The organism is Microbulbifer aggregans (assembly GCF_001750105.1).
GTDB classification, from domain to species: domain Bacteria; phylum Pseudomonadota; class Gammaproteobacteria; order Pseudomonadales; family Cellvibrionaceae; genus Microbulbifer; species Microbulbifer aggregans.
Window position 1 is genome coordinate 1441790 of record NZ_CP014143.1, and the last position, 93211, is coordinate 1535000.

Here is a 93211-nt window from a genome sequence, read left to right on the forward strand (position 1 = left end):
GCTCGTGTCGGGTTTTGCCACGGAGTCGGCGATTTATGAAGGATGGCAGCGGTTTCGCCTTCCTCAACTTCTACTCAGCCAGTCACCAGTCTCGTTGTGACCGGCGCCAGCGCGTTATCTCAATCACACTGGCGTTTTTCCTAACGCTCTTCAGTATTTCTGCACTCGCCCAACTGCCTGGCAGCAAGCCCAAGGAGTTCGCTCCGGTAATTCCTGACTTCTCTGCGCCCGCGGCGGACTGGTGGACAACCTGGCCGGATGCTACGCGGGAGCAGCGACAGGAGTGGCGCCAGGATTTGGTCCGCGCCTGGATGGAGTGGAGTGGCAAACTGCCGGAAAACGAGGAACTGCAAAAGCAGGCTGCAGCCGTTAATGACAGCTTCAAGCGACTCAATGTCACCTGGAACAGTTTCGATGAAATCAAGAAGGTGGAGGTATTGCCAGAGGTGGAGTTTCCCGAGGAGCCCACCGTACTCGACTGGCAGAAAGCCGATGCGGCCATCGCTCGGGGAAGGCAGCGCCTGCAGAGCCTGCAGCTGGAAGCGCGCCAGATCGAGGAGAGCCTGTCACAATCTCTGCGGGACCTGCGCAACCGGGTCGTCAATCTCAGGGACGCCGCCGAGGGCACCAATCGTGAAGTGGCCGCTCTCGCGCTGTTCCGCACCCAGGTGGATCACCTGAACATCATCGAACAGCGCAGCCTGCTGGAAGAGCAGATGACACTCTGGCAGGAGCAGATAAAGCTGGCTGAAAGCCAGCTCGACAATATGCTGGAATCGCTGAGTTACAGTGAGAAAGCCATGGACTCTCTCGATGGAGTCCTGACGGAATTGAAAGAAAAACGTGAAGCGTTGCAGGAACAGCGCTCTGAGTTGCAGCGCCAGGCTCTGCAGTCCACCGATCCGGCTGAGAACCTGCAGCGGGACCTGGAGCTGATGGAAAACGAAATCGCGCAGCTGGAGAACCAGCTGCGCCAGCGCAAGATCGTATTGCTCCAGTCGATAAACTCGGTACTGAACCCGGATGGCGAGGAACCATTGCTAGTGCGGGATCGCGATCTGGTGGAGACCGCCCGCACGATGATGGATGCCATTTCGCGCGACCTGAACTTACGCCAGCGTCAGGTGGTGGCCTGGAGCGATGAAGAGCGCGGTGCAATGCGTACCTGGTGGCGACGGTTTGAGAGAGTCGATACAGGGCTCGGGCGCGCCAACGATCTGCTGGAAGATCTACTGCGCTACGAAGCGGCGCAGCTGCAGGTATTTCAGGAGCGCCGGGGGTGGTGGGCGACCCTGAGTGAGCGCACCGGACACCTCACTAATATCGCCTACACCCGCTGGCGGCAGCTGGCGGATTACCAGCTTTTCACCATCAGCCAAAGCCCGGTAACGCTGCGGATCCTGGCGCGAGTGCTTTTTGTACTGATCTGTGCTTGGCTGATCTCCGGCTTTACCCGCCGTTTTCTCAACCGGCTGGTGCGCAAAAAGCACGCCAGTGAATCCTCCATGTACAACCTCGGCCGCGTGCTGCACTACAGCATCATCGGTATTGCGTTGCTGGTGGCGCTGGTGATGCTGGGCCTAGATGCCTCCAGGCTGGCACTGGTGGCAGGGGCGCTGTCGGTCGGTATCGGCTTCGGTCTGCAGGCCATATTTTCCAATTTCATCTCCGGCCTGATCCTGCTATTCGAGCAACCCCTGCGGGTGGGGGATCTGGTGGAGCTGGAGTCCGGTGTGTTCGGACGCATCCGCGATATCAACGTGCGCTCCACCCGCATCACCACCCGTGACAATGTGGATATTCTGGTGCCGAACTCCGAATTTGTTGCCGGTCGGGTGATCAACCATACCCTGGACGATCCGGTGCGGCGGATTCACGTTCCTTTCGGTGTGGCCTACGGGTCGGATCCGGACGAGGTGCGCGAGGCCGCGGCCGCGGCAGCCGAGCGGGTATCGATCACCCACACCGATTGGCAGCGCAAGACCGAGGTCTGGCTGATGGAGTTCGCCGACAGCGCCCTGAACTTCAAGCTGGTGGTCTGGATCAACAGCAACATGGTGTCGCCACTCGGGGACCCTTATGCGCTCTACAATCTTGAGCTGCTGCGGGAGTTCAACGAGCGCGGTATCGAGATTCCCTTCCCGCAGCGGGATCTGCACCTGCGCAGCTGGGAACCGCCGCTCTCGATCGCGCGCCGCAACAACCCGTGACCAAGAGGTTCTAATCGTTCAATTAATCGACTAAGTGTTTGTTCTGCAATCGCCTCCCCTGTATTCTGGAGCGCTTGAGGCGACGGTCCACAGAGGGCTGTATGCGGCGTACATTTTGAAACAGGACCCCCGCACTTGCTGATTATCCCGATACAGAACAAGCCCGACTGGCGTCGCCCGCCACTGATGTGCTTCGCCCTGATCGCACTCAACCTGCTGGTCTTCGTCTTCTACCAGGGCCGCGATGAGGCCCGCTGGCAGGCGGCGGAAGAGTACTATTTCTCCAGTGACCTGCCGGTGCTCGAGGAGCAGCGCTTCCTGGTCTACATCAACGAGGAGCATCCCGAGTGGCGCATGCATATGGATGCGCAGGGGGAAGAGTTCGTCTACCGCGAGCTGCTGGGTAACCGGGAGTTCCACCATTGGCTGCTGCCCCAGCTGCGGGCCGAGGGGGAAACCGAATGGCTTGCCCAACGCCAGCAATTTGATCAGTTACGCAACCGGCTCAGCGCTTTCGCTCTGGGGCTGACACCCGCTGAGCCGACTCTGGCCGGCCTGTTCGGCCATATGTTTTTGCATGGCAGCTGGGATCACCTGATCGGCAACATGGTGTTCCTGCTGCTGTTCGGCCTCTCCGTGGAGCTGGCTCTGGGCGGAGCCTGGTTCGCCGGCCTCTATCTGCTCGGCGGCCTGGCAGCGGCGGGACTGCATCTGGCAGTCGAGGCGGGCAGCCCGATGCCGATGGTCGGGGCCTCCGGTGCCGTCTCAGCGGTGATGGGGATGTTCGTCGCGGTTTACGGCGTACAGCGGCTCCGTTTCTTCTACACGATCGGCTTTATGTTCGGTGAATTCACTGCACCGGCATTGCTGGTCCTGCCCTTGTGGCTGGCTAAAGAGCTGTTCGGTTACTTCTGGGGCGACGCCGGTATTGCCTACTGGGCCCACCTGGGTGGGCTGCTGGCTGGTTTTGCCGTGACTATGGCCCTTCTCAGCCGCCGTCCGGTATTGGCGCAGATGCCTGTGGAACAGGGCATGCCCACTGCCGAGCAGCGGGTGCTGGCCCGAATCGATCGCCTGCAGGAGCAGGGTAAATATCTCGAGGCAGGCGAGGCGGCCAATGCCGCAGTGCGGCAGCATCCCCACAGTATCGACCTGATCGAGCGCGCCATTGAGCTGTCTTCTGTGGCACCGGACAGCGAGGCTTACCATCGGGCGCATCTTGCTCTCTTCGCCCTAGCGGATGATCACGCGATTGGCGTGGGGCAGCTGGCTGACAGTTACCGGCGCTACCTGCAGAACACCAGCAGGCCCCGTGCCCTCTCTGCCAAGGCCTGCCTGTTGCTTGCCCGGCGTGCAGCGCGCGAAAAGCAGTGGGGGTGGCTGGAAGAGTTACTGCGTCGCCTGCAGGGGCAGGGGGTCGATCACCCGCTGCTGCCCCGTCTCGGCATGGTCCTGGTGGAGCACTATCGCCGCCTGGGCGAGGAAGTGCGTGCGCGGGAAATCCAGCAGCTGGTGCGCACGGCCAGTATTTCCGATTAACCTTCCCTCTTCAGGCGGGTTGGCCTGCCTGCAGCACCTTGGCCAGGGTGCGTACCTCACTCTGAACTTCACTGTCCGGGAATTTCTGGCGCAGGAACAGCAGCAGCTGTTTCGTCAGGTCTTCCCGGTTGAACCCGTCCAGATAGATCTTCGCCAGCAGCAGGTAGGCCCGGTCCAGATGGCGGTAGTGGCTGTCATCCTTGTGCAGGTTGTGGAGCAGCTTGGCCGCCGGGCCAAACTTGCGATGTTGGTACAGCGCCTCGGCGAGGCCGTGCCGGAGTGAGGACTTGTCGATCGCGGGCAACGGCTCCGTCGCGAGGTAGAGCTCCGCCGCCCGGTGTGCGTGATTGAGGCCGATAAGTTTTTCCAGCAGGTGAGGGGCCAGTTCGCGGAGAGCCTTCTGGTCCCGGGTTGCCAGTAGCAAGCGGTAATAGCGCTCGTTGAGGGCCGCATCATTGGCGAAGCGACGCAAGGCATCCACAAGTACCCGGCGGGCGGCTCCGTGTTCGCCTTCCCGCATCAGAATCTGTGTTTCCGCCAGCGCACGGGCCCGGTCGAACTCGTCGTCTTCCAGGTAGTCCTCGTCTCCTTCGCGGCTTGGCGAGATACCAAGCGGCTGCTGCTTGCCGAGGCAGATATAGCCCATCATCGCACTGGTGACGATATAGAAATAACTGGTACTCGCTGCAATCACGGGCACGATGGCCCAGGCGGGCAGCTTCTCGGCTACCAGCAGCATCAGGTATTGGGGGGCAGCCGAAACGGCGGTCGTGGCCAGCCACAGCAGCAGGTAGGGCCAACCGATTATCACGGTGAAATGCAGTAGCTTGAGTGGGTTGACGGCGGAGCGCAGGCGCCCCTCCAGGGCCAGCACAATCATCGCCGCCGGCGCCAGCAGGGACAGGGCGATGGAATAGAGCTGAATGCCACCCTCGCCGAAAAGGCGCATCATCTGGTAACCGCCAAAGCCGGCGATCATCGCCATGGCGATCACCTTCAGGAACATCGGCGCGCTGCGCCCGTCCAGTGCCTCACCGAACGCCGGAGCCAGCAACTTGCCGTGCGCCAGATGCTCGATCACCAGCAGGTTGTAACGGGTCAACAGTGCCACAGCGGCGAGCAAAAGTAGCAGCGAAACCAGCCCCAGGCCGGAGATCAACAGGCTGGCGCCTGTGGCCAGGCCGATCACCGTCAGAGGGCCCGGTTGCAACGCATAGCGGAAAAAGAAAAGGCCCATCTGCCAGAAGGGCCGGGCGCTGTTACTGGCGGCGATATCTGTCAGCGGTTTGTGACACAGGGGGCACTCGGCCCGCCCGGTCGGGTAGTTGGCCGGACTGCCCGGTATGCAGTCTGCACAGTAGTGACGGTCACAGGGTTGGCAGAGCCAGCCCGCATCCCGAGACGAATGGTAGTTGCAGGACTCTGCCATGTTTTTCTTCCCTGTTCTGGTTGTCCTCGGCGCAGTGTAGCGATGGGATGCCCGCTGGCGCAAACGTCCTTGTGCAGCGTGAGATCTGCTGGGGCTGATAGAATGAGACCCATCACCCCTACACAAACAGGAATTTCGGAGCAAAGTGGTATGGCGAAGGCAATGGAAGTTGAGCTGGTGGAATCCGCGGCGGCGGCCAACTGGGGAGAAAAGGCGCTGTTGAGTTTTACTGCCAGTGGCGCCCGCATTCACGTTACCGAGGCCACGGGTTCCGCCGAAGTGGCAGCCCAGCGGGCCGCCCGACGTCTCGATGGCATGGGTATCCCCGCGGTGAAACTGGCCGGCGACGGTTGGACGATCGAAAGCCGCTGGGCCTTCTGGGCCGGCTTCTACAACCCCAACCGTGAAAGCGAACTGGATTGGGGGACTGACAACGCCCGTGAGCTGAAGGAGCTCAAGGCACGTGAATCGGCGGCGGAATGGGTGCGCAGTATTACCAATGGCACCCCTGAGGATGTCTCCCCGCGGGTACTGGCAGAGAGTGCGGCGGAGATGCTGCAGAAGCTTGCCCCGGAGGCGGTCAGCTATCGCATGATTGCCGGCGATGAGCTGCTGTCCGAAGGGTTCGCCGGTATTCACAATGTCGGCCGCGGCAGTGTGCGCGAACCGGTGATGCTGCAGGTGGATTACAACCCAACCGGAAAGGACGATGCACCGGTGGACACCTGCCTGGTGGGCAAGGGCATTACCTTCGACTCCGGCGGTTACAGCATTAAGCCGTCCAACAATATGGCCACCATGAAATCCGATATGGGCGGTGCGGCCATGGTGACCGGTGGCCTCGCACTGGCGATTGCCCGTGGCCTGAAGAAACGGGTGAAGCTCTACCTGTGCTGTGCGGAAAACCTGATTTCCGGCCACGCCTTCAAGCTCGGCGATATCATCAAGTACAAGAACGGTGTCACAGTGGAAATCCTCAACACCGATGCCGAGGGCCGGCTGGTGCTGGCCGATGGCCTGATCGCCGCCTCCGAGGAAAGCCCACGCTGGATTCTCGATGCCGCCACCCTTACTGGCGCTGCGAAGATGGCGGTGGGCCGCGACTTCAATTCCGTATTCAGCTTCGAGGACGACAGCGCCCAGCGGGTGCTGGCCGCCGCCGCGGCCGAGCACGAGAAAGCCTGGCGGCTGCCGCTGGAAAAATTCCATCTGGAGCAGATTCCGTCGGGCTTTGCTGAGATCTCTAACGTAGGCATAGACGGTAGCCCCGGTGCTTCTACCGCGGCGGCCTTCCTCGCCCGCTTCGTACGAGATACCGGCCGCGACTGGGTGCATATGGACCTGTCCGGCTCCTACCAGCCGGGGGCCAACGACCTCTGGGCCCAAGGTGCCAAGGGGCATGGCTTGCGCACTATTGCCCGCTTCCTGCAGGATAACTGACAGAAACAAAAAAGATCCGGGCCGGTAGCCGATGGTTACCGGCCCGCACCAGAAAAAGTATAACAATGCATGAAGACAGCTCAGCAGTAGCGGAACTCGATTCTGCCCCGCAACCCGTACGCCCCGTCCCGCCACCCACGGAGCCCCTCCGTAGCCCCTGTGGGAATTGTGGCGAGCCCATGCAGGGTCCCTTCTGTTATGCCTGCGGTCAGTCACGCGACGGCATGATCCGGCGTTTCTCCAATGTGCTGAGCGATTTCCTCAACACTGTATTTGCGCTGGATTCACGCCTGCTGCGCAGCCTGGTACCGCTGTACTTCCGCCCCGGTTTTCTCACAGCCGAATACGTCGCTGGCCGGCGCATTCGCTATGTGGGCCCGGTACAGCTATTCGTGTTTCTCTGTATTACCGCTTTTTTTGCCGTGCAGGTAAGCAGTGATTGGAAAAGTCCCTTTGTTCTTGAAAAGGACGGGGAACGTATTGCGGCAGTCGATGCAGACTATGCAAGCGCAGGCTCCGTCGAGGAAGTGGAGAGTATCCGTCGTGAAACCCTGAGCGACCTGGAGGAACTGGATCGAGAGGGTATCAACTTGCCCAGCGTGCGTGCTGCGCTTGAGCCGCTAAAAAAAGAAGTCAATGCGGCCGCTGACAGGCGTATCGTGGAATTGGGCGGTGAACTGGATCCTGACTCAGCACAAAGGCTGGAAACCACGCTGTCACCAACTGACCCAAAAGAGAAAGCTGCTCCCGAATCAGCGGATGCGGATGAACCGAGCATTAACCTGATTGATGTGGAAGGTCTGCCCGAACCGGTGAGTCAATGGATTGAGCGCTATGAACAAAAGATCAATGAAAACTTCAAGCGGGTGCGTGCAGATCCAAACCTGTTCAAGGATGCCCTGTTAGGCGCGCTGCCGAGTACCCTGTTCGTATTGCTGCCGATCTTTGCGTTGATCCTGAAGCCGCTCTATCTGTTCAGCAAGCGATTGTATATGGAACACCTGATTGTGGCCCTGCACAGTCATGCCTTCCTCAGCCTCTCGCTATTACTGCTGGCGCTGGTTTCTGTTGCGGAGGCGTTGGCGAAAGCAGGGCCTCCCTGGTTGCAGAGCCTGCTCGATTACACCTGGCTGGCTGTCTTCTGGTGGATGCCAATCTACCTGTTGCTGATGCAGAAGCGGGTCTACGGGCAGGGCTGGGCCCTGACCCTGGGCAAGTTTTCGTTGCTAGGGTGGATCTATTTCATTCTGCTGGTGCTCGCCACCACTTTCACCGCTATTCGCAGCATGGCCAATCTGTAGGTCGGGACAAGCTAGGGGCTAGCAGAGATTCCCTTGGGGTTGGGACCAAAGCGGTTGGTCCCAGGCTCGCTGTCGAACACCATAAATGCGATCAGCACCAGGTAGCCGATAACAGGAATCAGGCTCACCAATACCCACCAGCCGGTGCGCCCGGTGTCGTGTAATCGCCGAATGGTAACGGCCAGGGAGGGCAGCAAAACGAACAGCGCGTAGGCCCCACTCAGGAACCCAATCCCGTATTCCTCACTGTATAACCCCGTCACGCTGTCGATGGTGCTGAGCACCAGGGCGATCAGCAGGTTGAACAGCACGAAAAACCAGTATTCCCGCCGCTGTGCGCGACCGTGAAAGTTGATGTAGTTTTTCAGAACTTTGAGATACCAGTGCATATCCTTTCAGGCTCCGTGGCGAACCGCGTGGTACAAGTGAGCGTGCACTATTTACCCTAGACCAGTTCCCCCGGGATTGGGTGTGGACCAGTGTTCCTGGCCAGGGCTAGCTATATTGGTGAACAAAGGCAGGAGGGACTCATTGGGGGGGCTTTGTGACGAGCGCTTGATTACACCTGGGAGAATTGCCGAACCAGGTTGTGGTAAACATGGTGCAGGCGGTCCAGCTCGGTGCGATCCGCCTGCTTACTATTAATCAGATTTTGAATGGCGGTATCCAGTTGGAACAGGGTCTGCCGCAGGCTTACGTCCGGGACCATGCTCTGCATCCAGGTAATGGCTGCGATCCGCTGTCCTGCCGTCACGGTCGTTACTTTGTGCAGACTGCTGGATGGATAAACCACCGCATGCCCGGCGGCAAGTTTCACCTTTTGCTCACCAAATTCCGTGGCAATCACCAGCTCCCCGCCTTCGTATTCATCCGGTTCGTTCAGGAAAACGGTCATGGACACATCGCTGCGCAGTACGTCCTGGCTGTCCGGGAGGCGCATGATGGCAGCATCCACGTGGTAACCGTACTCTTCCGAGATGCCATAACGGTTGAAGCAGGGTGGGAAAATCCGCTGCGGCAGGGCAGCGGAAATCAACTTCGGTGTTTCCCCAATACGCGCCAACAGGTGGTTGGCCAGTTGGCGAATATGGGCATCGGCAGGGTCGGCCTGGTGGTTATTTTTGACCGTGGCCGCCATCCCCATTGCGGTCTCCTTGCCATCCAGCCAGGAGGCGCTGTCGAGGACTTCATGGAATGTCTTCACTTCGGAAGACGTCAGGATCTGTTCAATAACCACCATGCGGTTTCCCCCGTTTTAGAACTCGTAGTTGGCAGTGAGACGGACGTTCCTGGCATCACCCAGGTACATGAATGAACCAGAGCGGTAAGCCGCCGTCCAGTATTCCTCATCCAGGATGTTGCCGACATTCAAGCGGAATGTGAGCTGTTCGCCGGCGTTGTAGTTGGCAAACAGGTTGAACACCTGGTAGCTGGGCACCACGATACTGTAACGATTGTTTTCATCATCATAGCCTGCAGCAGTGTCCGGCTGGCCGCCATACATTTCGCTCTGGTAGGTGTAGTTACCGCCAAAGGACAGTTTGTCGTTGAGCTGGTAGCGCAGCTGCAGGAAGGCACTGTTTTCTGCAAAGTTACTCAGTGCCAGGCCAATGCTGTTCTCATTGAATGAGTCCAGCACTTCAGACTCCATGGAGGCCGCTGACAGCTGTACGCTCAGCTTCTCCGTGAGTTCACCTATCACACCGACCTCGATCCCCTGGATGCGGTTCTTACCGGTGTTGAGGGTACCCAGGGTCGAATAGCTGTCACCCACGCTCTCCATGACGTCACCTTTTGTCATCTGGAAAACCGCAGCAGTCAACATCAGTCGATCATCCAGCATCAGCATTTTGGTGCCCAGCTCAATATTCTCGACAGTTTCCGGATCTGCGGCGGAGGCCTGGTCCGGGTCGCCACAGAGGCCACCATAGCCACAGTTGGCGCCCAGGTCAGATTCGCCACCGTTGATGTTGGTTGCGGTGCTGTAGGTCAGGTAGATATTACTGTCCGCATTGAGATCGTGGACAAAGCCAAGGTGCCCGTTGTACATATCGTCGGAGAAACCGTAGAGGAATTCACCCGAGCGACCGACGGTGTCATTGCTGTAGTCAAAGCTGTCCTGGCGCAGCCCGAAGAAGACGCTGTTGCGTTCACCCAGCTGGACCGTGTCCATCACGTAGAGGGAAAGGGTCTCGATATCGTAAAGGGCATCAGCATTTCCCCGGGAGTAGGAACGCCCCATGATTCCTGAAACGTTCTGCTGTGTGTTGCCGTTTGCCCCCAGGATGCAGTAGCCCTCGGACACGCCTCGCCAGCCGGAAACGAGACAGTTAGCCGGGTTGTTGTTGGTGATGTCGTAAACCCCGTTATCGACAGATTCGTCACTGTACTCCAACCCCATTACCAGCTGGTGTGGTAAGCCGGCAGTTTCCACATCCCAGAAGAAGTTGAACTGGCTCGACAGGTATTCCACTTCTTGCCAGCCCTGGTGAGTACTCAACGACAGCGTATAGGCGCCTGGCGCAATCGGGTCGGTCTGGTCCCGATTGGTGCCCCGCACACCGGTCGTGATGTAACCGTTTTCGGTTTGGCCATAGCGGATCGCGTTATAAAAACGCATCTCGTCGTTGAGTTCGTACTGCGTGCGCAGGGTAAAAGTGCTCACCTCAGAATCCAGGAAATCGGAATCCTGTGCGTATACCGGGATGTCCTCGATCGGCTCGCGGGCTTCGCGGTCAAAGTAGCTGCCCAGGTCCGGTACATCGCTGGCCTTGAGGTAATAGCCATCGGCAACAAAGGAGAGCTTTTCGCTCGCCTCGAACTTGCCCGACAGCTGCGCGCCATTGCGCTCGCGGGTGATCCCCTCTCGGCCGGGTTTGATCTCGTCCGCTGTGAGGAGATTCAGCCGGATGGCAGTCTGGTCGTTGATAGACAGGTTATTGTCGACGGTCAGGCGTGTGTAGTCGTCGGTGCCCAGCCCGAGGTCGATACGGCTGAAATTGTAAGCAGTGGAAGCCTGCTTGGTGATGCTGTTGACCGCACCACCGGAGGAGCCGCGCCCGGCAAAGGTGGAGCTGGGCCCCTTGGTGATTTCAACGCGCTCGGTGGCAAAGCTCTCACGGGTGGTCATGCCCGGGTCGCGCAGGCCATCGACAAAAACATCACTGCGTGCCTCGTGGCCGCGAATAATATAGCGGTCGCCAAAAGCGTTGCCGTTTTCGCCCGTGCCAAGTGTGACACCCGCCTGGGATGAGAGAATTTCTTTCAGGTCGCTGCTGCCGGACTCCTGGATCTGGTCCTGGGTGAGCACCGTGATGGTCTGGGGGGTATCCACCAGTTCAGCCACACGGCGGGGGTCGCCCGATTTGTCGAACCGGTAAATGGAATTCCGGATGCCGTGTACCTGGATCAGCTCCATTGCCTCATCGGATTGCGCGGTCTCACAGCCATCCTTGCTTCCCTCGCACTGATCGCTGGCCTGTTCCGCCTGCAGGCAGGTGCTGCCGAATACCAGAGCCGCGGTCAGCGCACGAGCGCCGATGACGATGGTGTCCTTGTCCTGGTTCTTTTTGCCCATTGAGATGTTCCCTGTGGTTGTTATGGAAGTGCGGGCGCAATGGTATTTACACTGTCAGTAAATGTAAATGAAAACGAGTCGCATTTACAAATAAAGAGGGGCAGCTGGGTTTACCGGGAGAAGCGTTGATGGCGACGCGGCTATGTTTTGAGCAGGTGAGTGCCCCCCGCCACCGGGGCTGGCTATGCAGCAGGTGCATAAGATGAAAAGTCGGCAAGGGAGGAGATCAGCACTCTGCACAGGATTGCCCGAGATCAGGCAGCAGGATCCTGATATACACAAACGGACTGGCAATGAACAAAAGCAAGCACTGCAGGCTAGGTTGGTTTAACACAGGGGCTGACGCAGAGACACTGCGCCCCGAGGGGATTCGAAAAGTGCAGGCCGCCTTTCTTCGTGGGGTGAGAGAAAATTTTCGAGGCTGAATGTTCCCGCTATTTTTTGGCTAAAGGAAGCAAACCGCTGCTGACGATCACAATCGGGGTGTTCCCGGTATGGAATCACGTTTTTGTAAGGAGATTGCGGATGTGGGGTGGGGAATGGTGCCCTCCGTCAATTGAAGTGCGCGGCTAACATTTTGATTATAAAGGGGTCTGTTTGAGGTTGATTGCAGTGGTGCCCCCAAATGTGCCCCCTAAACTGGCCTCCTAGCCTGGGTCGGGCTGATATGCATATACATTTTATCTGGGAAAATGCGGAAATACCGAGAGGATAAATATTTCCTCTTCGAATCAAAATAAAGGTCTAGAGGTAAGGTGCGTAATTATATGCACTGCCGGTGGCAAATAAAAAAGCCCGCGAATGCGGGCTCTGAAGGTTTGTTAAGGTTTTTAGTGCTGAGGAGGAAATCTCATTTCTTCTACCCTCAAGGTGGGCCCTTTAAATTTCTCACCATCTACCATGGCTTCAGTTGCAATCAGGCACGGTCCATCAAAGGTAAGATTTGGTACCTCAAAGCCCCCGGTAGCTGTGAATGTTTCCTCTCGACTATCAGCCTCGGCCTCGGCATCAATCGAAAGGTTGACGTTAAATAAGCTCTTGTCGTCGCGGTGGATAGAAACCTTTATGTTCTCAGGAATCGAATCAATATTGCTCGTGTAAGTAAAGCTAAAGCAAAGTTTACTCATGGTAAATGGGAAGTGAGGGACTCCCATATGAGTGCCATAGCAGCCGACAAGAGTATATTTCCCGCCAATTTCATGACGTACATCGTCACAAAAGATGCCCCAAAATTGTGGCGAAAGCATTTTGACTATTCTCCGTCGTCCAGTAAGTCGCAGAGATAAGGGAACGGCACTTGAAGTGCTCTGGCCAATCGCTTAACAGTATTTAGTTGGGGTGAAGATGTGCCGGCCTCAATGCGAGCTATGTGAGGCTGCTTAGTTCCAACCATCTCTGCCAGCTCTTTTTGAGATAAGCCCTTGCTCAAACGCAAAGTTCTGAGGCTTTCCTCTTCCGCGTAGTAACGCTGGGCAATATTTTCTCTTCCGCGCCGGAGAGCTTCGACAAACTGGGAGTCTCCTCGGGACAGCTCGTCGATAAGATCGTCAACAGAGATTGCATCTGGAACAGATTTAATAGCCTTTCCGCCCCAAAGGTAGGGGTTGGTCTCCACCAGCTCCCCGGCAGGTTCTGCCTGCTGTGGCTGAGCTTTATATAAGCTCCTGGTAGTCACTGTAGATTCGTTGGCCAATTTCGCTACTTGGCTCATAATTGAAATTTCCCCGATGAACAACTGCCAATATGCAGTATCTCGCTTGCACCCATTTGCTAGAAGGTACGTAACCGTAGACCACTCTGTAGTTGACCAGTTCGCCTGTGTCAGGCTCCCAGATCTTTAAGCGCCATAGGTTGTGATCGTCCTTCATCGCCGCCCACCAGTGCTTCACATTCACATTGTGATGTTCTGAGTCATGCACTAGAAGCCGCTCCTGCAGCTCGGGATCGGCTTTCATTTGTTGGATGACAGCGAGAACTTCTGCAGCTGCGATTGTATCGTCAGCCTTCAGTTGCCGGATGTCATCTGCGGCATGTGGATGAATATCGACGGGAAGCACTATATCTAATCAGTTATATTAGTTCAACAATTGGGCTTGGCAAGGCTACGCCCCTAGGGAGTAGTGACCAGATCATAGCGCTCATTCCCTGTGCAAAAAAGTGCCAACAGCGGGCTTGGCGGATTTTTGACCTGCGGGTCGAAATTGTCGCCAACTAGTTAGGTGGCGCTGGGTCCAATAGTCCATATTTGGACCTTTAGTTCGGGTAGGTCTAATTTGGCCATATCGCGCTGTCGGCATGCTTTTTGGCCGATTTCCAGACGGTCCCGCTTTCGTAAGTTGGTATCCGATTGGGGCGGTGGATAAGCCCCACCGGGAGGGGAAATATAAAACAGATGCCTAGCTCTTCCCGGACACTGTCTACCCTGCTGGATTTTCGTTTTCGCAGAATCTAATTTTGGAGATCTAAGGATGGTCTTGTTGTGCACATTTACCGGATGTCCAACTTACGTATTGAGATAATTTGTGAATTACGGTTCCACGTGAAGTAAGTAGGCCTTCTTAGTTCATTGCCCCCATGTCTATGGTAAATATTTAAAAAGGACCCACTCTAAATGCCTATTAAATCGATATTCATCGCCTGTGAAAGGCACTCTGAATACCCGAAATAGGACTTTGACGTTGTTCTATGGGGCCTGAGAGCCCCCTTAAGAGTTGATTTTGTCCAGTAAGGATGACCAATGAAATCGATTTATCGGCCGACTTTCAGGGGCCTCCTAGGTGCCTTGTAGGCTTCAGGGTCTAGGTCCGGCTTCCCTTTCCACTTGTCCAGATCTAACCACGTTAAGCGGTAAAGGATGGGCTCTCGCTTGGCTCTTGGTAGGCGAGTAACTGCTATCCATCCCTTGGCTAGCAGCTCTCTTCGACTCCTAAGAGTTGTGTTCTTATCCCATCCCATCGGCCCCATAATTGCAGGAGCGGCACTCAAGTTCCCATTATTGTGGCCGTTATATTGACGACACAGATCCCATAAAAAGGCCCTGGATGTCTTGCTCAGGGCCAAATAGTCTGGATGGTCGAAAATTGCATGCAGAGCACGGAAGAACGTGGCTTTACCATGTCCTCGTCCATTCGGAAGTATTCCTCTACTATTTGTCTTGGTCATTATTCCGCCATCTCGCTATTTTCAGCCTGAATGACTGCCGCCATGACTGAGGGCACCCCTAAGTCCAGGGGGCCTCTCATGGCCAGCCTCCAAGGCGTTTTAGATCCTCACTAGAAAGGCTGTAAATGCCGTGCTTGCCGATTCGCCCATCGCGATCAATATGCGGTTCCCAAGATAGCGGGATGTCATAACCGCGCCGCCTCAGTTGAAAGATGATATTTGGGCTGTTGCTAGTCCCGATGATCTTGTCTAGTTCTTCTCGGCTTCGTGGACGCTGAGTTAGTGCTTCCAGCGCTCGTACTTGCCGGGCTGTCAGCCCCTTTTTCCAGTCGACAGCGCCGCAGTATTGGCTTGACTGAAATTCTGCGAAAGGTGGCGTAGTGATTACTGTAAGGGGTTTCATATTTAGGCTTCCCCATTCATTGCTTCAGCAATCAGCTCTTGCTTCAGCTCCAGCAACTTTGAGCCCTCCCAAACTGTTACTTTTGGGCTCAATTTTATGCCCTTGGGGGCTTTTGCTGATTTGGTCCAGTGCCACCACGTTGATAAACCAATGGAGAAAAAGCGGGCGCATTCTGATGCGCGGTATAGGGCTTCGGGCTCGATGGCGCGGGAGGGGGTTGAGTCTGTATGCATGTATCAGCTCTCCTATGGGGTTGTTGAGGCTGATAGCTATTGTCTACATCAAGTGGCCGAAAAATAGCCGGAAGATTTAAGCTAAATTCTCGGGGGCGTTTTACCCGGAAAATCTTGCCAATTTTGAAGGCTAAATTTTCCCCCTTCCGGGGTGGCATTGATGACTTTACGTAAGTAAGAGGTGTCTAGGTGTTGGTCGAATAGGGCAGAAATCAGTGATGCAATGTTGTCGACCAAGCTTTTTCCGTAGTAGCGCTGGAAGCGGAGAGCCATATGCCGTGTAAATCGTGTTACCTCATTATCCTTGGTCTTGGTGTGGATGAGGGAATGACTCCCAATAGGCGAGTATTCCAATTGCGTGCTTAGACGGCTAAGTAGCTCCCCAATGCTTGGTGAGCACATTTTGTACATTTCGCGGGCAAACAGTGATTTGTCAGTACCTAGGGAGGCCGCGAGCTCTTGGTCCGTCCACAGCGTGAGGGAGGGTTGGTCGAGGTGAAAGGCGTTGAGCCGCTCGGTTAACCAGGCTATCTGGCTTTGGATTTCCTCTGTTTCCTTTTGCCTTTCAGTAGGCGAAAGTTGCTCTGCGGCCTCACAGTAACCGTTCAGGCCAAGGTAGATGTCTCGCGGCAGGTGAGCAGAGTAGGCTCTCCCAGCTTTTAAATCCTGCTTATGTAGGCGACGCCATACTCTTTCCATTTCAGGTTTGGTGCAGAGCTTTACTAGGAGAGCTTCACCATCCTCCGTGGTCGAAATACCCGTGCCATTGATTAGATGGGAGACTGCCTCAGTTGGGGCCCATTTCGGATAAATTGATGCCGCCTCTTGCTGTGACGGGCTGAAGAAAGTCTCTCTGACTTCCGGAGTGCAGAACCAATCGCGCTCCCATTCTGGTTCTCTCAGTTCAGTTTGATTATCAGTCATGGCGAGCCGTTTCTAGGGGAAGTTGAAGTTCGTGGTCGGCTATAAATACTCAGGTTTTCTCAGGCTGGGGGCGACGGAAAGTAGCCATGATTACATTGGTGGCACTAGCTTGAACCCTCAAGTCGTCAAGGTAGTTAGCCCAGCGCTGCATCATCTCTTGCCGTTGCGGGAGGTGTTTAGTGCGGTTGTATGCGGTCCCGTTGGCATCTTTCACTGAGTGAGCCAACTGATGCTCAATCCACTCGACTCTCTGGTTCAGCACCTCGTCCAGCAGTGTGCGCGCCATAGCACGGAAGCCATGCGGGGTGATCTGCTCGTTGGTATATCCCAGGTTGCGTAGGGCGGTCCGTACAGCGTTTTCTGACATGCAGCGACTTGCGCCCTTGGGAGAGGGAAAGACGTACCGGAACCGGCCTGTCAGGGGCTCCAAGTCCCGGAGTATCTCAATCGCTTGGTTTGCCAGTGGGATAATGTGAGGGTGCCGCATTTTCATTTTCGCGGCGGGAAGCTCGATGCGCTGTTCCTCCCAATTAATCTCCCTCCATTCGAGCGCTCTTAGCTCGCCAGGGCGACAGAACAGTAGGGGGGATAGCTTGAGCGCCGCGCGGACGGTGGGAGTGCCCTGATAGTTGTCGATGGCTGTCAGAAGTTTCCCGACTTCACTAGGAGTGGTAATGGTAGGGAAGTGTTGTGGCCGGCTGGGTAGTAGCTGGCCGCCCACCACCGCCGCGGGGTCATTGTTGGCCCGGCCTCCCGCAATGGCAAAGCGGAATACCATGCTCGCGACCTGCTTGGCCCGCTTGGCAGTTTCTACGGCGCCTCGGTCTTCTATTCGCTTCAGGGTGGTCAGCAGTTCTGGTGGGGTGATGTCGGCAATGGCGCGGCGGCCCAGGTAAGGGAACAAGTCGCGCTCCAATAGGCGCAGGGTTCGCTTTCGGTGGCTCTCCGACTTGTCCCCCATGCGAGTCGCAAACCACTCGCGGGCTAGGGCTTCGAAGGTGTTGGTGGCCGCGTCAAGGTTTTCCACTTGGCGCGCCTTTCGATGGTCGCAGGGATCGACACCATCCAGCAACAGTTGGCGTGCATCGTCACGTAGCTTGCGGGCGCGTTTGAGAGATGTCTCCGGGTAGACGCCAAGGGCAAGTTGGCGCTCTTTCCTCGTGTGGGGGTGGCGATACTTTAGGCGCCAATACTTTGCACCGGTCTTTTTCACCAAGAGGTGCATGCCTCGCTCATCAGACAGCTTGTAATCCTTGTCCTTAGGTTTGGCTTGCTTTACCTGAAGCTCCGTCAATGGCATTGCTCTATCCCTGTAGCGACGGGGGTTCTAGCCGATTTTGGGGGCACCTGTTTATGGAGTTTTGGCTGATGCCCCCAAATGTACCCCCAGATGCCCCCAGTTTTGGTTGCATCAATCAGACGTTCTGAGGCTAAGAGTAACGCGGAAAGCTAGGTGTGTCGCGGGGTGGAGAAAAGACTGAGAATTGCTGAGGTTGTAGAATGGTGGGCCCTCCGGGACTTGAACCCAGGACCTGCCGATTATGAGTCGGATGCTCTAACCAACTGAGCTAAGGGCCCACAAATGCCGTGGGTGGGCCACGGCGGCAGAGCAAAGTACCCGATTTCCCCTTTTGAATCAACGCTTTCGGCTCTGGCGGCGAAGGCTACCAGTACCAGCGGAAGCCCAGATTGGCGCCACCGCCACTCCAGTCCTGATCATCGAGGGACTGGCGGTAGCTCAGGTTCAGAAAGACACTGGCGATACTGGAGTTGAGCAGCGTCATGCCCCCGCCGATCTCGCCCCAGCGCGCTCCACGCTCCAGCTTGAGGCGGGATCCATTCCGCAGGATCAGGTCATCTTCCCCCGCGAGGTTGTACCAGTAGTTGGCAAAGGCATAGATCTCCTGGCGGCTATCCACCGGATAAGCACGTAGTCCGGTCCTGAAGGCTACTTCGGGGGTTGGATCCGTATTGAGGAAGTCATCATCGGTTTGCAGTGCGGCAAAGTTGGTGTAATTGGCGATGATCTGCAGCTGCGGTTCCAGGTTGATCTGCTCGGTGAGAGGGAGGGCGATGCCGCGCTCGGCTGAGAGTGTCAGTTGCGGGCCGGTAACACGGGTACCGAGGCCGCGGGCAGAATCGGCGTCGGCGGCGACGTAGGAGACCTTGGCCATGGCGTCGATGTAGCTGAGGTCGTGTCGATAATCGCTGAAGTAGAGCCCGCCATAGAAACTGGTAATGGTGTTGCGCCCGGCATGAAAAGCTCCGCTTTCCGGAAAGGCTCCAAGCACATCACCGCGTGCAACGCTGCTGCCGCCGAAAAAGCCCAGCTCCTGGGAGCCTCGACAGGAGGGGCCGCTGTAAACATGGCGATTGAGCTGGAGGCCGCTGATTTCCCCCTCAAAGCGACTTGTCAGGTCGCCACTCCATTGCAGCTGCTGATTGCTGTGAAACAGTCGTAAACCGCCGGTGCTGGTGCTGCCGTTTCCCGAACGTTGCTCGCCGCGGCGCTGCTGGTAACCGGTCACTTCCTGCACTGACAGCTGTTGGGCCAGCGCTTTCATCTGCGCATATAGAGCGATCTCTTCCCGGGTTGATATCGGGCCGTTGGGTATCTGGGCCAGTGCACCCTGAAAAGGCATAAACAACATGACGGCAAATAACAGCGGCAGCAGCCGGGGACACCCGAAGGACATAAACACTTCCCTGGTTTATGGCTGGAATGGAGTGGGTAAAGTTTAGCCAGTAGCACTGGCTTGCTGGTAAGGGATTGGGGACGCGTGCGCCGGAAAATGGCGAGGGGCTGGACGTGCCGCCACGCCCGGCACGTCGGGATTGATGTGGCCAGCGGTTGATGCGAGTCTCAGCCGAGCCAGCGTGGCAGCAGGATGCAGCCCCAGGTGAACAGCCACAGCAGCAGCGACAGGGAGACGGCGGCGGAGGCTGTGTCCTTGGCGACTTTGGACAACGGGTGGCGTTCGGAGCTGATGCGGTCGATCGTGGCTTCCACGGCGCTGTTCAGAAGCTCGACGATCATCACCAGCAGGGTGACGCCAATCAGCAGTGCGCGTTCGACGCCGGTCTCGCCAAGCCAGAGAGCCATTGGAATCAGGAAGATGGCCAGGCTCACCTCCTGGCGGAAGGCGGCCTCATTGCGCCAGGTGGCTAGAAGGCCCTGCCAGGAATAGTTGGTGGCATCGATCAGGCGGGGAATGCCGGTCTTGCCAGGCTTGTTGACGAATTCTTCTTGCATGACTTTTCGCTTCCGTTGCATGGACAGCTCGACTGGCGGCTGGGCCGCTCAGTCATCTGATTGTCATAAAAAAGCCCGGCGGTGCCGGGCTTTGGGTGCTTACTCGTCGAGGAAGCTTCGCAGGTGCTCAGAGCGCGACGGGTGTCGCAACTTGCGCAGCGCCTTGGCTTCGATCTGACGAATTCGCTCGCGGGTCACATCGAACTGTTTGCCCACCTCTTCCAGAGTGTGGTCGGTGTTCATGTCGATACCGAACCGCATGCGCAGAACCTTGGCTTCCCGTGCCGTCAGGCCAGAGAGCACGGAGCGTGTGGCGTCGTGCAGGCCGGTCTGGGTGGCGGTGTCCACCGGGGAAGACTGGTTCTGGTCCTCGATGAAGTCTCCCAGATGGGAATCTTCGTCGTCGCCGATGGGGGTCTCCATGGAGATCGGTTCCTTGGCGATCTTCAGGACCTTGCGCACCTTGTCTTCCGGCATTTCCATGCGCTCGCCCAGTTCTTCAGGAGTCGGCTCGCGTCCCATCTCCTGCAGCATCTGGCGGCTGATGCGGTTCAGCTTGTTGATGGTCTCGATCATGTGCACCGGGATACGGATGGTGCGGGCCTGGTCCGCGATGGAGCGGGTGATGGCCTGACGGATCCACCAGGTGGCATAGGTCGAGAACTTGTAGCCGCGACGGTATTCGAACTTGTCCACCGCCTTCATCAGGCCGATATTGCCCTCCTGAATCAGGTCCAGGAACTGCAGCCCGCGATTGGTGTACTTCTTGGCGATGGAAATAACCAGACGCAGGTTGGCCTCGACCATCTCCTTCTTGGCGCGGCGGGAGCGGGCCTCACCGATGGACATCCGGCGATTGATCTCTTTGATCTGGCCGATCTCCAGTCCGGCGCGCTCCTGGCACTGGGCCAGCTTGCGCTGGCAGCGGATGATGTCTTCGGCTACCTGGCGCAGGTTGTCGGAGTAGTCCCGCTTCTTCTTGATGATGCCGGGGATCCAGTCCTCGTTGGTCTCGTTGCCCGGGAACTCCTTGATGAAGGTCTTCCGCGGCATCTTGGCCTTCTTGATGCAGAGCGCCATGGTGGTGCGCTCCTGCAGGCGAACTTCGTCGAGGATGCTGCGGACTTCGTTGTACAGCGGATCGAACTGACGCGGCGCCAGCTTGAAGAAGCGGAAGATGTCGCCGACAGCTTCCATGGCCTCGCCGGCCTGTTTGGAGTCACGGCCGTGCTTCTTGATGGCGGCATCCGCCTTCTTCTGCGCGGCGATCAGCTTGTTCATGCGCTCGGCGAGTTCTTCCGGATCGATACCGCCGACGGTTTCCTCTTCCTCCTCGGATGAGTCATCGTCGTCATCGTCGCTGTCAGATTCTGAATCGTCGTCGCTGCTATCGGACTTGTTCTGCTGCGCAGCCTGGCCGGCCTGTGCACCCGGGGGCACATCCTCGGCCGGGTCGAGCCAGCCGGCAATGACGTCGGGGATGCGGCGCTCTTCCTTCTCGATGAGCTGGTACTCGTCGATGATCTGCTGTACCGCGCCCGGCCAGTATGCCAGCGCTGCCATCAGTTCCCGCAGGCCCTCTTCGATGCGCTTGGCAATGGCGATTTCGCCTTCGCGAGTGAGCAGCTCAACGGTGCCCATCTCGCGCATGTACATGCGCACGGGATCGGTGGTGCGGCCCACATCGGACTCGACCGCGGCCAGTGCGGCGGCGGCTTCGGCGGCGGCAATTTCATCTGCGGAGCTATCGCCCTCGGCCATCAACAACTCTTCGGCATCCGGTGCGGTTTCGTACACCTTGATGCCCATGTCATTGATCATACCGATGATGTCTTCGACCTGATCCGGATCGGAGATGTCCTCCGGCAGGTGGTCGTTAACTTCGGCGTAGGTCAGATAGCCCTGCTCTTTACCGCGGGCGATCAGTTCCTTGATGCGTGAAGTCTGTTGCTGGGTGTTGTCGGTCATGCACAACCCTGAAAGTAAGGAAAAAATACGGGACAAAGACGCGGGATTATAGCGTATTTGCGCTAGCAATAACCACTCTGGCTGTCAAGGGACAGGGGTTCGATCTGTGTGCTCTGTATTCCCGGTCCGCGTCCGCGGGTGAATGAATATGGCGGTGAGCCCTGAAATTTCAAGGCCCGCCACGGTTACTCGCGTTTGCGCTGCCAGTTTGCCAGCAGGGCCCGCTGTTCCGGGCTGAGCTGGCCGCCGGCGCTTTTCAGCTGTTCCAGCAGGCTGCGATTGCGGGCCTTCTGTTCGGCCCGCTCGAGTCTCTGCAGGCAGTCGCGAAACTCTGCCTGCGGATCGTATTCCAGTTGGGTATCTCCCTGAGCCAGCTGTCGCGCTCCGGTCACCAGTTGCGAGGAGGCCAGCTGGGCCAGAGTGTCGCAGGAATCGGCGCCGTGGTGCGCGCGCCAGTATCCGAGTAACTGGTTCAGATTGTAGTCTGGTCGTTGTTGCAACAGCGCGACCAGCTCGGCAAACAGTCGCAGATCCGGATCGCCGCTGTCGCGGAAACGATCCAGTTCATCGATCTGTTGCGCCAGCTGCGGATGATGGAGCAGCAGCGAGATCAGCATGCGTTCCGCTGGCAGCCGGTACTGGCCGCGGGGCCTTGTTTGCGGAGGCGCGGCAAAATCCGGCTCCGATTCCCCGAATGGAGGGGGCAGATCGTCGTCCGGTGCCGGTGGTATGTCTGCCGGTACGGGCACGCTGTCACCCTCAAGCGACGACGGCGCTGGTGGCGTCGGCCGCTCCTGCCTTGGGGCGGGGGCAGCAGGGGGAGTCTGTGCTCGTGTCTGCGTGGCGCGGGCTTTTTCTGCGCCGATGACTTCTTCCAGGGTTGCCCGGTCGAGCCCGGTGCGAGCTGCCAATTGCTGGAACATCAGCTGCCGGTAGACCCCCTCGGGGAGCTGGTCGAGCAGCGGGCCCGCCAGCTTCGATAGTCGGGCACGGCCATCCATAGTCTGCAGGTTGATGCCCTCGCCAAGGAGATCGAAGAGGAAATCCTCCAGCGGCCGGGCCTGCTCGTCCAGGAGTTGCTCAAAGCGCTCGCCGCCTACCTGGCGGACCAGGGTGTCGGGATCTTCGCCTTCGGGCAGCAGCAGGAAGCGCAGACTGCGCCCGTCCTGCATATGCGGTAGGGCAGCTTCCAGGGCGCGCCGCGCTGCGGTGCGGCCGGCTTTGTCGCCGTCAAAGCAGAACACCAGCTCTGCCACATGGCGGAAGGCCAGCTGGATGTGTTCTTCGCCACAGGCGGTGCCCAGCGTGGCAACCGCACAGCGGATACCGAACTGGGCCAGGGCCACCACATCCATATAGCCTTCCACGACGATCAGCCGCTTCAGGTCGCGGTTGGCCTGGCGCGCTTCCCACAGGCCGTAGAGTTCACGACTCTTGTGGAAGATGGGGGTTTCCGGCGAGTTCAGGTACTTGGGTTTCTCGTCGCCCAGAACCCGGCCACCGAAGGCGATAGGGCGCCCGCGCTGGTCCCGGATCGGGAACATGATGCGGTCGCGGAAGCGGTCGTAATGGTGGCGCCGGTCGGGTTTGGTTCTGCCGTCGCTGTCCTGGCGGCGGATGGCCAGACCGGCCTGCTCCAGCTGGTCGGCTTTTTCCGCTGTGTCTGCCAGGGCGTTGAGCAGGTTGTCCCAGCCCGGTGGGGCGAGGCCGATGCCAAAGTCCCGGGCAATCTCTCCCGAGAGGCCGCGCTGGCGGAGATAGGCTATAGCCTTCCCGGCCGAAGGGTGGCTGCGTAGCTGTTGGCGATAGAACTCTGCCGCCCGCTCGGTCAGCTGGTAGAGGGACTGGCTCTCCCGCTGGCGCTTTTCCTGGCCGGGGGCGAGCTGCTCCCGGGGTACTTCGAGGCCCATGCCTGCCGCGAGCTTTTCCACCGCTTCTGGGAATGGCAGGCGGTCGTACTCCATCAGGAAGCCGATGGCGTTGCCATTGGCGCCACAGCCAAAGCAGTAGAAGAACTGCTTGTCCGGGCTGACGGTGAAGGAGGGTGTCTTTTCGTCGTGGAAAGGGCAGCAGGCAGAGTAGTTCTTGCCGGTTTTGCGCAGTTTCACCCTGCTATCGACGATATCGACAATATCCGCCCGGGCGAGCAGATCGTCGATAAAGTGCTGGGGAATCTTGCCGGCCATAGTTGCGCTCTGGTTGGGAGGGCGGGCCCTCCCGTGTCAATGATCAGCCCAGCTGGGCCTTGACCAGCTTGCTTACTGCGCCCATGTCGGCGCGGCCCTGTACTTGTGGCTTCACCTGGGCCATCACCTTGCCCATATCGGCCATGCCGGCGGCGCCGGTATCGCGCACGGCTTCGGCGACGATTTCCGAGATCTCATCCTCGCTCAACTGCTCGGGCAGGAACTCCTGGATCACGTCGATTTCTGCCTGCTCCACGGCGGCCAGCTCCGGGCGGCCAGCTTTTTCGTACTGGGCGATGGAGTCGCGACGCTGCTTGGTCATCTTGTCCAGCAGGGCCAGGATGCGGGCGTCGTCCAGCTCGATACGCTCGTCCACCTCGATGCGTTTGATCTCCGCATTGATCAGGCGCAGCGTTGCCAGGCGCTCCTTGTCGCGGGCCTTCATGGCATCCTTGGTGGCTTGGGTGAGAGTTTCCTTGAGAGTGCTCATGACGGTATATCCGGCTATTAGGGTTGTTTTTCGGGTGACCGCAAGCATAGCGCGCCGACTCGCTGGCGCGGAAGTGCGCTGCCAATGTCTTGCCGGCCCAACGCAAAAACGGCGCGCGAGTCGGGCTCGCACGCCGTTTTTCAATACCGCACGGGATTGTGCTCCCGTCCGGCCTCTCTGTGAAAAAGCCTGGAGGCTTCTTAGTAGAGGCGCTGGAACTTGCGGTTTTCGCGCTGCAGCTTCTTAGCGTGGCGCTTAACAGCGGCAGCTGCCTTGCGCTTGCGAACAGCAGTCGGCTTCTCGTAGAACTCGCGACGACGTACTTCGGACAGTACACCGGCTTTTTCGCAGGAGCGCTTGAAGCGGCGCAGGGCGATATCGAAAGGTTCGTTGTCTTTGATTCGTACTGAGGGCATTAGAATACCTGTAAAATTCGTTTCTCTCGGCCTTTCCGGCAAATGCTCTCGCAGTTGCAATCCGGAGGCCGGTTCACAGCGAGGGCGCAAATTCTAATCACTCGGGTCGGCGATCGCAAGCCTCTTTTCCGGTATGATAGCGAGCCTTCAATGCAGTCACGAGTAGCAGAGCCTGTGCGAGTCCTCGGTATCGAAACCTCCTGCGACGAAACCGGCGTCGCGATCTACGACAGCAATAGCGGACTCCTTGGTCACGCGGTCTTCAGTCAGGTAGATCTGCACGCCGAATACGGCGGTGTGGTGCCGGAACTGGCCAGCCGCGACCATGTGCGCAAACTGCTGCCGCTGGTGCGTCAGGTCATGGCGCAGACCGGCACCTCCCCGGCTGGCCTGGATGGGATTGCCTATACCGCCGGCCCGGGGCTGGTTGGTGCGTTGATGGTGGGCGCCTGCGCCGGCCGCGCCCTGGCCTATGCCTGGAAGATCCCCGCAGTGGCCGTTCACCATATGGAGGGACATCTGCTGGCGCCGATGCTGGAGGAGAATCCGCCGGCCTTTCCCTTTGTGGCCTTGCTGGTTTCTGGCGGTCACACGCAACTGGTGGACGTCCGCGGCCTGGGTGACTATGCCCTGATGGGCGAGTCACTGGATGATGCCGCCGGTGAGGCCTTTGATAAGGCGGCCAAGATGCTCGACCTGGACTACCCGGGTGGTCCGCGGTTGGCGGCGCTGGCGGAAAAGGGCGACCCGCAGCGGTTTACCTTCCCGCGGCCCATGACCGACCGGCCCGGGCTGGACTTCAGTTTTTCCGGACTCAAAACCTATACCCTGACCACGGTGCGTGAACACGCGCTGGAGGACGGGTTGCCGGATGAGCAGACCTGTGCCGATATCGCCGCCGCCTTTCAGGAGGCTGTCGTTGATACACTGGTCATCAAATGTCGGCGCGCGATTCAGGCCTCCGGCCACAAGACGCTGGTGATCGCTGGTGGAGTTTCTGCCAACAAGCGTCTCCGCGAGCGCCTCGAGGCGCGGCTGGCGGAGGAAGGGGCCAGCGTTTATTACCCACGCCACGAGTTCTGCACTGACAACGGTGCCATGATCGCCTACGCCGGTTATTTGCGCTTGCAGGCTGGTGAGCGCACGGATCTGGCCGTAGACGTGCGGCCGCGCTGGCCCATGACGCAGTTAAATGAGATGGGGAACGGGAGTCTCGCCAACTGATGGATATCGTCTACATCCGCGACCTCAAGGTCGATACGATTATTGGTATTTACGACTGGGAGCGGGAGGTGCGCCAGACCGTCAGTCTCGACCTGGAGATGGCGTTCGATATTTCCGAGGCCGCCCGTACCGACAACATCGAGCACACCCTGAATTACAAAGCGGTGGCCAAGCGACTGATCGCCTTTATTGAGGGAAGTGAGTTTCTGTTGGTGGAGACCATGGCCCATCAGGCGGCAGCGATTGTCCGCGACGAGTTTGGCGTTTCCTGGCTGCGCCTGCGGCTCTCCAAGCCCGGGGCCGTGCGCGGTTCCCGCGATGTTGGCGTGATCATCGAGCGCGGAGAGCGGCCGCTCACCGGTGCGGCGGCGGGAGCCTGAACATGGCGCAGGTCTTTCTGAGTCTCGGCAGTAATATCGACCGCGCGAAGCATATCCGCGCCGGCCTCGATGCGCTGGCGAAGGCTTTTGGGGATTTGAACGTCTCGACGGTGTTCGAGAGCGAGGCCGTAGGCTTCGAAGGCGAGAACTTCTACAACCTCGTGGTGGGCATGCATACCGACCTGCCGGTGGGTCAGCTCGCCTCGCGCTTGCGGGAAATCGAGGATGCCAACGGTCGAGTGCGCGGTGGGGCCAAGTTCAGCGCGCGTACTTTGGATATCGATATCCTGACTTACGACGACCTGGCTGGCGAGTTCGATGGTGTAAAGCTGCCCCGCGGCGAGATCGTGAAGAATGCCTTCGTGCTGCAGCCGCTGGCCGAGCTGGTGCCAGCCCGGCGCCACCCCCTCACCGGCGAGACCTTTGCCGAGATGTGGGAGCATTACGACAAGGACAAGCAGAAACTCTGGCCAGTACACTTTTCCTGGCCCTAATTTTCAGTCTGCAGCCCCCATCGGACCTTGTGCCAATGCCGGGGCGTGGGGCTGCGGGGCCACTCACAGAGAGCAACAGCTACGCTGCGTTACAGCCAGCCGCCCACCGCATCAATGTAATCACCTGGCAGTATGTGGCCTCCCGCGAATGCCTGGTGCTTCTTGTTCTCGCTTGCAATCGCATCGTACAGGCGCAGGTTGTCCTCTTTCGAAGCATACTCATCATCATCGGCAGTGATCAGGAGAACCCCGGTTTTTTTAATCAGGCCGGCAAGGTTCTTGGGCGCCACGACAGCCGTCTTGTCGTCTATATGTGGCGGCACCATGGCGATAACCCTGTCCACTCGCGGGTCGAGAGCTGAGGCCAGTAGGGCGACCTGCGCTCCCATACTGTAACCCGCCAGGGTAAGGTGATTGCCGTCCAGGTCTGGTTGCTGCGCGATCCAGTCCATCAGAACCCGATAATCGAGGACAGTCTCCCGGATCATTGCTTCGTAGTCGCGTTTGTCTCCGAAGAAATGCAGGTTATTCATGATCGATCCCAGGGTGCGGTTGGGGTCTTTCCTGGTGCCGTGAAAGCGTGCATCGATGGCGACCACCACATAGCCTTTTTGGCTGGCCCGCTCGGTAATTTCATTCACGCGGGTCACCGTCGGGCGTCCCTTGAAGGAGTCCACCCACCAGCGCTGGTAGCCTCTCCCCATGGCCGCCATACCAACCAGTACGGGGTATTTTTCCTGTTTTACGGGCGGGTAGCTGATGCGGCCGTTGACCAGTGCCCCGTCATAGCTCCTGTAAGAAAATTCAAACAGGCCTTCGCCGATCTCTCTGAGTGACATGCCAATATCAGCTGGCGTCCGGTAAGCGTAGGACGCCAAGATTTCATCTTGGGCTAGCGGTTGTTCTTTTAACGCTATAAATGTGTACCAGAATGTGGTGAGGCAGCCGATGGCCAACCCGGCTGAAAAAATTACTCGGGTTGTAAATTTCACTTTCTTGTTCATGATTTGGTTCTCCTGATTGACAAGAGCACCCTACAGGTCGCCCGGTAAATTTCGGGTGAAATTTCCGGTCGAAGCATGTGCGATGCACTATTGTCATGACGGGGGAATGGTCGGTCCTCAGGTGGTGGGTTGTATCAGTCCATCCGGGCTGGCGGTGCACCTGTTAAGGCTCAGGACCTGATACGCTGGCTGGTCGCCGCCTGACTCACGCGAAAATACGAAGCAGGGGCGACGGCCCTGGTTACACCTTTTCCCCCTGCTGCCACTTTTTTGCCGTGGACAGCAACCGCACGATATCCGCTGCCTTGCCGGTCTGCCCCTGCATCATCGCGACAATGCCGTGCATCGCGAGTAATCGCCGGTTGATTGCCTCCTCCCCACCGCTGGCAGCCTGCTGGAATGTTTCCAGCATGGCCTTGGCGCCGGGGAGGCCATCGCTTTCATAGGCCAGCAGCAGTTCCACGGTTTTTTCTTCACCGGTAACTTTTCGCGGGACCGGTTGATAGCCCAATGTCTCCACCATTTGCTCGGCGAGTGCCCATACCGACCAGGGGTTTTGTCCGGTGACCAACCTGCCATCAGTGCTGACCTGGCGCAGGTAAGTCGGGCCCGCCTCGAACACGGCGCCGTTTTCCCGCAGCCGGGATTCGAGCATGAAGGGAAATACCTGCTTGGCATCCGGAATCAGGAACAGCTCCTCCTCGTTGGTAAAGCTGCTGATACGGCGTCCCTGCAACAACGGTACTCCGGGTTCCAGCTCTATGTCGGTAAGCGCTGCCGGTCCGTGGCAGACCGCGCCGACAACACCGCCATCGCCATAGATGGATAGCACCAGGCTATGGATATCTGTATTTCCGGGGAAGTCGAACATGGCGCCCTTGCCGCCGACAAAGAAAATGCCCCGGTAGTCATCTGCATTGGCGTTTTCTATGGGGATGCTGCCGTGCAGCTTTGCCCTCGCTTGCCGGTCATTGAGAAAAGCGTATTCGATCGGCCCCATATCGTCTCGATCGATCACCGCCGGTGGCTCCCCGCCCCGGATGCTGGCGATATCCACGGTAAAACCATTGGCCGTAAATACGTAATAGGACCGCGCGAGCTCGGTCAATTCGTAACCGGTGCCCTTGCCGTGCTCACCCATGGTTGAGGCGCTGGTCACCACCATCAGGATTCGGCCGCGGCCATCGGACGGCCGGGGTTGCTGGAGGTAGGGGATATCCCCGGGTTGTGTCTGCGCCAGGGCCTGGTGATCCGGCGGTGGTGGAATCAGGCTTTTCAGCCAGAAGCCGGCGCCAGCCAGAAGCGCCACACTGAATAAAATTGTTGTCAGGATTTTCTTGGCCATGATTGGTCTCCTTTGAATTGGGGGACCATCGTGGGGCACTAGGCGTGAAGTACGGGTGAAATCCGCAGGGAAATGTTGTGGGAAATGCATATGCATGCCCCCCCCGGGTATCAGGGAGCAGCAAAGCGGGGGGCGCTAGGCGGGATAGATGGAGATTGAGAAGAGCTGTTCCTCGCAGTTGGCCCCATAGCCCCATCCCTGCGCATTGAGAATGCGGCTTGCCAGGTACAGGCCCTGGCCGAGACCGTCACTGCCTGGTCTGCGGGTGCCGGCGTGGAAGAGGTTTTCGGTATCGGTGTTTTCCCTGGCCGGGTTGATGAAGCTCAGCCCACTGCCGCTCGTGTGAATCTTCAGTGCGGGCCCGGCGGCATGGCGAATGGCATTGTCCAGCAGGATATCCAGCAGCAGTCCGGTCAGGCGAGGGTTGCCATTGACCGGCAGCTTTTCCGGCAGTGCCAGATCCAGTTGGAAATTCTCTCCTGCTGCGATCTCGCGCCGGGCCAGCAGCCTCTCTTCCAGTAGGGGGCGCAGGTCGAAAGCGGAGCGCTCGATCGATTCGGCCCGCGCCAGTGCGAGCAGTGTGGTGACGGTCCTCTCCATGGCTGTCAGTGTCGACCAGAGTTCTTTTTTTTCACTGTCCTGTAGTTCGCGTTGCCGGGAGAGGGCAATGGTGTTGGTCGCTATGGCGAGGCCTGTGCGCAGCTCATGGCTGACATCGCGCGTAAACTCGGCTTCCCGCTGTTGGGCCTGTTGCAGCTGGTTGAGGCTGCGCTCTAGCGTTCGCGCCAGGAAGCCGATCTCGTCCTGGTTACCGGTGGCGGAAAGTAGGACTGGCTGTCGGTCATTGTGTTGCTGTTCCACTTCCCGGGCGAGGCCCAGTAGTGGGCGGATGGTGCGGGTGGCCAGTCGGTGTGCTAGCCACAGGGCCAGAGCAGTGGTGGTGAGCAGTACCGCCAGTAACAACCATACGAGACGGCCGGACTGGCGCGATACCGTTAACAGGTTGCCCACGTCCGCAGCGAGTACCGGCCAACCGTCGAGTTCCAGCCGCCGCAGGTGGTAATGCTGTTCCCCGCTAACAAACAGCTCGGCGCTTTTCCGGCCGTCTGCCAGGGCAACCTGGAAGTTGTCTGGAGCATCGTCGGTCGAGGCGTACAGGGAAAAATTGGGCAGTCGTGGTGCCGGCAGGGTGCCGCGGGTATGGAATTGTTGCTCGATATACCGGGCTTCGTCCGATATCAGGTTGTCGAGCAGCTGGTCCTCGATGACGTAAGCCGCCAGGATCCCGATACCGGTATAAACCAGGCAGAGCGCCAGGGTTAAGCTGCCGAAGACCGTGAACACCCGTCGTTGCAGGCTCCGCTGCGGTTGTTCAGTCTTCACCGGGCTGCTCCAGCCGGTAGCCGATGTTGCTGATGGTGCGCAGCATGGGATCCGGGAATGGCCGGTCCAACTGGCGCCGCAAGCTGTAAATATGGGATTTCAATGCGTCGCTGTCCGGCGGGTTGTCACCCCAGATGCGATGGCTGAGTTCCGCGCGGCTCAGTGGGTCGGGATAGGCGCAGGCCAGTTCCCAGAGGATGCTGGATGTAATGGCGGTGAGCCTGAGAGGCTGGCCATCGCGTTCCGCCTCGCGCCCGCGCCCGCGGACCTGCAGTGTGCCGATGCGGATCTCGTCCTTGCGGTGCAGCTCCCGGCGCCGTACCAGGGCTCTGCAGCGCAGTGCCAGCTCGCGCGGGTCGAAGGGCTTGCAGAGATAGTCGTCGGCGCCCGAATGGAAGCCCCGGGCCTTGTCATCGAAGGCATCGCGGGCGGTGAGCATCAATACCGGAGCGGTGACAGTGGCGCGCTTGCGGAACTCACGACACAGCTCCACACCGTCCATGTCCGGCAGGTTGAGGTCCAGCAGGATCAGATCGTAAATCTCTTCAAGCGCCAGTTGCAGGCCCAGTCGCCCGTTACCGGCAAAATCCACATTCCAGCCGTGCCCCTCGAGGAATTCGCCGGTCTGGCGGGCAAGGGTGGGATTGTCTTCGACCAGGAGTATCTTGAGGTTGTTCACCGGGGCTGTCCGATTGGCGAGATGGAAAGGCATTGTCGCAACATGCCGGTGAAATTGCAGTGAAAGACGGTCGGGCCGCGCAGGTCGGGCCGCGCAGGTCGGGCCGCGTAGGTCGGGCCGCGCAGGTCAGGATGCCCTCGGCCTGGTCAAATCAGATATTCAGGCTGCGCCCGCCATCCACGGCAATCACCTGTCCGCTAATATAAGACGGCTCGCTGATCAGGAAGCGCACCGTCCTGGCGATATCTGTTTCGCTGCCGGTACGGCCCAGCGGAATACGCGACAGCGTCCGTGCCTTGGCTTCTTCGTCCACGTCTTCTTGTTCCGGCCACAGGATAGCGCCGGGCGCCACGCCGTTGACCCGTACCTTCGGGGCCAGCTCCAGTGCCAGACTCTTGGTTAGCATGACCAGTCCTGCCTTGGCGGCACAGTAAATGGTGTGTTGGGGCATCGGCCGTTCGGCGTGGATGTCGATCATGTTGATGATCGAACCGCTGTTTTCAGTCAGGCTTGGTGTGAGTGCCTGGCTTAGGAAGAAAGGCGCCTTGAGGTTGCTGCCTACCAATTGGTCCCAGTCCCGCTCGTCGGCCTTGCCTACAGGCGTCGGATAAAAGGATGAGGCGTTGTTGACCAGCACGTCGACTCCACCCCAGAGTTCACACGCATGCTGAGCCAGCTGCTCGCAGCCGGCGGCGCTGTCCAGGTCGCTCTGCAGGGCAGCGGCGGAGTCCGGTCGCTGTTCATTCAATTCACGTACCAGCCGCTGGGCGGCGGAGGCGGAGCGCCGGTAATGAATGATGATGCGGTGATCGCGATGCAGCTCACGGGCGATAGCCCGGCCAAGTCGCGCGGCGGCGCCGGTGATCAGGACATTACGCATGATATTCCTCCTTGACCCTGGCGATAGCTTCTATGCGGGCACGGTCCAGCGCCTTGCCCAGTTCTGCGCCCTCGAAGCCCTGCTCGATCAGGGGTTGCGGTGACACCTCGGCCGCGGCACTCCGTGCTGTGCGCAGGAAATCCACCTGCGGATACTCCCGGTCTTCCAGCCCCTCCCGTCCGCGAGCGTCCGCTTCGCAGGCCTGCAGGAAGTCGTCAAATCGGTGCGGACGGCGCAGGGCGTCCAGTGCGCGGAACATTTTCATGATGGTCTGCGGACGCAGTTCGAAGGCGCGGTGCGTGTGCAGGTGGTACTCACACACCCCCGCCGCCAATGCCGCGAGTTCCTTGGGGACGCGCCAGCGGCGACAGACATCCCTCACCAGTGGAAGGCCGGCCTTTTCGTGGCCGCGGTGGCTCGGCAGAACCTCTTCTGGGGTAATGCCCTTACCCAGGTCATGCAGCAGAACCGCGAAGCGCACCGGTAATTCAGCAGGGGCAGCCTTCAGAGCCAGCAGCAGGTGCTTGCCGGTGTCGATCTCGGGGTGATGCAGAGGCGGTTGCGGGACCCCAAACAGGCGGTCCACCTCCGGGAGCAGTATCTTTAGTGCGCCGCATTCGCGTAGCACCAGTATGAATACATCCGGATCCGGCTCCGTCAGTGCGCGACTGATCTCTTTCCATACCCTTTCCGCCACCAGGTGTTCGACTTCCCCGGCTGCCACCATCTGGCGCATCAGTGCCATTGTGTCTTCCGAGACAGTGAAGCCCAGGTGGTGGTAGCGGGCGGCAAAGCGGGCGACCCGCAGAATGCGGAGTGGATCTTCGGCAAACGCGGGCGAGACATGGCGCAGTTGGCGAGCCTCAAGATCGGCGCGGCCGCCATAGGGGTCGATCAGTTCTCCGCTTTCACTTTCCGCCATCGCATTGATGGTGAGGTCGCGGCGCAACAGGTCCTGCTCCAGTGTCACGTCCGGCGCCGCGTGCACACTGAAGCCGCCGTAACCATGCCCGCTCTTGCGCTCAGTACGCGCCAGCGCGTACTCCTCGCTGGTCTCGGGGTGGAGAAAAACCGGGAAGTCTTTGCCGACCGGGGTGTAGCCCAGCGCCTTCATGCGGGATTCGTCAGCGCCGACAACGACCCAGTCGCGTTCGTGTATTGGGCGGCCGAGTAGTTTGTCGCGGACGGCACCGCCTACCAGGTAGGTTTTCATGCTAGGGGCCCCGCTGGCGGGGAGAAGAGGGGCCGGTGGGTACCGAGTACAGCCATAAATCCATCTATGCCGGCTTTGACCGCGGACAGCGGTATGAAAAGGAGTGCGGGATTTTGGCAAGATAAAAAAAAGGCCCCGAAAAAACAAGGGGGCCCAGGGTCTTAGGGTATTCGTGTTGGGAGGGGTGTTTGCCATTCCTGTCGGCGGCCAAATGGCGGCGCCTGACGGAAAAGTAAACATGCAATCCGGGACTAAGACCTGCGTCGCCGGAAGTTGTGACCATTTTATTTAACCTGTCTTACCTGTCAACTGTACCTTAGCGTTTTTTATTGAGGGGTTGCCGATCTGCTTCGTCAATACTCTATAAAGCCGAGTTTCAGCCTGGTTTTGCAGGTTTCGGCAGCATAATTTATAAGGGTGCCCGGTGTTGGCAGGATAAATTCGCGCTAGGCTGCTTGTTTGCGTCGATAGTTGCGGTGGTTTTTATCCGGGGTACCTGTCAGTGTTTGCAGGATGTTTGGGGGAATTCTAAAAATGAACGAACTGCATGTGCTCACAACCGGCGAAGCAGCACGCTACTGCGGGGTCAATTTCCGCACCGTGATTCGCTGGATTGAGCGGGGGCAGCTCAAAGCCTACAAATTGCCGGGTCGTGGAGACCACCGGATCTGCGTCGAGGATTTCGTGGGGTTCCTGCGGGATAACGCCATGCCGGTGCCAAGCGAACTGGCGGTCGCCAGTCGTAAGGTGCTCCTGCTGACCGCAGATCCGGAGATTGCTGGAACCGGCCGCCAGGGTCTGCAGCAGGCGGGATGTGAAGTGGAAGTGGCCGGGGATAGCTTTGTAGCCGGTACTATGATGGCGGCCTGCAAGCCGGCGCTACTGGTACTGGATGCCAACCTGAGCCAGCTGAACGGTTTCCAGATCCTCGATCACCTGCGATCCCGCAGTGAATTCGCCAATATGCATGCGGTAGTCGTGGCGCCTGCCAATGACCACAATCAGCAGCGCTGGCTCGATGCTGGTGCCGATGCAGTGGTGACCACCCCTGTTGATCGCAACGAGCTAGTGGCCAAGGTCAAATTGCTGCTGGAAATCTGATTTCCAGCTTTCGCCGGGGCGGCCGCTCGTGCCGCGCCTGCTGTCTTCCTGGTGTACTCCGACGCCAGAAGCCTTTGCTGCCGCCGATCAGATCGGTTTTGGGATCAGCATCGGCTCATCTTCACTGTCCATACGGTCACGTCCCTTTTCTGGGCAGTGATAACTGGCTGTGACTTCATCATCATGCAAACTGTGCAGGTGCACATCGAAGCCCCACAGGCGGTGTAGGTGTCGCATGACCTCGGGCGAATCCTTTCCCAGTGGGCGGCGACGGTACTGGGTGTGGTGCAACGTCAGCGAGCGATCGCCGCGGGTATCCACGGAGTAGACCTGGATATTGGGCTCCCGGTTACCCAGGTTGTACTGGCCTGCCAGGTCCGCCCTCAGTTGCCGGTAGCCATCTTCGTCGTGGATGGCGCTGACGACAATCTCATTCTCCCGATCGTTGTCACTGATGCAGAACAGTTTCATGTCCCGCATCACTTTCGGTGACAGAAACTGCAGGATGAAGCTTTCATCTTTGAAGTCGCGCATGGCGAACTGCAGTGTTTCCTTCCAGTTACTACCTGCGATGTCCGGGAACCACGCCCGGTCTTCGTCCGTTGGCTCCTCACAGATGCGGCGCAGATCGCTGAAGATGCTGAACCCGAGGGTATAGGGGTTGATGCCATTGAAATAGGGGCTGTCGAATGGCGGCTGGTAGATCACATTGGTGTGACTCTGCAGGAACTCCATCATGAAGCCCTCGGTCACACGCCCACGGCGATACAGCTCGGACAGCAATGTATAGTGCCAGAAGGTGGCCCAGCCTTCGTTCATCACCTGGGTCTGGCGCTGTGGATAGAAATACTGCGCCAGTTTTCGCACGATGCGGACCAGTTCCCGCTGCCAGTTCTCCAGCAGGGGTGCATTTTTTTCGATGAAATAGAGCAGGTTTTCCTGCGGCTCTTCCGGAAAGCGGTGATCGGGTACCGTTTCAGGCCCGTTGCCCATCTTGGGAATCGTGCGCCATAGATCGTTCAGTTGGCGCTGGCGGTACTCTTCACGCTCTTTCTGCCGACGCTCCTCTTCCACCGCCGAAATAGGGTAGGGACGCTTGTAGCGGTCGACGCCATAGTTCATCAATGCGTGACAGGAGTCGAGGATCGCTTCCACCTCCTCCACGCCGTGGCGCTCCTCGCATCTGGCGATATAGTTTTTGGCAAACAGCAGGTAGTCGATGATGCTGCTGGCATCTGTCCAGCTGCGGAACAGGTAGTTGCCCTTGAAAAAGGAATTGTGACCGTAGCTGGCGTGTGCGATCACCAGTGCCTGCATCGTCATGGTGTTTTCTTCCATGAGGTAGGCGATGCAGGGGTTGGAGTTGATGACGATCTCGTAGGCGAGCCCCATCAGGCCGCGCTGGTAATTGTTTTCGACACTGATGAACTGCTTGCCGAAGGACCAGTGGTTATAGCCCACGGGCATACCGACGGAAGAGTAGGCATCCATCATCTGTTCTGAGCTGATGATCTCGATCTGGTTAGGATAGGTGTCGAGGCCGAACTCTTCCGCCAGCTGGGCGATGGCACGGTCATACTCCTGAATCAGCTCAAAGGTCCACTCGGAGCTGGTGGAGATCGGCCCTTCCGATTTGGCATCCGGGGCTGTAGGAAACTTATCGAGCATTACGCGGCCACCTTCTGGCTGAACAGTTGGCGGAACACCGGGTAGATGTCCTTGAGGTCGACTATCTGCTCCATGGCAAAGTGTTCCGGGAAGATAGCGCGCACGCTTTCGTACTCCTCCCATAGGGCCTGGTGGTCACGGGGGGTAATCTCCACGTAGGAGAAGTACTGCACGTGAGGCATGATGTCGTCGATCAGGATCTTGTGGCAGGTACTGGAATCGTCGTTCCAGTTGTCGCCATCAGAAGCCTGGGCGCCGTAGATGTTCCATTCGCTGGCGGGATACCGCTCCTGCATGATGCGGCGCATCAGTTTCAGTGCACTGGACACAATGGTGCCGCCGGTTTCGCGGGAGTAGAAGAACTCCTCTTCATCCACTTCCTTGGCGCTCGTATGGTGTCTGATAAATACCACTTCCGTGTATTCGTAACTCCTTTGCAGAAACAGGTAGAGAAGCAGGAAGAAGCGCTTGGCCATGTCCTTGGTGGCCTGGTTCATGGAACCGGAGACATCCATCAGGCAGAACATGACCGCCTTCGAACGCGGTTTTGGTTGCTTGACCAGCAGGTTGTATTTCAGGTCAAAATCATCGAGGAAAGGCACCTTGTCGATACGGGCGCGCAATTCAGCAATACGTTTGCCCAGCGCATCCAGCTTACGCTGGTCCCGTAGGGCGGTTTCTTTGTGCTCCTCGCGCTCGAACTCTTCTTCCAGTTCACGCAGGTTGCGGCGTTTGCTGCTGGTGAGCGCTATGCGGCGGGCGTTTGCAGCGCGCAGTGAACGCACAACGTTGAGTCGCCCCGGGGTTCCCTCGTTGCTGAAACCGGCGCGGACCATCTTGAAGGACTCGTTGCCCGCCAGCCGACGTTTGATCATGTTGGGTAGTTGTAATCCCTCGAACATGAAGTCGAGGAACTCTTCCTGGGAGATCTGGAAGACAAAGTCATCCACCCCCTCGCCACTGTCGCTGGCACCGCCACCTCCGCCGCCACCACCCTGCTGGCCCTGGCGGGGGATTCGGTCACCGGAGATAAACTCCCGGTTGCCGGGCAGGACGCGCTCTACATGTCCTCCAGGCCCATGATTGAACACCGGTTCGCTGATATCTCTAGTGGGAATACTGATTCGCTCGCCTTTATCCATATCGGTAATGGAGCGATTGGTCATGGCCTCACCGACGGCCTTTTTGATGTGGGCTTTGTAGCGCCGGAGGAAACGCTGCCGGTTGACGGTGCTTTTTTTCTTGCCATTCAACCGGCGGTCGATGATGTAGCTCATGTTACTGCCTCTGACCAGTGCGTGGCAGCGGTGGGTTTGAGGAGGCAGTCGGCGCAGATGGGTTCCCACCTGACACTGGTGGGAAACGCAAATGCTCTGGCTGACTCCTGTCGCCACCGCCGGGCGTGCCTAAAAGGCGACGCCCCGCGAGTACTGCCGGGTTACTGCGACTTGCGGACCCGCAGATACCATTCCGAGAGCAGCCGCACCTGCTTCTCGGTATAGCCCCGCTCGACCATCCGCGCGACAAAGTCGGCGTGTTTCTTCTGGTCTTCGGCGGAGGCTTTGGTATTGAAGGAAATAACCGGGAGCAGATCCTCGGTATTGGAGAACATCTTCTTCTCGATGACGGCGCGCAGTTTTTCGTAGGAGCGCCAGTCCGGGTTTTTGCCCTGATTGTTGGCGCGTGCGCGTAGGACAAAGTTGACGATCTCGTTGCGGAAATCCTTCGGATTGGAGATGCCGGCAGGCTTCTCGGTTTTTTCCAGTTCCTCGTTGAGTGCGCCACGATCGAGGATCTCGCCGGTCTCCGGGTCGCGGTATTCCTGGTCCTGGATCCAGAAATCGGCATAAGTCACATAGCGGTCGAAGAGATTCTGGCCGTACTCGGCATAGGATTCGAGATAGGCCGTCTGAATTTCCTTACCGATGAACTCCACATAGCGTGGAGCCAAATACTCCTTGATGAAGCCGAGGTAGCGCTCCTGCTGTTCCGGTGGGAACTGTTCCTGTTCAATCTGCTGCTCCAGCACATAAAGCAGGTGGACCGGGTTGGCCGCCACTTCGGTGGCATCGAAGTTGAAGACCTTGGAAAGAATCTTGAACGCGAAACGGGTGGAAAGCCCGTTCATGCCCTCATCAACACCGGCGTTGTCGCGATACTCTTGAATCGTCTTTGCTTTGGGGTCGGTATCCTTCAGGTTCTCGCCGTCATAAATCCGCATTTTGGAGAACAGGCTGGAATTCTCCGGATCCTTGACTCGTGAAAGCACGGAAAACTGTGCCAGCATGCGCAAAGTGTCTGGGGCGCAAGGCGCCTTCGACAGCGAGCTGTGCTCCAGTAACTTCTTGTAGATTTTGATCTCCTCCTGCACGCGCACGCAGTAAGGCACCTTGACGATATAGATCCGGTCGAGGAACGCCTCGTTATTGCGGTTGTTGCGGAAGGACTGCCATTCCGACTCGTTGGAATGGGCGAGAATAATGCCATTGAATGGAATCGAGCCAAGACCTTCGGTGCTGTTGTAGTTGCCCTCCTGGGTCGCGGTAAGCAGAGGGTGCAGCACCTTGATCGGCGCTTTGAACATTTCGACGAATTCCATCAGACCCTGGTTGGCCCGACAGAGGCTGCCGGAAAAGCTGTAGGCGTCGGGATCGTTCTGCGGGAAGTCTTCCAGTTTGCGGATATCGATTTTGCCTACCAGAGCGGAGATGTCCTGGTTGTTCTCATCGCCGGGCTCGGTCTTGGAGATTGCTACCTGGTCCAGAATCGAGGGCCGGATCTTGACCACCCGGAACTGGCTGATGTCACCGCGGTATTCGTGCAGGCGTTTGACCGCCCAGGGCGACATAATGGTATTCACGTAGCGCCGGGCGATGCCGTAATCCTCCTCCAGAATCTGGCCGTCTTCATCGGGTGAGAACAGGCTCAGAGGAGATTCGAATACTGGCGATCCCTTGATGGCGTAGATGGGGATCTTCTCCATCAATGCTTTCAGTCGCTCCGCCAGCGACGACTTGCCACCGCCGACCGGGCCGAGCAGGTAGAGGATCTGCTTCTTCTCCTCCAGGCCCTGGGCGGCATGGCGGAAGAAGGAGACAATCTGCTCGATCGCCTCTTCCATGCCATAAAATTCACTGAAGGCGGCGTACCGCTTGATTACCTTATTGGAGAAGATGCGCGACAGGCGTGGATCGCGGGAAGTGTCCACCAGCTCGGGCTCACCGATGGCCATGAGCATGCGCTCTGCCGGCGAGGCATAAGCACTGCGGTCCTTCTTGCACAGCTCCAGGTACTCCTGGATGCTGAGCTCTTCATCCTGGATGGCTTCATACCGTTCCAGGTAGTGATTGAAAATCGTCATCGTGCACAACTCCCTGTGGCGTGTCGGACAGCTCTTCCAGCCAGTCGCACCAATATCGTGCATGCTGGGTATCGCAGAGGCTCTCGCCTGTGTGAACAACTGACCCGTGCGGCTGACGATGCGGGCGCGACCTGCTCGGCAGGTTTCGCGGTAACTGAAAGGCGCTTTAGCGCTGAACTCTATCTTTATTCCCTATGCGACATATCTTCTGTCGCCAATCGCGAAACTGTAAAAATTTATCTCGCATAATCAGGATAGCTTTCCCTCCGCTATGCGGGAGGCGCAGCCGCCAACATAGGTTGAATTAGGTGGCAGTTTTACGCTCTACTAGGCGCCCATTTTGAACAGCAAGAAGTTGGAGATTCGCGCCATGGCGATCCTGGTAACCGGCGGAGCCGGCTATATCGGCAGTCACACCTGTTTGGAGCTGCTTGCGGCGGGCTGGGAACCGGTGGTGGTGGACAACCTCTGTAACAGCAGTGCCGAGGCTCTGCGGCGGGTCGAAGCCATCAGCGGCAAGTCAGTGCCGCTCTACACCGCCGATATTCGGGATGCCGGCGCGCTAAGGGAGATTTTTTCCCATCATGAAGTCGAATCTGTGGTGCATTTTGCTGGCCTAAAGGCTGTTGGTGAGTCAGTTGCACAGCCATTGCGGTATTACCAGAATAATGTTGCTGGCACTTTGACGCTCTGCGAGGTGATGGAGGAGTTTGGTGTTCGCCAGTTCGTATTCAGCTCTTCCGCGACCGTATACGGTGATCCGGCGATAGTGCCGGTTCCTGAGCAGTGCCCGACAGCCCCTGAAAGCCCTTATGGGACCAGTAAGCTGATGGTGGAAAACATTCTGCAGGATGTTTGTGCCGCGCCGGACAGCCAGTGGAAAGTAAGCCTGTTGCGTTACTTCAACCCGATTGGTGCTCACGAGAGTGGCCGTATCGGTGAAGATCCCCGCGGTATTCCCAACAATCTCCTGCCCTACGTTGCCCAGGTTGCCGTGGGTCGCCTGCCGCATTTGCAGGTGTTCGGCGATGATTACGACACCGTGGATGGCACTGGCGTGCGTGACTACATCCACGTGGTGGATCTCGCCCGTGGACACCTGGCCGCTCTGGAAAAGCTGGGTCGCGCGGAGACCACAGCCGGTTGTTACACCTATAACCTGGGCACAGGAAAGGGCAGCTCGGTCCTCGAGGTGGTCCGGGCGTTCGAGCAGGCCAGCGGGAAAGACATCCCGATCAAGGTGGTGCCGCGCCGTCCCGGTGATGTGGCCGAATACTTTGCAGCTCCGGCACTGGCTGAGCAGGAACTTGGTTGGACGGCAGAGTATGATCTTCTCAGGATGGCGGAGGACACCTGGCGTTGGCAGTCACAAAACCCCAACGGCTATAGCAGTTGAAGTTCCTTTGAACGAGCTATCCGGTTGGAGGTGGCCAGCTCAGCACCAGTGCTGAGCCGGTATCCTCCACCATCATCCCCAGTGATCGGTACTCTCGCTGCAAGGTCTTCTGTAGCCAGGTCCTATCTTCTGCATCCGCCCGGCACAGCCTTAACTTTTGTGACTTGAAAGGGATGAGCTCCAGGTTAAGGAGTGCCCCTGTTTCTGGATCGAGATCGACAGAATAGAGAATCCGCAGCTCGGGGCGATAAGCTTCATGCCCGGAAATTCCTTCGTAATCATTAATCAGGTCGCCACAGCCATATAGGATTGCGCGGTCTCGATAGATCTCGACCCCTTTGGGATGGTGGGAAGAATGTCCGCAGACGACATCCACACCAGCGTCTACCAATAGGTGGGCAAAGCCCTGCTGTTCTTCCGGGATGCGATAACCCCAGTTGCCGCCCCAATGGATCGACACCATCACCAGGTCTTCCGGTTTACTGTATTTTTGGATGAACCGAATCAGTTTCCCGGCACTTCCTGACCTCAGGTCCGGTAGAAGGTGAACGCCGGGTAGCTCTGGCCCCGCAGACCATTCCGGTGGTACGCCACTACTGCCGTGAGCGCAGGCAAAAATCAGAAGCCTCTTTCCATCAAGCTGGATCTCGGCTGGGGCGCTCGCCTCCAGATCGTTGGCTCCGGCCCCCGCCAGTGTCAGGCCCGCATTGCGCAGGGTTCGCAAAGTCTCCGAGAGTCCCCCGTAGCCCCAGTCGAGGACATGGTTGTTAGCCAGGGTGCACACATCGATATTGGCGTCGGTCAGGCAGGGCAGGTTGTCCGGGTGCATACGATAGTTGATGCCCTTGCCGTGCCAGTAGTCATCGCAACGAGTCACCGCAGTTTCCAGATTGATGACGCGGAGTGCAGGTGAGCGTTTATTCATTTCGACAAGAGCATCACCCCACGGATAAGCGAAGTAAGCTTCTTTGAGGGCTGAGCCACTTTGCATCTCAGCAAGCCGGACATAATCAATGGCAGAGTGCAGATAGCTCTCGTGGATCTGTGGGCTTCCGGGATGGGGAAGGATCTGGTCGATGCCTCGTCCAGTCATCACATCGCCAGCAAGCAATAGGCGAACTGAGGTTGCAGGGTGCATGGGTAACGTGTGCCTCCATCCCCAAGCTTAGCTTCGCGCACAGAAGCCAGGAGTTAGGAGAGATCAAACTCCGCAATCAGCACAGAAAAATTTCTCATCGCTGAGGCGCATCGCTGTCAGGTAACCGCCCCAGACACAACCGGTATCCAGCGCGAAGACATTGGGGGTGTCGGCGCGTCCCTCGAGAGCGGCCCAGTGGCCGAAAATGATCTTGTCGTTGCGGGTTTTGCGCTCGGGATGGCTGAACCAGGGGAGGTAGCCATTGTGTTCGGCTTCCGGACCGCGCTTGGTCACCAGATCCAGCGTGCCGTCAGCCCTACAGAAGCGCATGCGGGTGAAATAGTTGGTGATGGAGCGCAAGCGCTCGATGCCGAGCAGGTGATCGCTCCAGCAGTGTGGCTCGTTGCCGTACATGCCATAGAAGTAGGCTTTGGCCATGGCATCGTCAGCCAGCGCCCGATGTACCTCGCGGGAGAGTTCTACTGCTTTGGTGATGCTCCATATGGGTGGGATACCCGCATGGACCATGGTAAAGCCCTTCTTGTGTACCACCAGCGGCAGGCTCTGCAGCCATTCCAGCAGTGTATCTGCGTCCTTGGCACGCAGGATTTTCGCCAGGTCGTGCTCTTTGTCGGTAAGACGCTTGGCGCCGTGGGCTAGTGCTAACAGGTGCAGATCATGGTTGCCAAGGACCGCGGTCACCTGGGCGCGGTGCTCGTACAGGAAGCGCAGGGTACTGAGACTGTCGTGCCCGCGGTGCACCATGTCACCTGCCAGCCAGAGTTTGTCACGGTCCGGCCGGAAGTGGACCTTATCCAACAGTCGCATGAAGGGCTCGAAGCAGCCTTGAATGTCCCCGATGGCATAAGTGGCCAAAAGTCTTCCCCTGCTTTCTTTTTCCTGAAGGCGCTATTGATCCAATTTGGATAGGTGATTGGCGAGCTCGACAAATTCCTTGACGCTCAGAGTTTCCGGCCGGCGACTCGCATCGATAGAAAGCTCGGAGACATCGAGGTCAGGGTACAGTGGTTTGATGGCATTGCGCAGGGTCTTTCTGCGCTGCTGGAAAGCGACGTTGACGAGACGTTCCAGCAAGTCTTCGTCATCTGCAGGGTAGGGAGGGTTGGCGTGGGGCACCAGTCGCACAATTGCCGAATCCACTTTTGGTGCAGGGCGGAAAGATTGTGGAGGCACCGGGAACAGGCCCTGTACCCGGCAGTGATACTGAACCATGACGCTGAGTCGGCCATAGGACTTGTTGCCCGGCACTGCGCTCAATCGATCCACCACTTCTTTTTGCAGCATAAAGTGCATGTCGCGGATCTTGCCGCGGAAGCCCAGCAGGTGGAACAGCAACGGCGTGGAGATGTTGTAGGGCAGGTTGCCAACGATGCGGAGCTGGTCGTCGCCTGCAAGGCTGCCAAAGTCGAACTTCAGGGCATCCTGTTCAATGATGCTGAAATCAGGGTAATCACGAAATTTGAATTTCAGCAGTGGGATCAGATCCCGATCCAGCTCCACCGCAGTCAGGGAAGGGCAGCGCTTCAGTAGCAGTTCAGTAATCGCGCCCTGACCGGGGCCGATTTCCACCAGCCGGTCTTCTTCTTTAGGGGCAATGGCCCGGACAATCCGCTCGATAATGTTTTCGTCGACCAGAAAGTTTTGGCCGAAGCGCTTGCGCGCCTTGTGTTCGAAAAAGTGATCCATAGGGAATGAATTCTGTCAGTCGTCTACGCAGTGTTTCTTAGAGAGCACGCAGCTCTGCCAGCTGTACTGCCTGAGCCAGGGCGGCGCGGAGGCTGCCACAGTCGGCCTCGTTCTGCCCGGCGATGTTGAGAGCGGTGCCATGATCCACTGAGGTGCGAATAAACGGCAGTCCCAGGGTGATATTCACGGCGTGGCCAAATCCTTTGAATTTTAACACCGGCAAGCCCTGGTCATGGTACATGGCCAGCACCGCATCACAGCGAGCCAGTTGTGGCGGGGTAAACAGGGTGTCAGCGGGAAGTGGGCCGAGCAGGTGGAGGCCCAGGGCACGCAATTTATCCAGGGCCGGTTCGATGACTTCGATCTCTTCCCGCCCCAGGTGCCCGCCCTCACCGGCGTGCGGGTTCAGGCCGCAGACGCCGATTCTCGGTTCGCTGAGTCGAAACTGGTCACGCAGGCTGCGATGAAGAACCAGGATCGTCTGCTCCAGTCGCTCGGAAGTGATGGCTGCGCTGACGTCCTTGAGGGGCAGGTGCGTGGTCACCAGCGCCACGCGCAGTTCTTCGGCAGCCAGCATCATGACCACCCGCTCTACGCCGGCAACTTCCGCGAACAGCTCGGTGTGGCCACTGAAAGGAATGCCGGCCTCATTGATGACACCCTTGTGTACGGGGCCGGTTACCAGCGCATCGAAGCGGCGTTGCAGGCAGCCGCGGGCGGCAGTGCGCAGGGTATCCACAACATAGGGGGCGTTGGCGGGATTGAGCCTGCCGGGGGTGGCGGGCTCAGCCAGGGTGATCGGCTGCACATACAGGGAGCCGTCGGGTGTATCCGCGGGTGCGGAATCGGGATCAAAAGGGATCAGCTTGAGGGGCAGGCTCATCCGCTCAGCGGCCTCCGCGAGGAGATCCGGATCGCTCAGGGCGACAATCTGTACCGGGCCACGATGGCCGTTGGCCCGGCTGCTGGCGAGTCTGACCGCCAGCTCCGGGCCGATACCGGCGGGTTCGCCGGGGGTGAAGGCGATACGGGGGATCATTGCTCGGCGCTGTCGGCGCTCTCCCCTTCCTCTTTGAGATTCGGCAGCTTGATATCCACGTAGGCCTGGTCGCGGATTTCACGGCGCCAGTTCTGCAGCTCTTCCTCATAGCGTCGATTGCGCAGCAAATTGGCCGCCTGATTACGAATGTACTGCTCGGTCATGTCCTGGTTGCGGCGGCCGTCCACCCGCAGGATGTGCCAGCCGAACTGGGACTTGAACGGCATGCTGATTTCGCCCACCGGCGTATTGTTCATGGCCTGGGTAAATTCCGGCACAAACTGCCCGGGCATGGACCAGCCGAGGTCACCGCCGGCAAGCATGGTGCCGATATCTTCTGAGTGCTCGCGAGCCAGCTCATCGAAAGAGGCGCCACCCTCGATCTGCTTGCGCAGGTCGATCAGCAGGTTGTAAGCGGCGTCGTCATCGCGGATGGCGGAGGTCTTGACCAGGATATGGCGCACCTTGGTCTGCTCCACGACCTGTTCATTGGAGCCGCGCTGGGCGTGGATCTTGAGCAGGTGGAAGCCCGCATCACTGCGGAACGGGTCGGTGACATCGTTGACGCCAAGACCCTGGAGGGCATTGGAGAACAGGGTGGGCAGCTCGACAGTCTTGCGCCAGCCCAGGTCACCACCGGAGAGCGCGTTCTGGCCGGCCGAATTGGCAATAGCCAGTTGCCGGAAATCGGCGCCATCGCGTACCTGCTGTGCCAGCTGTTCAGCCTTTTCCCGCGCCTTGGTGACTTCGTCTCCCGGAGCGCTGGAGCTTACCGGAATCAGGATATGGCCCAGTTCATATTGGGGCGATTTCCAGAACTCGCCCTCCTTGGAGCGCAGGAAGTTGTCGATGTCCTGGTCGGTAATCTGGATACGGCGGTTGACGCTGCCCTGCTCGACGCGGCGGATCAGCAATTCGTTGCGGATCTGCTGGCGGAAAGTTTTCATCGACAGTCCGTCGGCGGCCAGGCGCTCGCGGAACTGCTCGGGGCTGGCGCCGGTATTCTGCATGACGCGGGCAATGGCCTGGTCCAGTTCGGCGTCGGAGACAGTGACCCCTGCGCGGGAAGCCATCTGCAGCTGCAGGCGCTCGATGATCAACTGTTCCAGTACCTGGCGACGTAGCACGTCGATTGGCGGAGCCTCGACGTTCTGTGCCTTGATCTGGGCCGTGATGGTGTTCAGGCGCTGTTGCAGCTCGCTGGCCATGACGACGTCGTCATCCACGACGGCGACAACGCGGTCGAGTTTCTGCACCTGGGCCATTGCCGGCGCGGCCACGACGGCACAGAGTGCCAGGGCGGGCAGCAGGGCCCGCTTGAGAGCGAATGCGGTCATTATTCTCATCACTGTTTCAGTTGTTCTCTCTGTTCGAAGTTGGGGATGCCCTGACTGAGCATCCGGGTCACCGTTGTGCCCAGGCTGGCGAGCCCCTTGAGCTGGAACTCTATGTAAACACCCTCGTCGAACTCAAGCTCCTCGGGGGCTACGACGTCGGCCAGGTCGTTGTCCAGGGTGCGGCGCCAGGCGAGACGCACCATATAACAGCAGCTGTCATATTCGACGCCCGCGACGTATTCCAGTTCCCGGTCGAAGGTCAGGTCGTAATTGGCCCGTGCCAGCAGCGCGGTAGTGGGCGACACCGGCAGTACCAAAGAGGCGTCTATCTGATCGATGGAGCCACTGATTAGCTGGCCATTGAGGTCCACCACTTCGGGCCGGCGCAGATAGCGATAGCCCACATTAAACAGGCGGAAGTCCTTGTCCAGGTAGCGCAGGGTGACGTTGCCCCGGTTCAGCTCGCCCTCGTCGTCATCGTAGATGAGTTCGCTGCTGATGCGCATGGACTGTATCGGGCGACTCTCCAGGCGGGCGGCAAACTCTGACCGGGGTGCGTCCTCGACGATGCCGCGAAGGGTTGTCTCGCGGTCCTCCAGGTAGAAGATCTGGCCGCCGCTCAGCGCGAACAGGTCGCGGCCGCTGACGGGATCAATAATACGGCTGGTCAGGCCCACGGCGACACGGTCCGCATCGTCGATACGGTCGTTGCCGGTAAAACGGCTGTCGCGGAACAGCTGGTCGTAGCTGAAAGTAAAGAGCGAGGTATCGAACAGCAGGTCATTGCCGCCGTCCCCGGGGCTGGTGCTGACGTCGATAAAGTCGCTCTGATCCGCTTTCGAGCTCACCAGGGTAAAGAAGCGCGGCTCGAGCGTCTGCACCAGGTCAAAGCCAAACACGCTGGCATCGCGTTCAAAAAAGAGCCCGCTGTCCAGGGTGAACTGTCCGGCGGAAGCCTCGGGTGAGTCGCTGGCCTCCGGATTGAGGAACTGGTCATCGATCTGATAGCCGAGATAGCGTGCGGCGATTCCTGGAGTGAAGTAACCCCACAGCCATTGCTTGTCCCACTCCAGCTCGTAGTCCAGGCGCAGGCGATCGGCATTGACAAAATTGCGAGTGCGTTCGGTGACGCTGTCCGGGTCACCCACGTCGGCAATAAAACGGATGGTTTGCTCTTCTTCGTGATCCCAGGCGGTGACCTCGTGATCCAGGCTCAGGCCCCAGTCGCCCCAGCGGTAGTCACCGTCGATATCCAGCCGCGGCAGCTGCCGGTAGGTATCGAAGCGGTCCTTGACCAGCTGCTGGTAATCCTGGGCGCGCAGGGTTGCTGTCCAGTTCTCGTTGAACAGGCTCGCTTCCGCGCGCTGGTTGAGGCTGGTTTCGGCGGAAACACTGAGGTTGGCGGTATCCAGGTCGCGAAAATAGTCGGGGTCGCTGACCTTGGCATAGTCGATGTTGGTGCGCCAGAAGGTGCTCGCGGTGCCCTGTTGCTCGAAGTTGACCAGCCAGCGGTCTTCGCCCTTGGCTGGCAGCACCAGATCCTCGGGGAACCCCTGGCGGATCAGGTCCTCGGCATCCTCGTCGTCGCCGCCTTTGTCATCGGGCAGGCCGGCAGCGCGCAGCTCGGAGTTGAACAGCTGGCTCAGGTGGCGCACCTCGACCTCGGCGCCGGTGCCTCGGTACTGGATGTAACGCGGCACGATGGTGGCGTCCATCTGGGGTGCGATGTTCCAGTAATAGGGAATGGCGATGTCCCAGCCGTTTTCATCGCTGTTACTGATGCTTGGAAACAGCAGGCCGGATAGCCGTTCGCTGCCCACCGGGAAACGCAGGTAAGGAAAATAGAACAGCGGCACATCGAGGATCTCGAGGCGCACATTACGCGCTGTTCCCTGGCGCTCCACATTGTCGATGTGAATTTCGCCGCCGCGCATCTGCCATACCACGTTGCCTGGCTCGCAGCGGGTGTAGTTGCCATCGGTCAGGATCAGCTCACCACTGGCCTCGCGGGAGGCAAAGCTGGCGCTGCCGTGCACGAATTGGTTGTGAATGACGTAGGTGGCGTCCTCGATCTCCGCCGCCTGGCTGTCGGTCTGTATCTCGGCGGCGCGACCCCGCACCAGCAGATTCGGCTCGCGGATTTCAATAGCTCCGCGCAGTGTGGCGGTGCTTTCGTTGCGGTTGACGTCTACCTGGTCCGCAAACAGTTGTCGGTAGCCTTGGGTGACATGCACATTGCCCCGCAGGCGCGCGGTGCCGTCGTCCAGCCACTCCGAGGAATCGGCAGTGGCGCGCAGTGGCGCTTCCTCTGGTGCCAGGTTTGCATCGGTATAGTCCCGCGGCGGCGCCACAAAGGCGCCGCTACATGCGCTTGGTTGGGCGGGCTGCATCCCCGGGGGCAGCTGCCAGGCGGGCAACCAGTCGAGATAGAGGTAGGGGTTGTAATCGACAGCCGCCTCCTCTGACTGCTCCAGCGGCGTCAGCGCACTGCCGGAGTCGGCGGTTTCCGCCCACAGGGGGCCCGCAACGGCAAGGCCGGCCACTCCGAGGGCGCCAAGTCCCATCGTGCGCGGGCGGGAAATCTGTGCAATCGCCATAGCAAGGCGCTGCCAGCGGGAGGGTTCCAGCATCGGGTGTTTGGTTCCGACTGTCGTTAGTGTTTCTTCCTGGGGGGAGCGCGCGCAGTCACGCGCCAAAAAATCAGCCCGCAATTCTACTTGAATGTAGACACCGTTAACACTACGAGCCGAAGACTGGGAGGCAGACCGTCGTTTGCAGTGATAGCGGCTAAACTGAAAGGCCGGCCGCCTGTGGACGGACGGCCTGGATTTGGGTGCGTTTGGCGCGATTGGCGTCATGTGCAACTTCCGTCGATGCCCGGTGGTCCAATACTGCAGTGGACGCACCGGCCCCGGATATGGCGAAATGGGGGCTTTTGCTGGACGGGGAGTCCCGCCCCGTTACAATGCGGCCCGTGATATTTGGAGTAGCAGTGGCTCATGAGTGAGCGTTCGACAGATGCAGTGGATCAGCGGCGCGAGGCGTTGCGCGGCTGGGCCGGGCGCGCTCTGGAAGCCGGCGATAGCCTGACGCTGCAGCCTCTGGCGGGAGATGCGGGTTTTCGTCGCTATTTCCGCACCCTCACCGTGCCTAGCCTGATTGCGGTGGACTCACCGCCTGCCCGTACCAATCCCGCACGCTTCGTCGCGGTGGCGGATTATCTCCGCCGCCACGGTATTCACACGCCGATGGTTACACAGGCAGATGTGGAGCACGGCTTTATGCTGCTTGAGGATCTGGGTGATTGTCAGCTGCTCAGTATTTTGGATGAGGGCAGTGTTGAGGGCCTTTACGGGGAGGTACTGAACGAACTCCTCTGCCTGCAGCAGATCCCTCCCTGCGGAGACCTTTTTCCACAGTACAACCGGGAGTTGCTCCTGACCGAGATGCGTATCCTGCCCGAGTGGCTGGCGGGGCAGTTGCTCGGTTATTCCCTCAGCGAGGAGGAGTCTGCACTTCTGGAGCGGACCTTCGGCCTGTTGCTGGACTCCGCCGTCGAGCAGCCTCAGGTGCTGGTGCACCGCGATTACCACAGTCGTAACCTGATGGTCCGCGACGGTGAGCGGCCTGGCGTTGTGGATTTCCAGGACGCCGTGTGGGGGCCGGTCACCTATGATCTGGTGTCCCTGTTGCGGGACTGCTACATCCGCTGGCCGCGGGAGCGGGTGGAGCGCTGGGCGCTCTGCTATGCCGCCACTGCAGAATCTGCCGGCATCCTGTCGTCGGTGGATCAAGAGACGTTCCTGCGCTGGTTCGACTGGATGGGCCTGCAACGGCATATCAAGGTGCTGGGGCTGTTCCCGCGCCTCTGGCTCAGAGACGGTAAACCGGGATATCTGCCGGATCTGCCTCTCGTCATCCGCTATACCCTGGAGGTGGCCGCGCGCTACCCGGAGATGGCGCCCTTCGCCGACTGGTTCCAGCAGGCCCTGTTGCCGTTGATTGAGCGCCAGAGCTGGTACCGAGACTACCGGACTGCCGGCGAACCGGGTGCTTCATTGCAAAGAATTCCTCAATGACCGCAAGAGAACAGACAGAGATCCCAACGGCGATGCTGCTGGCCGCCGGTTACGGCAAGCGCATGCGCCCGCTCACCGACCAGACCCCAAAGCCGCTGCTGCAGGTGGCGGGCAAGCCCTTGATCGAGCATGCCCTGGAGCGACTCGCCGCCATCGGAGTGCGTCGGGTGGTGATCAACCTCGGCCACTTGGGCGAGAAGATCCGGGCGCGCCTGGGGAGTGGTGAACGCTGGGGGCTGGATATCCGCTATTCCGTCGAAGTGGAGCCGCTGGAGACTGCCGGTGGCATCATCAAGGCGCTGCCGTTGCTGGGCGAGGCTCCCTTCCTGGTGGTCAACGGCGATGTCTGGTGTGATTTTGACCTGTCCGGCTGGCTGGCGGAGCCGCTTCCGGAAGGTTGCCCCGGGCGCCTGCTGATGGTGCCCAACCCGCCTCACAATCCCGAAGGCGATTTCGGTATCGACCATGGCCTGCTTTCCGGCACAGCCAAGCCCCGCTATACGTTTTCCGGCATTAGCTGGCTGCGCCCGGAGATGCTGACGGGCTACCCCAAAATGCGTCCCTGCTTCGGGCTCGGCGAAATCTTTGTGCATAACGAGGGGCGCCTGCAGGCGGAGCTCTTTAGGGGCGACTGGTGCGATGTAGGCACTCCGGAGCGTCTGCAACGACTGGATGCCCGCCTGCGAGGCAGTGTGGCCTGAAGTCTGTGCCGGATTTCCGGTACACTCCCGCCTCCACGCCCCACTCGCGGGCCTAATGCACTGGGAAGACTGCACATGACGGATTTCAAGATTGCCCCCTCGATTCTCTCCGCCAACTTCGCCCGCTTGGGGGAGGAAGTAGACGCGGTGCTGGAAGCCGGCGCGGACTGGGTGCACTTCGACGTGATGGACAACCATTACGTCCCCAATCTGACCATTGGGCCCATGGTCTGTCAGGCCCTGCGCAAGCATGGCGTCAAGGCGCCGATCGACGTGCACCTGATGGTTGAACCGGTGGACGACATGATCCGCATGTTCGCCGATGCCGGGGCCACCTACATTACGTTTCACCCGGAAGCCTCACGCCATGTTGACCGCTCGCTGCAGCTCATCCGCAGTCTCGGCTGCAAGGCCGGGCTGGTGCTGAATCCGGCCACCGGCCTGGACTCGATCCGCTATGTGATGGACAAGCTGGATATGCTGCTGCTGATGTCCGTGAACCCCGGATTTGGCGGTCAGAAGTTCATTCCCGCAACCCTGTGCAAGCTGGGTGAGGCGAGAAAGCTGATTGATGATTCCGGCCTCGACATCCGTCTCGAGATTGATGGTGGCGTGACCCGGGACAATATCGCGGAAATCGCCGCTGCCGGCGCAGATACCTTTGTGGCCGGCTCCGCGATCTTCAATGCGGAAGATTACGAGGAAGTGATTTCAGCGATGCGCGCGGCGCTGGAAAGTTAGTTTCCTGTCCTAGGCTCCCCGGTTGGCGGGCCAGTGCTTGTCCGCCAGCGGCTGGATTTGTAAACTTGTCGGCTCGTACAACGAGGCAGTCCCGTGAACCCACTCGTCCCCCACATCTCCAGCTGGCGATGGCGCCGCTGACCCGCTGAGGCCCGCAGTATTGATGCGAGCCCCTTTCCTGCGGGCGGAGTCTGTCTGAACCGCCCGAGTTGCCGATACCCCAGGTAATTACTTCGGTAAAAGACCAGAGCACCCGGAGTCGCCATGACACCCAGCGAATACAGCCAACTTGCGTCCGCGGGATACAACCGTATTCCCCTGGTTCGGCGCGTCTTGGCCGATATTGAGACGCCACTGTCCACCTATTTGAAACTGGCCGCCGGCCGCCACAGCTACCTGTTTGAATCCGTGCAGGGGGGCGAGAAGTGGGGGCGCTATTCCATTATTGGCCTGCCGGCTCGCACTCTGCTGACGGTCCGCGGGCACGAGGTGACCGTCGAGACCGATGGTGAGGTCACCGAGCGCCTGCAAAGTGCCGACCCGCTCGCCTTTGTGGAGGAATTCCAGCAGCGCTACCGGGTGCCGGAGCTTCCGGGGCTGCCCCGCTTCAACGGCGGGCTGGTCGGGTATTTCGGCTACGATTGCGTGCGCTATATCGAGCCGCGCCTTGCCGATTCGGCACCCCCGGATACCCTGGGTAATCCGGATATCCTGTTGATGGTCAGTGACGAGCTGGTGGTGTTCGACAACCTGGCCGGCGCAGTGATTTTTATCGTGCATGCGGATCCTAGCCGGGAGGGAGACTACCAGCGGGCGCAGCAGCGCCTCGACGGGCTGGTGGAGAAGCTTTCCCAGCCACTGCCGGACACAGTACCCCTGGACCTCGACGGTGCCGGTCTTGATGAAAGCGCCTTCCGTTCGCACTTCGGTGAGGAGGCCTTCAAGCGCGGCGTCGACAAGGTCAAGGAGTACATCCTCGCCGGCGACGTGATGCAGGTAGTGCCATCGCAGCGGCTGTCGGCACCGTTCGATGCGCCGCCGCTGAACCTGTACCGGGCGCTGCGCAGTCTCAATCCCTCTCCCTATATGTACTTCCTCGACCTGGGCGATCACCAGGTGGTGGGGTCTAGCCCGGAAATCCTCGTGCACCTGGAAGAGGGCGACATGACTGTGCGTCCGTTGGCCGGCACCCGCCGCCGAGGTGCCACTGAGGCCGAGGACGAGGCACTCGAGCGGGAACTGCTCGCTGACCCGAAGGAAATTGCCGAGCACTTGATGCTGATCGACCTGGGGCGCAACGACGTGGGCCGGGTGGCCGAGACCGGCAGCGTGAAGGTCACCGAGCAGATGGTGGTGGAACGCTATTCCCACGTCATGCATATCACCTCCAACGTCACCGGGCGCCTGAAACAGGGGCTCACGGGCATCGATGCGCTGCGCGCGGCGTTGCCGGCCGGGACGCTCTCCGGTGCCCCCAAGATCCGGGCCATGGAGATCATTGACGAACTGGAGCCCGAGAAACGGGGCATTTATGGCGGGGCGGTGGGTTACCTGGCCTGGAACGGCAATATGGACACGGCCATCGCCATCCGCACTGCAGTCATCAAGGACGGCCAGGTCTTTATCCAGGCCGGAGCCGGTCTGGTGGCTGATTCGGAGCCCCAGGCAGAATGGGACGAGACAATGAACAAGGCCCGGGCGCTATTCCGGGCCACGGCCATGGCCACCGCTGACAGCGCGCGGCGGGGGCAAGTTGAGGTAGAGCATAATGAGTGAATTGTCGGCGCGGCCGGTGTTACCGCTGGCGGAAATATGCCAGCGGATAGTCGCAGCCCCCCTGTTCAACCAGGTGATTATCGGTCTGATTCTTCTGAACGGCGTTGCCGTGGGTATGGAGACTTCCACCTGGGTCACCGAGCGCTTCGGTGATTTCCTGCACGGCATCAATGAGCTGATCCTCGCCGCCTTTGTGGTGGAGGCGCTGGTGAAGATGGCTGCCCACGGCAACCGACCATGGCGCTACTTCGCCAGCGGCTGGAACTGTTTCGATTTCACCATCATCGCCCTCAGCCTGATCCCCGCTGCAGGGCCTCTGGCCACCCTGGCGCGCCTAGTGCGGGTGTTGCGGGTACTGCGCCTGGTTTCTGCATTTCCGGAGCTGCGCCTGCTGGTGGATACCCTGCTGCGCAGCCTGCCGAGCATGTTCCACATTGCGCTGTTGATGGGGATCATCTTTTATATATACGGTGTCGCCGGTTATTTTCTTTTTCACGAAATTGACCCGACACACTGGCGGAGCCTGCCGATTGCACTGCTGAGCCTGTTTCGTATCGTCACCTTCGAGGACTGGACCGACATCATGTACACCGCCATGGAGGCGATGCCCTGGGCATGGGTGTACTTCGTGAGCTTTGTGGTCATGGGTGCGTTCGTGATGATCAACCTGTTTATCGGTGTGGTGCTGAACAATCTCGAGGAGGCCAAGTTGCGCCGCCTGGACGAGCTGCAACTGCCTCCCAGCCAAACCGAGATATTGCGCGAGCTGCGCGCTACACAAGAAGCCTTGGCCCGTTTGCAGAAGCGTATGCAGGATATACCGCTCGAGCCGGCAGAGAAGACACCCGGAGGATCTGCGCGATGATTTTGATGATCGATAACTACGACTCCTTTACCTGGAACGTAGTGCAGTACATGGCGGAGCTGGGTGCGGACGTGGTGGTCAAGCGCAACGACGAGATCGCCGTGGCTGATATCGAGGAAATGGCACCGGAGAAAATTGTGATTTCCCCCGGTCCGTGTACGCCCAATGAGGCGGGTATCTCCCTCGACACCATCCGTCGTTTCGCCGGGCGTACCCCCATTCTGGGGATCTGTTTGGGGCACCAGAGTATCGGCCAGGTGTTTGGCGGGCGTGTGGTGCGCGCCGGCAAGGTGATGCACGGTAAGACATCTCCCATCGTGCACAACAACCTGGGGGTGTTCCACAACCTGTCGAACCCGTTCGAGGCCACCCGCTACCATTCGCTGGTGGTAGAAAAAGGCAGCCTGCCGGATTGCCTGGAGGTCACCGCCTGGACCGAGACCGAGGACGGGGAGATCGATGAGATCATGGGGCTGCGTCACCGCGAGCTGGCGGTGGAAGGGGTGCAATTCCATCCCGAGTCGATCCTCACTCAGCACGGCCACGATATGCTGCGCAACTTCCTCGAGTCCTGAAGCGACCCGAGTCACTCAACGAAAACAACAAGGGGAGGGGTATGCTGATTCAGGAAGCCATCGCCAAGCTGGTGAATAACGAGCACCTCAGTCGCGCGGAGATGCGCGAAGTCATGGGACAGATTATGCGCGGCGAGGCCGACGAAGGGCAGATCGCCGGGCTGCTGGTCGCGCTGCGGATCCGTGGCGAAACTGTCGATGAAATTACCGGCGCCGTGGAGACCATGCGCGAGCTGGCCATCAAGGTCCCCCTGCAGCATGAAAACGCGGTGGATATCGTCGGTACCGGTGGTGATGGAGCCAACCTGTTCAATGTCTCCAGTGCCGCCAGCTTCGTAGCGGCTGCCGCTGGTGCCCATGTCGCCAAGCACGGCAACCGCTCTGTCTCTTCCAGTAGTGGTGCTGCCGATCTGCTGGAGCGGGCCGGTATTTACCTGGAGCTAGACGCCCAACAAGTGGCGCGCTGCATCGATACGATTGGCGTGGGCTTTATGTTTGCTCCCACTTTTCACCGTGCGGTGCGTCATGCGGTGGGGCCGCGCCGTGCGCTCGGCATGCGCACGATTTTCAATTTGCTCGGCCCGCTGACCAATCCGGCCGGGGTCAAGCGTCAGGTTATCGGTGTCTACGACCGAGCCTACTGCCGCATGCTGGCAGAGGTACTGCAAACCCTGGGCTCTGAACACGTGCTGGTCATCCACAGTGATGACGGCCTCGACGAGATGAGTCTCGCTGCCGATACCTATGCCGTCGAACTGAAGGGCGGTGAACTGCTCGAGCGCACATTGCGCCCGGAGGACTTCGGCATTGAGCGCCGTAGTCTGGAAGGCCTCTGTGTCGATGGTGCGGCGCAGTCACTGGCATTGATTCAGGACGCGCTGGGCAAGCGCCAGTCCGAAGTTGCAGACAAAGCCGCCGATCTGATTGCACTGAATGCAGGTCTGGCGATCTATGTCAGCGGTTTGGCCGACTCGGCCGAGCAGGGCGTGGCCATGGCTCAGGATGCCATTGCCAGTGGTCTGGCGGCAGAAAAGATCAATGATCTCGCTGCTTTCACCAGTGCCTTCCGGCCCGAGGAGGTAGGCCAGTGAGTACCCCGACCATCCTGAAGACCATTGTCGAGCGCAAGTGGCAAGAGGTTGACGAGCGCAGCCGAGTGCTTCCATTGGCCGACGTGCGGGAACGCGCACTGGCGCAGTCACCGGCGCGGGGATTTGTCACTGCCATCGAGCAAAAGATTGCTGCCGGTGAGGCTGCAGTCATCGCGGAAATCAAAAAGGCCTCGCCAAGCAAGGGCGTGATCCGGGAGGATTTTATTCCCGCGGAGATCGCCACCAGCTATGAGAAGGGCGGCGCAGCCTGTCTGTCAGTGCTCACCGATGTGGATTTTTTCCAGGGCGCTGATGCCTATCTGCAGCAGGCCCGCAGTGCAGTGCGGCTGCCGGTACTGCGCAAGGACTTTACCGTTGATCCTTACCAGGTCTATGAAGCCCGTGCCCTTGGTGCCGACTGCATCCTGCTGATCGCTGCCTGCCTCGAAGATGGGCAGATGCGCGATCTCAACGGCCTGGCCCAGGAGGTCGGCCTGGATGTATTGGTGGAAGTGCACGATGGTGAAGAGCTGGAGCGGGCTCTGGCGCTGCCCAACCGCCTGATCGGTATCAACAACCGCAACCTGCACACCTTCGATGTGCAGCTGGAAACGACTTTTCAGCTGCTGGATCGTATCCCGGACGACCGCATTGTGGTGACCGAGAGCGGCATCCATACCACAGACGATGTAGCGGCCATGCGCGGTCACGATGTACACGCGTTCCTGGTCGGTGAGGCCTTTATGCGGGACAAGGAACCCGGGCGCCGCCTGCTGGAGATGTTCAACTGACGGTTGGCAGGCCGGAGAAGAAAACAAAAAGGGCGACCTCGGGTCGCCCTTTTTTGTGCTGAACACAGAGTATCGTGCTAGTGCCCATACACTGGGCACATCAGCGTGTGCCGTAAACCACCATGGTCTTGCCCTTCACCGACACCAGCCCCTGTTCTTCCAGTGTCTTCAGTACACGGCCGACCATCTCGCGGGAGCAGCCGACGATACGGCCGATTTCCTGGCGGGTGATCTTGATCTGCATACCTTCCGGGTGGGTCATGGCATCAGGCTCGTTACACAGGTCGAGCAGGGTGCGTGCGACTCGGCCGGTGACGTCAAGGAATGCCAGGTCGCCCACCTTGCGGGTGGTGTTACGCAGTCGGCCGGCCATCTGGGTGGCCAGGGCGAACAGGAATTCCGGATGTTGACGGCTCAGTTCCTGGAACTTGGAGTAGGAGATTTCCGCTACTTCACATTCCGTCTTGGTGCGGACCCAGGCGCTGCGGGTGTCCTGATCGAACAGGCCCATCTCGCCGAAGAAGTCGCCGTCGTTCAGGTAGGCGACGATCATCTCGCGGCCCTCGTCGTCCTCGATCAATACGGTGACCGAGCCACGCATGATGAAATAGAGGGATTCGCATCGGTCACCAGCGTAGATGATGGTGCTCTTGGCCGGGTAACGGCGGCGATGGCAATGGGCGAGGAAGTCCTCGATATTACCGGTGGATAGGGGTTCTTCGGTAGCAACCGTCACGGATCTACTCCTTATTGTTCACTCTTATGTCCGACCCAGACCTGAAAGCATTCGCTATGCGGATTATGACGTGAAAAACCCGCCCCCAACAGGGGTCTTGGTCGGTAAAGCGCCGCAGTGTGACCTGTTACGCCCTGGCACTGCCAATTGACCTCCCGTTCGGAGGAAAGTTCAAACACGCGCCATGAGCTTGGCCTTTGGTGACGCGATTGAGCCACTATACCGGAAATCCGTTGCCGGGAGGTTGCTGTGGGCTTCTGTGCTAAGCTTCGCCGCCTGCATTGGGCAGGTGAAATGAGCAACTGCAATGGTGAGGAGAGGAAGTATGCAGGGGAAAGTGACCTGGGTGGACGGTCTCATGTTTGTGGGCGAGGCCGGTAGTGGCAATTCCGTGGTGATGGAAGGCGGCGAGAAGGATAACGGTATCCGCCCGATGGAAATGATCCTGCTGGGTGTTGGAGGTTGTGCTTCCTACGATGTGGTCTCCATCCTCAAGAAAGCCCGTCAGGACGTGATTTCCTGTCACTGCGAGCTGGAGGGCGTTCGCCCGGACGCGGTGCCAGCACCGTTCGAGCGCATCGAAATGGAATTCGTAGTCCGCGGTCGTGGCATCAAAGAGGCTCAGGTGGCTCGCGCAGTAGAACTGTCAGCGGAAAAATACTGCTCTGCCTCTATCATGCTGCGCAATGCCGGTGTGGAAATTGTGCACCGTTTCCGCATTGAGGAAATCTGACAGTATCAGAGGTGGGGCGCTGGTCGACTCTGCCAAGCGCCCCTCGAGGACCTTTAGATTCGATAAGTGATACTGGTCATGATCTTGGAGACCAGTGTCATCAGGCCTTTCATTGGTGCCGGGAAGCGGGTTCCTCCGGCATCCAGAGCGGCGTGGCCGTGCTCTTCTTCGTCGATCCGCATCTGTTCGACCACTGCGCGACTTTTCGCGTCCTGCTCCGGCAGGCGCTGCAGGTGGCTCTCCAGGTGTTTGCATACCTGCTCTTCCGTGGCGGCAACAAAACCGAGGCTGATACGGTCGCTGATTTTTCCGGCTGCCGCACCGAGGCCAAAGGAAAGTCCGTACCAGAGGGGGTTCAGGAGGCTGGGTCGACTGTCCAGTTCGCGTAAACGCTGGTCGCACCAGGCGAGATGGTCGATTTCCTCGTCCGCAGCGCGTTCCATTTCTCCCCGGACTTCCGGTAGCTTGGCGGTCAGGGCCTGCCCCTGGTAGAGCGCCTGAGCGCAGACTTCGCCACTGTGATTGACGCGCATCAGACCCGCCGCGTGGCGGCGCTCGGCATCGCTCAATTCTGTCTCGGCCTCACTGCGGGCCGGGGACGGGCGGCCATGGCTGGGGGTGCCAGGGCTCAGTGTCCGCAACGCGCGATCCGCCTGAATTAACATCCGGTCAAAACCGGTCAGTCTGCGCTCACTCATGGTTCAATACTCACTGCTCGTGATCTTTCGATTTGCGGGCGGCGGGGAGCCGCCCACACAACCGGATCAGGATTGCTCCCGCTCCACTGCACGATAACCAATATCCTTGCGGTAGAACACACCGTCCCAGTGAATGGCCTTGGCGCACTGGTAGGCGTTGGCCTGCGCATCGGCGACAGTGTCGCCAAGCGCGGTGGCGCAGAGCACGCGGCCGCCACTGGTGACTACGCGCTCACCGTCCAGCGCCGTGCCGGCGTGGAAGATTTTGGCATTCTCGCTGTCGGCGCGATCCAGGCCGGAAATGGCGTCACCCTTGCGGTAGCTGCCGGGGTAGCCGTTGGCGGCCAGCACTACACCCAGGGCCGGACGTGAATCCCACTCTGCGGTGATCTGATCCAGCTTCTTGTCCAGTGCAGCCTGACACAGTTTCACCAGGTCGGACTTGAGCCGCATCATGATCGGCTGGGTTTCCGGGTCGCCAAAGCGGCAGTTGTATTCGATCACTCGTGGCTCGCCATCGTTGTCGATCATCAGGCCGGCATAGAGAAACCCGGTATACGGCATACCTTCGGACGCGAGTCCATTCACGGTTGGCTCGATTACCTTGGTCATGATGCGTTCGTAGACGTCCGGTGTGACCACCGGCGCGGGGGAATAGGCACCCATGCCACCGGTATTCGGCCCGGTATCGCCGTCACCAACTCTTTTGTGGTCCTGGCTGGTGGCCATGGGCAGAATGTGCTCGCCATCCACCATGACGATAAAACTGGCTTCCTCGCCGGTCAGAAACTCTTCGATCACCACGCGGCAGCCAGCGTCGCCGAAAGCATTGCCGGACAGCATGTCGCGCACGGCCAGCTCCGCCTGTTCCTCGGTCTCGGCAACGATCACGCCCTTGCCTGCGGCCAGACCGTCGGCCTTGACCACGATGGGGGCACCTTTCTCGCGGATGAACTCGAGCGCCGGCTCGATCTCGGTGAAATTGCCGTAATCGGCGGTGGGGATCTTGTGGCGCTGCAGGAAATCCTTGGTAAAGGCCTTGGATCCCTCCAGCTGTGAGGCGGCCTTGCTGGGTCCGAAGATGGCCAGGCTGCGGCCATTAAAGAAGTCGACAATACCGTCCACCAACGGAGCTTCCGGCCCGACGATGGTCAGCTCGACATTATTGGCTTCGGCGAAATCCGCCAGGGCAGAGAAGTTGTCCACACCGATGGCGACGTTCTGCAGCTTGGGCTCGCGGGCAGTGCCTGCGTTACCCGGAGCGACGAACACGGCCTTTACTGCCGGGTTCTGCGCCACTTTCCAGGCTAAAGCGTGCTCGCGGCCGCCGGCGCCAATAACCAGTATGTTCATTCCGGGATCCCCCTCTTGAAGGCATTGAAAATCAAAAGATGCGCTATTCTAGCCCGGAAACCGGGCGGGCAAGAAAAAGCCGGCCCGAGGGGCCGGCTTGCGAGAAGTGCCGGTCAGTGGCGGAAATGCCGCATGCCGGTGAAGACCATGGCCATGTCGTGCTCGTCGGCCGCGGCGATGACTTCCTCGTCGCGGATGGAGCCGCCGGGCTGGATCACGCAGCTGATACCCACGGCAGCGGCGTTGTCGATGCCGTCACGGAAAGGGAAAAAGGCGTCGGAAGCCATCACGGAACCCTTCACCTCGAGGCCGGCGTGTTCGGCTTTGATGGCCGCGATACGGGCTGAGTTCACGCGGCTCATCTGGCCCGCGCCCACGCCGATGGTGCGACCGTCCTTGCCGTAGACGATGGCGTTCGATTTCACGAACTTGGCCACTTTCCAGGTGAACAGCAGATCGCGGATTTCTTCCTCGGTCGGCTGGCGCTTGCTCACGACCTTCAGATCTGAGGCGGTGATGATGCCGTCATCGCGATCCTGCACCAGCAGGCCGCCGTTGACGCGCTTGTAGTCCAGGGCCGGTTGGCGCTCATCGCTCCACTGGCCGCAGACCAGCAGGCGTACATTTTTCTTCTCAGCGACGGCAGCGCGGGCCTCATCGGATACCGAAGGGGCGATGATCACCTCGACGAACTGGCGATCGACGATGGTCTTGGCAGTCTCGCCGTCCAGCTCGCGGTTGAAGGCAATGATGCCGCCAAAAGCGGATTCGGTATCGGTGGCGAAGGCCAGGTCGTAGGCCTTACCGATCGTATCGGCGATGGCCACACCACAGGGGTTGGCGTGCTTCACGATCACACACGCTGGATCGCTGAAGGCCTTGACGCACTCCAGCGCCGCATCGGTGTCGGCGATGTTGTTGTAGGAGAGTTCCTTGCCTTGGATTTGCTCGGCGGTGGCGATGCTGGCTTCGGCGGGATTGGCCTCGACGTAGAAGGCGGACTTCTGGTGCGGGTTCTCGCCGTAGCGCAGATCCAGTTTCTTGATGAACTGGCTGTTGAAGGTGCGCGGGAATGCTTCCTTCTCACCGTCCTTGATCGCACCCAGGTAATTGGCGATGGCGCCGTCGTAGCCGGCGGTGTGCTCGAAGGCTTTTACCGCCAGGTCGAAGCGGCTGGCCTGGCTCAGGGCGCCATCACTGGTTTTCATCTCGTCGATGATACCGGTGTAGTCAGACGCATTAACGACGATGGCGACGTCCTTATGGTTCTTCGCCGCGGCACGGACCATGGTCGGGCCGCCGATATCGATGTTCTCAATGGCGTCGGGCAGGGTGCAGTCCGGCTTGGCCACAGTCTGGGCGAAGGGGTAGAGGTTCACCACTACCATGTCGATGGGGGTAATGCCGTGCTCTGACATGACCGTGTCATCAGTGCCGCGGCGACCGAGGATGCCGCCGTGAACCTTGGGGTGCAGGGTTTTTACACGCCCGTCCATCATCTCGGGGAAACCGGTGTAGTCGGAGACTTCCACGACCGGAATGCCGGCTTCCTTGAGCTGGCGGTGCGTGCCGCCGGTGGAGAGGATTTCCACGCCCATGGCGGAGAGCTCCCGGGCGAATTCCACGATTCCGTTTTTATCCGAAACGCTGATCAGCGCGCGGCGAATCGCAACCTTGTCAGTCATAGCACTTGGTCCATTTGGGTTTCTGAAAAGGGTAGCTTTCTCTGATGCAGTGCAGAGAGAAGAGGTGCTGCTGGGTTCTAAAGCCGCATGCCCGGGACTTGCATCACAGGGCTTGGCCGGCAGCGGCTGGCGGCAAAATTCCTGTCGCCAGCAAATAGCGAGGGGGGATGAGTAACCTCATCCCCCCTCATGGTGTTCGGCGGTAAGTGCCGCGTGCGCTTACAGCAGCCCGTAGCGCTTCAGCTTCTTGCGCAGGGTGCCGCGGTTCAGACCGAGCAGCTGCGCAGCGCGCGTCTGGTTGTGGCGGGTGTATTTCATCACCACTTCCAGCATGGGCGCTTCGATTTCAGACAGAACCATGTCGTAAACATCAGTCACCATCTGGCCATCCAGGTGGCGAAAGTAATTTTCCATCGCCTGCTCAACCGCATCGCGCAGCGACTGCTGCTGAGGCTGTGCCAGTTGAGTCTGTCCCCCGGTAGACGCCTCTTCGCTGTTGGCGTCCGGAATCAGTGCTTCGTTATTCATGCCGCTTTTGCCCCTCTATTTATTCGGCGTTCAAACCAGGTATGAACGCTGGCATGTTGTGCTTCTGCGCAATCCAATTGGAGAAAGGTCTTGCGAAAGGACTCGCTCCCCGCGAGTGTCTTCAGGTACCACCCGACGTGCTTCCGGGCGATACGGACCCCCATCACTTCACCGTAGAAACGGTGCAATTCGCCCAAGTGGGCGAGCAAAATATCCCTGACTTCTTCCAGTGAGGGTTCGGGCAGCCGCTCGCCGGTGGCGAGGTAGTGGGCTATCTCCCGAAAGATCCATGGCCGTCCCTGTGCTGCACGGCCGATCATGACTGCAGCGGCACCGGTATAGTCGAGCACTTCTCGCGCCCGTTCTGGTCCGGTGATGTCACCATTGGCGAAAACTGGAATCTTCACCCTGGATACGATGTCGGCAATGGTATCGAATTCAGCCTGACCGTGGTAGCCACAGGCCCGTGTGCGCCCGTGTACCGCCAGTGCTGAGATTCCGATGTCCTCCGCCATTCTGGCCACCGTGACGCCGTTTTTGCTTTCCGGACACCAGCCGGTGCGGATTTTCAGCGTCACTGGTACTGAGACGGATTGGACCACGGCTTCCAGAATATCCGCGACCAATTTTTCGTCCCGCAGCAGGGCCGAGCCCGCCGCTTTCTTGCAAACCTTCTTTGCCGGGCAGCCCATGTTGATGTCGATAATCTGGGCGCCGCGGCGCACGTTTTCCTGCGCTGCGTTTGCCATCATCTCCGGGTCGCCACCGGCGATCTGCACCGAAATGGGCGCAGTTTCTCCGCTGTGGTCCAGTCGAAACCGAGACTTGCGGCTGTTCCACAGGCGGGTATCCGAAGTCACCATCTCCGACACCACCAGCCCGGCGCCAAGTTTCCGGCACAGCTGCCGAAAGGGGCGGTCTGTAACGCCGGCCATGGGGGCCAGGATTACCGGGTTGCCGATAGCATAGGGGCCGATGGCAATGTTGCTGGACACGACTCGCTCCGCGGATTTGACGCCAAAGGAGCCGCACTCCCGCAGGGGATGGCTCGAACAAAGAGCGGCCTATGATAGCGGCTGCTCTGCGAATGGAAAAGCGAAAAAGCGCGCAATCTGGTTGCCTGTTGCGCGTTTAGAGCGAGTATTGCGCAGCTTTTGTTGAAAAATGCGCCGAAGCTGCGTGCTTTTCACTGTTCCGACGGCGCAATCTGCAGCTGGTAGTTGACTGCTTCCGGGCCCGGATCCACGATCTCCAGCCCGATATGGACGGGGCTTCCAGTCGGCATCTGCTTGCGACCGGCCAGTTCTCCCTGGAGGTAATCTCGCGGGCTGAATATGCGGCTCGCCACGGGGCGGTCCTTGAGGTCGCTGAATGTGAGTAGCAGGGCCGGGAAGGGCTGGTCGAAATCCGCGGTGTTGAGAAGTACGGCATCCACCACCAGCGCACCCTCGAGCTCAGAATGGCTGCGGACCACCAGGTTGGATGTGCGGATTGCCCCGGTATCCACCAGTTCGGGAAGCTCGCAGCCGAGTTGCGGGCACAGCTGGCTGTAAAGCGCCCGCCAGGGCTCCCGCTTGCTCAGGGTATCGAAGCGGAAGAAGGCCAGCTGGGCCAGCAGCGTGGCAGCCAACAGCAGGGCCAGCAGCCACCAGAGCCAGCTCGGGACGCGGCGGTCCCGCTCCGGCTGCCAGCGCACCTCCAGGGGTGCCGGCTCAATGGAGGAAATCAGTTGTTCCCGCTGCGGTCTCGCGTGAATGGCTTCAGATTCGCTCTCCGATCCACGCGCAGTGGCCTCGGCATGGGATTCGATCTCGTGCAGGCGCTCCGAGAAAGGATCTCGCTCCGCAGGCTTGTGATGGGGGCCGCGAGCCTGCCGGGTGCGCGGTAAATCATCGAGGGGCTCGCCCCAGGGGTCGTCCCTCTCATCATCATCGGACAACAGGAAGCCCGGGTCATCGTCCTCACTGTCCTCGGTTTTCTGCCGATCGTCCGCGGGCGCGTGGGAGAACTCCCGCCAATGGGCGTCACCGAAGGCGTCGGCGATCAGTGGTCCGTCGTTCTCCTCTGTTTCGCCGGGTTCTGGCTCGGTGGGCATGGTGGGGGGCGTTGGCTCGTCGTCCTCACCGTCCAGTTCGATGTCGTCGTGGATCAGGAAGTCGTCGTCCTCGAGCAGTGCCTCCAGGTCCTTCTGGGCTCCGGGGCTGCTCTCGCTGAAAACGATATTTTCATCCGCGCGGAATACCTGCAGGCAGGAGCCGCAGCGAACGGCGCCGCGGGCTGCACGCAGCTGTTCTTCATTGACGTGAAAAGAGGTGCTGCAGTGGGGGCAGCGGGTAACCAGTTGCGACATGAAAGTTTGACGACCTTTGGGCGATGGCCAAGTTTATCAGTCCGTTACCCGGCGATGTAAGTGCGTGTGAGCGCGTGTAAGCGCTCACCATGCTGCGGCTAGCGCACCCGGGTACCGGACAGGCAGACCCAGTCATCTTTGCAGGCAACCGGATCAAACTCTACCTGCTTTTCATAGGCTGCCCGCACCTGATCTGCCTGGGAGGCCAGAACACCGGACAGACAGAGGCGTCCGCCGACCCGGGTAAGGGCCAACAGGTGTGGCGCCAGTTCAACCAGTGGGCCGGCGAGAATGTTTGCCAGCATGATGTCCGCGGGCTCGTCGGGCATCTGTTCCGGCAGGTAGACCGGGAAGCGCTCCGGAGCGACGCCGTTACGGGCGGCATTTTCGCGGCTTGCCAGCAGCGCCTGGGGGTCGATATCCGTTCCTCGCGCCGCGCTGGCTCCGAGCAGCAGGGCGGCAATACCGAGGATGCCCGAGCCGCAGCCGAAGTCGATCGCGCTCTTGCCCTCAACGGGCTCCCGGGAGAGCCACTGCAGGCAGAGGAACGTCGTCGGGTGGGTGCCGGTGCCAAAGGCCAGTCCGGGGTCCAGCATCAGGTTCACCGCGTCCGGTTGCGGCGGTTCGCACCAGCTGGGGCAGATCCACAGCTGCTCCCCGCACTGGATCGGCTTGTAGTGGGACATCCACTCCCGCTCCCAGTCCTTATCCTCCAGTTGCTCCCAGCGCGCATTGGGCAGCAGTTCGCACAGGAAGGACGCGGCCTTGGCTTCGGTGACGGCGGTATCTACTTCGGCATCGAACAGCCCCGTGACCCGGGTCTGGTCCCACAGCGGTACTTCACCGAGCCCGGGTTCCAGAATGGGCTGGTCGGCATTGTCCTGTAGGGTGACAGACACGGCGCCGGCAAAGAGCAGGGCATCTTCGATGCGTTCCGCCTGTTCGCGGTCGGTGTCTACACGCAGTTGCAACCAGGGCATGGGTACTTCTCCACTATGGGGTAGGGCTGGGGTCAACGACCGCCGGGTGCGGGCTGGCGCCTGGCGGGTAGGACGCAGGCTGCAAAGGTAAGGCGTGTGGGGGTTGGGAGCAAGGGCGCCGTTGCCGGCGCCCGCGGGCCGGTTACAGGCCCAGTTTTTTCTCGAGATAGTGAATGTTCACTCCGCCCTGGGCGAAGGCAGCGTCGTTGACCAGATCCACCTGCAGGGGGATGTTGGTCTTGATGCCGTCGACGATCAGTTCCGACAGGGCGACGCGCATGCGCGCCAGTGCCGCTTCACGAGTCTGCGCGTGAGTGATCACCTTGGCGATCATGGAGTCGTAATTGGGTGGCACCGAGTAGCCGGAGTACAGATGGGAGTCCACCCGCACACCGAGCCCACCGGGGGCGTGGAAGTTATTCACCTTGCCCGGACTGGGGAAGAAGGTCTTCGGGTCCTCGGCATTAATACGGCACTCGAAGGAGTGGCCGCGGATGACGATGTCTTCCTGCTTGAGGGATAGCTTCTCGCCCGCACAGACACGAATCTGTTCCTTGATCAGGTCCACTCCGGTCACCATCTCACTGACGGGGTGCTCCACCTGGATGCGGGTATTCATCTCGATGAAGTAGAAGCGCTCATCCTCGTACAGGAACTCGAAGGTGCCAGCGCCCCGGTAGCCGATCTCGATACAGGCCTGGACACAGGCTTCATAGACATCCTGGCGCACCTTGTCCGGAATGCCCGGGGCTGGCGCCTCCTCCAGAACCTTCTGGTGACGGCGCTGCAAAGAGCAGTCGCGGTCGCCCAGATGAATGGCGTTGCCCTGGCCATCAGACATCACCTGGATTTCCACATGGCGCGGGTTCTGCAGGAATTTCTCCATGTAGACCGTATCATCGCCAAAGGCGGCCTTGGCTTCGGACTTGGTCACGGAGATGGCGTTCAGCAGCGCCGCCTCGGTGTGGACTACACGCATGCCGCGGCCACCGCCACCGGCTGCGGCCTTGATGATCACCGGGTAGCCGACCTTGCGGCCGATTTCCAGGCAGCGCTCGCCGTTCGCGGGCAGTGGGCCATCGGAGCCCGGCACGGTGGGTACGCCGGCTTTTTTCATGGCGGCGATGGCGGACACCTTGTCACCCATCAGGCGGATCACATCCGCATCAGGCCCGATAAAGGTGAAACCGCTCTTCTGCACCTGCTCTGCGAAGTCCGCATTTTCCGCCAGGAAGCCATAGCCCGGGTGGACGGCAACCGAGTCGGTGATCTCCATCGCGGAGATGATGGCGGGAATGTTCAGGTAGCTCTGCGGCGACGGGTTGGGGCCGATGCACACGGCCTCGTCGGCGAGACGCACATGTTTCAGGTCCCGGTCCACCTGAGAGTGGACGGCGACCGTGGCGATACCCATCTCTTTACAAGCGCGGAGTACGCGCAGGGCGATTTCGCCGCGATTGGCGATCAGTACTTTATCAAACATGCCGATTCACCCCGCTCAGACGATGGTCACGAGCGGCTGGTCAAACTCCACCGGCTGTCCGTCTTCCACCAGGATGCTCTCGATAGTACCGGCCTTGTCGGCCTCGATCTGGTTCATCATCTTCATGGCCTCGACGATACAGATCACATCGCCCACTTTGACCTGCTGGCCCACTTTGACGAAGGGCTCGGCGCCGGGACTGGAAGCGGCATAGAAAGTGCCAACCATGGGGGACTTGACTGCATGTCCGGTGAGCGCGGGAACTGATTCCTCCGCCTGGGCAGCCGGCGCTGCGGGGGCCGGTGCTGCTGGTGCCGGCGCTGCGGCGGGTGCCGGCATCGGTGCCATCGCGGCCGCAGCCTGAACCGCACCGCTCACACCGCGACTGATACGGACGGACTCTTCGCCCTCCTTGATCTCCAGTTCGCCGATGTCGGACTCTTCAAGCAGTTCAATCAGTTTTTTGATCTTGCGGATATCCATAGGTCTTCACTCGTAGTGTTTTTTCACGTCAGGATTGATCCGGCGTCGATGCCAGCTGATGCATGGCCGCCTGCAACGCCAGGGTATAACTGTGTGCGCCGAACCCGCAGATGACACCGCGGGCAAGGTCTGAAAGATATGAGCGGTGTCGGAATGCCTCCCGCGCGTGCGGGTTCGACAGGTGCAGCTCGATAAAGGGAATCGCTACCGCCGCCAGCGCATCGCGCAGGGCCACACTGGTGTGGGTGTAGGCGGCGGGGTTGATCACGATGAAATCAATGCCCTCCTTGCCGGCCGCCTGAATGCGGTCGACCAGGGCGCCCTCGCTGTTGCTCTGAAACGCGTCCAGCTGGTGGCCGGCGTTCTCGCACAGGCCGCGGGCCTCCCGGTCGATCTCCGCCAGGGTGGTTGCGCCATAGATCTCCGGCTCGCGTGTGCCGAGCATGTTGAGATTCGGGCCGTGCAACAGCAGAAGTTTCGCCATGAATAGCTCTGAAGGAAAAGCGTGATTCAGTCACAAAATGGTGGGGAATGTCGGCAATCTTGCGGACAAAGTCACACATTAGACCAACTTGCCCCGAAATTCTGGCGAGTGTGCCGGAAAAGTGACCTTGTGTCCATGGCCGATCAGTCAAGAAGCGACGTTAGGCGCAGTTGCCCCGCTTTTCTTCGCTTTTTGAGGCAAGAAAGCCCTTGGGGTTGTCTTTTTTGCCCGAATCCATGGTCAGCTGGGTTTGGTCGTCAGCGGGACGCCTCGGCGGCGATGGCGGCCCCTGCCTCGGGGGCGGCAGCCGCTTGCAGTTCAGTGATCAGGCCGTCACGGGTGAGCACCTGGGGAAGGATGCGGGCTTCGCCACCGTCAGCAGGATAGACCAGGTAGAGGGGGACGCTGGTGCGGCCGTAGCGGGCGAGCAACTCAGTAATCCGCGGATCCTGGTTGGTCCAGTCGCCCTTCAGGGCCACAACCTCGAGAGAGGAGACCGCCTCTGCGACCGAGTCACTGGAAAGTACGACCTTTTCATTGGCCAGGCAGGTGATGCACCAGGCAGCGGTCATATTGATCAACACCGGTCTGCCTTCATTGCGGGCTTCGGCCAGGCGCTCGGGAGAGTATGGCTGCCAGTAGTCGGATGCGGCTGCGGCGCTGCTTGCGCCTGGCGTCGTCTCGAGTCGCGGCAGCAGCAACAGGGCGCCGGCGAAGGCGATCAGTGCCAGGCTGCCGCTGCCCCATCGCCACTGCGGGCGCGGCCACAGCCACAGGGCAAAGGCGATGGCGACCGCACCTGCCAGTACCAGGGCAACACCATCACTGCCACTCTGCCGCCCCAGCACCCAAAGCAACCATACAGCGGTCAGGTACATGGGGAACGCCAGCAATTGTTTGAGGCGATCCATCCACGGCCCCGGGCGGGGCAACCGGTCGATCAGTCCGGGGGCGTAGGTCAGCAGCAAGAAGGGGGCTGCCATACCGGCGCCCAATGCGGCAAATACGAGCAGAGCGATAGCCGCAGGCTGGGTGACGGCAAAGCCCAACGCAGAACCCATCAGCGGTGCGGTGCAGGGGCTGGCGACCAGGGTTGCAAGGGCACCGGTGGCGAGCGAGCCGCGCAGCTGGCGTGGGTTGCCGATGCCCTGGCCGAGCCCCATCAGGCGGCCGCCGATCTCGGTGAGGCCGGAAAGGCTGAGCCCCATGATAAAGAATAGGTACGCGAGGCCGGCCACCATTGCCGGTGACTGCAGCTGGAAGCCCCAGCCCACCGCTTCGCCACCGGCTCGCAGCATGAGCATTACAGCAGCGATAGCGACAAAGCTGGCGATCACTCCCGCGCTATAGGCCCAGCCGTGCCAGTGACGCTCGTGGCTGTGCTGGTTGGCCTGGGTAATGGACAGCAGTTTGATGGACAGTACCGGGAACACACAGGGCATGAAGTTCAGGACCATGCCGCCGAGAAATGCCAGCAGTATCGCCAGTGGGAGTCCAAGGGTGGCGCTCTCGCTCGCGCTGGCCGTGGGGGTGGCCGAGTTCAGCGGCGTCGGGGCTGCGGGCGCGATCGGTGTGGCCACGCCTTGGGCCAGGTCCAGGTCGAATTGGCGAATCTGTGGCGGGTAGCAGAGCCCTGCATCGGCGCAGCCCTGGTAGTGTACCTCCAGCTTCATCCGCTCCTGGCCGGAAGTCGCGAGAGGGATTTCCAGTTGCAGCCGGTAGACCTCGGTCTCTTTCTCGAAATAATCATCCCAGATGACCTCGCCTTCGGGGATCTCCAGCGGCAGCGGGGTCTTGCTGTCGCCATCCACCTGGAAGAGTGCGAGCTTGTCGCGATACAGATAGTACTCAGGCGCTATCTGGAATATGACGCTGGTTCCGCTTTCGAGAAACAGGAAGTCCTGCTGGTAGGCATCATCCACCGGCAGGAACTCAGTGTCCTGTGCGGCCCCAAGGGGATCACTGCCGAAAGGCGACTGAGCCGAGGCGGGATGAGTGGCCAGGGCCAGGACGGCTGCCAGGATCAGGAAAATTTTGCGGAAACTGTCGCTTGTCACAGCCATCGGGGTATAAATTCTTTATATTCGGGTCAAATAGTCTGGTAACCGGGGCCACCAAGTCATTCAGACTGCATGGTGGACGGTCAGTTCACTGTCGTGCGAGCACGGCAGTATAGTGGTCATAGCGGGTGGGAAAAACAACAGTGGAGTCGACGGTGTTTTCAGAACTGCTCTCCTGTCGCAGGATCGGGTTGGTGCTGGCCGCCTTGCTGCTGGCTGGCTGTGTTACCACTCCGCCAGTGCCGGCCCCGAGAGCGGTGCCGCTGCCAGAGAAGGTTGAACCTCCCCGCCCGTCGCCGGAAGAGATCCGCCAGCGCAATGTCGCTTACTTTCTGCAGCGTGCCGAAGCTGCACAGCGTGAGGGGTTCCTGACCCAGCCTGCCGGTGCCAGCGCTTACGACTACTACCTGCGTGTGCGCCAGCTGGATCCCGATAATACGCAGGCTGCCACGGGCATTCAGACCATCATCATCGAGTTCGTGGAGCGCGCCCGGGAGGCTTTGCGGCGCCGTTCATTTGCGGAAGTAAACAGTTTTCTGAACCGTGCGGATGAGCTGGCACCGGGTAATCCCCTGGTCGCCGAGGTGCGCACACAGCTGGCGCAGGAGCGCAGTCGCGCGAGCGCGGATCTCCCTGAGGGGGAGAATATTTCTCTCCCGGAGGCTTCGCTTTCCTCCCGTAATGCAGCGGTCACGGCGCTGCTAAAAGAGGTTGCAGAGCGGATTCGTCGGGAGGATCTGCGGGTACTCATTGTTGCGCGAAATGACGCGGAGGGACGCTGGATCTACCAGCAGTTACGGGAAGCTGTCATGGGCTATCGCGTGCGCGGGGACATCAAACTCGGCGCGTCCCCGCGACTGATCCTGATGAAAACGGACGGGACCTGACAATATGAAAACTGTGGTCAATAAAGGGCTGATAGCGGCGGCCTTGTTACTCGCCACTGCGGGTGTCACTTTTGCCCAGGGGACTGCCCTGGAGATCGGTGGGTTTGTTCGTGAAACCCTGCCCGGGCTGTCGACCAGCGCAGCCTATCTGGAACTGAAAAACCACGCCCGGGAGGGGCGTAGTCTGACCGGAGTCGAAATCGCCCAATCGGCGCAGGCTCTGGCGAGTCTGCACACTACCGTGGAGCGGGATGGTATCAGTCGTATGCGTCCCGTGGAGGCGCTGGCCATCCCCGCCGGCCAATCAGTAAAGATGGCGCCGGGCGGCCTGCACGTAATGCTGGAAGGCGTGAAACTGCGAGCCGGTGACAATTTGTCACTGCGTCTGCTTTTTGCCAATGGTGAGATCCGCGAGGTGGTCCTGCCGGTGCGGGGCTTGCAGGCGGATAGCGAGCACCATCATCATCACCAGCACGGATAAACCAGTTCGACTGAACTTTTGTGGTTCGCAAGCAACGAACCTGCTCTCAGCTATGGAAATAACACAACGGAGGATACCGTGAAGAAGTTGTTCATGATTTTGGGCCTCTGCACCCTGGTCGCCTGTGCACACAGCCCGATTCAGATTCAGGTGCGACCGCAAGTGGAAGTGGCTCCCAGTGTGATTGGCAGCGGCTATACGCTCAGTGTGCGCGGAGGCAATAAGCTGCCCGGCGGCGGACTCGGTTCCCTCGGCGGGATTTATGCCGATAGCTCCAATGTCCGGCTCGCCAATAATGTCGAGGATGCACTCGCCGAGACCCTGGCCGAGGGCTTTGCCGAGTGGGGTTTCCGCACGGTCCCTGCTGCAGATCCTTCAGCGCGGGTGCAGGTGGTCGCAAACCTGACTGGGCTGAAATACGACAGTCCCAATAAGCTCTACACCAGCAAGGTGGACAGTGAGGCACAGATCCAGCTGGAGGTCAGGATTGGCGGCGCCACTTACTTTGGCACCTACCGTTCCAGCGGCAAAGATCGCAACCTGATCAAACCCAGCAAGGAAGAAGTGGAAGCCCGCTTGAACCAGTTGCTCAGCGCCACGCTGCAGCGTGCGTTTGAGGATGAAAAGCTGAAGATGTTCCTGCAAGCCAATCTCTGATGCTTTGGCAGAAGTCGGACAGTAAACGGAATGCGTCGTCGTGACTGAATTCGATCCCGAGTCGACAGAGCCCCTGGGGGCACTGTCAGAGCTTTCCGCTGGATCGGAGCGGATACCGCACCTGCTGCCGGGTGCGGCCGAGGTGGCTCTGGCGGAGGTGGCTGACGGCGTGATCGTCACCGACGCCGCCGGCAGGGTGACTTACTGTAATCCCCTGGCCGGTGAGTTGATCGGCGGCGCCCTGGCCCTGAAGCCGGGGCGCTTTCTCGACGACGGCCTGAAGCTGGCTGACACCGAGGGCAAACCGCTGCCACCGTTGCTCGCCGGCAGCGGTGACCGCGAGGGGGGAGCCCTCGCCGACGGGCGGGAATTCATCGCCGCCATCCCACGCACCGATGACCTCGGTGAGGTATTGCTCGAGGTGTCGGTGCAGGTGCAGACGGTACGCGCCGAAGGTGAGGTCACCGGGTTTGTGGTGGTGATGCGCGAAGTCTCCGAAGAGCGCCGCCTGTTTTCCCGTATCAGCTGGCAATCCAGCCACGACAGCCTCACCCACCTCCCCAACCGCCAGTACTTTGAGAGCGAACTCCAGCGTGCGCTCGCAAACTGTAAGGACCGGCGGCAGCACCATGTGCTGCTGTATCTCGATATCTACCAGTTCAAGGTCGTGAATGACACGCTGGGTTACGCCGCGGGTGATCAGCTGATTCGCCAGCTGGCGGATCAGCTGCGCCAGAGCCTGTCCCCTGAAGATGTGTTTGCCCGGGTAGGCAGCGATGAATTCGCGGTCCTGTTGCGCGACTGCACCATCGAGGAAGCCCGGCGCGTGGTGGTACGACTGCGGGAGGCAGTGCAGGGCTTTGTCTTTACCTGGGACGGCCGTGAAAGCCGCGTCGCCATCTCCATCGGTGCCGTGGCCGTCGATCGCGCCTCGCCTCCTGCCGGTCAGCTGCTGGCCTCTGCCAACGACGCCTGCTGTGCGGCTCGGGAGCAGGGGCGCAACCGGGTCAAACTGTTCAGCGATTCGCGCCGGGTGCTGGAAAAGCGCCGGCAGAGTACCTGGGTGGCCGAGATTCACGCGGCGTTACGTGAGGAGCGACTGTTGCTGTATCGGCAGCCGGTGGTGGCTTTGCAGCATGAAGACCGGCTGCACCACTATGAGGTGCTGGTGCGGATGCGCGGGCGCGATGGCGATGTGATTTCTCCGGGGGATTTTCTGCCCGCGGCAGAGCGCTATGGACTGATCGAAGAGGTGGATCGCTGGGTGATCCGCCGGATTTTCGACTACATGGCAGTGGAGCAGCGCCACGGTCTGACCGGGCACAGCTACGCCATCAATATCTCCGGCCTGAGTCTCGGCGACGAGTTCTTTGCCGACTTTGTGCTGGAAGCGCTCACAGAGGCCGGGGTGCCTCCCTCCCGAGTGCAGTTCGAGATTACCGAGACCAGTGCCATCAACAATCTGGAGCGGGCGCTGGTATTCATTCACAAGTTGCGTGCGGCGGGATGTACCTTTGCACTGGATGACTTCGGGCGTGGTGCGTCGTCGCTCGCCTACCTGCGCCAGCTCCCGGTGGATTTCCTCAAGATCGATGGCAGCTTCGTGCGCAACATGCTCGACGACGAAATCGACAGCGCTATTGTCAGTACCGTCAATCACCTGGCGAAGTCCATGGGTATCAGCACGATCGCCGAGTACGCCGAGACCCCGGAATTGATCGGGCAGCTTCGGCTACTCGGGGTGGATTTCGCCCAGGGGTTTGGTATCGCCGCGGCGACCGACCTTCCCATGCTGGAGGGAGAGGGCGCCTGAGGCGCCCGAATCGAAAGCTGGGTTTACGGAGAACAGTTACCTGCTACTCGGCGTCGCGGGCTTCCACTTCTGCCGTGAGCAGTTCGCCGTGCTGGTCCGGGCGCAGTCGCGGCCCATACTGGCTGACCACCTGGCCGGCGGCCCGGCAGGCCAGTTCGCCGGCCTCCTCGAACGACATCCCCCGATTGATGCCATACAGGAAGGCGCCGGCAAACATGTCCCCGGCGCCGTTGGTGTCGATGGCGTGTACCTTGGGGGCCGCGACACGGTATTCGCGTTCACCGTCCCAAAGCAGTGCGCCCTCTGCTCCCAGGGTGATGGCAAAGCTGCGGCAGTGTGCTTTCAGGCCCTCGGCAGCGGCTGCAATGCTGTCCGTGCCGCTAAAGCCCAGTGCCTCGTCCCGGTTGCAGAACAACAGGTCCACTCCATCACCGATCATTTCCCGCAGGCCGTCGTGGAACAGATGCACCATCGCGGGGTCGGAGAGGCTGAGTGACGTTTTGACGCCAGCGCGCTCAGCTGCCTGGCGAAGCTCGATGGCGGCGGCCTTGCCGGTAGGGGAGGAGACCAGGTAGCCCTCGATATAGGCCCAGCGGGACGCCGACAGGGCTTCAATGTCCAGCTCTGCTGTGGACAGTCCCGCACTGATACCGAGGAAGGTATTCATGCTGCGTTCGGCGTCCGGTGTGATCAGCACCAGGCATTTCCCGGTCACCCCGGGTTCTGCTTCGCTCAGGGTGCCCGGGTAGGCGACTCCCGCGTCGGCGAGATCGGCGCGATAGAAATCGCCATTTTCGTCGGCTGCTACCTTGCAGGAATAGAAGGTGCTAAGGCCGAAATAGCTGGCGGCGATCACGGTGTTGGCGCCGGAGCCACCGCAGGCGCGCTTGGCTGTCACCAGGTGGTCGCTGAGAGCGCTGACCAGCTGGTGTTGCCGGTGGTCGTCCACCAGGGTCATCACGCCCTTGTCGACGCCGAGGCTCTGGAGGTCGTCATCGCTGACTTCAATTTCGGTATCCAGCAGTGCGGCGCCGATGCCGTAGAGGTCGTATTGGTGCATGGTGTTCCTTGGTCGTCGATGGCGGGAAAGTGCGCGGTCGGACATCTGGGCCCGTACGCGACTACCGGCCGCATTATGGCTGCCCGCCGGGCAAGTGCAAGGCGGCGGGTTTGACTTGTGGCCCCAAGACCTTATAAAACCCCGGCGCAGTGCGGCGCGACGGTCGTCGACGCTGCAGTCACACCCTATCTATAGTTGTTTAAAACGCTTGGCATCAATATGGCATCGACAAAGCGCAGACGCTCCCGGGCGTCCAGACCAGGAAGACTGCACCGCTGGATGGTGAGGCTCGGCCTCCTGGCCCTGGTGGGCGCGCTGGCGCTTGTCGCTTATATGGTTTATCTCGACGTCCAGCTGCGGGAGCGTCTCGATAGCCGCCAGTATCAGTTGCCGGCCCGCGTGTTCGCGCGTCCCTTGGTGCTGCGCGAGGGCATGGTGATGCGCCCCGATGAGCTCGCGGCCGAATTTGCCGCCTTGAACTACCGCGAGAAGCAGACCCTGACCGAGCCCGGCCAGTGGACTCGTGCGGGGATGGATTATCGTGTCTGGCGCCGGGACTTTGTGCATGCGGATGGCCGCGAGCCCGCCGAGGTGGTCAGCTTCCGCTTGCGCAACGACGAACTGAGCGGTCTACAGGGCGAAAGCGGTCAAAAGCTGCGGGAATTCCGACTGGATGCCGCGACGATTGGTACCTTGCTCGGTGGTGGCGACGACCGCAACCCGGTGCGCTTTGCCGACATCCCGCCGCTGCTCGCCAACACGCTGATCGCGGTTGAGGATCAGGATTTCCTTCATCACTTTGGTGTTTCCCCGCGCGGTATCGCGCGCGCCATGGTTGCCAACCTGCGCGCCGGTGGGGTGGTGCAGGGGGGCTCCACCATTACTCAGCAGCTGGTGAAGAACATCTTCTTCGACCACAAGCCGAGCCTCTGGCGCAAGTTCAATGAGGCACTGATGGCAGTGCTGATGGAGCTGCACTACGACAAGCCCTATATCCTGCAGGAGTACATCAATGAGGTATGGCTCGGGCAGCAGGGCAGCCGCGCGATTTATGGTTTCGGGCTGGCGTCCGAGTTCTATTTCCAGAAACCGCTGGATACGCTCGAACCACATGAGATGGCGCTGCTGGTCGGGCTGGCGAAAGGTGCCTCCTACTACAACCCGTGGCGCAATCCGGAGCGGGCGCTGGAGCGACGCAATACCGTGCTGGAAGTGATGCAGAAGCATGAACTGATCAGTGCGGATGAACTCGACCGCTACCGGGCCCTGCCTCTCGGCGTCGCCAGTGTGGCCGGTGCGGCACAGAATCCCTACCCGGCATTTACCGAGCGGCTGCTGCAGGAACTCCGTCCCTTCTATTCCTACGAGGAGCTCCGCACTGCAGGGCTGCGTGTCTACACCAGCCTGGCGCCTTCGGTGCAGAAACTGGTTGAGGACGCGGTGAGCAGTCGTGCCGAGCAACTGGAAAAAGACCGCGGAATCCAGGCGGACTCCCTGCAGGCGGCCACCGTCGTCGTCGACAACGAGACCGGCAATGTGCTGGCCATGGTCGGTGACCGGCGCCCCAGTTACCCCGGTTTCAACCGTGCGCTCGAGGCGCGGCGACAGGTGGGTTCCCTGATCAAGCCGGCGGTATTCCTGACGGCGCTGGAGAGACCACACCAGTACAACCTGGCCACATTGATCGAGGACGCCCCGATTCGGGTCGAGGCGCCGGATGGGCAGGTGTGGATGCCGTCCAACTTCGGCAACCAGAGTCACGGTCCCACGCCGCTGTATCTCGCCCTGGCCAAGTCCTACAACCAGGCCACAGCGAGGCTCGGTCTCGATCTGGGCATCGAGAATGTGCGCCAGACCATCCGTCGTCTCGGGGTACAGGCTGACCTGCCGCGGGTGCCGTCACTGTTCCTCGGTGCAGTGGAGCTGACCCCCTTTGAAGTGGCGGGTATGTACCAGACCTTCGCTAATGGCGGTGAGAATGTGGAACTGCGTACCCTGCTGGCAGTGTCGGACGCGCAGGGTGAGCAGGTGCAGAAATTCCGTCGCAAGGCCGATCGCAACGTGGATGCGGTGCCGGCGTTTCTGCTCCGTTACAGCCTCGAGCAGGTGATGCGCGAGGGAACCGGCAAGAGCGCCATGCGCAGTCTGCCGGGTAGTGTGGCCTTCGCCGGCAAGACCGGTACCACCAACGACTACCGCGACAGCTGGTTCGCAGGCTTCTCGCCGGATGTGACGGCCGTAGTCTGGCTGGGTCGGGACGACAATGAGCGCACCAGCCTCACGGGGGCGACCGGCGCCCTGACCGTCTGGACCGAGATCATGCGCAAGCTGCCCCACCGGCACGGGCGGGTGGGGGCTCCGCGTGGGGTTGAATACAAGACGGTCAACGACCGGGGCCAGTTTATGGATCCCCGCTACTGTGAGGGTGGCCGCAACATGCCCTTCTCCTTTGAGACCCGGCTGGAACCCGCCCCCGAATGCGCTGGCCGCGACCGTTTCCGCTGGTTCCGGGATTTCTTTGGTGATGACCGCGGGGAAACAGACGAGACTGCACCGGTCGAGGAAATGACACCCGGCTGGGGTGTGGATCCGCGCGAGCAGCAGCGAGAGCAGGAGCGTGAGCGACAGCTGCAGGAGCAGCTGCGCCGTGATGACGAGACGCAGCAGCCTGGGGAATTTGAGCAGGCACCGCTGTTCGAGGAGGAGCCTCAGCAATTCGAAGAGGAGCCTTTGCAATTGCCCCGCGGAGAGGAAGAGGAGTTGCGGGAGCAGCAGGAGATCCGCAGCCAGGATGACACGGGAGTGCCGGTGGAGGAGGCTCAGCCCTGGTCGGACGAGGATCAGTGGCCATAACCTGAAATCTGCGTGGACAGCTGCTCGCTGTCCACGCTTTATCTTTTCTCTTTACCCCTACTCTTTATCTCCACTCTGCAGCGAGTTGATACCTCGCTGCTACGCTGCTATTAGTGCTAGTGCCGCTGTAATCGATCGTAATGACCTGGGCTGGGGGTGTGAATTACTTCCTGCTACTATCAGTCATCGATAAAAATAAAAACGCTGGCGCTGCTTTTGCAAGATTTCCCGCTTTCCGCTTCCACAGTATTGCTCATAGTCTGCACGGCCGTGAGCTTCGCAGCCCTGTTTCTGTCTCCCCGATTGTTGGAGCAGTGTGCTTTTCAACCTTACGAAGTGTGGCGTGGACGCAAGCGCGATTCGCTTTACCTTGCCGGCTTCGTCCATGCCGACCTGCTGCATCTCGGCGTGAATATGTGGTGTCTCTGGCTCTTTGGGCAGCCACTGGAGATGCGGATCGGGGGTATACCCTTCACGGTACTCTTTGTGCTCGCTCTGGTGGGTAGTCATCTGCCAACTTTGTACAAGGAGCGTAATAACCCACGGTATGCGAGTGTTGGTGCGTCGGGTGCGATCTCCGGCGTTATTTTTGCCTATATCGTTTATTACCCGCAGTCAGAATTCTTCCTGTTGTTTTTCCCCGTTCCCATTAAAGCCTGGTTGTTCGGGGTGCTCTATCTGGCCTACAGCGCGTATGCCGGAAGGGACAGGAGCAGTCGTATCAATCACGATGCGCATTTCTGGGGCGCGCTGATCGGGCTGGTATTTGTGCTGTTTACCGATCCCGCGGCCTGGGCTCGGCTTTTGTGAGCATTTGATAAAAAACAACAGGAGGGGGTAATGGGTATCACTCGAATTTTTGTGCTGTTTGCTGTGTTGGCGGTTTCACCTGTGAAAAGTGCGATCGCTCAGCCATTGGTCGAAGACACTGAAGTCTCTGCTGCGGCTGAGATGACCGACGAGGAACGTTATCTGGCGTGGGCACAGCAGACATGGGACGGAATGGAAAGAAAGGGCGGTGTCATCGATTTGCCTGGCAGCGTGGCCAGTATCGATGTGCCGGAAGACTTTTATTACCTGGCTCCGGAGGACACCAAGATAGTGCTCGAACAGATCTGGGGCAATCCGGAAAGCGAGCACCTGACCCTCGGCATGCTGTTTCCTGCCCACACCACCCCCTTTGATCCGGATTCCTGGGGCGTCACCATCGATTACAGCGAGGAAGGTTATATTCGCGATGATGACGCCAGTGAAATCGATTACGGCGATCTGTTACAGGATATGCAGGCATCCACCCGCGAGGAGAGCCGGCAGCGTGAGGAGATGGGCTATGAGGCTATCGAGTTGGTTGGTTGGGCGGAAGCGCCGTTTTATGACGCTGAGGAAAAGAAGCTTTACTGGGCCCAGGAGATTGCTTTCGGCGGCATGGATACCAATACCCTGAATTACAACATCCGGGTGCTGGGACGCAAAGGCGTGCTGGTGTTGAACTTCATTGCCGGAATGTCCCAGTTGGAGGAGATAAACCAAAACCGTGAAGCGGTGTTGTCCATGGCGAGCTTCAACCCGGGCTATCGCTACGATGAATTTGACCCGGACGTTGATACGGTAGCGGCCTACGGCCTGGGTGGGCTGGTTGCCGGCAAGGTGCTTGCGAAGACGGGCTTTTTTGCCGCGGCACTGGTGTTACTGAAAAAGTTTTGGGTGCTGATCCCGCTGGCGATCGGCGGTCTTTTCCGGGCCTTCCGGCGCAAGTGAACCTGATGGTGTGGCCGGAGCGGCTCTCCGGCCCTGCCTGTCTTGAGCATGGCGGAAGTATCGCGCCTACAACTGATGTTGCTCCGCCCAGGCTCTCAGTTGATCCAAGACTGCCAATGAGGAACGGCCGAACTCGGTGATCTCATAGGCCACTGCGATCGGCCGCGTGCTCAGCACGTGGCGACTTACCAGTCCCTGTTGTTCCATCTCTTTCAGCCGTTGATCGACCATCTTCTTGCTGGCGCCACCCAGTTGTCGCGTCAGCTCGTTAAAGCGCATTGGCCCGTCCTGCAGGTGCCAGAGGATCGAGCCCTTCCATTTGCCGCCAATAATCCGCATGCCCCGCTCGATCGGGCAGGGCGTCAGGCAGGCCTCCTCACGTTCCCGTGCCGCTTTGACCTTGGTTTCGGCTACCGTCATAGAGGGTACTCCAGTCACAGTAGGTTACAAAAAGTATACTGGTTGACGTTGGTAACCTAGGGTAGCAGTATCTCGTCCGCTGATCCAACAACGCTGTAGCGGAGAATCCAGTGAACCTATTCATCATCAATACCCACCATTACTACCCCTTCTCCGAAGGCAAACTGAATGCGGCCCTGGTCGATATCGCCCGTGAAGAGGCCGAGTCAGCGGGTCACCAGGTCCAGATCACGACGATGCAGGACAGCTACGACGTCGAAGCGGAGATCGCCAAGCACGAGTGGGCCGATGTGGTCCTGCTGCAGATCCCGGTTAACTGGATGGGGGTGCCCTGGTCATTCAAAAAATACATGGACGAAGTCTACACGGCGGGTATGTCCGGTCGACTTTGCGACGGCGATGGCCGGCATCGCGATCAGCCAGAGAAGCAGTATGGCTCTGGCGGCGTATTGGGGGACAAGCGCTACATGCTCTCCCTCACCTTCAATGCTCCGCAAGCGGCGTTCGGTGATCCAGCACAGTTCCTGTTTCAGGGGCGCAGTGTGGATGACCTGTTCTTCCCCACACACATGAATTTCCGCTTTTTTGACATGAAAGCGCTGGAAACCTTTGTCTGTTATGACGTGATGAAAAACCCGGATACGGAAAACGACAAGTTGCGTTTCCGTCACCATCTGCGTGAGCAACTCGGCTTGAACGCCTGATAGGCACCCGTAGTAATTCGAATCAGGGAGAACTGACATGGCGATGCAATCAAAGCTGGCAGCAGGGGCGTCCTTTCCTCAGGTCACCGTGCCACTGTTCGGTGGTGGCTCCGCGGAACTTGGTCGGCCGGGCTGCGAGGAAGCGGATTGGCGGCTGGTCGTTGTGTATCGGGGGCAGCACTGCCCACTGTGTAGCAAATATCTGAACGAGCTGGAAAAGTACTGGGACCGGCTCTGCGCGAACCGGATAGATTTGATCGCGGTGTCCGCAGATTCGGAAGAGCAGGTGAAGGGCCACCTGGAAAAGCTGCAGGTTTCCTTCCCGGTTGCCTACGGGCTGACGGAAGCGCAGATGAAGGCGCTGGGGCTTTATATTTCTCTGCCTCGTTCAGCAGAGGAAGCCGACCACAATTTCTCCGAGCCGGGTCTCTTTGTGGTGAACCAGGAGGGCAAGCTGCACGTGGTGGATATTTCCAACAACCCCTTTGTGCGGCCTGACCTGGAACGGTTGGTTTCCGGGCTGGAGTGGATCAAAAGCCCCGACAATCATTATCCGATTCGCGGGACCTTTTCTTAGGCGCTGATCAGCAGAGAGCAGTACTGGCGGATAGCCCCGCAGGCTGAAGTACGGGGCGATTGTCGTTAGGTTTGCAGCAAACGCGCAGCCTCTTCGGCGAAGTAGGTCAGGACGCCGTCTGCACCGGCTCGCTTGAACGAGAGCAGGGACTCCAGGATGACGGCTTCACGGGCGAGCCAGCCATTGTCGAACGCCGCGCAGTGCATGGCGTATTCGCCGCTGACCTGGTAGGCAAAAGTCGGTACTTGCAGGTCTGTCTTTACCCGGGTCACCACGTCCAGATAGGGCATGCCGGGTTTCACCATGATCATGTCCGCGCCCTCGGCGAGATCCAGTGCGCACTCGTGCAGGGCTTCATCGCCGTTGGACGGGTCCATCTGGTAGCTGGCTTTGCTGCCGCCCTTCAGATTGCCGGCGGAGCCTACTGCATCGCGAAATGGACCGTAGTAGGCGGAGGCGTATTTGGCGGCGTAGGACATGATCATGGTGTTCACATGACCGTCCTTCTCCAGGGCATTGCGGATGGCACCGATGCGGCCATCCATCATGTCTGACGGTGCTACCACGTCGGCACCGGCCTCTGCATGAGAGAGCGCCTGTTGCACCAGCACTTCCACAGTATCGTCGTTGACGATGTAACCGTTGCCATCCATCAGGCCGTCCTGCCCGTGGCTGGTGAAGGGATCCAGTGCCACATCGGTAATCACACCCAGCTCCGGTGCCGCGTCTTTCATCGCGCGCACGGCGCGTTGCGCCAGGCCGTCTTTATCATAGGCGGCCCGGGCATCCTCGGACTTGTGCGCCGGGTCCACCACCGGAAACAGTGCCACCGCTGGTATTCCCAGCTTCACCAGTTCTTTTGCCTTTTCCGCCAGCAGGTCGACGGTCAATCTTTCGACGCCCGGCATCGATGCGACTTGCTGCGTCTCGCCCCGGCCCTCGATCACGAACAGCGGCAGGATCAGGTCGTTGACGCTCAGCTGATTCTCGCGCACCAGGCGGCGGGAAAAATCCTGTGCGCGCAGGCGGCGCATCCGGGTGTTGGGGTAGGCGCCGCGGATGGGGCTGATACTCATGGCAATCTCACTCGGACTGAAACTCTGGGTTTTGCCGGTCGCGGTGGAGCCGGCTAAGCTGGCGGGCATGATAACAAAACAGGGAGTCACTCATGACCGTAGCTTTCTGGTGCCTACTGGCCGCGGCCATTATGCCTTACGTATTTACGTTGATCGCCAAATTTGGCGGTGAGGGCCGCTACAACAATCGTGCCCCCAGAGCCTATCTGGACTCGCAGAAGGGACTGGCGCAGCGGGCCGACTGGGCCCAGCGCAACAGTTTTGAGGCGCTGCCCATCTTTGTTGCCGCAGTACTGGCCGGCGCCGTTGCCGGAGTGGCGGACCAGTGGATGGCGATCCTGGGGTTGGGCTTTATCGCCTTTCGCGTGCTCTACGGGTTTTGTTACCTGAGAGACTGGGCCAGCACCCGCTCCATTGTGTGGAGCGGGGGCTATCTGTGCTGCCTGGCCCTGCTGGTGCTGGCAGCACTGGCGGCACCCTCGGGCTGAGCGCTCAGCCCAGCTGGGCGAACACCTTTTTCGCAGCGGCGATGGTAGCGTCGATGTCCTCATCGGTATGAGCGGCGGACATAAAGCCGGCTTCGTAGGAGGCCGGTGCCAGGTAGACGCCCTCGTCGAGCATGCCGTGGAAAAAGCGGTTGAAGCGCTCGGTATTGCAGGCCATGACCTGCTGGTAGTTGGTGACCTTCGGCTCGTCGGTAAAAAAGAAGCCGAACATGCTGCCAGCGCTATTCGCCGTCAGTGGTACGCCGGCCTCTCTGGCCGCGGACAGAATACCTTGTACCAGTTTCTCGGTCTTTTCGGTCAGACGGTCATAGAAGCCGGGTTCCTGTACCAGTCGCAGTGTTTCCAGTCCCGCCACCATGCCGACCGGGTTACCGGATAGTGTGCCGGCCTGATAAATCGGGCCGGTGGGTGCAATCTGTTCCATGTACTTGCGTTTACCACCGAAAGCGCCAACCGGCATACCGCCGCCGATCACCTTGCCCAGTGTGGTGATATCCGCCTCAATGCCGTAATGGCCCTGGGCGCCAGTCAGGCTCACGCGGAAACCGGACATGACCTCGTCGAGGATCAGCAGGGCACCGTGGGCATCGCAGACCTCGCGCAGGGTTTCCAGGAAACCGGGCACCGGCGGGATGCAGTTCATGTTGCCGGCTACGGGCTCGACGATGATGCAGGCAATTTGATCCCCCATCTTGTCAAAGCACTCGCGCACGGACTCGGCGTCGTTATAGGCGAGGGTGATGGTGTGGTCTGCGAGGGAGGCGGGAACACCCGGCGATGACGGCACGCCCATCGTCAGGGCGCCGGAGCCCGCCTTGACCAGCAGGGAGTCGGAGTGCCCGTGGTAGCAGCCCTCGAACTTGACGATCTTGTCGCGGCCGGTGGCACCGCGGGCCAGGCGAATCGCGCTCATGGTGGCCTCGGTGCCGGAGTTGACGAAGCGCACCAGGTCCATGTTGGGCCAGATGCGACAGAGTTCCTCAGCCAGTTCGGTTTCCAGTTCCGTGGGGGCGCCGAAGCTCAGGCCAGATTGGGCCTGTTCCACCACCGCGTCGATCACGTCCGGGTGGGCATGGCCGAGCACCATAGGGCCCCAGGATTGCACATAATCGATGTAGCGATTGCCGTCAGCGTCGAAGAGATAGGCGCCCTCGGCGCGATCGATGAACAGCGGTGTGCCGCCTACGGCGCGAAAGGCACGTACCGGTGAATTGACGCCACCGGGAATGTACTGCTGGGCGTCGGAAAAAAGTTGCTCGGATTTGCTCATAGACTTGGGAAGTGCTTGGGAATTTGGCCGGCTATTATCCAGTTCGCCCGCGCCCGGGACAATGGGACCGATGCGGGAGAGCGATCAGCTGCGTGCCCAGAATAGCCGATTGGGGATTGGCCGCCCCATTCCGAGCCGGCGGCTGTCGGCAATGGCGCTCCAGGTGAACTGCTGGCTGCGAGCCACCGCCTCAATGACGGTCAGGCCGTGGGCGATATGGCAGGCAATGGCGGTAGCCAGAGTGCCGCAGACGCCATAGGCCGCAGGTTGCAGGCGTTGCCAGTGAAATTGTCGGATCAGTCCGCGTTCGTCATAAAGGCGGTTTTCCAGTTGCTGCTCGCAGGGTACGCCGGTCAGGAGCAGATAGCGGCAGCCGCTCTCCAGCAGTTCCTGCGCCTGGGCGTCGAGCACATCCGCCTCCACGGCCATCGCACGGGCTTCGCGGCGGTTTGGGCAGGCCATGGTGGCGTAGGGGAGCAACAGGGAGCTCATTGCCTCCCAGAGTGGTGGAGCCAGCATACTCTGCTTGTCGGCGAGCGTGGCATCCGGGTCGATGATCACTGGAATGTCGGGGTAGTCCCGCAGGACACTGTGCAGCGCGCGGACATTTTCCACCGAGCCCAGGTAACCCACCTTGATCGCGGCGACCGGCATATCCTCGAGAACCGCCCGGGCCTGCTCCACCAGCAGGGAGTCATCCACCGGTGCCACGCCCATCAGTTCACCGGTGTCGCCGACACTGATAGCAGAGACGACCGAAGTGCAGTGACAGCCGAGACTGACGGCGGTTTCCGTATCTGCGGTGATCCCGGCGCTACCACTGGGGTCGTGATGCGTGATAGTGAGGACAATCGGTTGGCGTGTATCCATGGGCGAATTGCACGGTCGCGAGCTGCAGTTCAGGGGCCCCTACATTCTAGTTGCGCCGGGCAGCCGCTCCGAGACTTCTCGCGCCTCTTTGTGCTGCCGGCGCCCGGATGGGGTCAGAAGGGCTTCACCACCGCCAGGATTATGATGGCTACCAGGGCTAGTACCGGCAGCTCATTAAAGATGCGAAAGAAACGCGAGCTGCGGGTAACGGTGCCCGCGGCAAATTTGCGTACGTAGGCGCCACAGACGTGATGGTAACCGATCAGCAGCAATACGAATGTCAGCTTGGCATGCATCCAGCCGGCGGTGTGGTAATAGGACGGGTTGTAGGTGAAGAGCCACACGCCGAAAACGATCACCGCGATCATCGACGGGAGAGCGATGCCTCGGTAGAGGCGGCGCTCCATGGTGCAAAAACGGTCGCGACTGATCTGGTCGGTGGCCTCCACGTGGTAGACGAACAGGCGCGGCAGATAGAACAGGGCGGCAAACCAGGTAACGATTGCCATCAGATGAAACGCTTTGACCCAGAGCATGGGGCTCCCTCCCGTTAAAAATGGACGTTCAAGTCGGTGATGATTGTTATTGGCGATAAAAATTATCGATATGCTGGGGCAGGATAATACCGGCGACATTCTTGTCCAGTGCCGGCGACAATCCCCGGTGCACATAAAGCCCCCCGGCGCCGCTTTTTTCCAGCTTTGCCTGAGCTTCCAGCAGGGTGGCGCGCCAGTTGAGTGCCGCGAGCTGGAGGCGTTCGCCGGGTAGTTTCAGCAGGTCGATGGGTTCATCTGCCCCTGCGTCCTTGTCCTCGCGGTTTTCTTTGCGAGCCTCCTCCAGGCGCTGGAGAAAGCTCGCCAGGTCCGCGGCGCGCAGTACTTGGGGTGCGGGTTCTTCCGGTAAGTCGATCACAATCCAGAGCGGGCTCGGCGCGATCAGCCGCGCAGCCTCCGCTTCACTGATTCGCTGCGGGGCAATGGAGAAACGCCGCTCCATCACACTGGCCACGCCCACGCGGCTCAACATCTGCTGTCGCCAGCTGGGCGTACCGCTTTTGTTTAGTGAGCGCAGTGTCTCCTGGAAAATGCCCTCGGTGCGGAAGAAGTGCCGGCTGACCAGGCACGCGACCACGATCATCAGCATGCCAGGGAAAAGTACATTGGGGTTGTAGGTGAGCTCGAGGATGGCGAGCAGTGCTGCCAGCGGTGCATTCAGGAGCGCAGCCATCATCGCCGCCATGCCGACCATGGCGTAAAAGCCGGGGCTGGCTGTGCCCTCACCGAGCCAGATATTGGTCAGGGCGCCGGCAATCCCACCCAGACAGGCCCCCAGAAAGAGACTGGGGCCGATAACGCCGCCGGGAATCCCCAGGCTGCTGGCGAGGAGTGTCGTGGCGAACTTTGCCACCACGATGATCGCCAGAACAGTGAGTGCCAGTTCGCCGAGGATGGCCTTTTCCAGCGTGTCATAGCCGGCCCCCAGCACTTCCGGCACCCAGATGGCGATAATGCCTGTGACCACCCCGGCGGTGAGGAAGCGCACCGCTGGTGATTTACGCTGAACCGGTGCCAGTCGTCGCTGGATGTGAATGAAAGCCCCGGCGAGACAGCCGATTACGATGGCAAAGAAAAACAGGACCGGCATCTCCGCCAGGGAATTCAGCTGAATGGCCGGTACTGTGAACGCCGGCTCGCTGCCGAATACCAGCTGGGTGACCGCGCTGCCGATCACGGCGGCAAGAATCACCGGCAGGAAACCCACGACCGAGTACTCCAGCATCACCACTTCCATGGCAAACACCACGCCGGCCAGGGGTGTATTGAAAGACGCCGCGATGGCGGCGGCGACACCGCATCCCAGGAGGCTGCGCACCGAGTTGTTGGGCAGTTTGAGCTGGCGGGCCAGCAGACTGCCGCTGGCAGCGCCCAGGTGCACCGCGGGCCCCTCACGGCCCACTGACTGACCACTCAGCAGTGCGACAGACCCGGCCAGGAACTGCAGGACGGCGTTCCAGGCGGGCATCTGCGCCTGGTGATTGTGCAGTCGGTCCAGCACGTGCACGATCCCGGTGTGCCGCCGGCTGGGTCTCAGCAAATGGTACATGGCTGCCAGGACCAGGGCGCCGAGGACTGGCAGCGCAAACCGCCAGACCAGTGGCAGCGCCTCGAACTGATCGGGCATCGGCAGGTAGAGCCTGGATGGGGATTCACTCAGCAAGCGGAAGCTGACTGTTACCAGCCCCGCGGCAATGCCGGTGAGCAGCGCCATGGCCAGCAGGGGTGCCAGGGCATCCTGGGCGGAGAGCTGTAGCCGCAATTTTTCCAGCCCGCGCTCGCGGCGCAGCCATCGGGAGGCCGGTTTCTTGTCACGGGATTCTGGGTCTGGCTTCAACGCTCGTCCTGTTTAGTGGCTGGCTTGTGGTAGAGTGCTGCGCATATTTTATCCGGATGGCGCCCTGAGAGAGCCCGTCCGGCGGGTTCAATGAGCACAGGAGTGACCGTCAGGGTGATCAAAGTAGCAATTGTAGGGGGCACCGGCTACACGGGTGTGGAACTGTTGCGGCTGCTCTGTGGGCATCCGCAGGTTGAGATCGCTGCTATTACATCGCGAACCCTGGCCGGTACACCGGTGGCGGAATTGTTCCCGAGCCTGCGCGGTCACAGTGAACTCGTTTTCAGCGAGCCGGATGTAGAGCTTCTCGCCAAGGCGGATCTGGTGTTCTTTGCCACACCCCACGGAGTTGCCCAGGCGCAGGTGCCGGAGCTGATCCGCCGGGGTGTGCGTGTGATCGACCTGTCGGCGGACTTTCGCCTCAAAGATATTCCTGCGTGGGAGCGCTGGTACGGCCAGTTACACGCCGCGCCCGTGCTCGCGGCAGAATCCGTATACGGACTGCCCGAGGTACACCGGCAAGAAATCGCCGGCGCGCAGCTGGTTGCTTGCCCAGGTTGTTATCCGACGGCGATTCAGCTGGGCTGGATTCCACTGCTCGAGGCCGATGCCATCGAGCCCATCGGACTGATCGCCAATGCTGCCAGTGGTGCCAGCGGGGCGGGCCGCCAGGGCAAGACCGAGTTGTTGTTTGCAGAAAACAGTGACAACTTCCGCGCTTATGCAGCTGGAGGTCACCGCCACCTGCCTGAGATCGAGCAGGGCCTGCGCAATGTACAGCCGCAGGGTAGTGATCCCGCGAGTCTCACCTTTGTGCCGCACCTTCTACCGATGGTGCGCGGCATTCACGCCACGCTCTATGCGCGCCTGAAGCCGGGACAGACGCTGGAGTCTGCGCAGGCGCTGTTCGAGGAGCGCTACCGCGATGAGCCTTTCGTCGACGTGATGCCTCCGGAGAGTCACCCGCAGACCCGCAGTGTGCGCGGCACCAATCTGTGCCGCATTTCGCTGCACCGGCCGCAGGACGGCGATACATTGGTGGTCTTGTCGGTTATCGACAATTTGGCCAAGGGCGCCTCAGCCCAGGCCTTGCAGAATATGAACATCATGTTTGGCTGGGATGAGACCCTGGGGCTGGAGAGCCCGGCCCTGCTGCCTTAGAATCGGCAGCTTAATCCACACAAGTTATCAGTTTAATCACGGCAAAACGGATTTCATGGCGCGCAAAGTCAAAGGCAGTAAGCAGTACCGCATGAAAGTGGTGCCCCACCGCCCATTCTCCGGGGCTCTCTCGGTGGTGGGGGTGGCACTCCTCGTGCTCGCGACTTCCGCAGCAGCCTATTACGCCGGGCAGTACCACCTGCGCAGCAATCTTGATCGCAAGACCCTTGCGCACGAGCGCGCTCTGGAAGAGCTTGAGCGTTTGCAGCAGGAGAACGAGACGCTGAGGTTGCGCGCCACTACTGCGGAGCAGTCCCTCGCCATTGGCGAGCAGGCGAGCGACAAGGTGCGCACTGAGCTGGTGGACAAAGAGAACCGCATCGCGGAGCTCAAGCAGGAAATTTCCTTTTACCGGGGGCTGATGGCCCCGGCCGATGGCAGTGAAGGCGTCTCGATCGGCCGTTTCAGCATCTCGGAAACGGGCGATGCCCGCCGCTACCAGTACAAGTTGCTGGTGCAGCAGTCGGCGACACGGCACAACCTGGTGACTGGTCAGGCGACCTTCACCGTGGTGGGCAGTCAGGATGGACAGCCAAAACGCTATCCCCTGAGTGCACTCTCGCCCCAGGTGGACAGTGAGAAGATCCCTCTGCGCTTCAAATACTTTCAAAATATTGAAGGCGAGCTACAGTTGCCCGAGGGTTTCGAGCCCGAGGGTGTGGAGTTGTCGCTGCAGTCCAGCGGCCGCAGGGGTTTCAATATCGAGCAGCGTTACGGCTGGCTGGTTCAGAAGAGCTAGTCACCTGAGGCTGATAAACGAGGTTTGAAAGACTTATGTTGAGAAAGAAAGAGAAGGCTACAGCTATGGCGAGCTCCGGAAGCAACCACACAACACTGATCGCCCGCCAGACTGAGGTGACCGGTGACCTGCATTTTCGCGGCAACCTGGTGATCGAGGGTAAAGTGAAGGGTAACGTCAGTGCCCACAGCGACAGCGATGCGCGTCTGCAAATCGTCGATGGCGGCGAGGTAGAGGGCGAGATCCGCGTACCGCACGTGGTCATCAATGGCACAGTGAAAGGCGACGTATACGCCGCCCGCCACCTGGAGCTGTCCTCCAAGGCGATGGTGGAAGGCAATGTGCACTACAAGCTGATCGAAATGGTGAAGGGTGCCCAGGTCAACGGTTCCCTGGTCTCCAATATCGACATCGATGCCACCAGTGAGACCCGCCTGCTGGAGCATGCCGAAGAGGCGGTCGCCGAAGTCGACTGACCCCCTCCTGTCAGGGCCGCGCCCGCCGGCCCTGAATACTTGACTGCTCTAGTCGGTTTTAGCAAGATGGCGGCCCTGAGGCCGCCCTCGATATACTGTCGGAAAGGGTGACGCCTGCCCAAATACCGAGAGAAACCTATGTCAGAAGCTGTATCCTTTTCTCCTGAACCGATCGTGGTGACCGAGCGCGCCGTGGCCAAGGTCAAGAACCTGCTGGAGGATGAGGGCAATCCGGAACTGAAGTTGCGAGTGTTCGTCACTGGCGGAGGCTGCTCCGGTTTTCAGTACGGTTTTACCTTCGATGAGCTGGTGGCAGAGGATGATGCAATCGTCGAGAAAGACGGAATTGAGGTGCTTGTCGACGCCATGAGCTATCCCTACCTGGTTGGCGCCAGTGTGGATTACGAGGAGGGCCTGAGCGGCTCCCGCTTTGTGGTACAAAACCCCAACGCCTCCTCTACCTGCGGCTGCGGGTCTTCCTTCTCGATCTGAGACCGCCGGTCACATTGAGTCGGGGCGGCAGTCTTTCTCCTTCACTGCGGCCCCTCCCCTTCCGAATACCCTTTTTCAAGCGGGATAGATGCCGCCAAGGACCGTATCGCGGCTCGCCCCGGTAACGCCCGGGCAGTTGCCTGGTAGTCCATGTAGTGTCTGGTGGGCCAGCCAGGCAAACCCCACCGCCTCCAGCCAGTCGGCATCGATACCGTATTTTCCCGTATCGGCGATGGACCAGGTGGGTAGTCTCCGTTGCAGGCGCTCCAGTAAATCCAGGTTCCTGGCGCCGCCACCGCAAATCAAAAGCTCCCCGCCATTGGCGAAAGCGCTGACCGCATCTGCGACACTGGCCGCCGTGACTTCTGAGAGGGTGGCCTGGACGTCGGCTGGTGACAGCTGCAGCCCGACGCTGGCGCGTTCGAGCCAGCTGGGATTGAAAGTCTCGCGGCCGGTGCTCTTGGGGGGTGCGGCGGCAAAGTAGGGATCAGCCATCAGCCGCTCCAGGAGTTCCGGGTGTACCCGGCCGCTGGCGGCCCAGGCGCCGTCGCGGTCAAATGGCTGGCCCTGATGCAGCTCGACCCAGTAATCGAGGAGCGCATTGCCGGGCCCGGTATCGTAGCCGCGAATACTGCCGCCGGCGGCGAGTTCAGTGATGTTGGCCATGCCGCCGATATTGACCACTGCCCGGTCTGTGCCGGTGGCAAACGCTGCGTGGTGAAATGCGGGCATCAGCGGAGCGCCCTGTCCCCCGAGTACCATATCCCGCCGCCGAAAGTCCGCGACGGTGGTGATGCCCGTGAGGGTGGCAATGGTGTTGGGGTCGCCGAGCTGCATGGAAAAGGGCACGGCAACGCTTCCCGGCGGACGATGGCGCACAGTCTGGCCGTGGCTGCCGATGGCTTTCACTTCCCGGGGGCCGATCGAGGTTCGCTCGAGTAAGGTGGTAACCGCGTCGGCGAAGGCTTCGCCCAGTTGGCGATCCAGCTGACCGGCGCGATCCAGCTCCGAAGGGCCCGGTGCGCAGAGTGCCAGAATGGCTTCACGCATCGAGGGGCTGATGGGGTGACCCACGGCTTCCAGTATTCGGGTTCTGAGTGGGGAAGTGCCTTCGAATTCGACCAGCACGGCATCGATGGAATCGACGCTGGTGCCGGACATCAGGCCGATATAGAGCTCAGACATTCATGCTCCCTCAAGGTGTGAGCTATCAGTGCTCGGCTTTTTGTTGTTGTGGCTGCCCGCCGTGGCGATGAGTGCGGGCTGGGGGAGGCGAGGCGCCCACCGGTGGTGGGCGCACGCGGAGAGGTTCAGTTCACTCCCTGGCTGTCCTCGGGCTCGTTGCGCTGAGCCAGGGCCGGTTGCTCGTAGCTCTCGAGCTTGGCCAGGAGCGGCTGTGTTTGTGTGCGGAATCGATCCATCTCTGCGCTCGGGATCGATTTCGCTTTCGGCAGCTTGCGTACGATGGTGGCCGGGTTGCGGTGGCTGCCATCCACGAGGAACTCATAGTGCAGGTGTGGGCCGGTGGCGTAACCGGTTGCACCTACGGTGCCGATCACCTGACGCTGCTTCACCCGCTGGCCGCGCTTGACCTTGCGCTTGTGCAGGTGGAGGTAGCGGGTCACGTAGCGCTCGCCATGCTTGATGAAGACGTAATTGCCGTTGGCCTTGCTGTAACCGGCCTTGATGACTCGGCCATCACCGGCCGAGTAAACCGGAGTGCCGGTTGGTGCGGCATAGTCGGTGCCATTATGCGGGCGCCGGGTCTTGAATATCGGGTGCAGCCGGCGGGGATTGAAGTGTGAGCTGATGCGACCGATATCCACCGGTGTGCGGATAAAGGCCTTGCGCATGCTCTTGCCGTCTGGGGTGTAGTAGTTTGCATCGCCATTGCTGTCGACATAGCGCACGGCACTGAAAGTTTTGCCCTGGTTGACGAAGGTCACGGCCTGAATGGGGCCGTTGCCGATCTTCTCACCGTCGAGGAATTTTTCCTCGAACATTACGCTGAAGCGGTCACCCTTGCGGATATCCAGAGCGAAATCGATATCGGAGCTGAAGACCTGCGCCATCTCCATGATCAGGTCGTGGCTCAGTCCAGCCTCGCTACCCGCCATAAAGAGAGAGCTGTCGATCTGTGCTTCCCGGAAAGCGCTGTAGCTGTCCGCCTGGCGCTGGTGGGATGCGTATCTGAAGGTTCCGCTGTCTTCCCGGGTAAATGCCTCCAGATTAAGGCGGTCCCGGTGCAGTTCCAGGCTTGCCAGCGAGCCGTCGCTGTTGACGTGGAAGGTAAGCTTTTCCCCGGGGGTCAGTCGGGCCAGGCCGCGAGCTTCCTCTCCACTGGAGAGAAGCTTGTACATTTCGGTCGCATCGACCCCGGCGCGCTTGAAAAGATCGGACAGGGTGTCGCCATTGCGAACCTCCAGGTCCTTCTTATCAAGGGTTACCGGCGGCTCACTGACGTCGGCCTCCGCGTCGCTCGCAGTCACGGCTTCTTCAGCAGGCCGAGCGACGAGATCGGTGGCCGTCTCTTCAGGTGCTGACAGATTCACGGGCAATGGGAGTCGCTTGGCCTCCACCTCGGGAGTGGGGACGAACATGGCGAGCACCAGCGCGAAACTGGCGGCCCCTGCCGCGAGGGCATGAGTGCGCGGGAAATGCTGGCGCAGGGCGCCGAACAGGCGCCTGGGCTTCGGTGTGCGTGGATTTTCCATGGTCTTAATAGGTGGTGCTGGTATTACTTTTTATCGGTGTGTGGCATCTGCTGTGCCTAAAAAACGAACACCGAGACGGCTTTATAACAAAATTTCTGCCGGCGTTCACGGGATAATTGACCTGCACTTCCATGGTTCAGTTCCTCTGTACCTGCTCCTTGGCTCGCCTGGCTT

The 93211-nt window shown here is 59.9% G+C and carries 83 protein-coding genes and 1 tRNA gene; 32 read left to right on the forward strand and 52 right to left on the reverse strand.

Annotation, left to right across the window (positions count from 1 at the left end; all coding sequences use genetic code 11):
- Nucleotides 1-35 precede the first annotated feature (35 nt).
- Nucleotides 36-2210 carry a mechanosensitive ion channel domain-containing protein gene (locus AUP74_RS17015; RefSeq protein ID WP_083260849.1) on the forward strand — a complete coding sequence of 725 codons (2175 nt, stop codon included), beginning with the start codon at nt 36-38 and terminating at the stop codon, nt 2208-2210.
- 135 nt (nt 2211-2345) lie between these two features.
- A complete protein-coding gene (locus AUP74_RS06230; RefSeq protein WP_069946827.1) occupies nt 2346-3749 on the forward strand; it encodes a rhomboid family intramembrane serine protease in 1404 nt (467 codons plus the stop codon).
- A gap of 10 nt (nt 3750-3759) precedes the next feature.
- Here the strand turns inward: AUP74_RS06230 and AUP74_RS06235 are convergent, their stop codons facing one another.
- The gene (locus AUP74_RS06235) at nt 3760-5178 is read right to left on the reverse strand and encodes a DUF4013 domain-containing protein (RefSeq protein WP_069946828.1); all 1419 of its coding nucleotides are present in this window, start codon (nt 5176-5178) and stop codon (nt 3760-3762) included.
- A gap of 150 nt (nt 5179-5328) precedes the next feature.
- Between AUP74_RS06235 and pepB the strand changes: the two genes are divergently transcribed.
- Both pepB and AUP74_RS06245 read left to right on the forward strand, forming a co-directional pair.
- Nucleotides 5329-6618, forward strand: a complete 1290-nt coding sequence (pepB, locus tag AUP74_RS06240; protein WP_069946829.1) for an aminopeptidase PepB — start codon at nt 5329-5331, stop codon at nt 6616-6618.
- 179 nt (nt 6619-6797) lie between these two features.
- Nucleotides 6798-7919, forward strand: coding sequence for a DUF3667 domain-containing protein (locus tag AUP74_RS06245; protein ID WP_069946830.1), 1122 nt, complete (start codon nt 6798-6800; stop codon nt 7917-7919).
- 11 nt (nt 7920-7930) lie between these two features.
- Here AUP74_RS06245 and AUP74_RS06250 read toward each other — a convergent pair whose 3' ends face one another.
- The 15 genes from AUP74_RS06250 to rpsU form a co-directional block, all read right to left on the reverse strand.
- A complete protein-coding gene (locus AUP74_RS06250; protein ID WP_069946831.1) occupies nt 7931-8308 on the reverse strand; it encodes a DUF805 domain-containing protein in 378 nt (125 codons plus the stop codon).
- Between the two features lie 170 nt (nt 8309-8478).
- Nucleotides 8479-9159 (reverse strand): Fe2+-dependent dioxygenase, encoded by a 681-nt coding sequence (locus AUP74_RS06255; RefSeq protein ID WP_069946832.1) that lies wholly within the window; start codon nt 9157-9159, stop codon nt 8479-8481.
- A 15-nt stretch (nt 9160-9174) separates the two neighbouring features.
- A complete protein-coding gene (locus AUP74_RS06260) occupies nt 9175-11496 on the reverse strand; it encodes a TonB-dependent receptor (protein ID WP_069946833.1) in 2322 nt (773 codons plus the stop codon).
- 830 nt (nt 11497-12326) lie between these two features.
- Nucleotides 12327-12743 (reverse strand): DUF6941 family protein, encoded by a 417-nt coding sequence (locus tag AUP74_RS06265; RefSeq protein ID WP_145924331.1) that lies wholly within the window; start codon nt 12741-12743, stop codon nt 12327-12329.
- 5 nt (nt 12744-12748) lie between these two features.
- On the reverse strand, nt 12749-13207 hold the full coding sequence (locus tag AUP74_RS17020) for a helix-turn-helix domain-containing protein (protein WP_083260851.1): 459 nt from the start codon (nt 13205-13207) through the stop codon (nt 12749-12751).
- A gap of 1856 nt (nt 13208-15063) precedes the next feature.
- Nucleotides 15064-15294, reverse strand: coding sequence for a helix-turn-helix transcriptional regulator (locus AUP74_RS06280; protein WP_069946836.1), 231 nt, complete (start codon nt 15292-15294; stop codon nt 15064-15066).
- Between the two features lie 81 nt (nt 15295-15375).
- Nucleotides 15376-16218, reverse strand: a complete 843-nt coding sequence (locus AUP74_RS06285; protein WP_069946837.1) for a hypothetical protein — start codon at nt 16216-16218, stop codon at nt 15376-15378.
- 49 nt (nt 16219-16267) lie between these two features.
- On the reverse strand, nt 16268-17518 hold the full coding sequence (locus AUP74_RS06290) for a tyrosine-type recombinase/integrase (RefSeq protein WP_069946838.1): 1251 nt from the start codon (nt 17516-17518) through the stop codon (nt 16268-16270).
- A gap of 201 nt (nt 17519-17719) precedes the next feature.
- A tRNA-Ile gene (locus AUP74_RS06295) sits at nt 17720-17796 on the reverse strand.
- A gap of 86 nt (nt 17797-17882) precedes the next feature.
- Nucleotides 17883-18914, reverse strand: coding sequence for an autotransporter outer membrane beta-barrel domain-containing protein (locus tag AUP74_RS06300; RefSeq protein ID WP_069946839.1), 1032 nt, complete (start codon nt 18912-18914; stop codon nt 17883-17885).
- A gap of 167 nt (nt 18915-19081) precedes the next feature.
- Complete coding sequence (locus AUP74_RS06305) at nt 19082-19471, reverse strand: diacylglycerol kinase (protein WP_083260852.1); 390 nt, start codon at nt 19469-19471, stop codon at nt 19082-19084.
- Between the two features lie 99 nt (nt 19472-19570).
- Entirely contained in the window at nt 19571-21439 is a 1869-nt protein-coding gene (gene rpoD / locus AUP74_RS06310; protein WP_069946841.1) for an RNA polymerase sigma factor RpoD, read from the reverse strand.
- Between the two features lie 185 nt (nt 21440-21624).
- Nucleotides 21625-23625 (reverse strand): DNA primase, encoded by a 2001-nt coding sequence (gene dnaG, locus AUP74_RS06315; RefSeq protein WP_069946842.1) that lies wholly within the window; start codon nt 23623-23625, stop codon nt 21625-21627.
- Nucleotides 23626-23668: 43 nt separating this feature from the next.
- Entirely contained in the window at nt 23669-24115 is a 447-nt protein-coding gene (locus AUP74_RS06320; RefSeq protein WP_069946843.1) for a GatB/YqeY domain-containing protein, read from the reverse strand.
- A 200-nt stretch (nt 24116-24315) separates the two neighbouring features.
- Complete coding sequence (gene rpsU, locus AUP74_RS06325) at nt 24316-24531, reverse strand: 30S ribosomal protein S21 (RefSeq protein ID WP_020411530.1); 216 nt, start codon at nt 24529-24531, stop codon at nt 24316-24318.
- 174 nt (nt 24532-24705) lie between these two features.
- On the opposite strand from rpsU, the gene tsaD reads away from it, so the two are divergent.
- From tsaD to folK, 3 genes are read left to right on the forward strand one after another with little or no spacing between them, the layout of a single operon-like run.
- Nucleotides 24706-25755 (forward strand): tRNA (adenosine(37)-N6)-threonylcarbamoyltransferase complex transferase subunit TsaD, encoded by a 1050-nt coding sequence (gene tsaD / locus AUP74_RS06330; protein WP_069946844.1) that lies wholly within the window; start codon nt 24706-24708, stop codon nt 25753-25755.
- Nucleotides 25755-26135 carry a dihydroneopterin aldolase gene (gene folB / locus AUP74_RS06335; protein ID WP_069946845.1) on the forward strand — a complete coding sequence of 127 codons (381 nt, stop codon included), beginning with the start codon at nt 25755-25757 and terminating at the stop codon, nt 26133-26135. The genes tsaD and folB overlap by 1 nt, the downstream gene beginning before the upstream one ends.
- 2 nt (nt 26136-26137) lie before the next feature.
- Nucleotides 26138-26629 carry a 2-amino-4-hydroxy-6-hydroxymethyldihydropteridine diphosphokinase gene (gene folK, locus AUP74_RS06340; protein ID WP_069946846.1) on the forward strand — a complete coding sequence of 164 codons (492 nt, stop codon included), beginning with the start codon at nt 26138-26140 and terminating at the stop codon, nt 26627-26629.
- Between the two features lie 89 nt (nt 26630-26718).
- On the opposite strand, the gene AUP74_RS06345 is transcribed toward folK, so the two are convergent.
- The 6 genes from AUP74_RS06345 to AUP74_RS06370 form a co-directional block, all read right to left on the reverse strand.
- Nucleotides 26719-27633 carry a dienelactone hydrolase family protein gene (locus tag AUP74_RS06345; protein WP_069946847.1) on the reverse strand — a complete coding sequence of 305 codons (915 nt, stop codon included), beginning with the start codon at nt 27631-27633 and terminating at the stop codon, nt 26719-26721.
- A gap of 241 nt (nt 27634-27874) precedes the next feature.
- Nucleotides 27875-28978, reverse strand: coding sequence for a type 1 glutamine amidotransferase domain-containing protein (locus tag AUP74_RS06350; RefSeq protein ID WP_069946848.1), 1104 nt, complete (start codon nt 28976-28978; stop codon nt 27875-27877).
- A gap of 135 nt (nt 28979-29113) precedes the next feature.
- Nucleotides 29114-30361 carry a histidine kinase gene (locus AUP74_RS06355; RefSeq protein WP_158514545.1) on the reverse strand — a complete coding sequence of 416 codons (1248 nt, stop codon included), beginning with the start codon at nt 30359-30361 and terminating at the stop codon, nt 29114-29116.
- A complete protein-coding gene (locus AUP74_RS06360) occupies nt 30351-31040 on the reverse strand; it encodes a response regulator transcription factor (RefSeq protein ID WP_083261097.1) in 690 nt (229 codons plus the stop codon). The genes AUP74_RS06355 and AUP74_RS06360 overlap by 11 nt, the downstream gene beginning before the upstream one ends.
- 151 nt (nt 31041-31191) lie before the next feature.
- Nucleotides 31192-31920, reverse strand: a complete 729-nt coding sequence (locus AUP74_RS06365; protein WP_069946851.1) for a pteridine reductase — start codon at nt 31918-31920, stop codon at nt 31192-31194.
- On the reverse strand, nt 31913-33133 hold the full coding sequence (locus AUP74_RS06370) for a multifunctional CCA addition/repair protein (RefSeq protein ID WP_069946852.1): 1221 nt from the start codon (nt 33131-33133) through the stop codon (nt 31913-31915). Before AUP74_RS06370 ends, AUP74_RS06365 begins: the two co-directional genes overlap by 8 nt.
- 534 nt (nt 33134-33667) lie before the next feature.
- Here AUP74_RS06370 and AUP74_RS06375 point away from each other — a divergent pair.
- Entirely contained in the window at nt 33668-34234 is a 567-nt protein-coding gene (locus AUP74_RS06375; protein ID WP_069946853.1) for a response regulator, read from the forward strand.
- A gap of 87 nt (nt 34235-34321) precedes the next feature.
- Here the strand turns inward: AUP74_RS06375 and AUP74_RS06380 are convergent, their stop codons facing one another.
- The 3 genes from AUP74_RS06380 to AUP74_RS06390 all read right to left on the reverse strand — a co-directional run bounded on the left by AUP74_RS06380 (nt 34322) and on the right by AUP74_RS06390 (nt 39263).
- Nucleotides 34322-35902, reverse strand: coding sequence for a SpoVR family protein (locus AUP74_RS06380; RefSeq protein ID WP_069946854.1), 1581 nt, complete (start codon nt 35900-35902; stop codon nt 34322-34324).
- On the reverse strand, nt 35902-37179 hold the full coding sequence (locus AUP74_RS06385; RefSeq protein WP_069946855.1) for a YeaH/YhbH family protein: 1278 nt from the start codon (nt 37177-37179) through the stop codon (nt 35902-35904). Before AUP74_RS06385 ends, AUP74_RS06380 begins: the two co-directional genes overlap by 1 nt.
- 161 nt (nt 37180-37340) lie before the next feature.
- Nucleotides 37341-39263, reverse strand: coding sequence for a PrkA family serine protein kinase (locus tag AUP74_RS06390; protein WP_069946856.1), 1923 nt, complete (start codon nt 39261-39263; stop codon nt 37341-37343).
- 370 nt (nt 39264-39633) lie between these two features.
- On the opposite strand from AUP74_RS06390, the gene galE reads away from it, so the two are divergent.
- Nucleotides 39634-40659: a UDP-glucose 4-epimerase GalE gene (gene galE, locus AUP74_RS06395; RefSeq protein WP_069948740.1), complete on the forward strand. Its 1026-nt coding sequence runs from the start codon at nt 39634-39636 to the stop codon at nt 40657-40659.
- 16 nt (nt 40660-40675) lie between these two features.
- Here galE and AUP74_RS06400 read toward each other — a convergent pair whose 3' ends face one another.
- The 6 genes from AUP74_RS06400 to AUP74_RS06425 all read right to left on the reverse strand — a co-directional run bounded on the left by AUP74_RS06400 (nt 40676) and on the right by AUP74_RS06425 (nt 48510).
- Nucleotides 40676-41797: a CapA family protein gene (locus AUP74_RS06400; protein ID WP_083260853.1), complete on the reverse strand. Its 1122-nt coding sequence runs from the start codon at nt 41795-41797 to the stop codon at nt 40676-40678.
- A 63-nt stretch (nt 41798-41860) separates the two neighbouring features.
- On the reverse strand, nt 41861-42673 hold the full coding sequence (locus tag AUP74_RS06405) for a symmetrical bis(5'-nucleosyl)-tetraphosphatase (RefSeq protein ID WP_069946858.1): 813 nt from the start codon (nt 42671-42673) through the stop codon (nt 41861-41863).
- A gap of 33 nt (nt 42674-42706) precedes the next feature.
- Nucleotides 42707-43504, reverse strand: coding sequence for a 16S rRNA (adenine(1518)-N(6)/adenine(1519)-N(6))-dimethyltransferase RsmA (gene rsmA, locus AUP74_RS06410; protein ID WP_069946859.1), 798 nt, complete (start codon nt 43502-43504; stop codon nt 42707-42709).
- 37 nt (nt 43505-43541) lie between these two features.
- Nucleotides 43542-44543, reverse strand: coding sequence for a 4-hydroxythreonine-4-phosphate dehydrogenase PdxA (pdxA, locus tag AUP74_RS06415; RefSeq protein WP_069946860.1), 1002 nt, complete (start codon nt 44541-44543; stop codon nt 43542-43544).
- Nucleotides 44540-45880 carry a peptidylprolyl isomerase gene (locus AUP74_RS06420; protein WP_226999906.1) on the reverse strand — a complete coding sequence of 447 codons (1341 nt, stop codon included), beginning with the start codon at nt 45878-45880 and terminating at the stop codon, nt 44540-44542. The genes pdxA and AUP74_RS06420 overlap by 4 nt, the downstream gene beginning before the upstream one ends.
- A gap of 8 nt (nt 45881-45888) precedes the next feature.
- Nucleotides 45889-48510 (reverse strand): LPS-assembly protein LptD, encoded by a 2622-nt coding sequence (locus AUP74_RS06425; protein ID WP_069946862.1) that lies wholly within the window; start codon nt 48508-48510, stop codon nt 45889-45891.
- A 369-nt stretch (nt 48511-48879) separates the two neighbouring features.
- Here AUP74_RS06425 and AUP74_RS06430 point away from each other — a divergent pair, with 369 nt between their 5' ends.
- The 8 genes from AUP74_RS06430 (at nt 48880) to trpC (ending at nt 56499) form a co-directional block, all read left to right on the forward strand.
- Nucleotides 48880-49959 carry an aminoglycoside phosphotransferase family protein gene (locus tag AUP74_RS06430; RefSeq protein ID WP_069946863.1) on the forward strand — a complete coding sequence of 360 codons (1080 nt, stop codon included), beginning with the start codon at nt 48880-48882 and terminating at the stop codon, nt 49957-49959.
- Nucleotides 49956-50660, forward strand: coding sequence for an N-acetylmuramate alpha-1-phosphate uridylyltransferase MurU (gene murU, locus AUP74_RS06435; RefSeq protein WP_069946864.1), 705 nt, complete (start codon nt 49956-49958; stop codon nt 50658-50660). Before AUP74_RS06430 ends, murU begins: the two co-directional genes overlap by 4 nt.
- A 75-nt stretch (nt 50661-50735) precedes the next feature.
- Nucleotides 50736-51401: a ribulose-phosphate 3-epimerase gene (gene rpe, locus AUP74_RS06440; RefSeq protein WP_069946865.1), complete on the forward strand. Its 666-nt coding sequence runs from the start codon at nt 50736-50738 to the stop codon at nt 51399-51401.
- A 264-nt stretch (nt 51402-51665) separates the two neighbouring features.
- A complete protein-coding gene (trpE, locus tag AUP74_RS06445) occupies nt 51666-53177 on the forward strand; it encodes an anthranilate synthase component I (protein WP_069946866.1) in 1512 nt (503 codons plus the stop codon).
- Nucleotides 53170-54042 carry an ion transporter gene (locus AUP74_RS06450; protein ID WP_069946867.1) on the forward strand — a complete coding sequence of 291 codons (873 nt, stop codon included), beginning with the start codon at nt 53170-53172 and terminating at the stop codon, nt 54040-54042. The genes trpE and AUP74_RS06450 overlap by 8 nt, the downstream gene beginning before the upstream one ends.
- The gene (locus AUP74_RS06455; protein WP_069946868.1) at nt 54039-54617 is read left to right on the forward strand and encodes an anthranilate synthase component II; all 579 of its coding nucleotides are present in this window, start codon (nt 54039-54041) and stop codon (nt 54615-54617) included. The genes AUP74_RS06450 and AUP74_RS06455 overlap by 4 nt, the downstream gene beginning before the upstream one ends.
- A gap of 41 nt (nt 54618-54658) precedes the next feature.
- Nucleotides 54659-55708, forward strand: a complete 1050-nt coding sequence (trpD, locus tag AUP74_RS06460) for an anthranilate phosphoribosyltransferase (RefSeq protein WP_069946869.1) — start codon at nt 54659-54661, stop codon at nt 55706-55708.
- Nucleotides 55705-56499 carry an indole-3-glycerol phosphate synthase TrpC gene (gene trpC, locus AUP74_RS06465; protein ID WP_069946870.1) on the forward strand — a complete coding sequence of 265 codons (795 nt, stop codon included), beginning with the start codon at nt 55705-55707 and terminating at the stop codon, nt 56497-56499. Before trpD ends, trpC begins: the two co-directional genes overlap by 4 nt.
- A gap of 100 nt (nt 56500-56599) precedes the next feature.
- Here trpC and crp read toward each other — a convergent pair whose 3' ends face one another.
- Complete coding sequence (gene crp, locus AUP74_RS06470) at nt 56600-57235, reverse strand: cAMP-activated global transcriptional regulator CRP (protein WP_067084141.1); 636 nt, start codon at nt 57233-57235, stop codon at nt 56600-56602.
- Between the two features lie 325 nt (nt 57236-57560).
- On the opposite strand from crp, the gene AUP74_RS06475 reads away from it, so the two are divergent.
- The gene (locus AUP74_RS06475; protein ID WP_069946871.1) at nt 57561-57968 is read left to right on the forward strand and encodes an OsmC family protein; all 408 of its coding nucleotides are present in this window, start codon (nt 57561-57563) and stop codon (nt 57966-57968) included.
- Nucleotides 57969-58021: 53 nt separating this feature from the next.
- On the opposite strand, the gene coq7 is transcribed toward AUP74_RS06475, so the two are convergent.
- The 11 genes from coq7 to AUP74_RS06530 form a co-directional block, all read right to left on the reverse strand.
- Nucleotides 58022-58666 (reverse strand): 2-polyprenyl-3-methyl-6-methoxy-1,4-benzoquinone monooxygenase, encoded by a 645-nt coding sequence (gene coq7 / locus AUP74_RS06480; protein WP_069946872.1) that lies wholly within the window; start codon nt 58664-58666, stop codon nt 58022-58024.
- Nucleotides 58667-58732: 66 nt separating this feature from the next.
- Complete coding sequence (gene purD, locus AUP74_RS06485; RefSeq protein WP_069946873.1) at nt 58733-60019, reverse strand: phosphoribosylamine--glycine ligase; 1287 nt, start codon at nt 60017-60019, stop codon at nt 58733-58735.
- A gap of 113 nt (nt 60020-60132) precedes the next feature.
- Complete coding sequence (gene purH / locus AUP74_RS06490) at nt 60133-61704, reverse strand: bifunctional phosphoribosylaminoimidazolecarboxamide formyltransferase/IMP cyclohydrolase (RefSeq protein WP_069946874.1); 1572 nt, start codon at nt 61702-61704, stop codon at nt 60133-60135.
- 219 nt (nt 61705-61923) lie between these two features.
- Nucleotides 61924-62232 carry a DNA-binding transcriptional regulator Fis gene (gene fis / locus AUP74_RS06495; protein WP_067084131.1) on the reverse strand — a complete coding sequence of 103 codons (309 nt, stop codon included), beginning with the start codon at nt 62230-62232 and terminating at the stop codon, nt 61924-61926.
- Nucleotides 62229-63227, reverse strand: a complete 999-nt coding sequence (dusB, locus tag AUP74_RS06500) for a tRNA dihydrouridine synthase DusB (RefSeq protein WP_145924334.1) — start codon at nt 63225-63227, stop codon at nt 62229-62231. Before dusB ends, fis begins: the two co-directional genes overlap by 4 nt.
- A 191-nt stretch (nt 63228-63418) precedes the next feature.
- On the reverse strand, nt 63419-64582 hold the full coding sequence (locus AUP74_RS06505) for a DUF3426 domain-containing protein (protein ID WP_069946875.1): 1164 nt from the start codon (nt 64580-64582) through the stop codon (nt 63419-63421).
- 98 nt (nt 64583-64680) lie between these two features.
- Nucleotides 64681-65562, reverse strand: coding sequence for a 50S ribosomal protein L11 methyltransferase (gene prmA / locus AUP74_RS06510; protein ID WP_069946876.1), 882 nt, complete (start codon nt 65560-65562; stop codon nt 64681-64683).
- 142 nt (nt 65563-65704) lie between these two features.
- Complete coding sequence (gene accC, locus AUP74_RS06515; protein ID WP_069946877.1) at nt 65705-67045, reverse strand: acetyl-CoA carboxylase biotin carboxylase subunit; 1341 nt, start codon at nt 67043-67045, stop codon at nt 65705-65707.
- Between the two features lie 15 nt (nt 67046-67060).
- Nucleotides 67061-67528 (reverse strand): acetyl-CoA carboxylase biotin carboxyl carrier protein, encoded by a 468-nt coding sequence (accB, locus tag AUP74_RS06520; RefSeq protein ID WP_069946878.1) that lies wholly within the window; start codon nt 67526-67528, stop codon nt 67061-67063.
- Nucleotides 67529-67556: 28 nt separating this feature from the next.
- Nucleotides 67557-68012: a type II 3-dehydroquinate dehydratase gene (aroQ, locus tag AUP74_RS06525; protein WP_069946879.1), complete on the reverse strand. Its 456-nt coding sequence runs from the start codon at nt 68010-68012 to the stop codon at nt 67557-67559.
- A 257-nt stretch (nt 68013-68269) separates the two neighbouring features.
- Nucleotides 68270-70075 carry a protein-disulfide reductase DsbD family protein gene (locus tag AUP74_RS06530; RefSeq protein WP_069946880.1) on the reverse strand — a complete coding sequence of 602 codons (1806 nt, stop codon included), beginning with the start codon at nt 70073-70075 and terminating at the stop codon, nt 68270-68272.
- Between the two features lie 152 nt (nt 70076-70227).
- Here AUP74_RS06530 and AUP74_RS06535 point away from each other — a divergent pair, with 152 nt between their 5' ends.
- From AUP74_RS06535 to AUP74_RS06550, 4 genes are all read left to right on the forward strand, one after another.
- The gene (locus AUP74_RS06535; RefSeq protein WP_145924335.1) at nt 70228-70959 is read left to right on the forward strand and encodes an N-acetylglucosaminyltransferase; all 732 of its coding nucleotides are present in this window, start codon (nt 70228-70230) and stop codon (nt 70957-70959) included.
- 4 nt (nt 70960-70963) lie between these two features.
- The gene (locus AUP74_RS06540) at nt 70964-71440 is read left to right on the forward strand and encodes a copper chaperone PCu(A)C (protein ID WP_069946882.1); all 477 of its coding nucleotides are present in this window, start codon (nt 70964-70966) and stop codon (nt 71438-71440) included.
- A 78-nt stretch (nt 71441-71518) separates the two neighbouring features.
- Nucleotides 71519-72097 (forward strand): YajG family lipoprotein, encoded by a 579-nt coding sequence (locus AUP74_RS06545; RefSeq protein ID WP_069946883.1) that lies wholly within the window; start codon nt 71519-71521, stop codon nt 72095-72097.
- A 40-nt stretch (nt 72098-72137) separates the two neighbouring features.
- Nucleotides 72138-73910, forward strand: a complete 1773-nt coding sequence (locus AUP74_RS06550) for an EAL domain-containing protein (RefSeq protein ID WP_069946884.1) — start codon at nt 72138-72140, stop codon at nt 73908-73910.
- A gap of 43 nt (nt 73911-73953) precedes the next feature.
- On the opposite strand, the gene AUP74_RS06555 is transcribed toward AUP74_RS06550, so the two are convergent.
- Nucleotides 73954-74970, reverse strand: a complete 1017-nt coding sequence (locus AUP74_RS06555; RefSeq protein WP_069946885.1) for an adenosine kinase — start codon at nt 74968-74970, stop codon at nt 73954-73956.
- Nucleotides 74971-75249: 279 nt separating this feature from the next.
- Here AUP74_RS06555 and mrcB point away from each other — a divergent pair, with 279 nt between their 5' ends.
- The 3 genes from mrcB to AUP74_RS06570 all read left to right on the forward strand — a co-directional run bounded on the left by mrcB (nt 75250) and on the right by AUP74_RS06570 (nt 79581).
- Nucleotides 75250-77823: a penicillin-binding protein 1B gene (gene mrcB, locus AUP74_RS06560; protein ID WP_226999908.1), complete on the forward strand. Its 2574-nt coding sequence runs from the start codon at nt 75250-75252 to the stop codon at nt 77821-77823.
- A 216-nt stretch (nt 77824-78039) separates the two neighbouring features.
- Nucleotides 78040-78633 carry a rhomboid family intramembrane serine protease gene (locus tag AUP74_RS06565; protein ID WP_069946886.1) on the forward strand — a complete coding sequence of 198 codons (594 nt, stop codon included), beginning with the start codon at nt 78040-78042 and terminating at the stop codon, nt 78631-78633.
- A 30-nt stretch (nt 78634-78663) separates the two neighbouring features.
- A complete protein-coding gene (locus AUP74_RS06570) occupies nt 78664-79581 on the forward strand; it encodes a DUF2167 domain-containing protein (RefSeq protein ID WP_069946887.1) in 918 nt (305 codons plus the stop codon).
- Nucleotides 79582-79647: 66 nt separating this feature from the next.
- Here AUP74_RS06570 and AUP74_RS06575 read toward each other — a convergent pair whose 3' ends face one another.
- Complete coding sequence (locus tag AUP74_RS06575; RefSeq protein ID WP_069946888.1) at nt 79648-80001, reverse strand: winged helix-turn-helix transcriptional regulator; 354 nt, start codon at nt 79999-80001, stop codon at nt 79648-79650.
- Between the two features lie 110 nt (nt 80002-80111).
- Here AUP74_RS06575 and AUP74_RS06580 point away from each other — a divergent pair, with 110 nt between their 5' ends.
- Both AUP74_RS06580 and AUP74_RS06585 read left to right on the forward strand, forming a co-directional pair.
- Nucleotides 80112-80705 (forward strand): NAD(P)H-dependent oxidoreductase, encoded by a 594-nt coding sequence (locus tag AUP74_RS06580; protein WP_069946889.1) that lies wholly within the window; start codon nt 80112-80114, stop codon nt 80703-80705.
- 37 nt (nt 80706-80742) lie between these two features.
- A complete protein-coding gene (locus AUP74_RS06585; RefSeq protein ID WP_069946890.1) occupies nt 80743-81282 on the forward strand; it encodes a redoxin domain-containing protein in 540 nt (179 codons plus the stop codon).
- Nucleotides 81283-81347: 65 nt separating this feature from the next.
- On the opposite strand, the gene hemB is transcribed toward AUP74_RS06585, so the two are convergent.
- Nucleotides 81348-82358: a porphobilinogen synthase gene (gene hemB / locus AUP74_RS06590; protein ID WP_069948743.1), complete on the reverse strand. Its 1011-nt coding sequence runs from the start codon at nt 82356-82358 to the stop codon at nt 81348-81350.
- 92 nt (nt 82359-82450) lie between these two features.
- Between hemB and AUP74_RS06595 the strand changes: the two genes are divergently transcribed.
- The gene (locus AUP74_RS06595; RefSeq protein WP_069946891.1) at nt 82451-82846 is read left to right on the forward strand and encodes an MAPEG family protein; all 396 of its coding nucleotides are present in this window, start codon (nt 82451-82453) and stop codon (nt 82844-82846) included.
- 4 nt (nt 82847-82850) lie between these two features.
- Here AUP74_RS06595 and hemL read toward each other — a convergent pair whose 3' ends face one another.
- From hemL to AUP74_RS06615, 4 genes are all read right to left on the reverse strand, one after another.
- Nucleotides 82851-84134, reverse strand: coding sequence for a glutamate-1-semialdehyde 2,1-aminomutase (gene hemL / locus AUP74_RS06600; RefSeq protein ID WP_069946892.1), 1284 nt, complete (start codon nt 84132-84134; stop codon nt 82851-82853).
- Nucleotides 84135-84218: 84 nt separating this feature from the next.
- A complete protein-coding gene (gene thiD, locus AUP74_RS06605; protein WP_069946893.1) occupies nt 84219-85004 on the reverse strand; it encodes a bifunctional hydroxymethylpyrimidine kinase/phosphomethylpyrimidine kinase in 786 nt (261 codons plus the stop codon).
- 113 nt (nt 85005-85117) lie between these two features.
- Nucleotides 85118-85540, reverse strand: a complete 423-nt coding sequence (gene hemJ / locus AUP74_RS06610) for a protoporphyrinogen oxidase HemJ (RefSeq protein WP_069946894.1) — start codon at nt 85538-85540, stop codon at nt 85118-85120.
- Between the two features lie 46 nt (nt 85541-85586).
- Nucleotides 85587-87395, reverse strand: coding sequence for a chloride channel protein (locus tag AUP74_RS06615; protein WP_069946895.1), 1809 nt, complete (start codon nt 87393-87395; stop codon nt 85587-85589).
- Between the two features lie 114 nt (nt 87396-87509).
- Here AUP74_RS06615 and argC point away from each other — a divergent pair, with 114 nt between their 5' ends.
- The 4 genes from argC to erpA all read left to right on the forward strand — a co-directional run bounded on the left by argC (nt 87510) and on the right by erpA (nt 90323).
- A complete protein-coding gene (gene argC / locus AUP74_RS06620; protein WP_069946896.1) occupies nt 87510-88556 on the forward strand; it encodes an N-acetyl-gamma-glutamyl-phosphate reductase in 1047 nt (348 codons plus the stop codon).
- 55 nt (nt 88557-88611) lie between these two features.
- Nucleotides 88612-89355, forward strand: coding sequence for a DUF6776 family protein (locus AUP74_RS06625; protein WP_069946897.1), 744 nt, complete (start codon nt 88612-88614; stop codon nt 89353-89355).
- Between the two features lie 65 nt (nt 89356-89420).
- The gene (locus AUP74_RS06630) at nt 89421-89831 is read left to right on the forward strand and encodes a bactofilin family protein (protein ID WP_069946898.1); all 411 of its coding nucleotides are present in this window, start codon (nt 89421-89423) and stop codon (nt 89829-89831) included.
- Nucleotides 89832-89969: 138 nt separating this feature from the next.
- Nucleotides 89970-90323, forward strand: coding sequence for an iron-sulfur cluster insertion protein ErpA (gene erpA, locus AUP74_RS06635; RefSeq protein WP_069946899.1), 354 nt, complete (start codon nt 89970-89972; stop codon nt 90321-90323).
- 75 nt (nt 90324-90398) lie between these two features.
- Here erpA and AUP74_RS06640 read toward each other — a convergent pair whose 3' ends face one another.
- Nucleotides 90399-91508 (reverse strand): anhydro-N-acetylmuramic acid kinase, encoded by a 1110-nt coding sequence (locus AUP74_RS06640; RefSeq protein ID WP_069946900.1) that lies wholly within the window; start codon nt 91506-91508, stop codon nt 90399-90401.
- A 125-nt stretch (nt 91509-91633) separates the two neighbouring features.
- On the reverse strand, nt 91634-93037 hold the full coding sequence (locus AUP74_RS06645) for a peptidoglycan DD-metalloendopeptidase family protein (RefSeq protein WP_069946901.1): 1404 nt from the start codon (nt 93035-93037) through the stop codon (nt 91634-91636).
- Nucleotides 93038-93211: the final 174 nt, after the last annotated feature.

Bases quoted from the DNA above. Each gene is read 5' to 3' on its own strand.
- galE (WP_069948740.1), top strand. From the start codon at position 39,634: ATGGCGATCCTGGTAACCGGCGGAGCCGGCTATATCGGCAGTCACACC.
- hemL (WP_069946892.1), bottom strand. From the start codon at position 84,134: ATGAGCAAATCCGAGCAACTTTTTTCCGACGCCCAGCAGTACATTCCC.
- accC (WP_069946877.1), bottom strand. From the start codon at position 67,045: ATGTTTGATAAAGTACTGATCGCCAATCGCGGCGAAATCGCCCTGCGC.
- AUP74_RS06455 (WP_069946868.1), top strand. From the start codon at position 54,039: ATGATTTTGATGATCGATAACTACGACTCCTTTACCTGGAACGTAGTG.
- folK (WP_069946846.1), top strand. From the start codon at position 26,138: ATGGCGCAGGTCTTTCTGAGTCTCGGCAGTAATATCGACCGCGCGAAG.
- AUP74_RS06245 (WP_069946830.1), top strand. From the start codon at position 6,798: ATGCAGGGTCCCTTCTGTTATGCCTGCGGTCAGTCACGCGACGGCATG.
- AUP74_RS06235 (WP_069946828.1), bottom strand. From the start codon at position 5,178: ATGGCAGAGTCCTGCAACTACCATTCGTCTCGGGATGCGGGCTGGCTC.
- AUP74_RS06630 (WP_069946898.1), top strand. From the start codon at position 89,421: ATGGCGAGCTCCGGAAGCAACCACACAACACTGATCGCCCGCCAGACT.
- thiD (WP_069946893.1), bottom strand. From the start codon at position 85,004: ATGGATACACGCCAACCGATTGTCCTCACTATCACGCATCACGACCCC.
- hemB (WP_069948743.1), bottom strand. From the start codon at position 82,358: ATGAGTATCAGCCCCATCCGCGGCGCCTACCCCAACACCCGGATGCGC.
- dnaG (WP_069946842.1), bottom strand. From the start codon at position 23,625: ATGGCCGGCAAGATTCCCCAGCACTTTATCGACGATCTGCTCGCCCGG.
- AUP74_RS06390 (WP_069946856.1), bottom strand. From the start codon at position 39,263: ATGACGATTTTCAATCACTACCTGGAACGGTATGAAGCCATCCAGGAT.
- AUP74_RS06320 (WP_069946843.1), bottom strand. From the start codon at position 24,115: ATGAGCACTCTCAAGGAAACTCTCACCCAAGCCACCAAGGATGCCATG.
- mrcB (WP_226999908.1), top strand. From the start codon at position 75,250: ATGGTGAGGCTCGGCCTCCTGGCCCTGGTGGGCGCGCTGGCGCTTGTC.
- AUP74_RS06530 (WP_069946880.1), bottom strand. From the start codon at position 70,075: ATGGCTGTGACAAGCGACAGTTTCCGCAAAATTTTCCTGATCCTGGCA.
- AUP74_RS06570 (WP_069946887.1), top strand. From the start codon at position 78,664: ATGGGTATCACTCGAATTTTTGTGCTGTTTGCTGTGTTGGCGGTTTCA.
- AUP74_RS06625 (WP_069946897.1), top strand. From the start codon at position 88,612: ATGGCGCGCAAAGTCAAAGGCAGTAAGCAGTACCGCATGAAAGTGGTG.
- AUP74_RS06430 (WP_069946863.1), top strand. From the start codon at position 48,880: ATGAGTGAGCGTTCGACAGATGCAGTGGATCAGCGGCGCGAGGCGTTG.
- AUP74_RS06255 (WP_069946832.1), bottom strand. From the start codon at position 9,159: ATGGTGGTTATTGAACAGATCCTGACGTCTTCCGAAGTGAAGACATTC.
- trpE (WP_069946866.1), top strand. From the start codon at position 51,666: ATGACACCCAGCGAATACAGCCAACTTGCGTCCGCGGGATACAACCGT.
- AUP74_RS06375 (WP_069946853.1), top strand. From the start codon at position 33,668: ATGAACGAACTGCATGTGCTCACAACCGGCGAAGCAGCACGCTACTGC.
- AUP74_RS06285 (WP_069946837.1), bottom strand. From the start codon at position 16,218: ATGACTGATAATCAAACTGAACTGAGAGAACCAGAATGGGAGCGCGAT.
- coq7 (WP_069946872.1), bottom strand. From the start codon at position 58,666: ATGAGTGAGCGCAGACTGACCGGTTTTGACCGGATGTTAATTCAGGCG.
- AUP74_RS06300 (WP_069946839.1), bottom strand. From the start codon at position 18,914: ATGTCCTTCGGGTGTCCCCGGCTGCTGCCGCTGTTATTTGCCGTCATG.
- AUP74_RS06425 (WP_069946862.1), bottom strand. From the start codon at position 48,510: ATGCTGGAACCCTCCCGCTGGCAGCGCCTTGCTATGGCGATTGCACAG.
- rsmA (WP_069946859.1), bottom strand. From the start codon at position 43,504: ATGGATCACTTTTTCGAACACAAGGCGCGCAAGCGCTTCGGCCAAAAC.
- AUP74_RS06595 (WP_069946891.1), top strand. From the start codon at position 82,451: ATGACCGTAGCTTTCTGGTGCCTACTGGCCGCGGCCATTATGCCTTAC.
- hemJ (WP_069946894.1), bottom strand. From the start codon at position 85,540: ATGCTCTGGGTCAAAGCGTTTCATCTGATGGCAATCGTTACCTGGTTT.
- murU (WP_069946864.1), top strand. From the start codon at position 49,956: ATGACCGCAAGAGAACAGACAGAGATCCCAACGGCGATGCTGCTGGCC.
- AUP74_RS06380 (WP_069946854.1), bottom strand. From the start codon at position 35,902: ATGCTCGATAAGTTTCCTACAGCCCCGGATGCCAAATCGGAAGGGCCG.
- purH (WP_069946874.1), bottom strand. From the start codon at position 61,704: ATGACTGACAAGGTTGCGATTCGCCGCGCGCTGATCAGCGTTTCGGAT.
- aroQ (WP_069946879.1), bottom strand. From the start codon at position 68,012: ATGGCGAAACTTCTGCTGTTGCACGGCCCGAATCTCAACATGCTCGGC.
- AUP74_RS06290 (WP_069946838.1), bottom strand. From the start codon at position 17,518: ATGCCATTGACGGAGCTTCAGGTAAAGCAAGCCAAACCTAAGGACAAG.
- pepB (WP_069946829.1), top strand. From the start codon at position 5,329: ATGGCGAAGGCAATGGAAGTTGAGCTGGTGGAATCCGCGGCGGCGGCC.
- AUP74_RS06540 (WP_069946882.1), top strand. From the start codon at position 70,964: ATGAAAACTGTGGTCAATAAAGGGCTGATAGCGGCGGCCTTGTTACTC.
- accB (WP_069946878.1), bottom strand. From the start codon at position 67,528: ATGGATATCCGCAAGATCAAAAAACTGATTGAACTGCTTGAAGAGTCC.
- AUP74_RS06250 (WP_069946831.1), bottom strand. From the start codon at position 8,308: ATGCACTGGTATCTCAAAGTTCTGAAAAACTACATCAACTTTCACGGT.
- AUP74_RS06400 (WP_083260853.1), bottom strand. From the start codon at position 41,797: ATGCACCCTGCAACCTCAGTTCGCCTATTGCTTGCTGGCGATGTGATG.
- folB (WP_069946845.1), top strand. From the start codon at position 25,755: ATGGATATCGTCTACATCCGCGACCTCAAGGTCGATACGATTATTGGT.
- AUP74_RS06585 (WP_069946890.1), top strand. From the start codon at position 80,743: ATGGCGATGCAATCAAAGCTGGCAGCAGGGGCGTCCTTTCCTCAGGTC.
- rpsU (WP_020411530.1), bottom strand. From the start codon at position 24,531: ATGCCCTCAGTACGAATCAAAGACAACGAACCTTTCGATATCGCCCTG.
- AUP74_RS06265 (WP_145924331.1), bottom strand. From the start codon at position 12,743: ATGCTTTCGCCACAATTTTGGGGCATCTTTTGTGACGATGTACGTCAT.
- AUP74_RS06475 (WP_069946871.1), top strand. From the start codon at position 57,561: ATGCAGGGGAAAGTGACCTGGGTGGACGGTCTCATGTTTGTGGGCGAG.
- prmA (WP_069946876.1), bottom strand. From the start codon at position 65,562: ATGCCCTGGTTGCAACTGCGTGTAGACACCGACCGCGAACAGGCGGAA.
- pdxA (WP_069946860.1), bottom strand. From the start codon at position 44,543: ATGATCCCCCGTATCGCCTTCACCCCCGGCGAACCCGCCGGTATCGGC.
- AUP74_RS06345 (WP_069946847.1), bottom strand. From the start codon at position 27,633: ATGAACAAGAAAGTGAAATTTACAACCCGAGTAATTTTTTCAGCCGGG.
- erpA (WP_069946899.1), top strand. From the start codon at position 89,970: ATGTCAGAAGCTGTATCCTTTTCTCCTGAACCGATCGTGGTGACCGAG.
- AUP74_RS06280 (WP_069946836.1), bottom strand. From the start codon at position 15,294: ATGCATACAGACTCAACCCCCTCCCGCGCCATCGAGCCCGAAGCCCTA.
- AUP74_RS06645 (WP_069946901.1), bottom strand. From the start codon at position 93,037: ATGGAAAATCCACGCACACCGAAGCCCAGGCGCCTGTTCGGCGCCCTG.
- AUP74_RS06505 (WP_069946875.1), bottom strand. From the start codon at position 64,582: ATGTCGCAACTGGTTACCCGCTGCCCCCACTGCAGCACCTCTTTTCAC.
- AUP74_RS06370 (WP_069946852.1), bottom strand. From the start codon at position 33,133: ATGAAAACCTACCTGGTAGGCGGTGCCGTCCGCGACAAACTACTCGGC.
- AUP74_RS06420 (WP_226999906.1), bottom strand. From the start codon at position 45,880: ATGACCGCATTCGCTCTCAAGCGGGCCCTGCTGCCCGCCCTGGCACTC.
- AUP74_RS06385 (WP_069946855.1), bottom strand. From the start codon at position 37,179: ATGAGCTACATCATCGACCGCCGGTTGAATGGCAAGAAAAAAAGCACC.
- AUP74_RS06575 (WP_069946888.1), bottom strand. From the start codon at position 80,001: ATGACGGTAGCCGAAACCAAGGTCAAAGCGGCACGGGAACGTGAGGAG.
- AUP74_RS17020 (WP_083260851.1), bottom strand. From the start codon at position 13,207: ATGAGCCAAGTAGCGAAATTGGCCAACGAATCTACAGTGACTACCAGG.
- AUP74_RS06640 (WP_069946900.1), bottom strand. From the start codon at position 91,508: ATGTCTGAGCTCTATATCGGCCTGATGTCCGGCACCAGCGTCGATTCC.
- AUP74_RS06260 (WP_069946833.1), bottom strand. From the start codon at position 11,496: ATGGGCAAAAAGAACCAGGACAAGGACACCATCGTCATCGGCGCTCGT.
- AUP74_RS17015 (WP_083260849.1), top strand. From the start codon at position 36: ATGAAGGATGGCAGCGGTTTCGCCTTCCTCAACTTCTACTCAGCCAGT.
- purD (WP_069946873.1), bottom strand. From the start codon at position 60,019: ATGAACATACTGGTTATTGGCGCCGGCGGCCGCGAGCACGCTTTAGCC.
- AUP74_RS06555 (WP_069946885.1), bottom strand. From the start codon at position 74,970: ATGCACCAATACGACCTCTACGGCATCGGCGCCGCACTGCTGGATACC.
- rpe (WP_069946865.1), top strand. From the start codon at position 50,736: ATGACGGATTTCAAGATTGCCCCCTCGATTCTCTCCGCCAACTTCGCC.
- AUP74_RS06350 (WP_069946848.1), bottom strand. From the start codon at position 28,978: ATGGCCAAGAAAATCCTGACAACAATTTTATTCAGTGTGGCGCTTCTG.
- trpD (WP_069946869.1), top strand. From the start codon at position 54,659: ATGCTGATTCAGGAAGCCATCGCCAAGCTGGTGAATAACGAGCACCTC.
- AUP74_RS06450 (WP_069946867.1), top strand. From the start codon at position 53,170: ATGAGTGAATTGTCGGCGCGGCCGGTGTTACCGCTGGCGGAAATATGC.
- fis (WP_067084131.1), bottom strand. From the start codon at position 62,232: ATGAATAACGAAGCACTGATTCCGGACGCCAACAGCGAAGAGGCGTCT.
- AUP74_RS06305 (WP_083260852.1), bottom strand. From the start codon at position 19,471: ATGCAAGAAGAATTCGTCAACAAGCCTGGCAAGACCGGCATTCCCCGC.
- AUP74_RS06365 (WP_069946851.1), bottom strand. From the start codon at position 31,920: ATGCGTAATGTCCTGATCACCGGCGCCGCCGCGCGACTTGGCCGGGCT.
- rpoD (WP_069946841.1), bottom strand. From the start codon at position 21,439: ATGACCGACAACACCCAGCAACAGACTTCACGCATCAAGGAACTGATC.